General features: G+C 48.7%; 79 protein-coding genes, 1 rRNA gene and 1 pseudogene. 49 read left to right on the top strand and 32 right to left on the bottom strand.

All coding sequences use genetic code 11. The annotated features are described in order from the left end of the window. From SD53_RS05695 to SD53_RS05680, 4 genes are all read right to left on the bottom strand, one after another. The coding region (locus SD53_RS05695; RefSeq protein WP_046519259.1) for a VWA domain-containing protein at positions 1–457 on the bottom strand (457 nt) is incomplete at its 3' end. Beyond that, a complete protein-coding gene (locus SD53_RS05690; RefSeq protein WP_052749270.1) occupies positions 457–915 on the bottom strand; it encodes a DUF4381 domain-containing protein in 459 nt (152 codons plus the stop codon). The genes SD53_RS05695 and SD53_RS05690, both read right to left, overlap by 1 nt. Beyond that, the gene (locus SD53_RS05685; protein ID WP_046519269.1) at positions 902–1843 is read right to left on the bottom strand and encodes a DUF58 domain-containing protein; all 942 of its coding nucleotides are present in this window, start codon (positions 1841–1843) and stop codon (positions 902–904) included. Before SD53_RS05685 ends, SD53_RS05690 begins: the two co-directional genes overlap by 14 nt. 10 nt (positions 1844–1853) lie before the next feature. Continuing rightward, positions 1854–2807: an AAA family ATPase gene (locus tag SD53_RS05680; protein ID WP_046519258.1), complete on the bottom strand. Its 954-nt coding sequence runs from the start codon at positions 2805–2807 to the stop codon at positions 1854–1856. 211 nt (positions 2808–3018) lie between these two features. Between SD53_RS05680 and fadI the strand changes: the two genes are divergently transcribed. The 5 genes from fadI to SD53_RS05655 all read left to right on the top strand — a co-directional run bounded on the left by fadI (position 3019) and on the right by SD53_RS05655 (position 9722). Then, the gene (gene fadI, locus SD53_RS05675; protein ID WP_046519257.1) at positions 3019–4329 is read left to right on the top strand and encodes an acetyl-CoA C-acyltransferase FadI; all 1311 of its coding nucleotides are present in this window, start codon (positions 3019–3021) and stop codon (positions 4327–4329) included. Continuing rightward, positions 4329–6452, top strand: a complete 2124-nt coding sequence (gene fadJ, locus SD53_RS05670) for a fatty acid oxidation complex subunit alpha FadJ (RefSeq protein ID WP_046519256.1) — start codon at positions 4329–4331, stop codon at positions 6450–6452. The genes fadI and fadJ overlap by 1 nt, the downstream gene beginning before the upstream one ends. Positions 6453–6650: 198 nt before the next feature. Next, positions 6651–8783, top strand: a complete 2133-nt coding sequence (locus SD53_RS05665; RefSeq protein ID WP_206539901.1) for a S9 family peptidase — start codon at positions 6651–6653, stop codon at positions 8781–8783. A 162-nt stretch (positions 8784–8945) separates the two neighbouring features. After that, positions 8946–9137, top strand: a complete 192-nt coding sequence (locus SD53_RS05660; RefSeq protein WP_046519254.1) for a hypothetical protein — start codon at positions 8946–8948, stop codon at positions 9135–9137. A gap of 237 nt (positions 9138–9374) precedes the next feature. Then, positions 9375–9722 carry a MaoP family protein gene (locus SD53_RS05655; RefSeq protein WP_046519253.1) on the top strand — a complete coding sequence of 116 codons (348 nt, stop codon included), beginning with the start codon at positions 9375–9377 and terminating at the stop codon, positions 9720–9722. 74 nt (positions 9723–9796) lie between these two features. On the opposite strand, the gene SD53_RS05650 is transcribed toward SD53_RS05655, so the two are convergent. Together SD53_RS05650 and SD53_RS05645 are read right to left on the bottom strand one after the other, a co-directional pair. After that, the gene (locus SD53_RS05650; RefSeq protein WP_082101788.1) at positions 9797–12031 is read right to left on the bottom strand and encodes a putative bifunctional diguanylate cyclase/phosphodiesterase; all 2235 of its coding nucleotides are present in this window, start codon (positions 12029–12031) and stop codon (positions 9797–9799) included. Between the two features lie 54 nt (positions 12032–12085). Continuing rightward, positions 12086–14857, bottom strand: a complete 2772-nt coding sequence (locus tag SD53_RS05645) for an insulinase family protein (protein ID WP_082101787.1) — start codon at positions 14855–14857, stop codon at positions 12086–12088. A gap of 172 nt (positions 14858–15029) precedes the next feature. Between SD53_RS05645 and sixA the strand changes: the two genes are divergently transcribed. After that, the gene (gene sixA, locus SD53_RS05640) at positions 15030–15521 is read left to right on the top strand and encodes a phosphohistidine phosphatase SixA (RefSeq protein WP_046519251.1); all 492 of its coding nucleotides are present in this window, start codon (positions 15030–15032) and stop codon (positions 15519–15521) included. Here sixA and smrB read toward each other — a convergent pair. Continuing rightward, positions 15518–16054 (bottom strand): endonuclease SmrB, encoded by a 537-nt coding sequence (gene smrB, locus SD53_RS05635; protein ID WP_046519250.1) that lies wholly within the window; start codon positions 16052–16054, stop codon positions 15518–15520. The two genes, sixA and smrB, sit on opposite strands and share 4 nt — an antisense overlap. Before the next feature lie 35 nt (positions 16055–16089). Here smrB and prmB point away from each other — a divergent pair, with 35 nt between their 5' ends. The 6 genes from prmB (at position 16090) to bamJ (ending at position 21634) form a co-directional block, all read left to right on the top strand. Continuing rightward, positions 16090–17058, top strand: coding sequence for a 50S ribosomal protein L3 N(5)-glutamine methyltransferase (gene prmB / locus SD53_RS05630; protein ID WP_046519249.1), 969 nt, complete (start codon positions 16090–16092; stop codon positions 17056–17058). A gap of 28 nt (positions 17059–17086) precedes the next feature. Next, positions 17087–18184: a chorismate synthase gene (gene aroC, locus SD53_RS05625; RefSeq protein ID WP_046519248.1), complete on the top strand. Its 1098-nt coding sequence runs from the start codon at positions 17087–17089 to the stop codon at positions 18182–18184. A 93-nt stretch (positions 18185–18277) separates the two neighbouring features. Next, complete coding sequence (locus SD53_RS05620) at positions 18278–19441, top strand: MFS transporter (RefSeq protein WP_046519247.1); 1164 nt, start codon at positions 18278–18280, stop codon at positions 19439–19441. 79 nt (positions 19442–19520) lie between these two features. Next, a complete protein-coding gene (locus SD53_RS05615; protein WP_046519246.1) occupies positions 19521–20645 on the top strand; it encodes an ATP-NAD kinase family protein in 1125 nt (374 codons plus the stop codon). 2 nt (positions 20646–20647) lie between these two features. After that, on the top strand, positions 20648–20926 hold the full coding sequence (locus tag SD53_RS05610; protein WP_046519245.1) for a YfcL family protein: 279 nt from the start codon (positions 20648–20650) through the stop codon (positions 20924–20926). Positions 20927–21013: 87 nt separating this feature from the next. Then, positions 21014–21634 carry a BamJ family beta-barrel-assembly machinery protein gene (bamJ, locus tag SD53_RS05605; protein WP_046519244.1) on the top strand — a complete coding sequence of 207 codons (621 nt, stop codon included), beginning with the start codon at positions 21014–21016 and terminating at the stop codon, positions 21632–21634. Positions 21635–21691: 57 nt separating this feature from the next. On the opposite strand, the gene dsbB is transcribed toward bamJ, so the two are convergent. Then, positions 21692–22225 carry a disulfide bond formation protein DsbB gene (gene dsbB, locus SD53_RS05600; RefSeq protein WP_046519243.1) on the bottom strand — a complete coding sequence of 178 codons (534 nt, stop codon included), beginning with the start codon at positions 22223–22225 and terminating at the stop codon, positions 21692–21694. 182 nt (positions 22226–22407) lie between these two features. On the opposite strand from dsbB, the gene fadR reads away from it, so the two are divergent. Then, complete coding sequence (gene fadR, locus SD53_RS05595) at positions 22408–23127, top strand: fatty acid metabolism transcriptional regulator FadR (protein WP_082101786.1); 720 nt, start codon at positions 22408–22410, stop codon at positions 23125–23127. Positions 23128–23394: 267 nt separating this feature from the next. Further along, positions 23395–25641 (top strand): aminotransferase class V-fold PLP-dependent enzyme, encoded by a 2247-nt coding sequence (locus SD53_RS05590; protein ID WP_046519241.1) that lies wholly within the window; start codon positions 23395–23397, stop codon positions 25639–25641. A gap of 156 nt (positions 25642–25797) precedes the next feature. Here the strand turns inward: SD53_RS05590 and SD53_RS05585 are convergent, their stop codons facing one another. Then, positions 25798–26466, bottom strand: a complete 669-nt coding sequence (locus tag SD53_RS05585; RefSeq protein WP_046519240.1) for a ChrR family anti-sigma-E factor — start codon at positions 26464–26466, stop codon at positions 25798–25800. Beyond that, entirely contained in the window at positions 26450–27031 is a 582-nt protein-coding gene (locus SD53_RS05580; protein ID WP_046519239.1) for a sigma-70 family RNA polymerase sigma factor, read from the bottom strand. The genes SD53_RS05585 and SD53_RS05580 overlap by 17 nt, the downstream gene beginning before the upstream one ends. A 232-nt stretch (positions 27032–27263) precedes the next feature. Here SD53_RS05580 and SD53_RS05575 point away from each other — a divergent pair, with 232 nt between their 5' ends. From SD53_RS05575 to SD53_RS05565, 3 genes are all read left to right on the top strand, one after another. Beyond that, positions 27264–27869 (top strand): FMN-dependent NADH-azoreductase, encoded by a 606-nt coding sequence (locus SD53_RS05575; RefSeq protein ID WP_046519238.1) that lies wholly within the window; start codon positions 27264–27266, stop codon positions 27867–27869. 180 nt (positions 27870–28049) lie between these two features. Beyond that, on the top strand, positions 28050–30203 hold the full coding sequence (locus SD53_RS05570; RefSeq protein WP_241481756.1) for a hypothetical protein: 2154 nt from the start codon (positions 28050–28052) through the stop codon (positions 30201–30203). Positions 30204–30385: 182 nt separating this feature from the next. Beyond that, entirely contained in the window at positions 30386–32839 is a 2454-nt protein-coding gene (locus tag SD53_RS05565; RefSeq protein WP_046519236.1) for a S9 family peptidase, read from the top strand. 45 nt (positions 32840–32884) lie between these two features. Here SD53_RS05565 and SD53_RS05560 read toward each other — a convergent pair whose 3' ends face one another. Then, positions 32885–33544 (bottom strand): RluA family pseudouridine synthase, encoded by a 660-nt coding sequence (locus SD53_RS05560; protein ID WP_046519235.1) that lies wholly within the window; start codon positions 33542–33544, stop codon positions 32885–32887. A gap of 105 nt (positions 33545–33649) precedes the next feature. Here SD53_RS05560 and SD53_RS05555 point away from each other — a divergent pair, with 105 nt between their 5' ends. Then, the gene (locus SD53_RS05555; RefSeq protein WP_046519234.1) at positions 33650–34336 is read left to right on the top strand and encodes an RluA family pseudouridine synthase; all 687 of its coding nucleotides are present in this window, start codon (positions 33650–33652) and stop codon (positions 34334–34336) included. On the opposite strand, the gene rrtA is transcribed toward SD53_RS05555, so the two are convergent. Next, on the bottom strand, positions 34299–34937 hold the full coding sequence (rrtA, locus tag SD53_RS05550; RefSeq protein WP_241481755.1) for a rhombosortase: 639 nt from the start codon (positions 34935–34937) through the stop codon (positions 34299–34301). The two genes, SD53_RS05555 and rrtA, sit on opposite strands and share 38 nt — an antisense overlap. Before the next feature lie 103 nt (positions 34938–35040). Here rrtA and ggt point away from each other — a divergent pair, with 103 nt between their 5' ends. Further along, positions 35041–36777 (top strand): gamma-glutamyltransferase, encoded by a 1737-nt coding sequence (gene ggt, locus SD53_RS05545; RefSeq protein WP_052749269.1) that lies wholly within the window; start codon positions 35041–35043, stop codon positions 36775–36777. 20 nt (positions 36778–36797) lie between these two features. Beyond that, complete coding sequence (locus SD53_RS05540) at positions 36798–37529, top strand: enoyl-CoA hydratase (protein WP_046519233.1); 732 nt, start codon at positions 36798–36800, stop codon at positions 37527–37529. A 72-nt stretch (positions 37530–37601) separates the two neighbouring features. Here SD53_RS05540 and SD53_RS05535 read toward each other — a convergent pair whose 3' ends face one another. Together SD53_RS05535 and cysK are read right to left on the bottom strand one after the other, a co-directional pair. Next, complete coding sequence (locus tag SD53_RS05535) at positions 37602–38045, bottom strand: hypothetical protein (protein ID WP_046519232.1); 444 nt, start codon at positions 38043–38045, stop codon at positions 37602–37604. Between the two features lie 105 nt (positions 38046–38150). Beyond that, positions 38151–39122, bottom strand: a complete 972-nt coding sequence (gene cysK / locus SD53_RS05530) for a cysteine synthase A (RefSeq protein WP_046519231.1) — start codon at positions 39120–39122, stop codon at positions 38151–38153. A gap of 115 nt (positions 39123–39237) precedes the next feature. Between cysK and SD53_RS05525 the strand changes: the two genes are divergently transcribed. The 4 genes from SD53_RS05525 to SD53_RS05510 all read left to right on the top strand — a co-directional run bounded on the left by SD53_RS05525 (position 39238) and on the right by SD53_RS05510 (position 43568). After that, positions 39238–40083 (top strand): AAA family ATPase, encoded by an 846-nt coding sequence (locus tag SD53_RS05525; protein ID WP_046519230.1) that lies wholly within the window; start codon positions 39238–39240, stop codon positions 40081–40083. A 1-nt stretch (position 40084) separates the two neighbouring features. Then, a complete protein-coding gene (locus SD53_RS05520) occupies positions 40085–41263 on the top strand; it encodes a vWA domain-containing protein (protein WP_046519229.1) in 1179 nt (392 codons plus the stop codon). A 59-nt stretch (positions 41264–41322) separates the two neighbouring features. Next, the gene (locus SD53_RS05515; protein WP_046519228.1) at positions 41323–42348 is read left to right on the top strand and encodes an RDD family protein; all 1026 of its coding nucleotides are present in this window, start codon (positions 41323–41325) and stop codon (positions 42346–42348) included. A gap of 101 nt (positions 42349–42449) precedes the next feature. Beyond that, on the top strand, positions 42450–43568 hold the full coding sequence (locus tag SD53_RS05510) for a beta-ketoacyl-ACP synthase III (RefSeq protein WP_046519227.1): 1119 nt from the start codon (positions 42450–42452) through the stop codon (positions 43566–43568). 39 nt (positions 43569–43607) lie between these two features. Here SD53_RS05510 and SD53_RS05505 read toward each other — a convergent pair whose 3' ends face one another. After that, the gene (locus SD53_RS05505; protein ID WP_046519226.1) at positions 43608–43916 is read right to left on the bottom strand and encodes an isoamylase early set domain-containing protein; all 309 of its coding nucleotides are present in this window, start codon (positions 43914–43916) and stop codon (positions 43608–43610) included. 428 nt (positions 43917–44344) lie between these two features. Here SD53_RS05505 and SD53_RS05500 point away from each other — a divergent pair, with 428 nt between their 5' ends. Together SD53_RS05500 and SD53_RS05495 are read left to right on the top strand one after the other, a co-directional pair. Beyond that, on the top strand, positions 44345–45565 hold the full coding sequence (locus SD53_RS05500; protein ID WP_046519225.1) for an efflux RND transporter periplasmic adaptor subunit: 1221 nt from the start codon (positions 44345–44347) through the stop codon (positions 45563–45565). Further along, a complete protein-coding gene (locus SD53_RS05495) occupies positions 45565–48753 on the top strand; it encodes an efflux RND transporter permease subunit (protein WP_046519224.1) in 3189 nt (1062 codons plus the stop codon). The genes SD53_RS05500 and SD53_RS05495 overlap by 1 nt, the downstream gene beginning before the upstream one ends. Before the next feature lie 112 nt (positions 48754–48865). On the opposite strand, the pseudogene SD53_RS05490 reads toward SD53_RS05495, so the two are convergent. The 3 genes and pseudogenes from SD53_RS05490 to pabB all read right to left on the bottom strand — a co-directional run. Next, positions 48866–50179 (bottom strand): annotated as a pseudogene (locus SD53_RS05490) (L-serine ammonia-lyase); the annotation flags it as partial. A 194-nt stretch (positions 50180–50373) separates the two neighbouring features. Beyond that, positions 50374–50958, bottom strand: coding sequence for an NUDIX hydrolase (locus tag SD53_RS05485; RefSeq protein WP_046519223.1), 585 nt, complete (start codon positions 50956–50958; stop codon positions 50374–50376). A 4-nt stretch (positions 50959–50962) separates the two neighbouring features. Then, positions 50963–52354, bottom strand: coding sequence for an aminodeoxychorismate synthase component I (gene pabB, locus SD53_RS05480; protein ID WP_046519222.1), 1392 nt, complete (start codon positions 52352–52354; stop codon positions 50963–50965). Positions 52355–52532: 178 nt separating this feature from the next. Here pabB and SD53_RS05475 point away from each other — a divergent pair, with 178 nt between their 5' ends. The 4 genes from SD53_RS05475 to SD53_RS17950 all read left to right on the top strand — a co-directional run bounded on the left by SD53_RS05475 (position 52533) and on the right by SD53_RS17950 (position 61155). After that, positions 52533–54053, top strand: coding sequence for a fumarate hydratase (locus tag SD53_RS05475; protein WP_046519221.1), 1521 nt, complete (start codon positions 52533–52535; stop codon positions 54051–54053). Positions 54054–54105: 52 nt separating this feature from the next. After that, positions 54106–56127 (top strand): S9 family peptidase, encoded by a 2022-nt coding sequence (locus SD53_RS05470; protein WP_046519220.1) that lies wholly within the window; start codon positions 54106–54108, stop codon positions 56125–56127. Positions 56128–56215: 88 nt separating this feature from the next. Beyond that, positions 56216–56599 carry an MmcQ/YjbR family DNA-binding protein gene (locus tag SD53_RS05465; protein WP_046519219.1) on the top strand — a complete coding sequence of 128 codons (384 nt, stop codon included), beginning with the start codon at positions 56216–56218 and terminating at the stop codon, positions 56597–56599. Between the two features lie 2 nt (positions 56600–56601). Next, positions 56602–61155, top strand: a complete 4554-nt coding sequence (locus tag SD53_RS17950; RefSeq protein WP_052749268.1) for an EAL domain-containing protein — start codon at positions 56602–56604, stop codon at positions 61153–61155. A gap of 10 nt (positions 61156–61165) precedes the next feature. Here SD53_RS17950 and SD53_RS05455 read toward each other — a convergent pair whose 3' ends face one another. Together SD53_RS05455 and SD53_RS05450 are read right to left on the bottom strand one after the other, a co-directional pair. Next, positions 61166–63022 (bottom strand): M48 family metallopeptidase, encoded by a 1857-nt coding sequence (locus tag SD53_RS05455; protein ID WP_046519218.1) that lies wholly within the window; start codon positions 63020–63022, stop codon positions 61166–61168. Positions 63023–63027: 5 nt separating this feature from the next. Further along, positions 63028–63618 (bottom strand): LemA family protein, encoded by a 591-nt coding sequence (locus tag SD53_RS05450; RefSeq protein WP_046519217.1) that lies wholly within the window; start codon positions 63616–63618, stop codon positions 63028–63030. 294 nt (positions 63619–63912) lie between these two features. Here SD53_RS05450 and SD53_RS05445 point away from each other — a divergent pair, with 294 nt between their 5' ends. Then, positions 63913–66939 (top strand): di-heme oxidoredictase family protein, encoded by a 3027-nt coding sequence (locus SD53_RS05445; RefSeq protein WP_046519216.1) that lies wholly within the window; start codon positions 63913–63915, stop codon positions 66937–66939. Positions 66940–67009: 70 nt separating this feature from the next. On the opposite strand, the gene SD53_RS05440 is transcribed toward SD53_RS05445, so the two are convergent. The 3 genes from SD53_RS05440 to asnB form a co-directional block, all read right to left on the bottom strand. Continuing rightward, the gene (locus tag SD53_RS05440; protein WP_046519215.1) at positions 67010–67258 is read right to left on the bottom strand and encodes a VF530 family protein; all 249 of its coding nucleotides are present in this window, start codon (positions 67256–67258) and stop codon (positions 67010–67012) included. Then, on the bottom strand, positions 67221–69239 hold the full coding sequence (locus tag SD53_RS18765; protein ID WP_068226342.1) for a hypothetical protein: 2019 nt from the start codon (positions 69237–69239) through the stop codon (positions 67221–67223). The genes SD53_RS05440 and SD53_RS18765 overlap by 38 nt, the downstream gene beginning before the upstream one ends. 229 nt (positions 69240–69468) lie before the next feature. Beyond that, positions 69469–71133, bottom strand: a complete 1665-nt coding sequence (gene asnB / locus SD53_RS05430; RefSeq protein ID WP_046519214.1) for an asparagine synthase B — start codon at positions 71131–71133, stop codon at positions 69469–69471. A gap of 253 nt (positions 71134–71386) precedes the next feature. Here asnB and SD53_RS05425 point away from each other — a divergent pair, with 253 nt between their 5' ends. From SD53_RS05425 to SD53_RS05410, 4 genes are all read left to right on the top strand, one after another. Next, a complete protein-coding gene (locus SD53_RS05425; RefSeq protein WP_046519213.1) occupies positions 71387–72268 on the top strand; it encodes a DUF3025 domain-containing protein in 882 nt (293 codons plus the stop codon). After that, a complete protein-coding gene (locus tag SD53_RS05420; protein WP_046519212.1) occupies positions 72243–73043 on the top strand; it encodes an ATP-binding cassette domain-containing protein in 801 nt (266 codons plus the stop codon). Before SD53_RS05425 ends, SD53_RS05420 begins: the two co-directional genes overlap by 26 nt. Then, a complete protein-coding gene (locus tag SD53_RS05415) occupies positions 73044–74246 on the top strand; it encodes an ABC transporter permease (RefSeq protein WP_046519211.1) in 1203 nt (400 codons plus the stop codon). Positions 74247–74367: 121 nt separating this feature from the next. Continuing rightward, positions 74368–75132 (top strand): NUDIX domain-containing protein, encoded by a 765-nt coding sequence (locus SD53_RS05410; protein ID WP_046519210.1) that lies wholly within the window; start codon positions 74368–74370, stop codon positions 75130–75132. Positions 75133–75311: 179 nt separating this feature from the next. Here the strand turns inward: SD53_RS05410 and SD53_RS05405 are convergent, their stop codons facing one another. Then, entirely contained in the window at positions 75312–75710 is a 399-nt protein-coding gene (locus tag SD53_RS05405) for a hypothetical protein (RefSeq protein ID WP_046519209.1), read from the bottom strand. Between the two features lie 212 nt (positions 75711–75922). On the opposite strand from SD53_RS05405, the gene SD53_RS17945 reads away from it, so the two are divergent. The 3 genes from SD53_RS17945 (at position 75923) to SD53_RS05390 (ending at position 79612) form a co-directional block, all read left to right on the top strand. Then, the gene (locus SD53_RS17945) at positions 75923–76474 is read left to right on the top strand and encodes an NAD(P)H-dependent oxidoreductase (RefSeq protein WP_082101783.1); all 552 of its coding nucleotides are present in this window, start codon (positions 75923–75925) and stop codon (positions 76472–76474) included. After that, complete coding sequence (locus tag SD53_RS05395) at positions 76464–78281, top strand: monovalent cation:proton antiporter-2 (CPA2) family protein (protein WP_046519208.1); 1818 nt, start codon at positions 76464–76466, stop codon at positions 78279–78281. The genes SD53_RS17945 and SD53_RS05395 overlap by 11 nt, the downstream gene beginning before the upstream one ends. A gap of 209 nt (positions 78282–78490) precedes the next feature. Continuing rightward, positions 78491–79612: a GGDEF domain-containing protein gene (locus SD53_RS05390; protein WP_046519207.1), complete on the top strand. Its 1122-nt coding sequence runs from the start codon at positions 78491–78493 to the stop codon at positions 79610–79612. A 51-nt stretch (positions 79613–79663) separates the two neighbouring features. Here SD53_RS05390 and rimO read toward each other — a convergent pair whose 3' ends face one another. Then, positions 79664–81064, bottom strand: a complete 1401-nt coding sequence (gene rimO / locus SD53_RS05385; protein WP_046519206.1) for a 30S ribosomal protein S12 methylthiotransferase RimO — start codon at positions 81062–81064, stop codon at positions 79664–79666. A gap of 247 nt (positions 81065–81311) precedes the next feature. Between rimO and ahr the strand changes: the two genes are divergently transcribed. The 4 genes from ahr to feoB all read left to right on the top strand — a co-directional run bounded on the left by ahr (position 81312) and on the right by feoB (position 86083). Continuing rightward, positions 81312–82313, top strand: coding sequence for an NADPH-dependent aldehyde reductase Ahr (gene ahr / locus SD53_RS05380; RefSeq protein WP_046519205.1), 1002 nt, complete (start codon positions 81312–81314; stop codon positions 82311–82313). A 136-nt stretch (positions 82314–82449) separates the two neighbouring features. Continuing rightward, positions 82450–83787: a DUF2252 family protein gene (locus tag SD53_RS05375; protein ID WP_046519204.1), complete on the top strand. Its 1338-nt coding sequence runs from the start codon at positions 82450–82452 to the stop codon at positions 83785–83787. Positions 83788–83947: 160 nt separating this feature from the next. Beyond that, positions 83948–84181 carry a FeoA family protein gene (locus SD53_RS05370; RefSeq protein ID WP_206539899.1) on the top strand — a complete coding sequence of 78 codons (234 nt, stop codon included), beginning with the start codon at positions 83948–83950 and terminating at the stop codon, positions 84179–84181. A gap of 69 nt (positions 84182–84250) precedes the next feature. Continuing rightward, complete coding sequence (feoB, locus tag SD53_RS05365) at positions 84251–86083, top strand: ferrous iron transporter B (RefSeq protein WP_046519202.1); 1833 nt, start codon at positions 84251–84253, stop codon at positions 86081–86083. Between the two features lie 57 nt (positions 86084–86140). On the opposite strand, the gene SD53_RS05360 is transcribed toward feoB, so the two are convergent. After that, positions 86141–88735 (bottom strand): TonB-dependent receptor plug domain-containing protein, encoded by a 2595-nt coding sequence (locus tag SD53_RS05360; RefSeq protein WP_052749266.1) that lies wholly within the window; start codon positions 88733–88735, stop codon positions 86141–86143. A 561-nt stretch (positions 88736–89296) separates the two neighbouring features. Between SD53_RS05360 and psrA the strand changes: the two genes are divergently transcribed. After that, positions 89297–89950, top strand: a complete 654-nt coding sequence (gene psrA / locus SD53_RS05355) for a TetR family transcriptional repressor PsrA (RefSeq protein WP_046519201.1) — start codon at positions 89297–89299, stop codon at positions 89948–89950. Positions 89951–89968: 18 nt separating this feature from the next. Further along, a complete protein-coding gene (locus tag SD53_RS05350) occupies positions 89969–92266 on the top strand; it encodes an acyl-CoA dehydrogenase (RefSeq protein WP_046519200.1) in 2298 nt (765 codons plus the stop codon). 74 nt (positions 92267–92340) lie between these two features. Here the strand turns inward: SD53_RS05350 and SD53_RS05345 are convergent, their stop codons facing one another. From SD53_RS05345 to SD53_RS05330, 4 genes are all read right to left on the bottom strand, one after another. Next, complete coding sequence (locus SD53_RS05345) at positions 92341–93000, bottom strand: 3'-5' exonuclease (RefSeq protein WP_046519199.1); 660 nt, start codon at positions 92998–93000, stop codon at positions 92341–92343. Beyond that, entirely contained in the window at positions 93001–94821 is a 1821-nt protein-coding gene (locus SD53_RS05340; RefSeq protein WP_046519198.1) for a putative nucleotidyltransferase substrate binding domain-containing protein, read from the bottom strand. Between the two features lie 72 nt (positions 94822–94893). Then, complete coding sequence (locus SD53_RS05335; RefSeq protein ID WP_046519197.1) at positions 94894–96609, bottom strand: sodium:solute symporter family protein; 1716 nt, start codon at positions 96607–96609, stop codon at positions 94894–94896. A 10-nt stretch (positions 96610–96619) separates the two neighbouring features. Further along, entirely contained in the window at positions 96620–96886 is a 267-nt protein-coding gene (locus SD53_RS05330; RefSeq protein ID WP_046519196.1) for a DUF4212 domain-containing protein, read from the bottom strand. A gap of 316 nt (positions 96887–97202) precedes the next feature. Here SD53_RS05330 and SD53_RS05325 point away from each other — a divergent pair, with 316 nt between their 5' ends. Together SD53_RS05325 and SD53_RS05320 are read left to right on the top strand one after the other, a co-directional pair. Beyond that, the gene (locus SD53_RS05325; protein WP_046519260.1) at positions 97203–100739 is read left to right on the top strand and encodes a PAS domain-containing hybrid sensor histidine kinase/response regulator; all 3537 of its coding nucleotides are present in this window, start codon (positions 97203–97205) and stop codon (positions 100737–100739) included. Between the two features lie 71 nt (positions 100740–100810). After that, entirely contained in the window at positions 100811–101866 is a 1056-nt protein-coding gene (locus tag SD53_RS05320; RefSeq protein ID WP_046519195.1) for an AI-2E family transporter, read from the top strand. An 18-nt stretch (positions 101867–101884) separates the two neighbouring features. On the opposite strand, the gene SD53_RS05315 is transcribed toward SD53_RS05320, so the two are convergent. Together SD53_RS05315 and acs are read right to left on the bottom strand one after the other, a co-directional pair. Continuing rightward, entirely contained in the window at positions 101885–102556 is a 672-nt protein-coding gene (locus tag SD53_RS05315) for a LuxR C-terminal-related transcriptional regulator (protein ID WP_046519194.1), read from the bottom strand. A 97-nt stretch (positions 102557–102653) separates the two neighbouring features. Further along, positions 102654–104603: an acetate--CoA ligase gene (gene acs / locus SD53_RS05310; RefSeq protein ID WP_046519193.1), complete on the bottom strand. Its 1950-nt coding sequence runs from the start codon at positions 104601–104603 to the stop codon at positions 102654–102656. Between the two features lie 262 nt (positions 104604–104865). On the opposite strand from acs, the gene SD53_RS05305 reads away from it, so the two are divergent. The 3 genes from SD53_RS05305 to SD53_RS05295 form a co-directional block, all read left to right on the top strand. Continuing rightward, positions 104866–106026, top strand: coding sequence for a DcaP family trimeric outer membrane transporter (locus tag SD53_RS05305; RefSeq protein ID WP_046519192.1), 1161 nt, complete (start codon positions 104866–104868; stop codon positions 106024–106026). A 118-nt stretch (positions 106027–106144) separates the two neighbouring features. Further along, positions 106145–106429 (top strand): DUF6482 family protein, encoded by a 285-nt coding sequence (locus SD53_RS05300; RefSeq protein ID WP_046519191.1) that lies wholly within the window; start codon positions 106145–106147, stop codon positions 106427–106429. Positions 106430–106970: 541 nt separating this feature from the next. Continuing rightward, positions 106971–107676, top strand: a 16S ribosomal RNA gene (locus SD53_RS05295); the annotation flags it as partial.

The raw sequence follows: 107676 nt of genomic DNA, 5'->3' as shown, positions 1-107676 counted from the left end.
TGGTCAGATCATAAGTGAGCGGCGTTTGCTGATAGGCGGCGTCACCAAATAAGATAAGCCCGATCCGATCGCCTTTGCGTTGCTGAATAAAGTCAGTGACAACCAGTTTTACCGCCTGCAGCCTGTCTATGCTTTGCCCCTGATGTTGCATATCACTGATCGCCATCGAGCCAGACAGATCCAGCGCCAGCATTAAATCACGGCCTTGTTGTGGCAAAGTCACTGTTTCCCCCAGCCATTTAGGTTGAGTGGCTGACAGCACTAAAAAACACCAGCACAACAACGCCAGCAAGGTTTTAGCAGAGCGGGGCGCTTTGCTGACGAAACCTGGACTCTGACCTCCGGCCAGAATTAACGCTTTGTGTTTAAGTGGGCTGCCTTGCTGCTGAGTGTTGCGACGCAGCAGCAAGGGCAGAGGCAGCAAAACAAACAACCAGGGGTAGCTGAATTCAAACATCAGAGCTGCTCCAACTGTTTAACGGAGACTTTGTTCAGCCATGTTGTGACAAACTGCAGATAGAGGCTGAAATCGGCTTCAGCGGGGTCTGGTTTATATAACAGACTTTGTAAGTCGGGTAATGGCTGCTGCGGTAATTGCTGCTGCAAAAAGTCCTGCCATTGTTTGACTGGCGCAGATAACGCCTGATGTCGCGGGCTGTAGCAACGCAGCAGCCGTTTTAGCAGCTCATTCAGTTCAGCGCTTTGCCCTGGCGCTTTGATCAGGCGCAATTCCGCTTTAGCCTGACGTAAAGGCAAAGCTTTTTGCCAGCCTATCCAGAAAAAACGAAAACCATAGGCGAGTACTAAAATCAGCACTACCGTAAGCAACCACCAGCCTGGTGCCGGTGGCCAGAAGGTATTCAAAACCGGCTCTTGAATATCCGCTAAAGCCAGTTGGGGGTCAGTGTTCGCCATCAGGCCAACTCCTGTTTAATTGTTCAATTAAAGGCAAAGCTGCACTGAGTTCTAAATAGCGGCAGTTGAGTTTTTTTAAGTTCTGTTGCAAGGCCTGCTGCCATTGGAGTTGTTGCTTTTGATAACTGTCTTTTAATACGGCAGACCCCAAATCCAGCGTCTTTAACGCCACACCGTCGGTCACCGCAGCCAAACCGGAGGCAGACCGCGGCAAGTGTAAATCCAGCGGGTCTGTGATCTGCACGCAACGTATTTCATTATGCTGGCGCATCGCTTGCAGGTGGCGCAAGCCTTGTGCGTCAAGTGCGCTGAAATCTGAGATCACAAAAATAAGCGCACCAGGGCGGGCTAACCGACGCATTAAACCTAAAGCGTGGTTAATGTTGGACTCTGCCTGCATGCCCTGGTTGTGTTGAATTTTAATCAGCGCATTTAAATAACGTAACACCGCTTGACTGCGGGCTGCGGGTTTAAGCTCCAGCAATTGCTGTTCACTAAAGACCAGCCCACCGAGTTTGTCGCCGGTTTCACGCACATGCCATGCTAACAAGGCTGCTAAATGGGCAGCCTGCACCGATTTCAGCAGTAGTTTTGTGCCAAAACGCATCGATTCCGACAGATCCGTCAGGATAAACACCGGACGTTCTTTTTCTTCACGGAATAGCTTAGTGTGCACTTTGCCAGTGCGGGCTGTCACCCGCCAGTCGATGGTACGTACATCATCACCGCTTTGGTAATGCCGTACTTCATCAAACTCCATACCACGGCCTTTCGTGCGGGCCAGATAGGTGCCCGCAAGTTTGCTCTGAATCGCCATTTTGGGCGCTAAATCCAGCAAAGCATGATGACGCTGATAAGCCAAAAGCTGCGGTAAATCCAAATGGATACCGTCTGTGGCCAATTGTTCAAGCTGAAGTTGGGTATTCATCAACAGCACATCAGGCAACCGGGACCAGTTTTAAAATCTCTCTGAGCACATCATCAGTGCTTAAGCCCTGAGCTTCGGCGTCATACGTTAAGATCAGACGATGACGTAACACATTAAAAAATACCGCCTGAATATCATCCGGTGTAACAAAATCCCGGCCTTCTAACCAGGCCTTGGCGCGGGCGCAGCGCTCTAACGCAATACTGGCGCGTGGACTGGCACCATAAGCTATCCATTTGGCCAGTTGTTCGCTGTAGGCTTTGGCATTACGGGTCGCCATCACCAGCTGCACTATGTAGTTTTCTAGGCTCTCGGCCATATGCAGTTTTAAAATGTCCTGACGGGCAGCAAAAATATCGGCTTGACTGATAGGGTTTAATTTAGCTTTATCATGAGCTAAAGCTTCACCCCGGGTTAAACGCAAAATCGCCAGCTCAGTGGCGGCATCCGGGTAATCCACTTTCAGGTGCAATAAAAAGCGGTCTAATTGAGCTTCAGGTAAAGGGTAAGTACCTTCCTGTTCCAGCGGGTTTTGCGTGGCCATCACTAAAAACAGTTCAGGCAGGGCATAGGTTTTGCGACCCACTGTAATTTGCTTTTCCGCCATCGCCTCTAATAACGCCGATTGCACCTTAGCCGGGGCGCGGTTAATTTCATCAGCCAGGATAATATGATGAAACAACGGACCGGCCTGAAATTCGAACTGGCCTGTTTCAGGACGGTAGATATCTGTGCCTGTTAAATCAGCGGGCAATAAGTCAGGGGTAAACTGAATCCGATGAAAACGACCTTCAACCCCCTGAGCTAACGCATTGACTGCGCGGGTTTTGGCTAAACCTGGTGGGCCCTCGACCAGTAAATGGCCGTTAGCCAGTAAAGCCAATAAGATCCCTTCTGTCAGCCCATGCTGACCTAAGACCTGACTGTCCAGATAGTCTTTTAACGCGGAGAATGCCTTTACCATAATACCCACTACTGTTTTTTAGTTATCGTCATGACTTATTGTTGTTTATTTTCCAAGCAGTTAGCCTGGAAAAAAGCTAGGCTAAGACCACTTGCATTTATATAAGGTTCAGGAGCTTTTAAAACAAGTGTTTTAATTTGCCTGATCTCTGGTTACAATCGAGCTATCCACAGGTCAGACCTGTCACGGTAAACACAGAAAGAGGACTTTTATGGCCGCGCCACTACAACTTACCACTCGCCAGGGAGATCGTATCGCCATAGTGCGTGGTCTGCGTACTCCATTTGCAAAGCAAGCCACTGAATTCCATGGCGTTTCAGCGCTGGAACTGGGCAAACTGGTGGTCAATGAATTACTGATCCGTAGCGAATTGTCGCCCAAGTTAATAGATCAACTGGTTTTTGGTCAAGTTGTACAAATGCCGGAAGCGCCCAATATCGCCCGTGAAATTGTGCTAGGTACAGGCATGAATGTGCATACCGATGCCTTTAGTGTGACCCGCGCCTGCGCGACCAGCTTCCAGTCTGTGGTCAGTGTGGCGGAAAGCATGATGGCGGGCGTGACCGAAATCGCTATCGCCGGCGGTGCAGACTCAAGCTCAGTATTGCCTATTGGTGTCAGCAAAAAATTGGGCCGCGCTTTGGTGGATTTAAACAAAGCCAAAACTTTTGGTCAGAAACTGGCGATCTTCCGCCGCTTGGGTTTAAAAGATTTATTGCCGGTACCACCTGCAGTGGCTGAGTACACCACAGGTTTGTCGATGGGCGACACCGCTGAACAAATGGCCAAAACCCATGGTATTAGCCGTGCTGACCAGGATGCTTTGGCACACCGTTCCCATAGCCTGGCTGCACAAGCCTGGAAAGATGGTTTGCTCAAAGATGAAGTGATGACCGCTCATATTGAGCCGTACAAAACCTTCCTGGAAATCGACAACAATATCCGGATGGATTCGAAGCTGGAATCCTACAGCAAGTTAAAACCTGTTTTTGACCGTCAATTTGGTTCTGTCACCGCTGCCACCAGTACGCCATTAACAGACGGTGCTTCTGCGGTATTGATGATGACCGAAAGCCGCGCTAAGGCGATGGGGTATGAAGTGCTGGGGTATATCCGCAGCTACGCTTTTGCTGCTATCGATGTGTGGGAAGATATGCTGATGGGACCTTCTTATGCAACGCCTATCGCACTGGATCGGGCTGGTCTGAAACTGTCGGATTTAACCCTGATTGAAATGCACGAAGCTTTTGCCGCCCAGGCATTGGCCAATATGAAAATGTTTGGCAGCAAAACTTTTGCTGAACAAAAATTAGGCCGCGCCGAGGCCATAGGTGAGATTGATATGGCGAAATTTAACGTCATCGGCGGCTCTTTAGCTTACGGCCATCCGTTTGCCGCGACTGGTACCCGTTTAATCACCCAGACGCTTAATGAATTAAAACGCCGTGGCGGTGGTATTGGTTTAACCACGGCCTGTGCGGCCGGTGGTTTAGGTGCTGCCATGATTGTGGAGACTGAATAATGACTCAGCCTACTTTTACCTTAACAGTAAGACCTGATCAGGTTGGTGTGATCAGCATGGATGTGGCAGGCGAGAGCATGAATGTGCTCAAAGCTGCGTTTGCTGATGAAATTAAATCGTTACTCAGCGAGATTAAAAATAACAAAGACATCAAAGGTCTGGTGATTATCAGCGGCAAAGCGGATTCTTTTATCGCCGGTGCTGATATTTCAATGCTGGATGGCTGCACTACAGCGCAGCAAGCCGAAGACATAGGCCGTATGGGCCAACTGGTGTTTAACCAGTTAGAGGCTTTGTCTATTCCGTTGGTGGCTGCTATTCATGGCCCCTGTTTAGGCGGTGGTTTAGAGCTGGCTTTAGCCTGTCATGCCCGGGTTGCGACCACAGACAACAAAACGGTATTGGGCTTACCTGAAGTGCAGTTAGGTTTATTGCCTGGCAGCGGTGGTACTCAGCGTTTGCCTCGTCTGGTCGGTATTCAAAAAGCTTTGGATATGATTTTAACCGGCAAGCAGTTGCGTGCGGCCCAGGCGAAAAAAATCGGTTTAGTCGATGCTGTAGTGCCGAAAAGCATTCTGCTGGAGGCGGCTGTGCAATTAGCGCTCAAAGGCAAACCAGCAGCGCGGGATGTGAAACTGAATTTTGTCGGTAAAGTGCTGGAAAAAACACCTTTTGGCCGCGCTATTGTATTTAGCCAGGCTGAAAAACAAACCTTAGCGAAGACGCATGGCAATTACCCGGCCCCGCTGAAAATTATCAAAGCCATTAAAGCGGGGGTCGATGGCGGTTTTAATAAAGGTCTGGATGTGGAAGCCAAAGCTTTTGGTGAGCTGTGCATGACCTCTGAGTCCAAAGCCTTACGTTCGCTATTTTTTGCCACCACTCAGATGAAAAAAGAGACAGGGGCAGGGGATGTGCAGCCGCATAAAGTGCACAAAGCCGCTATTTTAGGTGGTGGTTTGATGGGCGGTGGTATTGCTAATGTCACAGCGACCAAAGCTGGTGTGCCGGTACGAATTAAAGACATCAACCAGCAAGGTATTTCCAATGCGATGAAATACAGCTACAGCCTGCTGGAGAAAAAACTGCGTAAACGTTTTGTCACTAAAACTGAAGTGCAAAAACAGATGTCCTTGCTGACCGGCACCACAGATTACAGCGGTTTCCATGATGTAGATTTAGTGGTTGAAGCGGTATTTGAAGATTTAAACTTAAAACAGCAGATGGTCGCAGATATTGAGGCCAATTGCTCTGAGCAGACCATTTTTGCCAGCAATACCAGTTCATTGCCAATAGGCCAAATTGCCGCCAAAGCAGCGCGCCCGGAAAATGTGATTGGTCTGCATTACTTCTCGCCTGTGGATAAAATGCCGCTGGTGGAAGTCATAGCCCATGAAAAAACTTCGGCTGAAACTATAGCCACTACTGTGGCTTTTGCCCGTAAGCAAGGCAAAACGCCGATCGTCGTCAAAGATGGCGCAGGTTTTTACGTCAACCGTATTCTGGCGCTGTATATGAATGAAGCGGCCAATATACTGCTCGAAGGTGAACCGGTCGAAGCGCTGGATAAAGCTCTGGTGAAGTTTGGTTTCCCTGTCGGTCCTATTACCTTGCTCGATGAAGTGGGCATAGACGTAGGCGCTAAAATATCGCCCATTCTGTTGAATGAACTGGGTGAGCGTTTTGCTGCCCCAGCAGCATTTGACCGCTTACTGGCAGATGGTCGTAAAGGCCGCAAGACAGAAAAAGGGTTTTACCTGTATGGCGCCAAAGCCAAAGGGAAAAAGCAGGTCGATGCCTCAGTCTATAGCGTATTGGGTTTAAACCCAGCAGCTAAGCTCAGTGGCGATCAAATCGCGCTGCGCTGCGTGGTGCAAATGCTAAACGAAGCCGTGCGCTGTTTAGAGGAAGGCATCATCAGCAGCGCCCGTGACGGTGATATAGGCGCTATTTTCGGTATCGGCTTCCCGCCTTTCTTAGGTGGCCCGTTCCGCTATATCGATCAGATGGGGGCCGCAACTTTGGTAGCGCACCTGCGTAGCTTTGAAAGCCGTTTTGGCGCACGTTTTGCGCCAAGCAAACTGCTGCTGGAAAAAGCAGAGCAAAACGCCAGTTTTTATTAAGTCCCCCTCTTAATAGAGAAGGCTCTGTAGTGACAGGAGCCTTTTCTTTTTCTGCTATACGCATTCTGCTTTGACGCCGCATTGTTTTGTTACATCTTATTCGTCGTATCACCCGCTGTTACAGTGGTTGTAGAACTGCTGGTGTGTTAACGTTTTGTTGTTTAAACCATCACCTTCAGAGACAAAAGAGAGAAAAACATGCCTAATCCGCTTCGGATCCTCGGTTATGGAGTTGCTATGCTCAGCAGTGTTCAATTGATGGCTGCTATGCCATCTGCAGCCCCTGTGGCACCAGTCAAACCTTATGTCGTGAAATCAGCACATGGCGACAGACAAGACCCTTATTATTGGCTACGTGACGATAAACGACAGGCTGCTGAAGTGCTGGCTTACCTTCAGGCTGAAAATCAGTATTACCAGCAGTATGCCGACCAGTACAAAAGCCTGAGTAAAACTTTAGCCGATGAAATTATTGGCCGTGTTAAACAAGACGACAGTACAGTGCCTGTGGTGAAGGGAGATTACTCTTATTACACCCGCTATGAGCAAGGCAAAGAGTATCCTATTTATGCCCGTAAGCCCAAAGCAGGTGGTGCGGAGCAGGTGATGCTCAATGTCAACGAACTGGCCAAAGGTAAGGATTTTTATCAGATAGGCAATTATCAGGTCAGCCCTGATCAACAGCTAGTGGCTTATGCAGAGGACAGCACGGGCCGGCGTAACTACAGCATTAAAGTGCGGGACCTGCGTACAGGCAAAGACTTAGCCACAGCTATCCCAGGCGCAGAAGCCTCGATTGCCTGGTCAGCAGATAGCCGTCAACTGTTTTATATTGAAAAAGACCCGCAAACTTTATTGGGCACCAAAGTGCGCCGCCATACGCTGGGACAAGCTGTGGCGAAAGATGAGGTGCTGTACGAAGAAAAAGACAGTAGTTTTTATATGGGGGTGGGCAATACCGCAGATGACAAGTTTGTAGTGATTTGGCTCGGCAGTACCGTATCGAATGAAATGCTCGTGCTCAAATCTGATGACAAACAAGGCCAGTTTCAAGCCATCGCACCCCGCCAACGCGATTTCAAATATGAGGTGGAGCACATAGGTAACCGTTGGGTCATTATGACCGACTGGGATGCACCGAATTATCGTCTGATGACGGTCAATGACGACCAGATTGGCGATCGAAGCCGTTGGCAGCCGCTGCTGCCACATGATCCGGATGTATTTATTGAGTCGTTCCAGCTTTTTACCGACTATCTGGTGATCAACGAGCGCAGCAATGGTTTGGACAGAGTGCGTTTGATGCCCTGGGCTGATTTAACCAAGGTTCAGTATGTCGGATCCGACGAAGCGGCTTATGTCGCCAAAACTGACAACAACCCAGAGCAAAACAGCCAGTGGTTACGTTACAGCTACACCTCCTTGACCACGCCACCTTCCGTCTATGAAATGCATATGAAAACGGGGGAGAAGCGTTTATTAAAGCAGCAGGAAGTCTTAGGTGGTTTTGATAAACATCACTACCAAACGGAGCGGGTCTGGGCCACTGCCAAAGACGGCACAAAAATTCCGGTCAGTTTGTTGTATAAAAAAGGCCTGAAAAAAGACGGTACTGCGCCTTTGTATCAGTATGCTTATGGTTCCTACGGTATTTCCAGCGCACCGTCGTTTCGCAGCACAGTGCTGTCTTTGGTAGACCGTGGTTTTGTTTATGCTATAGCTCATATTCGCGGTGGTCAGGAGATGGGCCGTAGCTGGTATGAAAACGGCAAACTGCTGAAGAAGATCAATACCTTCACTGATTTTATCGATGTGACCGACTATCTGGTGGCTGAAAAATATGCCGCAAAAGATAAAGTGTTTGCGATGGGCGGCAGTGCCGGTGGTTTGCTGATGGGGGCTATTGCTAATATGGCACCGGAAAAATACCGCGGTTTGGTAGCTCATGTGCCTTTTGTCGATGTGGTGACCACTATGCTGGATGAGTCTATTCCGCTGACTACCAATGAGTTTGACGAGTGGGGCAATCCAAAACAAAAAGTCTATTACGACTATATGTTGTCCTATTCGCCTTATGATCAGGTGAAAAAGCAGGCTTATCCGGCCATGTTCGTCACGACGGGTTTGCATGACTCACAAGTCCAGTATTTTGAACCGGCAAAATGGGTGGCAAAGCTGCGTACCGTCAAAACCGATCAGAATCCGTTGTTGTTCCGCACCACGATGGAAGCCGGTCATGGTGGCAAGTCAGGGCGTTTCTCCCGCATGATTGAAATTGCCGATGAATATGCCTTTATATTGTCGTTGTTAGCCGCGCCGCCAGCCTCCTAATCCAGAGAAAAACCAAGGCGCTGCATCTGTTGTCAGCGCCTTGGTTTTTTCAACCCGACTCAGACTTTCGTCGCAGCCGTAGTTTTTTTCCAAGCCAAGCCCTGAGCGGTCTGGTATAGTGCTGCGGTTTTTTTCAGCAGTGCGGATCTGCGGGAGTGTGCTGTGGTTGTTATCCTGAGTATTTTTTGTCTGAGCAGTGTCAGCGTCTATATTGCGGCTTTACGCACGGGTATGGCGGCGAAACGCTGGGCTTTAGCCGCTTTTTGTCTGGGACCGCTGGTGCTGCCGTTATTTCACAGTCATAAAAGACTAACGTTACGTCGTGCCTTTGGCCGCTTTTCAAATTTCTTTTAACGCTGATCCCGGCTTGTGTCCTCTCCGTATCAAAATTGGCAATTTAAAGTGATTAAAAGGGTTATTCGTCAAGCAGTTGCGTTTATTTTCTGAGCAAAATGCGCCTTCTGTGACAGTACAAAATCATTTCTTTTGACAAAGCAAAATTTTTGTTTGACGAGTCTGATTTTGTTTACCATACTGCGCACAGTTTGATTCGGATAGCTGTAGATACAACTAAAGTAGAGGAAAAAAGTGATGCAGCAAAGTTTTGTCGCTAACCGTCGCTTTTTCGATGACCAGAACTTCCCTAAGGGATTCACCAGGTCCGGGCGCTTTACTCTGGCAGAGGGTAATCTGCTGGAAAAACATGGCAACGCCATGCAGGAACTGGAAGCAGGCTCACGCCAGCCAGTCAATGAAGAAGAACAACGTTTTATCGCTGTTTGCAAAGGTGAACAAGAGGCAACCAGCCAGTATGAAAAGGTCTGGTTGAAGTACAAGCAACGTCTGCAGGAAAAACGCAAATTCCATACCGTGTTTGGTAAGAAGCGTATTGCAGATGGTGGTGAAGACTTCTCCTTCGTAGATAACGACGCAGATTAAAGTCATGCACCATAACATGGGGTCAAGGCACAGTGTAAACAGTGAACACTGTGCCTTGACCCAATTTTTTTCCGCTAAGGAACTGCGGTGAGTTTTGGTTTTTGTTGTTTCTGTTGTTTTAAGAACAGACCAAAATCATGAGCCGATAATGGCTTACTGTAGAAATAGCCCTGAATAATCTCACAGCGTAGCTGTTTGAGCTGCTGTAATTGCTCTGCATGCTCCACTCCTTCGGCAACCACAGTCAGGTTCAGGTTGTGCGCTATAGTCACTATAGTGTCCACCATATTGCGACCACGGGCTGTGTTCATATCGTCGATAAAAGCTTTATCTATTTTTAAAGTATTGAGCGGAAATTGTTTTAAATAAGCTAAGGATGAATAGCCTGTGCCAAAGTCATCCATGGCTAAATGAATACCGCGGGCTCGAAGTTTTTTCATGGTATCTATCGCCAGCGTCGGCGATTGCATCACAGTGCCTTCGGTAATTTCCAGCTCCAGATGATAAGAAGGCAGTTCAGAGCGCTGCAGTATGTCGTCTATCTGCTCACACAAAAATGGCAACATAAACTGCTTAGCCGATAAGTTGACCGCCACCCGGCCATGAAACAGGCCCATGTCTATCCAGCGTTTGACATCCTCACAGGTTTTTTGCAAAACCACTTCGCCTATTTCCAGAATTTGACCTGTTTCTTCTGCCACAGGAATAAAAGAGGCTGGACTGATTAAGCCTTTTTTCGGCGTAATAAAGCGTACTAAGGCTTCCATACCCACCAGTTGACCTGTGACTATGTCCATTTTCGGCTGATAAAATACGGTGAAATAGTCCTCTTTTAAGCCATGACGGATCAGGTTTTCTACTTGTAAACGTTTTACCGCCAGCTTATTCATCGAGTCATTAAAAAACAGGTAACGGTTAGCACCTTCGTGTTTGGCGTGGTACATGGCGGTATCGGCGTTACGCAGCAATGCCTGCGGGTCGTTGCCATCTTCCGGATACAGCACTATGCCAATACTGCTGGTGATCGCCAGTTCATGTTGTTCAATGAAAAATGGCAGGTTTATTTGTTTTAACAGGTCTTTGGCCAGACTGGTGATACTGTGAATATCGTTGGTATTTTCCAGCACTACGGCAAATTCGTCGCCGCCCAGGCGATAGAGTTTGGCTTTAAAGCGGGTGAACTGGCTTAAACGTTCAGACAATTTACAAAGCAAGGTATCGCCCAGTTCATGACCGAGTGAATCGTTAATTTTTTTAAAGTTGTCTAAGTCAAACACCAGCAGGGCATGTTCCACCTGTTCGCGTACCAGTTGACTTAAGTGACTGGAAAAACGGGCCCGGTTGGGCAGACCCGTTAAGGTATCTGTATCGGCCAGACGGTTTAATTCGGCTTCGCGTTTTTTCCGCTCGCTGATATCCGAAATCACGCCAACAAACTGCTGTACTTGGCCTTGCTCGTCTTTGATCACGTCAAAACTCAGTTCGGCCTGATACAGCTCACCATTGTGCCTTTTGTCTTCAATTTCGCCCGCCCAGTAGCCTTGCTCCAGCAAGGACTGACGAATTTCATGTAAAAAGCGGGCAGGGTAGAGGCAGAGTTCAAACACAGTATGCAGCACAGACTCACGGTTTTTGCCTGTCATGCTGACAAAAGCCGGATTGACTTCTAGTAAGGCAAAATTGGTATCACAGACCATCACTGCATCTGAAATATTGTCCAGACAGCGGGCAAACAAGCTTAAACGCTCTTCGGTTTCTTTGAGTTGCTGAATATTTTTTAAAGTGCCGGTCATCCGAATAGCCTGACCTTGTTCATTGAGCTGCACCACTTTGCCACGGTCCAGTACCCAAATCCATTGACCGTTAGCGGCTTTTATCCGGTAACTTGCTTCGAATATAGGTGTCATGCCATGCATATGCTGTTGCAGGGCGCTGGTGACTCTGTCCAGATCCTGCGGATGAATTTCAGAGCGATTGGGCGGAAATTGCTGGCTGTCACCGGGTTTCTCTAACGGCTGATGCCAGGAGCTGGAGCGATACAACTGCCCGGCCTGCAGATCCCAATCCCATAATTCATCGCCGCTACCCCATAACGACAAGCGCAAACGCTCTTCGCTTTGCTCAAGTTTGGACTGATAGCGCCGCATCCGCACTATACTCAGATGCGCCAACACCAGAGCAACTATCGAAAGCACCGAAATCAGCGTCAGCATATAAGGTTGTAACTGCTCCCAGCTTGCGGCAATGGCAGGTAAAGGTAGGGCTGATACAACAGCCAAGAGCAGTGATAAAACTGGAGTCAGGCGCACAGTCAGACTTTTTTAATGAATGTCAAATCACGGTAACTAATGTTATCGGACCTGTCAAAGCCATTCCGATAATAAAGGTAATTTCTCTAATAAATTGAACGGGTTTTGTTCAGTCAAATGGCTATGATCCGGTTTTTCTCCTGTCGCAAGGAAAATGGCATCATAGTCCGGTGCCAGCAGTTGATAAAAAAACGCAATAAAATCAGCAAGGCTAAGCTGAGCCAGTGCCGTTTCAATCTGTTCATTTAAATCAAACTGGTGATCACCTTGTCCAATCGCCAGCCATAAGCGTTTTGCCCTGGCTCCCAGACTACTGTCGCGTTCTTTGATTTGGGTGGCCAGACCTTGTTTCATCTGGACAAATTCATCCTCCTCCAGCGCTTCCAACTCGCAGAGAAAGTTTTTATAAAACGCCAGAGTTGCTTGGTATAACTCAGCGCAGGATGCAGTCGGGCTCTGGATATAAAAGGCGATACCAGGCAACAGGTTCATCGGTACATAACCTGTACCAACTAAATAGCCGAGCTGCTGTTCGGTGCGCAGCACATGAAAATACTCAGGAGAGAGCAAATGATTCGCCAGCATAAACAGCGCCATATCCACAGGTTGTTTTTGCCTTGATGGCAAATAAATCACCAGGGCCTGATCGCTATGTTCAACCTGCACCTGAACCCACACCGGGCCTATTCCCTCGGTGTTAAAGCGCTGACGTGGCAAAGCGTTGCCTTGGTGTTGGCTGGATAACCACAATTGCAACGCCTGACTTAGCTCAAATGCATCCGTCTGGCGCCAGTTACCGACCATAAAAGCATCCAGATGAACCTGCTGCAATAATTGCTGATGAAACCGGAGAAAATCGTCGTAATGAAGTTGCTGCAGTGCGCCAGCCAGCCGATCAATATCCGGATTTAATGGCTGTAATAAAGAGGATAACTGACTAAAAAGTTTAGAGACGGGTTTGTTTTTACTATGATTTTGCCAGTGCCTGATCAACTGACGTTTGATTTCATCAAAACGCGGCTGCTCAAACTGACAACTGGCCATCTGAGATAATAAGTCTGTCACCAGTTTGATCTGATTACCCGCCAGACCACTGCTGTGCACGCTGATGCCATTGTGCTGAACATGCAAATGGTAAGTCAAACCTGCGGTAGTGGCGGCATAAAAACTTTCGTTGACCTGATCCTGAAACAACTCCAGCCATAACCGGCTGGAGGCCATATCCGCCACAGACTGAATACAACGGGGTAAATTCAGTTGAACAAAAATATGACCTTTTGGGGTTTTAAAGTCGGTATCGGCTTTAAACCATAACTTAAAGCCTGACTGCTGCGCCACAAGCTGGGGTTTGCTCATATGCTCAGTATCTGACAGTAAATTCAGCTCTGTCACCAGATAGGGGTTCGTGTGTGGCAGATGATTGCCTTCAGGCACCTTGGCCTGCTGGTACTGTTCGAGCTGCCCAGAGGTCAGCGACTGCACCCGATAAGGGGTTTGATACCAGCGTGCTTCCCGGTTCGCCTCTATATCGGGCGCTATATACATCACTCTCATATTGTCGGGGCGAAAATGAGCGAGTAATTCGCGATAAAGCGCCTCCGGTGGCCGATCCATCCGGTAGTCGCCATACACATAATCGTCCACCGGATAATGTTGCATATTGACAGACAAATCACAGGCCCCCTGTAAGGCTGTGCTGGGCTCCTGGTACAGATAACTCCACTGAACTAAACGTTGACGCTCCAGAAATAGTTGCTCTGGAAAGGGCGCCAGATGCAGCAATCGCAACTGACCAAACATAGCTTCGAGGATCTGATCTTTGGCGAGAAGCCCTTGCTCTGTCAGCTCAAACGACAAAGTAAAATCTTTGTAGTTACTGCCGTCTATGCCACCGCCAGCACTGAGCTGATTAACCCAGCCTTGATGTTTTAAAAAAGCCAGCAAAGAGCCCGGACCTTCATCCCCCAGTAAATGCGCCAAAAAGGAAATCAGCTTGTATTTGTACAAGGGTTGGATATCGGGCAAAGCAAAACTGGCGACCAGGCGCTGACTGAATTTGTGTGGGGCTATATCCAGTTGCAACGCCTGATGCTCAGCCAAATACAAAGGTTCAGACAAAGGGGCTTTGGCGCACACATGGTTGGGTAGCGCAGAAAAATACTGATGGACCAGCAGTTCCAGTTGTTGCAGCGGCAGAGGTGAGACCAGACAGAGCGTCATACGGCGGGTACCATAATGGCTGTGAAAAAACTGCTGCACAGCCTGTTGCAGGCTTTGCTCCGGGGTATCGCACAGAGTTGTTAAGTTACCCACCGAAAATTTGGCAAAAGGATGGGCTGGATTCACCGTTTCTTTGTGCACCTGATAAATGCGTCTGCTGTCGTCTTTGAGTTTCAGTGAAAACTCAGCCTCGATCGCCTGGCGCTCTTTTTCAATATAATCGGCACGAAACAAGGGGGCACGAAACATATCGGCGAATCTGTCCAGCGCCTGCTCAAAATAATCGGTGTCGATGTCAAAGAAAAAACTGCTGTGTTCTGTGCCAGTCCAGGCGTTATGACTACCACCGTGATGATTGATAAAATGCTGATAGTCGCCGGCATCCGGATACTTTGCCGTGCCCAAAAAAAGCATATGCTCAAGAAAATGCGCCAAGCCCTGACGCTCAACCGGGTCGTCAAAGTGGCCGACATTGACGGTCAGGGCAGCGGCACTTTTTTCAGCGTCCTGTTGATGTACCAGAAGAACGGGCAGGTCGTTGGCTAAAGTCAGCGCCAGATATTGACGCTTGTCGTTAGGGCTTTGCATTAACTGGCTTTTTTTCAATTTATGCCTCGTGACGGGAACCCTGAAAATACAGAATGCGAGGGTTCATCATAGCGATTAGGAATATAGTAACGCAATTTTATGCTTTATTAGCAGTTACTGTCGGCATTAACTTTCATTATCATAGCGCACTCTTTTCGCGAGTGTCGCGAAGTTGTAACTGGTAGCAACAATGGTTAATTTGGTTATTATGCGGCATGGCGAAGCTGAACCGCAGTACTTGAGCGACAGTGAACGACAGTTAACAGCAGCGGGTCTGGCCGAAGTCAGTGAAATGGCCCAGTGGCTGCATCACCACTATAGTGCATTTGACCAGATTTTCTCCAGCCCTTATCGCAGGACACAGCAAACTGCCGCAGTTTTGCTGCAAAAAGGCTTGTCGACACAGTCTGTCACGGTCAATACCGATCTGGTCCCTGAAGGCAATGCTCAACAAGTGGTTGATTTTCTTGACGTGCTTTACGCTGAAAACCCGCAGGCCAAAATTATACTGGTGTCACATATGCCATTGGTGAGCTTTTTAGTCGAAGCTTTTACCCGCAGCGGCCAGACACCGATTTTTGATACGGCGGGTGTCGCTTGTCTTGATTACCAGCCGCACAAAGGTGTGTTACTCGAATATGTTTGCCCCAGCATGATCCGACTGGTGAAATCGGTGTCCTAGACAGGGGTTTTGAGCAACACCAGCAAAGCACCATCCCGGCCCCATTCGGTGGGGGCCGTATGAAAAGCCCGCACATTCGGGTGTTGTACCAGCCAGTTTGGTACTCGTTTTGCCAAAATACCCAAGCCTTTACCATGCACTACGCAGGCACAGTTGAAATGCTGTTGCTCGCAGTACGCCAGTAAACCAGCCAGTTCAGTTTTGGCCTGTTGTTGGGTTAAACCATGTAAGTCCAACACTACAGCGGGGCGAAATTCACCACGTTTTAATTGCCTGGCTAAGGTTGGATCATCGCCTGTTTGCACAAAAGCCAGAGTTTGACTGTCGCTGAAAAAACCTTCGTATTGGTCTGAAAAGTAAAACAAATGGCTATCTGGACTGCTATTTGTTAAAGTAGCGGCCATTCTGACCTTGCCGGGCTGACGGGCAAAAGGTATCTTGTCCTGCTGCAAGGGGCGTGCGCCTGTTACCGAGTCACGGAACAGCTGTTTTTCTTCATCAGGAAGATCTGAAACTGGTGTTTTTTTTCGCATGCCCGAAGTCTAACCAATCACTAGAGTAAAACACAATGACAGAGCACCCAAGCAGCCATCTGACTGCGGAAATTATCGACGAAGCCATCCGCGAGCTGCATTCTATTCACGACTGGTTACGCTGGTCTGTCAGTCAGTTTAACAAAGCTCATATCTATTTTGGCCACGGTACTGACAATCCATGGGACGAAGCGGCCTTGTTGCTGGCGTACAGCCTGGATATAGCCCGTATCACAGAGAACCTGTTGCCACTGCGAGTCACCAGCACCGAAGCCCGAGTCTTTTGTGATTTGTTGCTGCAACGTATTGAACAACGTATTCCGGCTGCTTATCTGACGCAGCAGGCGTTTTTCTGTGGTTTGAGTTTTTATGTCGATGATCGGGTGTTAGTGCCACGTTCGCCGATAGGCGAGCTGATCAGCCGCAGCTTTGAGCCCTGGTTTAAAGATCATGAACCGGCGCGGATTTTAGATTTATGCACAGGCTGTGGTTGTATTGCAATCGCCTGCGCCAAACAGTTCCCCAATGCCGAAGTAGACGCGCTGGATATCAGCGAGGATGCGCTGGATGTAGCAATTTTTAACATAGAACAGCATGAGCTGGAGCATCAGGTATTCCCTATGTTGTCCGATGGTTATGATGCCATCAAAGGTCAGACCTACGATTTGATTGTGACCAATCCACCTTATGTGGACGCCGAAGATATGGCCGACTTACCGGATGAGTACCATCACGAGCCGGAGCTTGGCTTGGCTTCAGGCCAGGATGGCTTAGAGCTGACCCGCCGCATTCTGGCACAGGCCTCAGAGCATCTAAATGACGGTGGCTGGCTGATTTGTGAAGTGGGCAACAGCATGGTGGCATTGCAAGAGCTTTATCCGGATCTGCCATTGCAATGGCTGGAGTTCGAACGCGGTGGTTTAGGTGTATTTGCCATTAGTAAAGCGGATTTGGTAAAACATCAGCATCGCCTGAACGCACAGATCAAAGGCTTAATTCGTTAGAACAGAGAACAAGATTCAGGAGCAAAAGATGTCGGGGAATTCTATAGGCCAACTGTTTAAAGTGACCACCTTTGGTGAAAGCCATGGTCCGGCCATTGGTGGCATAGTGGATGGTTTGCCGCCCGGCTTAAAGCTCGATCTGGAACAAATTCAGTTTGAGCTGGACAGACGCAAACCTGGTACCTCACGTTACACCACGGCCCGTCGCGAAGATGACATAGTCAAAATTTTATCCGGTGTATTTGAAGGCGTGAGCACTGGTACCTCTATTGGTTTGCTGATTGAAAATACTGATCAGCGCTCACAGGATTACTCGGCTATTAAAGACCTGTTCCGCCCTGGTCATGCCGATTACACCTACTGGCATAAATTTGGCATTCGTGATTATCGGGGCGGTGGTCGCTCATCGGCCCGTGAGACCGCGGTCCGGGTTGCGGCTGGTGCTATCGCCAAGCAGTATTTAAAAGAAAAATTTGGTATTGAAATTCGTGGTTATCTGGCGCAGCTTGGCCCGATCAAAGCACAAAAGCTGGATTGGGATCAGGTCGAAAAAAATGACTTTTTCTGCCCTGATGTCGATGTGCTGGCGCAGTTAGATGAGTATATGCGTCAGTTGAAAAAAGACGGTGACTCAGTCGGGGCCCGTATTAATGTGGTCGCCTCTGGGGTGCCTGTCGGCTGGGGTGAGCCTGTGTTTGATCGTATTGATGCCGATATAGCCCATGCCATGATGAGTATCAATGCGGTGAAGGCTGTTGAAATTGGTGATGGTTTTGCCGTAGTAGAGCAGCGCGGCTCAACCCACAGAGATGAGCTGCGTTTAACTGGCTTTAGTGCGAATCATGCAGGTGGTACTTTAGGTGGTATCACCTCAGGGCAGGATATTAACGTCAGTATTGCACTCAAACCAACCTCTAGTATCAGCATTGCGGGTAAAACTATTACCACCAGCGGTGCAGAAACGGAGATGATCACCAAAGGCCGCCACGACCCTTGTGTAGGCATTCGGGCTGTGCCTATTGCGGAGGCGATGCTGGCGATAGTGCTGATGGATCATTTCCTGCGCCACAGAGCACAAAATGCCGATGTGATGGTGACAACGCCAGATATAGCAAGGCAGTCTTAACACTTTGAGGTAGAATACAAACGTCGCTTTATGCGGCGTTTTTGTTTTTTTAGCGGCGTAAATCCGCCGTAAATTTTTTGTAGTGGAAATCTAATGAAACTTGCCACCACCCCAGCCCTGGGACTTGCGTATTTTGCCTATTTTGCTGTGTTGGGTATTTTTGTGCCTTACCTGCCGATGTTTCTTGATGGCCGTGGTTTTAATTCTCACGACATAGGTTTGTTACTGGCGATAGTCACTACCAGCCGTATTATTGGCCCGAGCTTGTGGGCTATGGTGGTGGAGCGCAAAGGCGACCCCATCAGTGTCATGCGTTTTGGCGCTGTGCTGGCATCCATTGGCTGGTTAAGCAGTTATGTTGATGTTGGTTATTGGCCTCTGGTGCTGGGGTTGGGGTTGTTCAGTTTATTCTGGACTGCCATTTTGCCGCAGTTAGAGGTCAGCGCTTTTCATTATTTAAATAACGACAGTACTGTGTATGGCCGGGTCCGCAGTTTTGGTAGCGTCGGCTATATCCTGGTGGTGATGCTGGGCGGTTTGTTGCTACAACATTTTGGCTCCGAATTTTTACCCTGGGGCGCCACTGTGTTTTTGGCTTTGCTGCTGGGGACTTTGTTTTTATTACCGTCATTTACCCTAAAAAATACCGAAGGGCAGCAATCTATTCGTTTTCGAACCTTGTTTAAGCATCCGGTGTTTTTACGTTTTATGGCCGCGACCTTTTTAATGCAAATCAGTTTTGCGCCTTTTTATGGTTTTTTTATTTTGTATTGCCGCGATTTGGGCTACAGCGGCGTGACGTCGGGCATGATGATAGCGCTGGCTGTGCTGGCTGAAATTATTGCGTTTTTCTACGCAGGTAAGGTACTGCGCCGCTTTAGTTACCGGGTATTGCTGACGCTGTGTTATGGCCTGACGGTAATACGCTGGCTGATGGTGGCTTATCTGGCCCAGCACTGGTACTGGCTGGCATTTAGTATGCTATTCCACGCCGCCAGTTTTGCTTTGGCACATAGCTGCGCCATGCAGTTTATTCAGAACTTTTTCGCACCGGCACAGCGCAGCCGCGGTCAGGCTTTGTATGCTGGGGTTGTTTATGGTGGTGGTGGTGCTATCGGCGCTTATTGTGCCGGCGTATTGTGGGCCGATGGACCAGGCGCTACTTTAACTTTCGTCAGTGCTGCAGTGGCGGCTTTAGCTGCGACTCTGATGGCCTTTTCTCTGCCAAACAACCTTGGACAACAACAAAAGCTCTAGTTCATGCTCCAGTTCGCGCTGGGCATAGCTGTGGTAAAAGGCTACAATACGGCGTTTTTTTTATGCTGTAGAGGGTGTTGTGGCCAGTCTGTTTCGTTTAGGTTTAATTATCAATCCTGTCGCCGGAGTAGGTGGTGCTGTTGCGCTTAAAGGCAGCGATGGCGTGGTGGAACAAGCGCTGGCATTAGGGGCTGTGCCTCAGGCGCACCATAAAACCGCTTTGGCTCTGGAGCAACTGTTACCCCTGAAAGATAAGTTACAGATCCTGACGGTTGCTGGTGCTATGGGCGCTGATTTATTGGCCTCTTTAGGCTTTCAATTTCAGATTTGTTACACACCAAAATCCTGCCAAACCACCGCAGAAGATACAGAACAAGCGGCGATTGCGATAGCAGAGCAGGGCGTAGAATTATTGTTGTTTGCCGGTGGTGATGGCACAGCCCGTAATATCTGTGCTGCGGTTGGCGAACGCGCAACAGTGCTGGGTGTGCCTGCCGGTTGTAAAATTCACTCTGGGGTCTATGCCATCACCCCATCGGCTGCGGGTAAAGTGATTGCTCAGTTGGTCAAAGGTGAGTTAGTGACCTTAACCGAAGCTGCCGTAATGGACATAGACGAAACGGCCTTTCGCCAGGGCATAGTGCGCGCTAAACGTTTTGGCGAAATGCGTATTCCAGCCGAACTTCGGTATATTCAAAGTGTGAAAAACGGCGGTAAAGAATCGGAAGAGCTGGTGCTGGATGATTTAGCGGCTTACATCGCCAGTACCATGGAAGACAATGTACGCTACGTGATGGGCTCAGGCTCCACAGTGGCTGCCGTGATGAAACAACTCGGCCTGCCCAACACCTTATTAGGTGTGGATGTGGTGGAGAATGGTGAGTTGATTGCATCTGATGTCACAGCCACAGAGTTGCTGGAGCTGGTGCAGGATTACCCCAGCAAGCTGGTGATCACTTTGATTGGCGGCCAGGGCCATGTGTTTGGCCGGGGCAATCAGCAGTTAAGCCCGGCGGTGATCCGCGCAGTAGGCCGCAGCAATATTTGTGTAGTGGCCACTAAAACTAAATTACAGCAGCTTGGTGGTCGGCCTTTATTGGCTGATACCGGTGATGCCAGCCTTGATCAGCAATTGCAGGGGCTGTTGCCTGTGCTGGTCGGTTACAACGACTACGTGATGTACAGACTTGGTCTGGAGGAGTAAAAATGCAGGACGTTCAGACCTATATTCAGCAGGTCGCTGGTTTTTTAGATGCGATGGTGCAACATGCCAGCGATGACGAATTATTTGCCGGTGGCTACTTGCGTGGTCATTTTGATTTAGCTGTGGGCCGCTTAGAGCTGACAGAGCAGCCATTTGCGCGTGCTGAGCTGACCGGTTCTGTGCAACTTAGTCTGGAGCAGGCTATTGCTGGTGGTGAACTGACGGAGCAGGATCAGCACTTAGTTCTGAACTTATGGCAGCAACTGCAACAACTTTCGTGATCTGATGATGCATCAGGTTGAAACTGAAGCCGAATTTAATTTGCGCTTCTACCACGCGCTTACAGCGCCAAACTACAAGTGAACTTTATGTCTACTAAATTTACCAGCTTAGAGCAACACGCCAGTTATGGCATAGGTCTGCAAATGGGTCAGCAACTGGCTGACAATCCGTTTGAAGGGTTAGATATTCTGGCAGTTGCTGCAGGTTTAGCTGCAGCCTATCAAGGCGACGAGCCAGAAGTGTCAGATGAGCAAATCGGCGCCGCGTTTCAGGTGATCAGCCAGCGTATGCAGCAACAACAGCAAGAACAAGCCAAAGCCTTAGCAGGCGCTGGTGAAGCCTACCTGGCTGAAAACGCGAAAAAACCAGGCGTCACAGTCACTGCCTCTGGTTTACAGTACGAAGTATTAGTACAAGGTAACGGCGAGAAGCCAACCAAAGCATCCACAGTGCGCACGCATTACCACGGCACTTTGATTGACGGTACAGTGTTTGACAGCTCTTATGAGCGTGGCCAGCCTGCTGAATTCCCTGTCTCTGGTGTGATTGCCGGCTGGACTGAAGCCTTGCAACTGATGCCTGTGGGCACTAAGTTACGTTTAACTATCCCTCACAACCTGGCTTACGGCGAGCGTGGCGCTGGTGGTAAAATTGCGCCATTCAGCACCTTAGTGTTTGACGTAGAGCTGTTAGCTATTGTTGGTTAATTTATTGTTTTTTAAATAAAAAAGGAGCCGAAGGCTCCTTTTCTTTTTCGGTTGGATTTAGTCGTATGGATTATATTTTTGCTTCTTAAACTGACTAAAAATTAACACCAGTGCCAACAGGCTGTAGACCACAAAAATCACGCGGGTCCAGACCGGCATTGAGAATCCCATAAAACGCCAGGCGATATCACCACACATACCGGTTGGATTAAAAATTTCAGGGAACCATTTATCCAGCGGTAGTCCCAATGGAAACTCAGGAAATAAACTGCAGGTATATAAACCACCAGACTGCACTAGCTGTTCGACACCGACGTGCTCGTGTGTGATCATTACCCCCCAGACCGAGCTTGCGGTAAAGGCTAATAACGCTATCCAGCGAAACAACAGGTTGGCAGGAGCTATCAGTGCAATCAGCGCTGCGAAGATCACTCCGGTTAATGCCGCTCTGGCGTACACACATAACATGCAAGGCTGCAAATTCATCTGATATTGAAAGTACAACGCCAGACCTAACAACATTGTGGCTGACAGCGCTAACACAAGCCACGCCGATCGTTGTTTTGACCATTTTGCCAGACTGGATAACATTCGGATCCCTTTGTTTGATAAAACAAAACTATAAGTCGGTCAATCTAAGGCAAAAATAGTGGAAAGACAACCCACAGTACGCTGAACAGCTATTTTTAATCCATAGCTTGTTAACTGCATTGTCTCTGGTACAATCAGTGCCATTTCTCTGACATTATAAGAATGACAACGGGCCCCTCCGCATGACTATGAATTTGATTAAAGCGCAAAGCCCAGCTGGTTTTGCTGAAGAATATATCGTTGAATCCATCTGGAATGGCAAATTTGCCCCAGGGTCCATTCTGCCGGCTGAGCGCGAACTGTCAGAGCTGATAGGCGTTACCCGTACCACCTTACGTGAAGTGTTACAGCGTTTAGCCCGCGATGGCTGGTTGACCATCCAGCATGGCAAACCGACCAAAGTAAATAATTTCTGGGAAACTTCAGGTCTGAATATTCTGGAAACGCTGGCGCGTCTGGATGAAGAGCGTATGCCTGAATTAGTGGACGAGTTGCTGTCTGCCCGTACCAATATCAGCGCTATTTATATTCGTGGCGCCATTAAAACGCATAAAGAGCAGGTGATCGCTTCTTTTGCTGGTGCTGAAGATTTAGCGGATACCGCTGAAGCTTTTGCGGCTTTTGACTACAACCTGAACCATGAGATGGCACTGCATTCATCTAATCGTATTTATGTGCTGATTTTAAACGGCTTCCGCGGTTTGTATAACAAAATTGCCCGTTTCTACTTCTCCTCGCCGCAAGCCCGTGAGCTGGCTCGCCAGTATTATCATCAATTAAAGCAATACGCTGAAGCAGGCAAACATGATGAAGTGGTATTTGCGGTGCGTAAGTATGGGAAAGAGAGTGGTAAAATTTGGGCCGGTTTACGCTCACAAATTCCTAAAGATTTAATTGAATAATCTGAAACCGCCGAAAGGCGGTTTTTTTTGGTCATTAGCGCAGCTCCAATGTTCACAAAACAGCAGGATAGCTGTTTTGCACAGCTTTAGCTGACGGAGGCGAACATCAAGGACGATGTGAGCGTAAATCGCTCCAGGCTATTGTGTTGTTTTAAGTGTGTTGTTTTAAGGCTTAAGATACTTATCCTTTGTAGCCTTGTCACAGCGGGTCGGGCTGGTTATCATAATGCTATATATAATATAACCTTTAGTTATATGGTGTGACTGATGCAAAAGCCAGTGGTGCGACCGCAAGAGATTTATCTGGATAATAATGCTACGACTCCGGTATTGGCCTGTGCAGCAGAGGCTGTGCAACATACCATGCAGCAGTGTTTTGGTAACCCAAGCAGCAGTCACAGTACGGGTATTAAAGCTAAAGTAGAGTTAGAAACGACCCGGCAACTGGCACGTCGGCTGATTGGGGCCGGTTCGGGTGATATCGTCTTTACGTCGGGTGCGACCGAGGGGATCCAAAGTTCTATTTTTTCGGCTTTATTGCATGCCCGGCGGTCCGGTAAAACAGGCCCAGCGTTCACGCTGTTATACGGCGCCACAGAACACAAAGCCGTGCCACAGAGTCTGGAGCATTGGGATCAGGTTTTGCAACTGGGGGCGACAATCAAAGCTATCCCTGTGGATCAACATGGCTTGCTGGATTTTGACTTTATCCGTGCTGAGCTGCCAAATACCTTACTGATCTGTACTATGGCGGCGAATAATGAAACTGGGGTAAAGCAGGATTTAGCGGCGTTACAGCAACTGATCCGGGGTGTTGCTCCTGCGGTGCTGTGGATGGTCGATTGTGTGCAGGCGCTTGGTAAAATGCCGCTGCAACTGGCGCAACTGAGTATCGACTATGCGCCTTTTAGCGGCCACAAGCTGTACGCACCCAAAGGAATTGGTTTTTTATATGTGCGCCAAGGTGCGCCTTATCAGCCACTCCTGGCGGGAGGCGGACAGGAAAGTGGTTTGCGCTCAGGCACGGAGAATTTGCCCGGTATTGCCGCTCTGAAAGCCATTTTTCAGCAACTGGTCATAAAAGAGGGCTCTGTTTTTCAATCTGAGCAGCAACTCTGGGTCTACCGTGAGCGTCTGTTGTCTGCATTACGCAGCGTCTTTCCTGAGTTAGTGCTCAACAGCGATAGTCCTTATATAGTGCCGACCACTATTAATTTTTCTGTGCCGGGTTTTGCCAGCAAAGATATTATGGATCTATTTGATGCCGCTGGTATTCGTGTCAGTTCAGGTTCGGCTTGCAGCTCTAAAGTTCCGACCAGCTTTGTACTCAACGCCATGGGATTACCGCTTTGGCGTAGTCAGGGCGCAATCCGCTTGTCCTTTGGTCCGGCGATGACAGAGCACGACTGTCAGCAGGCTTGTCAGGCTATTCTGGCTCTTAAAACTGTCGTGAATTCTTGTTGTCTGGTGTTAAGTGATGCCAGTAGTACAGAGCTGCAGCCTGTGACAGGTTTAGTGCAGTTAAAACACGAAGATTTATGCAGTTATTTGCTGGTGTCTGCGGATACCTCTGAAGTGATCATTGTGGATGCCGTGTTGCCTTTGGCAAGCCGTATTGCACACCTGATACAGGGGCACAGCTTTAAAGTCCGCGCCATTTTAGATACGCATTTGCATAAAGACCATCCCTCAGCCCGGCCCGAGCTGCTGACTATATTGGCTGATTTAGTAGAGCCTGCACAGACAGACGTCTTGGGTTGGCCAGCGTCAGTTCTGTCGTTGCATATGGGCGCTTATCAGTTAGAAAGAGTCGCCACACCCGGTCATAGTCCCGAAGCTATAAGTATTTTAGTCAGAGAGCATGAGCAGCAAAAATTCGCTTTTGTCGGTGACTTCATTTTACCCGGCGGTACAGGCCGGCTTGATCTGCAAGGCGGTGATATCCTGGCATTTCAGCACAGTTTAAGATGGTTAAATCAGCAGTTAGAACCACAGACTTTATTACTCTCCAGTCATGATTATGCGCAACGTTTTTTCACCCGCTGGGATTTGATGATGCAGGAACAACCTGTATTGCTGCAGGTGTTAAATACTGAAGCAACGCCACACCACTGGCTCAGTGAATTACAGCGTCAGACTCAGTGGTTGCAACAGCAGGCAGGACATTTTTGTGGGGTGGTGGAGGTCTGCGATTCCGATGCGACCGCTGTGATTGATAAAGAGCAGATCCGTGCTTTGATCCAACAATATCCCCAGTTAGAGATTTGGGATGTCCGTGAACCGCATGAACAGGCTGCAGGTGCTTTGTCTGTGTATTTGCCTGACGTGGTGTGTAAAGAGGTACCGTTGTCTGTATTGGTGCAACAGGTGGCTGCTGAACAGCAGCACAAAGCTCAGGCCCTGTTGTTGGTGTGCCGTTCAGGCAACCGTAGTTTGTTAGCCGCCAAGGTATTAAACAGAGCAGGCTTTGAACTGGTATTTAACTTAAAAGGTGGAGTGGCGCTTTTAGCCTGATCGTCTTCGGATTTCAAGTGGTAGCTTGATGGACTTGGTGCGTTTACCCCCGTCACATCAGTACAGTATGCTGTCGGGGCCTCACTCGATTGTTGCATCGCTGCAACTCCAACTAGGTGAGGGAAGCCCCTTTGTCGTTGATGCTGGCCTGTTTCGTTAGTAAAACAGATGCTGCAACGGATTTAATAACCGGGTTAAACCTTTTTTAAACTTCAGCGGTGCAGTCAACACCGACAAACATAAGCAATCTTCGCTCATGGTGCGAGGTGTGTGGGTATGATCCGGTGTATTGATCAACAAGTCTCCTTCGCCGTAACAACCCGCCTCGTCGTAAATTTTCCCCTTCAGCACTAAGGTTATTTCCAAACCCAGGTGGGTGTGCTGTGGTACTTCACTGTCTTTACGAATATAGAGTAAAGAGACATTATGCTGGTCTTCGCCAGCCAGCTTCGCTGTGCTGATCCCACCTAAATTCAACCACTTCAGCTTGTTTTGCAACAGCGGCTTCAGCGACGCAGGTAGCAAAATTTCACTGTTTTGAATTTGCAATGCAAAGGGTTGGCGCTTTTCCATACTAACCGCTAATTCTGGCTGAGCCGTAATGAAATCCAGCATTTGTTGCCACTCAGTTGCGGTTGCAGGCTCTTCGGCCAAATTGACCAGTGCGGCGCCAGCTTCGGCTTCCAGATCCATTTTTACGCGCTGGCAGTGTGGGCACAGATCCAAATGCGCAGCTATCGCCAGACTCAACTCGGGAGCCAGACTGGCTTCAATATATTGCTCCAGCAGCTCCTGTGCCGGATGGTGTTTAACTGCGTGGATCATCAATAGCCTCTCTTAATCTGTCTAGCGCAAGGCGAATACGTGACTTGACTGTGCCCAAAGGTATAGCAAGTTCTTCCGATACTTCCTGATGCGATTTTTCTTCTAAATACACTTTTTCCATAACGTCACGTTGTGCCGGAGGCAACTTGGCAAAATGGGGCGCTACTTTTTCAGCCAGCAGCCACAAATCCCATTCGTTACTGTCTACACCTTCCTGCTCGGGGTAATCGCCGTCGAAAAATAGGTCGTCAGCGCTCAATTCGTCTTTACGGCTTTGTTTTTTGCGCAACATGTCAAAGCGCACGTTACGCGCTATGGTAAAAATCCAGGTCGACGCACAGCCACGGCTGGCATCGAATAGTCTGGCTTTTTGCCATACATTGAGCATGGTATCCTGCACCATCTCCATGGCCTGCTGCTCGTTACCAAACATTTTTAGACCAAAGGCTTTGAGCCGTGGTGCGAAATAACTAAATAACTGTGAATAGGCTCGTTTATCGCGATCTACTGCAATAAAAGTAAGAGCTTGTTCCCACTGCGCATTGTCTTGTGGTTGAACTGACATAGATCCTTGAATACCGGGCCTTTGATAAGTGCTACCATCATGCCTTTGAACTGATGTTGAATCCAACATTATTCCAATCCTGTCTGTATCATTTATGAGATACAAACAATTACGCTGTGGTTTAGTTTTTAGATTGGTGCAAAAAATAGAATGTTTTGTCTGATTTATTCTGATTTTTTATCTAAAAAATTAAAGTTATTCTGTCCTCATTCACTCGACAGGAGACATTATCATGGCACACGTATTAGTTATTAACAGTTCCATCAGCGGCGATAAAGGTCAATCAACCCAATTAAGCCAGCAGTTTTTAGCCTCATTACCGGCGGGTTTCAGCACTGAAACACTGGATCTGGTACAAGACAGTTATCCGCACCTGACGATGTCTGAGATTGGCGCCTGGATGACCCCGGAGTCTGATCGCAACGAGGAGCAAAAAGCACTAGCCGCATTATCAGACAGTGCCATTGCTCAAGTTCAGCGAGCTGATGCCATAGTGATCGGCGTGCCTATGTACAACTTTGGTGTTCCAAGCCAATTAAAGGCCTATTTTGATCGCCTGGCCCGTGCTGGCATCACCTTTAAATATACTGAAACAGGCCCGGTCGGTTTGTTACAGGACAAACCTGTGTTTATCTTCGCCACCCGTGGTGGATTGTATCAGGGAACGCCAATGGATTCACAAACGCCATTTGTCAGTGCTTTCCTGAATTTCATTGGTTTAAAAGATTTAAACTTCATTTATGCCGAAGGTCTGAATATGGGACCTGAAAGTGCGGAAAAAGCTTTAACTGCAGCAAAAGCCCGTATTGCTGAGCTGGCACCTGCTGTAGCGGCCTAAGCGCAGACTGTTTCTCCAACAGGGGGCTCCTTCCCGCAAGCTTTGGCCACCATCAATTCGGTGGCCTTTTTTATATTCACTGTTCTGTTGTTATTTAAAGACTTTATCTGCATAGAGTTTGGTATCTGCGTCGTCTTTGAATTATGCTAGGTGAAACTTATGCCTCAGGGAGAGCAAGCTTTGGCAACTATTCAATCTCAACACAAATGGCGTTTTTTTCGTTCCGGCGGTTTTGACCAGGTGGCTTTGGATTGTGCAGCAGACTTACAGCACCTGCATGAGCTGGATCCAAAACTCTGGACTGTACTAAATTGCCCCACCACTGGTCTTGAATTTGATCATCGAACCGCAGCCTTGTTAGATAGTGACGGTGATGGACAAATCAGGGTGCCGGAAATTTTGGCTGCAGTGCGCTGGTGTTGTGAGCGCCTGCAGGATGCCGAGCTGTTGTTCCAGGCGCCGGGCCTGCCACTTGCTGCCATCGCGGAACAGGATGCGGAAGGACTCAATCTCAAAGCTGCAGCGCGCAAAGTACTGGACATTGCCGGAAAAACACCGGCTGATCCGCTGCAGGTTGAAGATTTCGCTGACATGACGCTGTTGTTTTCGCCGCATCACTTTAATGGTGATGGTGTTGTGGTCTCCGAGTTGACGACGGATCCTGAGTTGATACAACTTATTGCTGAAATTAAACAGACTCAGGGTGGGGTGCTCGATCGCAGTGGTGCCGAAGGTATCAACAGTGAGAGCCTGGAGGCCTTTTATCAGCAGGCGACAGCCGTTGTCGACTGGCATGCGGCAGGTGGCTCTGCCGACCCACTTTTTTGTCCTTTGGGTGAAAAAACTGCAGAAGCTGTGGTTGCTTTTGAGGCCGTCAAGGCGAAAGTCGATGACTTTTTTGTTCGCTGCCAATTGGCTGCTTTTGATCACAGAGCCTCAGATGCGTTAAATCCTGCTGTGACTCTGTATGAGGTTCTGGCAAACAAAGCGATCAGCAGCACAGATCCCGAGGTTGCCGCTTTGCCACTGGCGGCTGTTGCTGCAGGTGCACCTTTACCTCTCGAGGGGGGCATGAATCCGGCCTGGACCAGTGCCATGACAGACTTTAAACAAAAGGTTGTTGAGCCTTTACTGGGTGCAGACGGCAAACAAAACATCAGCCATTTAACGTTGCAACAGTGGCAACACATTTGTCAGCAACTGGAGTCGTGGCGTCTGTGGCAACTGGCTAAACCAGACTGCAGCGTGCATCAACTGGACGCTGAGCGATTAAAAGCTATTGTCTCCGGGGACGGTAAAGCAGGCCTGGAGGCGCTGATTACTCAGGATCTTGCGGCTTCTGTGTTTGCTGATAACCTCGATGCTGTAGAAAAATTGGTTCGTTACCAGCGTGATTTAGTAACGTTACTGCGTAACTTTGTGTCATTAAGCGATTTTTATCAAAGCAAACACAAAGCCATTTTTCAGGCTGGTACCTTGTTTTTAGATCAACGCAGTTGCGAGCTGGTACTCAAAGTCTCTGATATGGCTCGTCATGCCACTATGGCACCTTTTAGTGGCTGTTATCTGGTGTATTGCACCTGTGAGCGTCAAGGTGAAGCGCCGTTACAGATTGTGGCCGCTTTAACAGGTGGCGATGTCGATGAGCTGATGGTACCTGGCCGCAATGGTGTGTTTTACGACAGAGAAGGCCGGGATTGGCGGGCTATGGTGACTAAAGTGGTGGTGCAGCCGGTCAGTATTGGTCAGGCGTTTTGGTCGCCGTACAAAAGAGTGGCGGCTTTTATTGAAGCTCAGCTACAAAAATTTGCCGCCTCACGCGATAAAGATATAGAAGCTAAAACGACCAGCGGAGTGACCAGCGCCGCAGCCGCTCCGGCGGCACCAGCCTCGGCTCCAACGGTAGTGGCGGGTTTTGATATTGCCAAATTTGCCGGTATTTTTGCCGCTATGGGCTTAGCAGTGGGGGCTATTGGTACGGCACTCGCTGCCGTAGTGTCCGGATTATTCTCGTTGCTCTGGTGGCAAATTCCTCTGGTGATCCTCGGACTATTACTGCTGATCTCTGGTCCTTCGATGTTGATGGCCTTCTTGACCTTACGTCGGCGTAATCTGGGCCCTTTGCTGGATGCCAATGGCTGGGCTGTAAATACCAGAGCTAAAATTAATGTACCTTTTGGCGCTGCTTTAACAGGTCTAGCCCGTTTACCAGCCGGAGCCAAACGCAGCTTAGCAGACCCTTTTGCTGAGAAAAAACGTCCCTGGGGCAGTCTGGTCGTTCTGCTGTTGGTACTGATTGCGGCCGGAGTATTCTGGTGGTTCAGACTAAACTAAGCGGAGTACTTGACTGAAGTGCTGTACTGGCCTGCGTAATTTTTTCGCAGGCCTTTTGTTACCCCCTGATACCGCTTGTCGCCTGTCAGCCACCATTAAACCTAAGCCGTATTGGCCGCTCTTGGTCTTTTGCTGATTTCTTTGTATAAAGAGCCGACAACCACCATTAAAAAAGCATCGCAATGAAAACAAAACCATGGTTAATCGCGGCTTTTGTCGCAGCAAGTTTTATCGGTTCCGCCGCTGCGGCAGAACCCCAAACCTATCAACTCAGTCCTGTCAGTGTCAAAGCGCCGGAAAACCCGGCCCATGCGCCTTTGACGCTGGAGCAGATCATGGCCGATCCGGATTGGTTAGGCCGGCCGGCTGAGGGCGCGTATTGGGCTGATGACAACAGTCAGTTGTATTTCCAGCAAAAGCGCCAGGGGTCAGAGATCCGCGACTGGTACAGTGTAAAAGCAGAGCAGGGCGCTGTGGCAACGGCTGTGCCTATGGCCGACTGGCATTTAATGGGCTCAGCGCACAGGGTTTATAGTCAGGATGGTAAGTCGTTGGCTTATCTGTTTGAAGGCCAGGTTTTTGTCAAGCATCAGGGCAAGCTGACACAAGTTACCCGCAGCTCGAGCCGTTACGATCAGGTACAGTTTTTAGCTGATGGTCGATTGGTATTTCGCTCTGGCTGGACTTATCAGGTGTTGGATTTAACCACCGGTGCACTGACTGAACTGGTGACCCTTAAAAATGCAGATAAGCCTGTGGCACCCAAAGTCGCCGACTCTTATCTGGCACAGGAGCAACACAAGCTGATTGAGTTTGTCGCCCTGACACATAAAAATAATACAGAACGATTTGAACAGCAGCAGTTGCTGGCGGCCCAAAGTCCTGCCGTGGCTCAGCCTGCGGTGTATCTGGATAAAACTAAACGTATAGCGGCAGCCAGTTTGTCTCCTAAAGGCGATAAAATGCTGGTTGCTCTGGCAGATAAAAGCGAATGGCGGGATAAAACCGACATTATGCCAAACTATATCACTGCCTCAGGCCAGATAGCCGCAGAAGAAGTGCGTCGTCGTGTTGCCGATCAAAAACCTCAATCCCATCAGCTTTTTTTGGTGGATGTCAACACTCAACACGTCACAGAGCTGAAGTTTGATACCTTGCCAGGCTTTGATGAAGATGTATTAGCTGCGGTAAAAGCTGAAAATGCCAAAGCGCAGGGCAAAACCTATCAGTCGAAAAAAGCGCCACGCGCCATTGAACTGATTAACGACTGGAGTTGGGACCAGTCGGCTATCCAGTGGCACAATTCGGGGTCACAGGTTGCGGTTATGCTCAAAGCCTGGGACAACAAAGACCGTTGGCTGGCAACTGTCGATTTTGCCAAGAAGCGTCTGGTCAGTCAGCACCGTTTGCATGATGATGCCTGGATCAACTACAGCTTCAACGACTTTGGCTGGTTAAGTCAAAAAGAGAGTTTGTATTATCTGTCAGAAGAGTCAGGCTATGCCCATTTATACGTTAAAGCTTTGAACGGTGAGGCGAAAAAGCTGACGGCCGGTACTTTTGAAGTCAGTAATCCACGGCTATCGAACAATGATCAGTATCTGTATTTTAAAGGCAACGTCAGCCATCCTGGTATCTATGAAATTTATCGTGTGGCATTAAGCAACGGTCAGCTCGAGCAGATGACCGCTTTGAAAGGCTCAGCCGATTATCAGTTATCGCCAGATGAAAACAAGTTGCTGCTGACCTGGTCTAACTCTGTGACTCCACCAGAGTTGTACTTGATGGACAACAAACCCAAAGCAAAAGTGACCCGCTTAACCTATACCGTTTCTAAAGAGTTGTCCGCATTAAATCTGGCGGCTCCACAAGTGGTTGCGGTGCCGTCCAGTCATGGCAAACAGCCTGTGTTTGCTAAACTTTATTTGCCGGAAAATTATCAGCAAGGCGAAAAACGCCGTGCTGTGATTTTTAATCACGGTGCAGGTTATTTACAAAACAGTGATTTAGGCTGGTCGGGTTATTTCCGTGAGTATCTGTTCCATAATCTGTTGATCCAAAAAGGTTATGTGGTACTGGATATGGACTATCGCGCCTCAAAAGGCTACGGTCGTGACTGGCGCACCGCCATTTACCGACAAATGGGCACGCCAGAGACTCAGGATTTAGTAGACGGAGTGAAGTATCTGGTTGCTAATGCCCATGTCGATGAAAAACGTATCGGTACCTATGGCGGCTCTTATGGTGGTTTTATGACCTTTATGGCGCTGTTTACCCAACCGGATTTGTTTAAAGCGGGCGCTGCGCTTCGTCCTGTCAGTGACTGGGCTTATTACAATCATGGTTACACTTCAAACATTCTGAACACGCCAGATGTTGATCCTATCGCTTATCGTCGCAGCTCGCCGATTTACTTCACTGAAGGTTTGAAAGGCAAATTGTTGATTAACGCGCCTATGGTGGACGACAACGTATTCTTTCAGGACGTTGTGCGTCTGGTTCAGCGTTTAATTGAGCATGAGAATGCCAATTTCGAGACGGCTATTTATCCGGTAGAACCTCATGGTTTCCGTCAGCCAAGTAGCTGGTTGGATGAATACAAACGTATCCTCAGACTATTCGAACAAGAGCTGTAACAGAGCAATACCTATAAAGATGGGGTCAGTTGACCCCATTTTTACTTAATCAAAATCCGGTTCGAGTTCAAATCGCAATAGTTGCGATGAATAAGGCTGATACACTTCTAAACACAGCGCCTGTAATAATAAACGCGGCGCAGCGGCATAGGCGTCGTCATGCGCATAAAACGCATCACCCAATATAGGATGTCCCAGGCTTTGCATATGCACCCGCAATTGATGCGAACGACCTGTTACAGGTCTGAGCTCCACCAAACTGCTTTGACCGTCAAAACTTAAGCGCTGAAAATAAGTTAACGCTGCTTTACCTGTTTTCTGACAAATTTTTTGCAGCGGCGGCTGGGTTGGATCGGCAATCAGGGCGGCATTGACCATGCCTTGCTCCGCAATTTCTCCCCAGACTCTGGCACGGTAGATTTTTTTTACCGAACGTGAGGCGAATTGTTGTTTCAGCGCCGCTTCCGCTTTACGACGCAGAGCGAAGACCACTAAACCTGAGGTACTCAGATCCAGCCGATGCACCAACTGAGCCAGCGGAAACTGCTGTTGAACACGGCTTAACAGGCTGTCCTGCATGTGCTCAGTGCGCCCGGGATTGGTTAATAATCCACTGGGTTTATTGACCACCAGAATGTCTTTATCCAGATATAAAACGTCCAGCCACGGCTCGGCTGGTGGGTTATACACAAAAGGTCTTTGCATCCACTTACTCTTCGTTATAGCCGGAGTTAGCACTGATTTAGCTACTGCAGTTCTGTTGCTAATTCTGGCATACTAGCGATTACTTTGTATCTAGTTATTTGGTCGATGAATACTGCTATTGATGATTTGGCGATTTTACCCGCCACAACAGAGGCCTGGACTGTCGTCCATCAGGACGAATTTCTGCTGGTGGTGAATAAACCCGCACATTTACTCACTGTACCTGGGCGTCACCCACAAAATCAGGATTGTCTGATAAGCCGTGTCCAGCAGCAGTTCCCGAGCGCTGCTGTTGTGCATCGGCTGGATTATGATACCTCAGGGCTACTGGTGTTGCCTTTAACCAAACAGGCCTTGTCGACCCTCAGCAAAGAGTTTCAAAGCCGGGGGACAAAAAAACTGTATCAGGCTGTGGTCTCCGGTGTGCCAAAGCCCAGTTCTGGCACAGTGGACAAAGCGATAGCGGCCGATAGGGACAACAGGCCTCTGTATAAAATATGCCAGGACGGTAAGGCGTCCGTCACTCACTATACTGTGCTTGAGGTGTTGCCCGACTATCAGGCATCTTTAGTGCAATTGGAGCCAGTGACAGGACGCTCGCACCAATTGCGCCTGCACATGCAAAGCATAGGGCATGCGATTCTGGGCGACCCGTTTTACGCAAACCCGGCGCAGCAACAGCAAAGTCAGCGTTTAATGTTGCATGCGGCTCAACTGCAGTTTACTCATCCACAGAGCGGGGATTGGATGAGCTTTACTGCTGCGGCTGATTTTTGGCAGGCATTGCGCTAATCAAACAGCCAAATCCAAGCACCAGACCACAGATCACGCCATACAAATGAGCGTCTATCGCCACATGAGCCTCTATCAGCGCGGCCAGTTCTGTATCTGGCCCTTGCCACTGCTCGTAGGCGACTTTGGCCACTACCCCCAGCAAAATCAGCCAGCCGGAGTGCATCTTGTGTTTGATATCCAGCAAAGCACCCACTGTGATAAAACAATGCAACCAGCCTGATAACCCGACATAAATCTGGATATCCGGGCTGTACAGGTATAACAGCAGACTGATGCCGACGCAGCCTGAAACAAAGACTAAGGCAAAAGATCTCAGGCTGTAGTAGTGCTGGTGCAGCACCAGCATGAGCAGTAAAGCCACCAGATTCATCAGTAAATGCCAGTGGTTGCTGTGCAATAGATGTCCGGTCAAGGCACGCCAGAGCTGTGCAGGTTCAGCTCTGTGAAACTCCAGTAGCGAACGCAAGCTCTCTGGCAAAAGCTGCAACAGGATCAGGACGATCAAAAAAATCAGCATCCCCCACTGCAGGGTAGAAAAAGTACGAATAATCATCACGGACAGCATCCACTGAGTCAAAGTGCTGCTATGCAAAAGCATTCGTCGCTTCAGGTCAAGGCTTTTAACGTGAAATACCGAATCGAGCATTGATCCAATTGGCCCGACTAGGTAAGGTAAGAGGCTGTCGTAGATAGGAACAACAATGAGAATAACCAAACCGCAATTTTGGGCTCTGGCAGCAGGCTTGCTGCTGAGCAGTTCTGCTTTATTTGCCGCCATTACCGATCCCGAAGCCACCACGGCTATAGAGCAAAAACAACTGGTAACAGCCAAACATTATATGGTGTCTGGCGCAAACCCGCTGGCCGCCAAAGCCGGTGAACAGATCCTTGCTAAAGGTGGCAGTGCAGTCGATGCTGCTATTGCCATGCAATTGGTGTTGGGGCTGGTGGAGCCGCAAAGTTCAGGCATAGGGGGCGGGTTATTTTTGTTGCATTGGGATAAACAAAAAGCCCGCCTGACGTCCTTGGATGGTCGCGAAACGGCGCCTGCCGCTGCCAGTCCGGATTTATTTGTGGAGCATGGCAAGCTGATGAGCTGGCGTGAGGCTTTTGTCGGTGGCAAATCTGTTGGTGTACCCGGCGTGATCAAAGCTCTGGAGCTGGCGCATCAGCAGCACGGCGTACTGCCATGGGCCGAACTTTTTGCTCCTGCTATCCGGCTCGCAGAGCAGGGCTTTGTGGTGTCGCCTCGTTTAGCGGGTCTGCTTAAAGCCAACTGGAATCCGGGACTGGATAAATTTTCGTCAAGCGCGGCGTATTTCAAAACGGAAGGTCAGTGGTTGCCTGCAGGTTTTATTCGTAAAAATCCTGACTATGCGGCCTTACTGAAGAATATTGCCAAACAGGGCAGTCAGGCTTTTTATCAGGGCGATAATGCCAAAGCCCTGGTTAGCGCAGTGCGGCAGGCCGCGCTGAATGCGGGTCAACTTAGCCTTGACGATCTATCCTCGTATCAACCGAAACAGAGAGACCCTGTTTGTATTCCATACCGCGAATTTAAAATCTGTAGTATGGCTCCGCCAAGTTCAGGCGGCCTGGCGGTACTGCAAATGATGGGAATGCTCTCCCATCAGCCCCTGTCGAAACTCAAGGCTAATTCAGTCGAAGCCGTTCATTTGATCAGTCAGGCAGCTAAACTGGCTTTTGCCGATCGGGAACGTTTTGCTGCTGATCCGGACTTTGTTAAGGTACCGGTTGAAGGCTTGCTGGCGGCGGATTATCTGAAACAACGGGCTGCGTTGTTGACGGCAGCCGAAGGCCCGGCGGCTGAACCCGGTGAGCCACAAGGTGCTGAACCACTCTCCTCTGGTAGCGCGATAGAATTCGCCAATACCAGTCATTTATCTGTGGTCGATAGTAAAGGTAATGCCGTTAGTATGACCACCAGTATCGAAAACGCTTTTGGCTCAGGCATCCTGGTCAATGGGTATTTGCTGAATAACCAACTGACCGACTTTTCGTTGCAGGCGAAAGTGGATGGCTATTGGGTTGCTAACAGAGTCGAGGCCGGAAAAAGACCACGCTCTTCGATGGCGCCAATTATGGTGTTTGATCAGAGCGGTAGCCTGATCTACCTGACAGGCTCTCCCGGAGGCAGTCGCATCATTAACTATGTCGCGCAAAATCTGGTGGCTGTTCTCGATTGGCAGATGGATGTGCAACAAGCCGCCAATTTGCCGCGTTTTAGCCATAGAAATGACGGACTGGTGCTGGAGCAGAATACCAATCTGAGTAAGTTGGTACCGGCATTGCTAGAGCTTGGCTACCAGCCAAAGTTAGCCGACTTAAACAGTGGTATTCATGCGATTAAAATTCACAAAGACCGTTTGGAAGGTGCAGCCGATCCGCGACGTGAAGGCATAGCGGCGGGTCACTAAGGTAAAAATCAGGACAACAGATGAGTATTGACGTAACAATAGAGCAGGGCGTGTTAACCCTGACGCTGAACAGACCAGATAAAAAAAATGCGTTGAACAAGCTGATGTACCAACAACTGGTGCTGCAGTTGCAACGGGCGGCGCAGGATGATGCGGTCAAGGTAGCCCTGCTGCAAGGCTCTGCAGAGTGTTTCTCCTCGGGCAATGATTTAGCGGATTTCTTACAAAGTGGTGAGCTGAACCATACTCACCCTACAGTACAGTTTTTGTATGAGATCGCCCAATTTCCCAAACCTGTAGTGGCTGCGGTTGCTGGTCTGGCGATTGGCATTGGCACCACAGTGCTGCTGCATTGTGATTTAGTCTACAGCACAGCGGATTGCCGCTTTCAGTTGCCTTTCACTCAGTTGGGGTTATGCCCTGAAGCGGGCTCGAGCTTGTTGTTGCCTCTGTTCATAGGGCATCAGCGTGCCAGTAGTCTGTTGTTGTTGTCAGAAGCGATAGACGGTAACGAAGCCTGGCGTCTGGGCTTGGTGAATCAAGTGGTAGCAAAAGATCAACTGCTGGACTTTGCCTTGCAGAAAGCGAAAAAGCTGGCTGCTTTACCTGCAGAGGCAGTACAGAGCAGTAAAAAACTGATGAAAGCGGGCTCTGCTGTACCGCAGAGGATAAGTTTGGAGCTAGCCGATTTTAGCCGTTTATTGCAAGGACCTGATTGTCAAAACCTGATCCGGCAATTTTTTAAAGCTTAACTCGCACCCAGAACACATGGCAGCGACTTTCAGTGTCGCTTGTCTGTGCTCAGGTTTCAGATCGAAGGGCTATCAGACATCCGTTCGTGAATAAGGATTAGGTTTGACCCCTTCGACCAGCCAGCGGCCATCTTCTTTTACCATTTTGACAATACGCAGCTCTATTTTTTTATTGCCGTTGCTTTTACCTTCAAACAGCATGGTAATCTCTGCATGGTTGCCATATTGCTCGCGCAGATTTTTGCCTGTGCGATCAATACTGATGGCGACTTCATCAAAACTCATATTGTACAAGGTGCGCACCACTCCTCTGGTATTGCCGTAGGCATCCAAAATACGCGCATAAGACTCTGTACTCAGCTCCTTGGCTCGCTCTAAATCCTTGGTGGTGTACAGCGAATGAAAAAACTCACCGGCAGCAAACTCGGGAGAGCCTAGATCGGCATTCACTTTGGGTGCATCTTCAGAGCAGGCGAACAGCAGCAATGAGAAAAGTAGCACTAAAATTTTTTGCATTCGTTTTACCCAACTGAAATAAACAAGCTACAGTCTGGGGAAATCTCTGGCAAAAGTAAAGAAAAAGGCCACAAAAGTGGCCTTGGTATATTTCTAAGTACCTGATTAAGCTTGTAATTCGCTTTCGGTAAAGAAGTCGGCAAACAAAGCGCTGGACAAGTAACGTTCTGTAGAGCTTGGAATAATCACTACAATGTTTTTCCCGGCGTTTTCTGGTTTTTCGGCCAGACGTTTAGCGGCCACTACGGCAGCACCGGAAGAAATACCCGCCAGAATACCTTCTTCTTTCATCAGACGGTGTGCCATTGCAATGGCGTCGTCATTGCTAACTGTTTCTACTGCATCGATGACGGATAAATCCAGGTTACCCGGAATAAAACCAGCGCCTATACCCTGAATTTTATGTGGGCCAGGTTTAATTTCCTGACCAGCACGAGCCTGAGTGATCACAGGAGAGTCTGCAGGTTCTACCGCTACACTGATCAGTGGGTGTTTTTTCTCTTGTTTAATATAACGACTAACACCAGTAATAGTGCCACCTGTGCCTACCCCAGCGACGAAGATGTCAATCTTGCCATCTGTATCATTCCAAATTTCAGGACCAGTGGTGTCAAAGTGAATTTGTGGGTTCGCCGGGTTTTCAAACTGCTGTAATAACACGTACTTGTCTGGCTCTGAGGCCAAAATTTCTTTGGCTTTTTCAATTGCACCTTTCATACCCTTAGCGCCTTCAGTCAGCACCAAGTTAGCACCCAAAGCTTTCAGCAGCTTACGGCGTTCTAAACTCATAGTGGCCGGCATGGTCAAAGTTAAGGCGTAACCACGGCTAGCGGCGACAAAAGCCAGGGCGATACCTGTGTTACCCGAAGTGGGTTCAATAATTTCTTTACCGGGACCTAACAAACCTTTTTTCTCGGCATCCCAAATTAACGCCGCACCTAAACGGCATTTTACTGAAAAACTAGGGTTACGGGATTCAATTTTGGCAAATACATTGGCACCGGATGTGACACGCTTTAAGCGGACCAGCGGCGTGTTCCCAATCGAGAGTGAGTTGTCTTCGTAGATCTTTGACATAATAAAAAACCTTCAGGGTCTGATGACTGGTGATAAGAATACTAGCGCCTTGTTAAAACGAAAGAAAAGATTTGATATATGATATTCCCAACTTAAAACGACAAAGCCCTACAGCATGATATTCCAAAGCACAGAACACTATATTGCATCACCAGAGTTGGCCCTGGCCGTAAACGCCGCTGTCACTTTAGAAAAACCTTTATTGATCAAAGGGGAACCCGGCACAGGTAAAACCCGTTTAGCGGAAGAGCTGGCTGCCAGCTTAGGTACTGAACTCATTAACTGGCAAATTAAATCCACCAGTAAAGCTCAGCAGGGCCTGTATGAATACGATGCAGTCTCACGCTTGCGTGATGGGCAGCTTGGCAGCGAGCGGGTTGGTGACATCAATAACTACATCAAACCAGGCAAACTCTGGACTGCTTTTACCGCAGCAAAACGTCCGGTGTTGCTGATTGATGAAATTGACAAAGCCGATATCGAGTTTCCCAATGACTTATTGCACGAACTGGATCGGATGTCTTTCGATGTCTATGAAACAGGTCAGCGTATCACTGCCATACAACGGCCTATTGTCGTCATTACCTCCAATAACGAGAGGGAATTGCCGGATGCCTTTTTGCGCCGCTGTTTTTTCCATTACATCCGTTTTCCGGACAAAGACACCTTAACTCAGATAGTGTTAGCGCATTATCCTACTCTGCAGGCCGATTTACTGACCGCTGCACTGGAGCTGTTTTTTGATTTAAGGGCAGTGGATGCGCTGAAGAAAAAACCATCCACCTCAGAGCTGTTGGACTGGTTAAAGCTGTTAGTGGCAGAGCAAATCTCACCCGCAGTTTTGCGGGATAAACAGCATCAGGGGGGCTTAATGCCGTTGTATGGCGCCTTACTGAAAAACGAGCAGGATCTGGCCTTGCTGGAAAAACTGGCCTTTATGGCCCGCCGCGCTGGCCGCTGATATGTTGGTTTCGTTCTTTTTAACCCTGCGTAAATACGGACTGAAATCCAGTATTACGGAGCTGCTGGATTTACTGAAGGCGCTGCAACATCAACTGATTTTCGCAAGTCTGGATGACTTTTATCTGCTCTCCCGTTTATGTCTGGTCAAAGATGAAAGCCAGTACGATAAATTTGACCGGGCTTTTGCAGACTATTTTGACGGTATAGAGAGTCTGGATCTGGCGGCACTTATACCGGATCACTGGTTGCTGCCAGGCTTGATCCGTCAGCTAAGTGACGAAGATAAAGCCAAATTGGCCTCTTTAGGTGGGCTGGAACAGTTGCTGGAGCAATTTAAACAACGTTTGAAAGAACAGCAGGAAAAACATGCAGGCGGCAATAAATGGATAGGCACTGGCGGCTCTTCGCCTTTTGGCGCTTATGGTTATCATCCCGAAGGCATCAGAGTAGGGCAGCAGGGCAGCGGCCAGCGCCGTGCGGTAAAAGTTTGGGATAAACGCGATTTTAAAGATTTTGATCAAAACGCTGAACTGAATCACAGAGCGATGCAACTGGCGCTGCGGCAACTGCGTCGGTTTGCCCGCACCGGGCAAGCCACAGAGCTGGATTTAACCGGCACTATCAAAGCCACGGCTCAACAAGCGGGCTGGTTGGATTTAAAGTTTCAAAGCGAGCGCCACAATGCAGTCAAGGTGCTGATGTTTTTTGATATAGGGGGTTCGATGGATGATTATATTCATGAATGTGAGCAACTGTTTGCCGCCGCCCGCACTGAATTTAAGCATCTGGAATTTTTCTACTTCCATAACTGCCCTTATGAGCAGGTATGGCGGACTCATCAAAGACGTGCCGCCGATGCCGTCCCTGTCACTCAACTGTTGCAAACCTATCACAGTGATTACAAAGTGATCTTCGTAGGAGACGCCACCATGGGGCCTTATGAGATTACTTATCCCGGGGGCAGTGTCGAGCATTTTAATCCCGAATCCGGTGAAGTCTGGCTGAAACGTTTACTGGCGCATTTTCCTCAGGCTGTCTGGCTGAATCCTCAGCCCCAAGCCTGGTGGGGCCATTATCATTCGATTGCCATACTGCAGAAATTGATGCACAACCAGATGTATGGCATGACGTTGGAAGGCTTAAGCAGCGCGATACGGCACTTGTCAAAGCGGCATTGAAAAGCCAGAGTGATCCAATTAAAGTGGTTTATTCATCAGGTATTTAGCAAGGAATTTTGATGTCGCACCCTCAGCCGGGCCCCCAGGAGATCAGAGAAGTCGCGCCCGACACTTTTGTCGATGAAACCGGGCATCAACTGACAAGCAAAGAAGTTCGGCAAATAGTGACGCCTCATGCTTTTGCGGTCGCTGATGAATTGATAGGTCAGCCATTAGCCAGACCTGTCAGACGTGGCCTAGCAATGGGGATAGATGGTGTGATTATCAGTGGGCTTGCCTCAGCCAGTCTGATTTTTGTGCTACCTATTATGTTGTATTTATGCTGGAACAGATACAAAGCCCAAAAGAAAAATCATTTGTTGCTGATGGTACTGGCCACTCTGGCCATGCTTGGGACCTTAAGCTGGGCACCTGAACTGGTGCAGGAGCAGGAAAAAGCCGCAGTCTCTGATATCCGTTTAACCCCGCATGCGGGTGCTGAGCTGGCGAAAGTATCTCTGGAGTTATCGAGCCAAGACTGTGACTATGCATGTATTGAAGACAAAATAAAACAACTGGCGCTTGAATTGCAGGAGTCCGGAGTGACGGCAGAGCAGCAGCGCGATTTGCTGGATGAGGTGCTGGATATCACTTCACTGCACGGCACTGAAAAACGCGCTTTGCTGGATAAGTATGTCGCACAACCGCAAGTGGTTGCACCGCCCGTAACAGAATCCGTCACAGAGCCAGCCAAAGAAGCATCCTATTCCCTGCTGGATAAACTGAAAAATTCAGATTACAGCCTGATTAAATGGGTCAAAGGTATACTGGCTGATTTTGGTTTAGGCTACGGCTGGGCTATGTTCTATTTTACGTTTTACATCAGTTGGAACAACGGCCAGACCCTTGGCAAGCTGCTGACCCGGATCCGGGTGGTGCAACTGGATAATAAACCCCTGAGCTTATGGGCCTCCTTTAGCAGGCAAGGAGGTTATGGTGCCGGTTTTGCCACCGGGTTGATTGGTTTTGCCCAAATTTTGTGGGACCCAAACCGGCAGGCTATTCAGGACAAGGTCGCCAGTACTGTGGTGATCTATCAGCCCTGAGCTGGCAAAAAGATCGGCAAGGGATGGGACTATTAGGCTAGAATAGCCTGAAATTTAGCAACTCAATAAAAGAAGTTGCATTGATGACAAGGGTATTCTGAATGAAAAATGTGCTGATCAGTGGCTCAGGCCTGTTTACTCCCACCGACACTGTGACAAACGAAGAGCTGGTTGCCAGTTTTAATCAGTATGTTGATTTGTTTAACCAGCAGTATGCGGCTGAAATCGAGGCAGGTGAGATGACTGCGCTGGAGTATTCCAGCTGTGAGTTTATAGAAAAAGCCTCAGGCATTAAATCCCGCCATGTGTTACACAAAGAAGGTATTTTAGACCCGGCTGTGATGATGCCGGTTTTTCCAAAACGGGGTGAAGACGAACATCCTGAAATGGTTGAGATGGCGATAGTAGCAGCAAAGGAAGCTATGGCCCAGGCGGGAAAAACCGCAGCAGATATCGATCTGATCATTTGTGCCGCCTCCAATATGCAGCGGCCTTATCCGGCTTTGTCTATTGAACTGCAACAGGCATTAGGCGCCAAAGGCTATGCTTTTGATATGAACGTGGCTTGTTCCTCTGCCACTTTTGCCATTAGCAATGCGGTAAATGCCATTCGTGGTGGTATGGCCAAAGTGGTACTGGTGGTTAACCCTGAGTTTGCTTCGCCGCAAGTGAATTACACCAGTCGTGACAGTCACTTTATTTTTGGTGACGTTTGCACTGCCACCATCATTGAAGCCGAAGACACGGTCACAGCCGACAATGCCTATCGTATCTTGGGCATGAGCTTAAAAACGGAATTTTCTAACAATATTCGTTGCGATATTGGTTATACCGAACATTGTCACCCGCAAACGGATCCGGAAGCACCGTTTTTTAAGCAGCAAGGTCGTAAGGTGTTTAAAGAATTACTGCCGATAGTGGCAGAGGTGATTTTGGACGAGATGCAGCGTTTAGCCGTGGCGCCCGATGATGTAAAACGCTTGTGGCTGCACCAGGCCAATATCAATATGAACCTGTTTGCGGCAAAAAAAATCTTGGGCCGCGATCCTCTGCCAGAAGAAGCGCCGCTGGTATTAGATACTTACGCTAATACGGCCTCTGCGGGCTCAATTATTGCCTTTCACAAAAATAAAGAAGGCATTCAATCCGGCGAAAAAGCGATTTTATGCTCGTTCGGGGCAGGCTATTCAGTGGGTTGTTTGGTGCTGGAAAAACGCTGACAGTAAGGGGCAGCGCTTCAAATCCTGCCCCTTATCGTTTTACAACTGAACAACAGAGTTTTGCTCATAGCTGACCTGAGTCGGTACATAAGCATCGGCTTCTTCATCATTTAGCCAGGTTTGACCGTCTACTACATATCTGAACTGATACTGCTTTGCTTTGTCTAGATTTAAGCTGGCGGTAAAGTCCCCCGTTTTGGTCTTTTTCATCAAAACGGCCTGCGGATCCCAGTTATTAAAGTCGCCCGCCACAGCCACAGTTTCCGCCTGTGGATACTGATGACCTGCAAATGTAAAAGTCACTTTGCAGACTGGTTTAGTTTTTAAATACTGTTTACTGATACTCATAGCCGCTTCCTTCCTGAATTACTGTGGGTAGAAAACCATACTGTATTGCCTGGTCATGACAATACGATGTATGAAAAACAACCAGACTTCGGTCAGATCCACCATAACCAAGCGAACAGAGTCCCCAAAAGAACTTTCTGGAATGGCTATAGATTAATTAGCTATTTACCTGTAACAGCCCGACTGAAGTTGTAACCAAATATGTCGGAACTTCACACTGTATGGTCGGCGAAAATTTGCTCACAAAGGCCCGGTCCCTCTGCAAGGCTTGTGGATTAAGGCATGACCTTAGATAGACCTAAAGGAAACACCTGGTAGGTCCGACGCCGGTCGTGACGTCGAATAAAAACCTTAACATCTGTACCTGCAGTTCCGGCGTACAGGAAGGTAAAATATCGGCAACATCTAGTGTGACGAAAGGACTAAAAATGGCAGGCAAGTGGGTAAAAGCTGGGGTTCCCGTAATAATTGTGCTGGGTGCTGTAGCTATAGCGGCAGCACTGGTGGCAGGAAAAAAACCACCAGAGCAAAAAAAAGAAACACGTAAAGATTTATTTGTTGAAGTTAAACCTGTCAGCCGACAAAACCTGACCTATCAGGTCTGGTCGCAGGGGTCGGTACAACCTAAGGTCATCACCAGCCTGACCTCTGAAGTCAACGGTGTGATTGTTAAAGTGGCCGACAATTTTATTGAAGGTGGTTTTTTTCGGGCTGGAGACTTATTGATCCAGGTGGAGCAATACGACTATCAAACGGCAGTCAAATTGGCAGAAGCCAATCTGGCAAGGGCTCAGGCGTTGTTAGAAGAGGAAAAAGCCCGGGGCAAAGTAGCCGCTAAAGAGTGGAGTGAGTTCAGCGCAGGTAAGGCGCCGGAATTAGGTTTGCGTCGTCCGCAGTTGGCGCAGGAGCTGGCCAATGTCCGCTCCGCTGAAGCTGAGCTTGAGAATGCCCGCCGTAATTTGATCCGTACTGAAATACGAGCTCCCTACGATGGCATCGTCAAGCTGAAAAACGCCAATATTGGTCAGTTCATCAGTCGTGGTTTTAATCTGGGCACCATCTATGGCACTGATGTAGCGGAAGTGCGTCTGCCATTGTCAGATAACGATGTGGGTTATTTAAATATGCCCGGTTTTACAGCCTCAGAACAGCAACAGCCAGAAGTATTGTTGTCGGCCGAGGTGGCCGGACAGCAACTGAACTGGCAGGCCAGACTGGTGCGCACTGAGGGCATGCTGGATGATGAAAACCGGGTTATTTATGCCGTAGCGGAAGTGAAAGATCCCTATCGATTAAAGTCAGATGGTCAGGCGCCGCTACGTTTTGGTCGTTTTGTCAAAGCCCGTATTGATGGCAAGACAGCGGACAATCTGGTGTTGGTGGAACGGCATTTATTAAAGCCTGACCACAAAGTCCTCACCATGAGTAAAGACAACAAGCTACATATCCGCTCAGTCACAGTGCAGCGTATGGATGAAGAATACGCGTATATCAGCTCGGGTTTAGACACAGGGGAGCATTTGGTTTTAACAGCCATTGCAAATCCTTTGGAAGGTATGGCGCTGCGCACTTCGGTTGATCCTGTTTTGGATGATGTCGAACAGGAAAAAACCGCCATAGCGGCGACTGAAAATGGAGAAAAACGCTGATGCAGCCGCTGGATCAAACGCACAAAGGCTGGTTAGCCTGGTTTGCCCGCAACAGCGTGGCATCAAACCTGTTAATGGTTATTTTATTACTGGCAGGTATGGTCAGTGTATTCACTATTAAAAAACAGACCTTTCCTGAAATTCAGTTAGAGCAGGTGACTATTCGGGTGCCTTATTTAGGCGCAGCCCCCCAGGAGGTGGAAGAGGGCATAGTCGATAAAATTGAGGAATCATTACGAAGTCTTAATGGCATTAAAAAAATCCGCTCTAACGCAGTCGAAGGCTTAGCCACAGTCAATGTGGAAATTAAATCTGGTTACGATATTCAGGAAGTGATGAACGAAATTAAGATGCAGGTGGACTCCATCTCGTCTTTTCCGGAGCAAACCGAACGTCCGGTGATTTATCACACCAAGTTTCAAAGCAATGTGTTGTGGTTGTCCGTCTATGGCGATACGGACCAACGTGGCTTAAAAGAGTTTGCCAAAGATGTTCGTGACGAGCTGAAGAAGCTACCAGGTGTCAGCAAAGTTGAAGTAGTGGGCGCTTTGGATTACGAAGTCTCTATTGAAGTATCCGAGCACAAGTTGCGTGAATACGGTCTTACCTTTAACCAGATTGTCAGTGCAGTGCGAGGCAGCTCAGTCGATTTACCGGGTGGGTCCATTAAAGCCGATAACGGTAACATTTTACTGCGAGCTAAAGGTCAGGCTTATCGTCAGCAGGACTTTGCCGACATAGTGCTGATCAATAGAGCGGACGGTACCCGACTGCTGTTAGGGGATATCGCCAGAGTTAATGATGGCTTTGTCGAAATGGAGTCTTTTTCCACGTTCAACGGTAAGCCGTCGGTCTCTATCAAAGTAGATGCGGTGGGCGAAGACAATACCCTGAAAATTGCGGCTGCAGTGAAAGACTACGTCCAGAAGAAAAAAGCTGATTTACCCGACAGTATGAACATTGATTACTGGGGCGATTCGAGTTATTACCTGCAAGGTCGGCTGGATCTGATGACGGACAATATGCTGATGGGGGCGTTACTGGTCCTAATCAGTCTGACCTTGTTTTTAGAATTCCGTGTCGCTTTTTGGGTGATGGTGGGAATTCCGGTGTGTTTTCTTGGTACCATAGCGCTGATGCCGTTGTCGATGTTTGATGTGTCGATCAATATGATCAGCCTGTTTGGTTTTATTCTGGTGCTGGGGATACTGGTGGACGACGCCATCATCATAGGAGAGAGCGCCTACACCGAAATTGAGAAGTACGGCAAGTCGGCTGAAACCGTGATCCGGGGCGCGCAGCGCGTCGCTATGCCTGCTACCTTTGGCGTGCTGACCACCATAGCGGCTTTTATTCCTATGCTGATGGTGGGGGGCCCCCAGGGGCCTATCTGGGAGTCTATTGCCTGGGTGGTAATTTTATGTTTGATGTTCTCCATGGTTGAATCCAAGTTTATTTTGCCTGCGCACTTAATTGCGATGGACAGTAAACCCTGGGATCCAGAGCGCAATGGCTTGTTTTATAGCGCAGGCCGCTCTTGCAGCAATGGCTTGAAATGGGTGCGGACAAAAGTATCAGGTGCGACGGACCGTTTTGTTTATGGTCGTTACCAAAGAGCGATTGCCTGGTGCATCGAGTATCGCTACATCACAGCAACCAGCTTTTTTGCCATGATGGTGCTGATGATAGGGTTAATGGCCGGCGGTCATGTGCGCTGGGTGTTTTTCCCTAATATTCCGAGTGACTTTATTAACGCCAATTTAACTATGATGGAGGGATCCTCTGGTCAGGCGACAGTGCAGGCTATGCGGCAGTTGGAAGCCGCTTTGGTGAAAACCAATGAGCAGATTATCGCCAAAGGCGAAGAGGGCCTGGTAAAACATCGGTTAACTTTTACCGAATCTGACACTCGCGGTGAACTTGTGATTGAGCTGGAGAAAAGTGAGGGACGTGACATCGATGCCAATGAGTTTGTCCGATTATGGCGCGAACAAATTCCGGAAATCGCAGGGGTAAAAACACTGCAGATTTTCTCCTCTACCAGCGGCGGTGGCGGCGGCGATATTTCATTTCAGTTAAAAAGCAAAGAGCTGGAGCAGTTAAGGTTAGCCACCGAAGAGCTGAAAACTGCGATGAGCGCTTATCAGGGCGTTTATGACATCGAAGACAGTATCAGTGGGGGTAATGATGAAATAGTGCTGAAAATCAAACCTCAGGCCGAAGCTTTGGGGATCAGCTTGTCGGATTTAGCCACACAAGTACGACAAGGTTTTTATGGCGCCGAAGCACAACGTATCCAGCGCGATGGCGAGGAAGTCAAAGTGATGGTGCGTTATCCAAAAGAAGAGCGTCGTTCTGTCGGCAATCTGGAGAATATGAAAATTCGTACTGCCTCTGGTGCTGAAGTGCCATTTTCCCAGGTGGCTGAGTACACAGCGCAACCGAGTTATTCAGCCATCAACAGGGTAGACGGCGAACGTTCTGTCACTATCAGCGCTTCAGTGGATAAAGCTTTGGCTGAGCCGATGAAGATCACCAAAGAGTTGCAGGAAAAAGTACTGCCGCAGCTTGCGCAAAAATACGGTATTGAAACAGCGCTGGAAGGGGCCAGTCTGGAAGAAGCAGATGCGATGACCGACTTAGCTTTGGGATTCCTGTTGGCTCTGTTTGTGATTTATGCGCTCTTGGCGATACCACTGAAATCCTATACGCAGCCACTGATTATTATGTCCGTGATCCCTTTTGGTTTAATCGGCGCCATTTTAGGCCATATGATGCTGGGTTTGAGTGTCAGCATTATGTCCTTATTTGGTTTGATTGCATTGGCTGGCGTTGTGGTGAATGATTCATTGGTGATGGTGGATTTTGTCAATGAGTCGCGCCGCAGTGGCATGCCATTAAAAGACGCTGTGATAGGTGCCGGTACCCGCCGCTTCCGGCCTATTATGCTGACCTCCCTGACCACTTTCTTAGGTTTGGCGCCTATAGTGCTGGAAAAAAGCTTACAAGCGCAAATTGTAGTGCCAATGGCGGTGTCACTGGCCTACGGTATTTTATTTGCCACGGTGATCACTTTGCTGTTGATCCCCGCTTTGTATGTGATTCTGGATGACTTTTTGGGTATGTTTAAAAGCAAAAAAGTAGAAGAAACAACCTATCCGGTAGATGAGTTGCCGCTGCAGAAATAATAGAACGCAGCATAAAAAAACCGCCGGAAGGCGGTTTTTTTATGGACATTGATGTTGCAACGGGGCGAGGGCACGTAGCCAACGAAGCTGCAGCGTCAAGGACGCAGGGGATTTAGCATTCGATGATGTTAACGGCTAACCCACCACGCGACGTTTCTTTGTATTTGCTCTGCATATCGCGGCCTGTGTCCCACATGGTTTTAATCACTTTATCCAAAGTCACCTTGTGTTCGCCGGTGCCACGCAAAGCTAAACGTGAAGCGTTGATGGCTTTAATCGCACCCATGGCGTTACGTTCAATACAAGGCACCTGGACTAAACCGCCAACAGGATCGCAGGTTAAACCTAAGTTATGCTCCATACCGATTTCAGCGGCGTTTTCGACATGATCAACAGAACCGCCCAGAATTTCAGTTAGAGCACCTGCTGCCATAGAGCAGGCGACACCCACTTCGCCCTGACAACCTACCTCAGCACCAGAGATAGAAGCATTCTTCTTATACAAAATACCAATAGCGGCCGCTGTGAGCAGGTAACGGCAATAGATATCCGCGGTGACAGGTTGAATGTATTTGTCGTAATACATCAGCACGGCCGGAATAATACCGGCTGCCCCATTGGTTGGAGCTGTGACGACACGGCCACCAGCGGCGTTTTCTTCATTGACTGCCAGGGCAAATAAGTTGACCCAATCCATCACCTGCAGAGGATCTGCGCTTTTTTCTGCCATTAAACGTTTATGCAGGGCAGGGGCGCGGCGTTTTACTTTTAAACCACCAGGTAAAATGCCCTCAGTACGAATACCCCGTTGTACGCAGTCGTACATGGTTTGCCAGATTTTACCCAGCTCGTCCTGAATTTGTTGTTCACTGCGCAGCACTTTCTCGTTTTCCATCATCAAACCTGCGATGGATAAACCGTTTTCTTTACAGAGTTTCATCAGCTCGGCGCCGCTTTCAAACGGGAAAGGTGGTGGATTATTGGCGGCAAACTGACTGGCGGCTTCTTTTTCTTTGGCAAAATCTTCAGCTTTGACAATAAAACCACCACCAATAGAGAAATAAATTTCGCTGAATATCACCTCATGACCGGCATACGCAATTAGTTCCATGCCGTTGGAATGCTCTTTTAAGGTTTTACGACGGTGAAAGACGATGGCGCCTTCGCGTGGGAACGAGACGTAATGTTTTTGATCCAGCAGAATTTGTTGGCTTTCATCCACTGTTTTTAACAGTGCAGGTATGGCATCAGGGTTAATATCTTCCGGTAAAAAACCTGATAAACCTAAAATCACTGCTTTGCCCGTACCATGACCAATACCGGTTTGACCTAAGGAACCAAACAGCTCAGCTTTCACGCTGGTCACTTGCTCGAATAAACCCGCAGCTTGCAGATTTTCACAGAATTTTTTCGCAGCACGCATTGGGCCTACGGTATGAGAACTGGATGGGCCAATACCAATGCTGAACATATCAAAAGCACTAATAATCATTCGGATCCTACTTTTCGTTATAAGAATTGGGCGCCATTCTAACGGAAGCCGATTGATTTCGTAACTCACCTGGTAACTGGTCGGTGCTTATTACAGCAGAAACTCTGTACGGTGCTGTGCTGATTTAGTTACAGCGACTGGGGGGACTGGTGAAAAACCAGTTGTTGCTTTAAAGAATAAAGGATGGCTGCCGTTGCCCCCCAGATCAGATGAGGGCCATAGGGGATAAAGTGAACCAAGTGCGACTGGCCATGCATGGCAAAATGTTCACTGTGGGTATTTTGTGGATCTATTACAAAAGACAAAGGAAGCCAAAAGGCAGATTCTACTTCAGAGGATTGCAGCTTCAGTTCAACGTCACAGGTCAAAAGAGCAATCCAGGGCTGAATGAAAAAGCCTGTGCCTGTGGCATAGCCTGGCAATTGTCCAATCAGGTCCAGTTGCTCTGGTGCAATACCGGTTTCTTCAAAGGTTTCCCGCAGTGCGGCCTGATGGCTTTGCTCATGCGCTTCAATTTTGCCACCGGGAAAACTGATCTGGCCAGGGTGATGGCGCAACTCAGAACTACGTTTGGTTAGCAGTAGCTGCAGCTCTCCCTGATAGTCCCGCAGCACAATCAGAACAGCGGCAGCTTTACTTTGTTTTATTTGCAATAACGCAGCCGGTCTGGCGGGTTGAAGTATAAAACTCTGCAGAAACTGCTGCCGGTTCATTTGATTAATCCGCTGAATGAACAACTGTCGCCTGAGTCAATAAAGGCAAGATTTTATTCACTTTGTGGAAGGTTTCCTGGTACTCGGCATCGACCATGGAGTCTGCCACTATGCCACCACCAGCCCAGCAATACACTTTACCTTGTGTCATCACTAAAGTTCGGATAGCGATGTTGGTATCCATATCGCCCTGACTGTTGATATAGCCGATCGCACCACAGTACACAGAACGGCAGTTGGGTTCTAGCTCAGCGATAATTTGCATGGCCCGCACTTTGGGCGCGCCAGTGATGGACCCCCCCGGAAAAGCGCCGCGTAACAAGTCACTGGCATCGGCATTGGGGCTTAAGGTTCCCGTGACGGTGCTGACCAGATGATGCACAGCAGGAAAAGATTCAATAGCAAACAGAGCCGGAACTTTTACCGTACCTGGCACACAATGTTTACCTAAATCGTTGCGCAACAAATCGACAATCATCACGTTTTCGGCCCTGTCTTTGGGGGCGGCCTGCAGCTCTTCGGCGCTTTGTTTATCAAGCTGCGCATCGGCAAAACGCGGTCTGGTGCCTTTTATCGGTTTAGTTTCAACCTGTCCGGCTTTGAGCTGTAAAAAGCGCTCCGGCGATACACTGAGCACTGCGCCTTGGGGCAAGCGTAAAAAGGCAGAAAATGGTGCAGCATTTTTACTGCGTAAAGTTAAGTAGGCCTGCCATTCGTCGCCGTGGTAACTGGCTTCAAAGCGCTGGGCTAAATTAATCTGATAACAGTCGCCGCTTTTCAGGTAGTTTTGGATCTGCTCAAACTTTTGGCAATAGCTGGCCTTGTCCATATTAGCTTGCCATGCTGAGTTCAGCGCAAAGGAGGTATGGCGGGCAGTTTTGTGAAAAAACTGCGATGTCTCTGCCCAGTGCTCTGCGGCATTCCCCCGGTAATCCACATACCATAATTGCTTGTGTTGTTTATCTAAAATCAGTGCCCAGAGGTAAATGCCAATGGCCATATCGGGCAATAAAGCGCCCGCATCTGCGGCTTGCGGCACAGGTTCGATCACAGAACCTAAGTCATAGCCAAAATAACCCAACGCGCCACCGACAAAAGGTAAGTCTGGGGCCTCTGAGCGTATGGGTTTATGCGGAAAATAGCGGCCGATCAGTTGCTGCAAGGCAGCAAAAGGGTCCATCTGCAGGCACTGGTGTTGGCCATTTTCAGTTTGAGTTAACTGGGCATGCTGATACACCAGAGTGGCAACAGGCCGGGCCACCAGAATATCAAAACGACTATTGATATGATGGTTTGCCGCTGAGTCAAGCAACATTGCCCAGGGTTCTGCGGCGACGGCAGCAAAATACTGCAGCAGATCGGCTGCCTGAACATCTAATTTAAAAAACTGTGACATACATCGTCTCATAAAACAGGCTAATTCCGGCAAAAATACGCCTGCTGACTAGCCGCTGGATCTGTTGCGCTGTATGATATCAGCCCAACCTACATTATGAATACAACAAAAGCCGTCGGTCTGGGTGCAGAGCAGACTGAGGGCCGATTAATCATTACTTTGGAAGGGTACAGATCACATGACCGTCATTCGTCAACAAGACTTTATCGACAGCATCGAAGATGCACTGCAGTACATCTCTTTTTATCACCCGTTGGATTTCGTCCAGGCGCTGGAAAAGGCCTATCACAAAGAACAAAATCAAGCCGCCAAAGACGCTATAGCTCAAATTCTGATCAACTCCCGTATGTCGGCAGAAGGCAACAGACCTATTTGTCAGGACACCGGCATTGTGACCTGTTTTGTGAAAATAGGTATGGATGTCAAATGGGATAAAACCGATATGACTGTGCAGCAAATGGTGGATGAAGGCACACGCCGTGCGTACCTGAACCCACACAATCCGCTGCGCGCTTCTATAGTAGCCGACCCTGCTGGGATGCGTAAAAACACCCAGGACAATACCCCTGCTGTGGTGCATATCGATATGATCCCAGGGCACCATGTCGAAGTGGCGATTGCAGCCAAAGGCGGCGGTAGCGAAAACAAAACCAAAATGGTGATGCTCAACCCATCGGATTCAGTGGTGGAATGGGTGCTGGAAACCTTACCAAAAATGGGCGCTGGCTGGTGTCCGCCCGGCATGTTAGGCATAGGCATTGGTGGTACAGCAGAAAAAGCCGCAGTGCTGGCTAAAGAAGCGCTAATGGAGCCTGTCGATATTCAGGACCTGCTGGAAAAAGGTGCAGAAACTGCTGATGAAAAACTACGCCTGGAGCTGTACGACAAAGTCAACAAACTGGGTATTGGTGCTCAGGGTTTAGGTGGCTTAACCACAGTGGTGGACGTGAAAATCAAGTCTGTTGCCACTCATGCGGCGTCAAAACCTGTGGTGATGATCCCCAACTGTGCGGCAACCCGTCATGTGCATTTCCATTTAGACGGTTCAGGCCCTGCGGTGCTAACACCGCCTAAGCTGGAAGACTGGCCGGAAGTGACCTGGGAGCTGGGTACCAATGTGCGCCGCGTCAATTTAGATACTGTGACTCCTGCTGATGTACTGGAATGGAAAGCGGGTGAAACTGTGTTGCTGTCAGGCAAAATGCTGACAGGCCGTGACGCAGCGCATAAACGTATTGCTGATATGTTAGCCAAAGGCGAAGCGCTGCCAGAGGGCGTCGACTTTAAAAACCGTTTTATCTACTACGTTGGCCCTGTCGATGCGGTAGGTTCAGAAGTGGTAGGTCCTGCAGGCCCAACCACAGCCACCCGGATGGATAAATTCACCGACATGATGTTAGGCCAGTGCGGCTTACTAGGCATGATTGGGAAGTCTGAACGTGGTGATAAAACCGTTGATAGTATTAAACAGCACAAAGCGGTGTACTTAATGGCGGTCGGTGGTGCTGCCTATTTAGTTTCTAAAGCTATTAAAAAATCCCGTGTGGTCGCTTTCGCCGATTTAGGGATGGAAGCGATTTATGAGTTTGAGGTGCAAGACATGCCGGTGACTGTGGCGGTTGACAGTCAGGGAAATAACGTGCATAAACAAGGACCTGCTATTTGGAAAGTGAAGATAGCTGAACTTGCCAATACCTAAAATTAATAAACAACGCCCTGACTCTCAGGGCGTTTTTCTACTGGGAGAATCTATGAAAGCCTGGATCTTTCTCACCGCAGCCTTACTAAGCGGTGCCGCTGTTGCCAAAACGCCACTGACCATTGAATACTTAAATAAACTGAACAAAGTGTATGATGTGGTGGTATCCCCTGATGGCCGTTATCTGGTGTACGGCCAGAAAAATGGGGGACTGGCTCCGGCTGATACCAGCGCCGATCTGTATTTAATTGATTTGCAGCAAAATAATAAAGTCAGTCGTTTAACCTTTAACGACGACAGAGAGCACAGTGTGGCCTGGAGCAAGGACAGCAGTGCTTTGTATTTTATCGCAGGCCGCTCTGGCAGCTCACAGGTTTGGCGTTTGCCTGTCGCTGGCGGTGAAGCTCAGCAGATCACTGACTTACCTTTAGATGTAGATGGTTTTTTAGTGTCAGACGACAACACTCGCATTGTGTTGCAAATGGCCGCTAAGCCAGGTTGTGAAACCTTGTCCTGCACAGTCGAAGCCAAACAAGTCAAAGCGGGACAACAAGACAGCGCCATGGTGTATGACCAACTGATGGTGCGGCATTGGGATAGCTGGGCGGACGAATTCAGAAGTCATTTGTACATAGCGGATTACACAGGCAAAAAAGTCACGGACGCTAAAGATTTGTTGCCGGAATGGAATACCGACATTGCTGGCATCAAGGAAGTGTCATTTACACCAGATGGTAAAAATCTGGTATTCAGCGCCAAAATTCCTGGCGTGGATCAGGCCTGGCATACCAACTTTGATATTTTTCAGGTCTCGGTCAAAGGTGGCGAAAAAATTAACTTAACCCGCGACAACGCCGCCTGGGATGCCAAACCATCTTTCTCCAGCGATGGGCGTTTTATGGCCTATTTAGCCATGAAAAAACCAGTGTATGAAGCCGATCGTTTTGGTTTGATTTTACTGGATATGGTGACAGGTCAGCGTAAAGAACTGGCACCAGAATGGGACAGATCCATCAGTGACTATAAATTCGGGGCTGACAACCGAACCATTTATGTCACAGCGCAGGATACAGGCCAGCATGGTATTTTCTCTATCAATACCAGTTTTGGTGACATCAGCAAAGTTTACGCCGATGGCACAGCAGGTGACTTGAATGTGGCTGGCAATAAACTGTTTTTCACCAATCACAGCCTCGATAAGCCGAGCGATATCTACCAAATTACCGCCGAAACCGGTGCACCAACCGCCTTAACCCAGATCAACAAAGAGGCGTTGGCTGATATTCAGTTTGCTGAATTTGCTCAGTTTAATTTCCCTGGCGCCAATGACGAAACCGTACATGGCTACTGGATGAAACCGGTCAATTTCAAAGAGGGCCAGAAATATCCTATCGCTTTTATTGTGCATGGTGGTCCACAAAGCAGCTTTGGTAATATGTTTAATTACCGCTGGAATGCGCAGTTATGGGCGGCTCAGGGCTATGGTGTGGTGATGATCGACTTCCATGGCTCAACAGGTTATGGTCAGGCGTTCACCGACTCTATCGCTCGTGACTGGGGCGGTAAGCCATTGGTGGATTTGCAAAAAGGTCTAGCTTTTATCACCGAAAAAGAAAAATGGCTCGATAGCAAAAACGCCTGTGCTTTAGGGGCATCTTATGGCGGTTACATGATGAACTGGATAGCGGGTAACTGGCCTGAGGGCTTTAAATGTTTAGTCAACCACGCCGGTTTATTTGATATGCCCAGTTTCTATGGCAGCACTGAAGAGTTGTGGTTCCCTGAGCATGATATGGGCGGGCCGGTCTGGGCTAAAGAAAGTGACTATCAGAAGTTTAATCCGTCTGCTTTGGTGGATAACTGGAAAACGCCCATGCTGGTGATCCACGGCTTAAAAGATTACCGTGTGCCTTATGCGCAGGGTTTAGCGGCTTTTACCACGCTGCAGCGTAAAGGTATTGAATCCAGATTGGTGATTTTTCCTGATGAAAACCATTGGATCTTAAAACCACGCAATGCCGAGCGTTGGTACAACGAAGTATTCGACTGGATGAAATTGCATACCCGTAACTAAGTTGGCGCAGAAGGCTGCATAGGCAGCCTTCTTTGCTTTGAGGACAGATATTGACAGCCAGACTGCTGCACTTTGCCGGATGACCACGATGTATCATAGCGATGTGCGTGATTACTGCCTCGAACTGCCCGGTACCGAAGAGGATTTTCCTTTTGGTGTAGATATCTATGTCTATAAAGTAAAAGGTAAAATCTTTGCTATTCTGTTCACAGGACAGGGTGAAGCGCGGTTGAATTTAAAATGTGATCCGGATGAAGCCCTGGCGCTGCGGGATATTTTCCCTGCGATAAGCCCGGGCTACCATATGAATAAAAAACACTGGAATACGCTGCGTTTAAATCAGACTGTGCCAGAGCGGGAAATCAAACGACAAATCGATCAGTCCAGACTTTTGGTGCTGCAATCCTTCACCAAAGTCCAACGACAGACAGTGCTGAACGAAACCGAACAGAACAAGAAAAAACGCGGATAGACATGGCCAAACCTGCTTACCCTTTAACTGCTATTCGAATTGTCATGCTGTACTGCGGCTTTGCATTGCTGTGGATTTTCGGCTCTGATCATTTATTGCATCTGACCATCAGTGATCCAGAGGTCAACTCCCTGCTGGGGACAGCCAAGGGGGTGGCTTTTGTCTGTATCAGTGGTTGCATCATTTATCTGCTGTTGGCCACCTGGCGGAAACAGCAGTTTTTCGACACAGTGGTGTCAGTACGATACAAACAATTGCGGGTGATAGCCCTTATTCTGGTATTTTTGCTGGCGGTACCTGCTATCGCTTTTGTCACCAAATGGGTCCATGGCAACCAACTGAAAGCCGAAGCCATGGCTGATTTACGCACTGTCACCGAGATTAAGAAGCAACAGCTTGAGCTTTGGCTGGCGGAGCGACAATACGATATCAATGGTTTATCCCGCGACAGTTCCTTTCGTCAGAAGCTGGAGCGTTATCTTAAGCTGGGGGGGGAGGCGGACAGTGCTGATGTCAAAAACCGATTAGCCTCTATGATCGCCGAGCATTCCTTTCATTCTTTAGTGTTAGTCGATCCACAGGGCCACCACCGATTCGCTTTGGGACGACCACTAAAATTTGATCTGTTCTCTGGCGGAAAAGATCTGCCTCAGCCTGCAACCCAATGTGACCACGACAGACAGGACAGCTATTGCCAGTTAAGCTGGGTGTTACCACTGGCCATAGGCCAGCAGATTTATCAATTGGTCTTTGTGGTCGATACCAGCCTGTATTTATTTCCGTCTGTGCAAAACTGGCCTATGTCCAGTCCTACGGCTGAAGTTCTGCTGGTGCAGCAACAAGGCCGCTCTGTGGTGTTTTTAAATCCATTACGTCATCCACAGCAGGCTGTGGTGAAAAATACCGATATTGATGGACCTTTGCTTGCAGCCAAAGCCTTGAGGCAGCGACAATTTCATACCGCAGAGGAGCTGGATTACCGCAATCAGTCTGTGCTGGGGGCTTATACACCTATACGACAAACCAACTGGATGCTGGTCAGCAAAATAGATATTGCTGAAGTTCTGCAACCGCTGGATACGTTATTGCTCTGGTTGTCGATGATGTCGGGCACCTTGCTGATGTTACTGGTGCTCGGGGCGTTATTGTACTGGCGCGAGTTAATGCAATCCCATCAATTGGCTTTAGCGGCAAAACAAACAGAACAGGATAAAACGGTACAAGCTTTTTTTGATATGCCTTTTTCCGGCATGGCTATATTATCCCGCACTCATCAGCCTTTTATCCGGGTCAATAAAAAACTGCAGTCTTTACTGGGGTATTCAGAGAGCGAGTTACTCAGCTTGTCGTTACGCGATCTGGCGCAAGATCCAGAGCAATTTATGGCGACCAGTTTTACCTCTAAACTGCAACAGTTTGCCGAGTCTGACATTCAGTTACGGCATCAAACCGGCCGTATTCTGACGATAAAACTGATGATGCAGCGCTTGAGTCAGGAAGGGCAGGCCGATCAACTGCTGGCGACCTTTGATGATGTCACCGAAAAACGTCAGCTCTATGCCGATTTAAGCCGCAGTCATCAGCAACAACTGCAAAATTCGCAGCAACTGGATGCTATCTTGGCTGCCAGCTCAACGGTATTGCATCGGATTGAGCTGGATGGTCGTCAATGCAAAACCACCTGGGTCAGCAGTAACATCGAACGCTTGTTGGGGTACAGTGTTGAACAGTCCTTAATGGACAACTGGTGGGAAAACGGTGTCCATCCGGATGATAAACCGCTCGCCAGCCTTGCTGTGGAGCAAACTCTGCTGCATGGCCACTATCGGCATGAATATCGTTTTTTTGATGCCGCAGGACAGTTACGTTTTATCCGGGATGATCTGCGTTTGCTGCCAGAACTTAAGCAAGGCCAGCAGCATATCATTGGCGCCATGGTTGATATTACTGAACTCAGGCAAGCCAGGCTGGAACAGGAAGCCAGCAGTGACAAGTTAAAAGCCTTGTTCAATACCATGTCTGAGGGCTTGGTGTTGCATGATAAAACCGGTGCCATTGTCGATGCCAATCCTTCAGCCGAGCGGATGCTCAACTGCAGTCTGGCAGAAATGCAGGGCCAGATCCCCCGAGCCGAAGAGTGGCACACTATCTACGAAGACGGCTCCCAATTCCCCGCCGAACTCTATCCAAGCAACGAGGTCCTGCGCACTGCAGCACCAGTGCGTGATGTGGTGATGGGCATAGAACGTGGTCATACCCAACGTTGGCTGAAGGTCAATGCCGAGCCGCTGTTTGAGCAAGAACAATTATCCGGCGTGCTGGTCACTGTGGATGATATCAGTGCTGAGGTGGATTTTCGCAGAGAGCTGAAGCAACGGGCTCTGGTGATGTCTAATCTTGCCGACATGGCGGCCCGTTTTTTACAACACAGTGACTGGTTACAGTTACTGCGCAGTATGTTGCCATCCATCAGCCGGGCTTTAGACGTGGACGCGATTTATCTGTATCAGAACACCACAGCGCATGAGCGGGTCAGTGGTACTTTGTTAACACAATGGCGGCGGGATCAAAAGGAGCATATCCGGACCTTTAAGCAGTTGAATAACAAGCTATCGCGCTGGTACGCTGCCATTACGCAACTGACCAAAGGCACTATAGTGGCTGGGCAGGCTGCAGACATGGACAAGATGCTGCAGCCGCTATTGAAACGTTTCCGTATTCAGGCCATAGCCTTGATGCCGGTGATGGTGGATGGCCTCTGGTGGGGCCTGCTTGGTGTTGAGCTGCATCACAGAGGCCGCGAATGGAATCAGGTGGAATTGGATGCGCTAAAAATGCTGGCAACCGCCTTAGGCAATGCCGTGAAACGGCAACAGTTTGAATCCTCGTTGCAACAGGCTGCTGCAGTGTTCGAAAGTACCCGTGAAGGTATTATGGTCACCGATGCATCCAACCGCATTATTCAGGTGAATCAATCCTTGTTGCAGATGTTGGGTTATGAAGAGTCTGAAGTCATTGGCAATACACCCGCGATGTTTTCCTCTGGACGGCATGACCAGGCGTTTTACAGACAGATGTGGCAGGAACTGTCTGAGCACGGCCATTGGCAAGGGGAAGTCTGGAACAGACGCAAGAATGGTGAAATTTATCCTGAGTTGCTCAGTATCAATACGATTCTTGATGCCTCCCGCCAGGTCAGTCACTATGTGGCTGTATTTGCAGATATCACCCAATTAAAAGCCTCAGAGCAGGAGCTGGCTTATCTGGCGCATCATGATGTGCTGACCGACTTGCCCAACCGTTTGTTGATGAGTTCACGCCTGCAAAATGCGGTGGACTTGGCAAAACGGGATCAGCATCAGTTTGCGGTACTGATGATGGATTTGGATCGCTTTAAGTACATCAACGACAGCTTCGGTCATCCGGCCGGAGATGAGCTGTTAAAACTGGTGGCGGCTTCGCTAAAACGCAGGTTGCGTGAGATTGACACTGTGGCCCGCTTTGGTGGGGATGAATTTATTATTCTGCTGGAGCAATTGCATCAAAGTGAGGATGCAGCCCGTTTTGCCACTCAACTGATCAACGACATGAGTCAGCCCTGGCTTTTGAGCAATAATGCAGAAGTGCGTATAGGCGCCAGCATTGGTATTTCAGTCTATCCGGATCATGGCACTGAAGGGGAGATTTTACTCAGTAATGCCGATGCTGCGTTGTACCGCGCCAAAGAGCAGGGCCGCGGTCGTTTTGCTTATTATTCGGATGATTTAACCCTCTACGCCCGCCAGCGCATCGATTTAGAGGCGCGCTTACGGGGGGCGTTAGCGCAGAACCAGTTTTTAGTCTATTACCAGCCACAAACCGATATCAAAACAGGTCGTATCGTCGGCGCTGAAGCCCTGGTGCGCTGGAATGATCCGGTAGAAGGATTAATAGCTCCGGCACGTTTTATCCCGATAGCGGAAGATACCGGGCTTATTGGCGCTATCGGCGATTGGGTGCTGGCAGAAACCTGTCGTCAGGGCGCGTTATGGCGTAAGGCAGGCTTACCTGATCTGAAACTGGCGGTGAATTTGTCGTCCCATCAGTTTAGTCATGGCGATATTGGCGCTCAGACCGCACAAATATTACGCGATACCGCTTTCCCGGCCGAACTGCTGGAGCTGGAGTTAACTGAAAGTGCCATTATGTCGCGTGAGCAACAGGCCGAGCGGGTGTTGTCTGACTTACACACTATGGGAGTCAATCTGGCGATTGATGACTTTGGCACAGGTTATTCGTCTTTTGCCTATTTACAGCGTTACCAATTGGATGTGTTGAAAATAGACAAGAGTTTTGTCGATGAAGTGGCAGAGAACAGCGAAAGCCAGGCCATAGTCACAGCTATTATTTCGATGGCGCATATTCTTGGCTTAAAAGCCCTGGCTGAAGGGGTGGAACATCAGGCGCAACTGGATTATCTGTCTTTGCAGGGCTGTGATTATTATCAGGGCTATTTGTGCAGTAAACCTTTACCTGCGGCAGATTTTGAACAATTGATCCGCAGTCAGTTGAGCTGACTGCGGCCTGTTAAGTCGAAAGTGGGTCCAAGCCTACAGGAATTTCCAGCAACAACGCCAGCGCCTGTACCAACATGGCTTCTTGATCATTGACCCGCTGATCGGCCTGTATTGCCGTTTTCAGCATCAGCCAGAGCTGTTGTTTCAGGCGCGGTGTGCTGTGGATCAGGGCTGGCAATTGTGCAGTCAACTGCGAAAAGCTGATCGCAGGACGTTCTGTGTCGACAGCTAAACCAAGCACCTGCAAACCGTTGCTCCAGGCTTGCTGCTGTAATTGCTCTGCGTTGGCCTGTTGGGCGCACAAAGACAATAACGCCAGAGCAGGCTGTTGGATCTGTTCCAGACGGCTGCTTTGGTCCCGGCGATGCAGCAATGACTTGTCAAACTGACTACCGACACAGTGTTGTAACCAACTCAGCAGAGTCCATTCCAGTAAATCTTCTTTGCCGTCACACTGGCTGAGGTTTTGACAAAGTTGTTGAAACTCAACGAATTGAGCCTCTGATAGTTGCTTTACAGCTGGTACGGCAAGTTGCAACAACTGCAGTTTTTGTCTGCCGGATAAAGGACGGACTTCGTCATAGAGTTTATCGACCTGTTGCAGCAGTTGATGATCGCCAAGCGCTTTGACTATAGCCCATTGTCTGGCCTGATGCTCTGTCTGAATAAGACAAGCGCAGCACAAAGCCGGAGCAGAGGCGGCATGACGGCCGCTGTGCAGCAACAAAGCAGGTAACGTAGCGAGCAGGGCTGCGGCTTTTTGCGGTTTGCTCTGAGGCGCGACAACGGTCTGGTCGCTGCTTTGCTGTGTTAGCTGGGCTTGGGTTGGAAAGACACCATTCCAGCTTGGATCTAATCGTTTGATGCGTTGCTGCAAAGGTGGGTGAGTGGCAAAGATGCTACTCCAGCGACTGAGGGCTTCTCCAAAAAATAAGTGGCTCATTTCATCTGCATTGGGGTGCTTTACTTTACTGCCGTAGGCCGCACCACCTATGGCTTTCAGAGCGCCCGCTATGCCTGAGGGGTTACGGGTAAATTGTACTGCACTGGCGTCGGCTAAAAACTCACGCTGACGACTGACAGCGGCTTTGATCAGACGGCCAAAAAAGGTACCCAAATAGCCCAGCACCATCAGACCCAGGGCTAAACCTAAAATACCACCCCCATTGTCTTTTGATTTTGAACTCCCCAGCGCCACTGTAGTGCGTCGCCCCATACTGCGAAGCAGGAAATAGCCGGAATGACCGATAAATTCAATGCCATGCAGCAAGGCGATCAGGCGGATATTCAGTCGCATATCCCCATTGAGGATATGACTGAATTCGTGGGCTATCACCCCCTGCAATTGATCGCGGTCTAACAGCTCCAGACATCCCTGCGTGACGCCTATCACCGCATCGGCGGGCGAGTAACCGGCCGCAAAAGCATTGATCGACGATTCTGGCAGCAGGTAGACAGGCGGCACCGGAACCCCGGCGGCTATGGCCATTTCTTCGACACAATTCAGCAGCCGTTGTTGTTTGCTGTCAGAGTACTGATGGTCCACCAGACGACCGCCCAGCGCTTTGGCGACCACCTGACCGCCCTGGCTCAGTTCGGCCTGCTTGATACTGACCACTGCAGCTATTATTGCAAATACCAACAGACTGACCCCGCCGATCATTTGCCATGGCAGTTGCTTCAGCCAGTCCGGATCTTGAGGCTTTAACAGTAGCTGATATTGCTCTGGCTGCATCAGCCCTAAGGTGATGATCAGCAGCACATTGGTCAGGATTAAAAGCGTGATCACCGCCAGCGCAAACAGCAACACCAGGAGTGTGGTATTGCTGCGCGCTTGATCCTGAGCGGCAAAAAAATCGCTGGCCATAGCGTTTAGAAACTGACTTTAGGTGCAGCCTGAATAGCGGCGCTATCAGCAAACTCCAGCAATTTGGCATCCTGTTGATGACCAAACAGGCCGGCAAAAATCACGGGCGGGAAACTTTGTTTATAGCTGTTGTATGCGGTGACCGCATCATTAAAGGCCTGACGGGCAAAGGCCACTTTATTTTCAGTGCTGGTCAGCTCTTCGGTCAGTTGCATCATATTTTGATTGGCTTTTAAATCCGGGTAGGCCTCCATCACCATGCTGAATTTGGTCATCGCACCTTGCAGCGCAGCTTCAGCTCCAGCCAACTGACTGATAGCAGCCGCATTGCCCGGTTGAGCCGCTGCGGCAGTTAATTGGCTGCTGGCACTGTTACGGGCGGCAATGACAGCCTCCAGGGTTTCTCGTTCATGCGACATATAAGCTTTGGCGGTTTCGACCAGATTAGGTATTAAGTCATAACGACGTTTTAACTGGACTTCAATTTGAGCAAAGGCATTTTGGAAACGATTTTTCAGTTTGACCAGTTGGTTGTAGATACTGACGATAAAAAACAACATAACGACTGCAATCACTAAGCTAATAATGGTGGTCATGGGGGTTCCTTTTACCGATGAATAAATGTGATGGACACCACTGTAGCACTGTAAAAATTTGTTGAATAGCGTCAACACACTGCAGTGTCAGGTGGTCATTCTCCTCTTGCCGCGTTGCTGCTGTTCACAAGCCTGAAGCAGCGGGTATTTAGTGATGCACAATTAATTACACAATAAGCTCCGCTGTTCCCTCATGATTTAGTCACTTGTAGTCGCTTTGGTTAAAAGCCTGTTCACTCTGTTTTCACATTCAGTGGGTGAATATCTGTCATTAGTCATTTTGGAGTTATTGCGATGAGTTGTGATTCAGTTGAACAAGCAGAGGTATGCAGGTTGAGGTACGGCAGTTGGCTGATTGCATCTGTACTGGCGTTGTCGCTGTCAGCCTGTGGCGGGGGAGGCGACAGCAGCGCTGTGCCTGATGGCTCAGGTACGGTTCCGGTGACCAATCCACCTATCAGTCCACCTGTGACTCCGCCTGTGACACCACCGGCAGACACGCCTCCGGCAGAGGATATTCCTCCGGTGGCCGATTTACCCGAACCTGAACTGGAGGCTGCGCCTGCAGCCCGGACTAGTGCCTTACCCAAAGCCGATGCTCCCTCTTTGCCCCCGCCGCCAGCCGGGTTGCGTATTGATGCTAATTTCGATAAAACGGCCGTCAGTCAGCCTGTTTTTGCTGTTGCAGTGCGATCTTCAGGTGATGAAAATGACAACAACACCGCTGGAAAAGCCATAGATGGTGATCTGAGTAGTCGCTGGGAAAGTGCCTGGGGAGAGGAGGTGCCCAATGCTGACAACGCCTGGCTGGAGTTTGACTTTGGCGCCAAAACTGCGCTGGGGGCGATGAAACTTTATTGGGAAAACGCCCATGCCAAAGAGTACGCGCTTTATGTTTCAGACGATGCACAACACTGGTATCAGCTCCGTTACATCTTGGGATCAGAGGGAAAAACCGAACAGTTCCTTAATCTGGATACCTATGCACGTTATCTGCGCTTTCAGGGCATTACGCGCAGCACTGCGTATGGCTATTCCTTGTTTGAAGTTGAATTCAGAACGCCGGGCAGCGACAGCTCGTTGCCAGTGCTTGAGACGTCCGCTTTGTCTTATCCGCTCAGTGGTGCAGGTCGCGTGCCATTACCCGCGCCGGTTCAACCCATAGAGAGCATCAGCTTTACTCTGGCCGATGGCACCCTGGTCACCCGTTTTGGTATGGTTGGACGCTCACGCCATGCCCGTGAGCGTGGCGAAGAATGGAATGAGATGGGTTTTGGCCTGAATGACACTGTTGATGCTGCAGGTCAGGCTGTGGATAAAGGACCTGGCGCACATTTGAATTTTGTCGCTAATTACTTTAAAAACCGGACCTGGGGGGTAGAGTTTATTGATAACAGCAACGTCCCAGGCGTTACTGAACCGCACATTGTGGTGAATCAGTACTTTCAACAGGCGCAAAAAGGCGGTGGCCATGCTTTTGTCCGTCGTTTTGATGAGCCCGCCGTCACAGGCTTTGGTTGGATGAGTCCGGGAGATTTACTGGATGACTCGACTTATCAGGACCCGGGAGCCGCTTGTCCTGTGATCGCTAAACCTGCCAATGGTGTGTTGTTGCGTCCTGATACAGGCTACAACGGCGTGATTGGCGCAAATGACGGCTGCAGTGTGGTGTTTGACCGTTATCCGGGCCACAGAGCTCTGTCTGCCAATGCCGATGGCGTGTTAGTGCCCAATGGTCAATCGGTCGATTCCAGAGCGCTGAGAAAAGGCGATGTTATTGAGTTCACCAGCTCGTTTTTTTCGACCCGCGAAGCCATGGATGCGATAGGAGACAGCGGCGCTTTTCGCTATTACACCAATGAGCTGACCTATGTGATGGGCAAAGGCCTGCGGCCCTGGTACGGTGTGCAGCCGCGTCTGATGAATGAACCTTTGCCTGACAGTACTTTGCAAGGCGGCTTAGGTTCAGTGTCTTATGATTATGCCGACAATCCAACCTTTATGTTTCAGCAGCCGCATAACACCATAGGGATGCACAATATCCAACGCTTTATGGAGGGACGACGCTGGCTGCACACCCACTTATGGACAGGTGAGCATAACGAGGATGGCAATGACCGTAACGACGCAGGCATCAAGCTGCAAGGCCCGCGTTTTAATCAATCATCTTGTTTTAACTGTCATGTCAATAACGGCCGAAGCGTGGCGCCTGTGGTGCGCAATCAACGGCTGGATACTATGGCGGTAAGAGTTGGTGCAACCGGGACAGATACTAATGGTCAGTACTTACCGCACCCTATCTACGGCCAGGCCTTACAAATGAATGGCCGCTCTGTCACTACAGGGGCGATGCAACACTGGGGTAACGGTGCCTGGGTTGCTGATTTTGTCTCCCGTAACGTCAGTCTTGCTGACGGTAGCCAGGTCGAATTACGTAAAGCCACAGTGGCCTTTGAGGGGCCAGAGCCTGCTGTGTATTCTGTGCGTCAGGCCCAGCCACTGATCGGTATGGGCTTATTGGAAGCTATTTCGGACGAAACTATTTTATCCAGAGTTCGAACCACACCAGACGCTGATGGAGTATTGGGCACGGCCAACTATGCCTACGATCCTGAAACCGGCCAAGTTCGCTTAGGCCGCTATGGCTGGAAAGCGGGCAAAGTGAGTTTACGCCATCAGGTAACCAATGCGGCTTTGCTGGATATGGCGGTGACTTCTTCTGTTTATCCTAAACTGGATTGTCTGGCTGGCCCACAAGGCTGCGATCCGGCCACCGCCGAAGCAGGTTTACCGGAGGAGGCCGTAACAGCGATGACGCAGTATCTGCAGTTATTGGCGGTACCGGCACAGCGTAGTGTTCCAAGTGGTTTTCCAAAAGGCGTTGCAGCCTTGGCTTATCTGGATGTCGACTCTGCCAAAATTGCGGCAGGCGAAAAAGTCTTTAAAGAGATCCGCTGTGTCGCCTGTCACGTCAGTGAAATCAAAACCAGCGACCGCTCTGAATTCGACGAAGTACGTAATCAGACCATCAAACCTTACACTGATCTGCTATTGCACGATATGGGGCCAGAGCTTGCCGATAATTTCAGTGAAGGTCTGGCCAGCGGTAGCATGTGGCGAACCCCTGCGCTTTGGGGCATAGGCTATACCCAGTTCGTCGCTGGTGGTACTCCGGTTGGTTATTTACATGATGGCCGCGCCCGTACCCTCACTGAAGCTATTTTATGGCACGGTGGCGAGGCGGAAGTGATTAAAAACCGTTTTGTTCAGCTACCAACAGCGCAGCGTGAGGCTTTACTGGCGTTCCTAAACTCGTTATAGCCGCAACAAAAAGCCCGCTGCAGACAGACCAGCGGGCTTTTATTGAGCAGCTTTTGCTGACTCAGACAGTTTACCTTGTTTGATACAACTTCAGTTTGATAAACAACTCTTCAACCTGAGTTCTGGCCCAGGGCGTTTTACGTAAAAAGGTCAGGCTGGATTTAATGCTGGGGTTGTTGCTGAAGCATTTCAACGGTATTTGCTTAGCCAATGCCTCAAAGCCACCGTAGTACTGAACTAGCAGTTCCAGAATTTGCTGCAAAGTAAAGCCATGCAGCGGGTTATTTTGTTGTGGGTTGGGCTGGTGTTGGATTGCCATAAGGACTTTGCTCTGTAGTCGCTAAAGGCCGGAACTGGCCATGGTAGTTTTCATCGTCTGTGCCTATCATCAGGGCAACGCCGGGAAGCAGCGGGCTTGGACTGGCCAGGGCTTCTACTTTAAAGCCGTCAATTTGCCACAGCACAGGGCGTTCCGCCATTAAGCTCAGCGGTTGTTTGGCGGTAGCTTTTACCAAAGCCAGCGGATAGACAGCACTGGCGAAAGGGCCATTGTCAGAGCTATCCTGCACAGCGCTGGCCCACAGCACATCAGCTTCCAGATGTAAATCGGCGATCACTCTGTTGTAGCTGCGGTTTGTCCTATTGGTGGGGCCTGTTACCTGAATTTTCTGACTATTCCACTGAATACTGGCCGCGGCTATATCCAGTTCGCCCCACTGTAAAAATCCGGCTTGGGTGGCAGAGCCTCGCTCGCCTAAAATCACCAGATAACGGTTCACATCTTTTTTCGCACAGGCCAGTCCTTCGAAGTTGTCGCCATCCTGCTGTGGGCTGCTGTCGCGCTCGACCGGTAATTCGAAGGTATTGAGTACCTGCGCATAGGTCGGGAATACTTTGATATGAAATAAGCGACCAAAAGCGCCTTGCCATGTACCGCTTTCTGCCATTAAAAACTCGCCGTTTTGCTCCGGCAAAGCACAGACAGCCTCTAAATCGTTTGACGCCTGACCGGCAGGCCAGTTAGTCACAAACAAGCTCTGAGCGGTCAGTTGTTGACCCTGATTCAACTGAATTAAAGTCAGTCTGTCGCCCTGACGCTGAATTTTTTTATCCTGCACCGCCAGATAGTGGCTCTGATCCAAAGCCGCTAAGCCGCTGATGGCAGGTAAGGCGGTTTGGGTTTTTGGCCGGTACGGCGTGTACCAACGGGGATCAACTGGCATGTTAAACAGCAGCGGTGACATACGTTTAAATTTGTCGGTATGAGTACCACACTGAATATTATCAGTGTAATGCTGTTTCCACGGATCGTTGATTAAATACACAGTGCCGTTATGAATAGTCACAGCTTCCAATGCAGTTTGCACTAATTTGTCATAGGCAGGGCAGAGACCACTGTCGTCTGTGCTGACATAAAAACTCAGCTTTTGCACAAAAGGCGGAATACGATTGGTTAAATCAAACACCCATAATTCATCGTCGTTACGCGCCACTGCCACTAAATAACCAGGGTGACCTAAAATCGGGCTGGGTAAAAACTCAATGCCATTAATAGGATGATCGTTGTCATCCAGCATTGGCAAAGTCAGGTTGGCGTCAATCACTTTGACAAAGTTGTCGCGCAACCAAAAGTCCTGGGTCAGGCGGGTTTTAAATAATCTGGGTTTGTTGGCAATATCCTGCTCCAGTGCCAGATATAAATTCTGGTGATCATCCACAGCCAAACCTTCGACGCCGTCATTCGGGAAATTACCTACTTTAGCTTCCAGCGGAAACTGCACAGGCCGTACCGCTACAATTTCGGCGCGGGTGAGGGCGCTGTCGACCTGAATTTTTAGCAGCAGAGTCGGGTAGGTTGTTGAATTTGATTGACTAAACTTCTTTGCACAGTCTTGACTGAGCTGATAGCTCGATGCATCTTCAGTGACCGTAATTAAGGTGGTGTCGTCCAGCCTGTCCCAGGTTAAGGCTTCTAAATCTGGCTTATCGGCCAAATAGGCATAAAAACAGCTATTTTTTAAGCTGTCCGCTACTGTAATTTGGATCGGCTGAGTAATAGCCGAGGCCGTATTGGGGTCGATACGGAACAGCTTCATCCTGGTGCTGTCATCAGCGCTTTGATCGCCAACAACTACCAGTTCACCTTTACGGTAAGTGACGCCAGAGGTTTGTGGGTCCAGTAAGGTTTGTTTTTCTAAGTCGGTCAGCCATTGACCTGTCAGAGCCGTTTCTGCATTCAGATCCCCACTGATGCTTGCCAGCAGCACTACAGTGAACAGGGATGTGGATAAATTGATCACAGTCTTCGATCCATTATTCAGGGCATATTCAGATGGCGCCTAACATACGATCTACCGGGCTATTTCGCCAGCGAAACCCGATAAAAACACATTATTCGCTGAAAAAAAATACAATCCATTGAGGAATAGCAGAGGATGAAAATAAAAGCCACAGAAGGGAATTACCAATCTGTGACTATTCTCTGTATCAAGTCCTCACCTGACTGACTGCATCAGATGAGAGCTCCTATTAATAGGCTTGTTCGTGAACATCCCGCACAGCCCGCCCAGACGGATCTGTCATTTGTGCCATTTTCGCATCCCAGGCCAAAGCTTCAGGCGTAGAGCAAGCCACTGACTTACCGCCCGGTACACAGGAAATTGCGCCTGGGTGTGGGAAGTGCTCTTCAAAAATAACACGGTAGAAGTAGGCTTCTTTGCTGTCCGGTGTATTGACCGGGAAGCGGAAAGCCGCTGTGGCCATTTGCTGATCCGTCACTTCTTTTTCGGCATGCGCTTTTAAGCTGTCAATCCAGCTATAGCCTACGCCGTCTGAGAATTGCTCTTTTTGACGCCATAAAATTTCGTGCGGTAACACCCCATCAAAGGCCTGACGCAAAATGTGTTTTTCCATTTTGCCTTTACCACACATTTTGGCTTCAGGATTTAACCGCATCGCCACATCCATAAACTGCTTGTCGAGGAACGGTACACGGGCTTCAATACCCCAGGCCGACATAGCTTTGTTGGCGCGGTTGCAGTCGAACATATGCAAGCGGTCCAGCTTACGTAAGGTCTCTTCGTGGAATTCTTTGGCGTTTGGCGCTTTGTGGAAATACAAATAACCACCAAAAATTTCATCTGAGCCCTCGCCCGACAACACCATTTTAATACCCATGGCTTTGATTTTACGCGCCATTAAGTACATAGGGGTGGAGGCACGAATCGTGGTCACGTCGTAAGTTTCAAGGAAATAAATCACATCACGCAGCGAATCTAAACCCTCCTGCACGGTGAACAGTACTTCGTGGTGCACTGTGCCTATGCTGTCTGCTACTTTACGGGCCGCCGCTAAGTCAGGTGAACCTTTTAAACCCACAGCAAAAGAGTGCAGGCGAGGCCACCAGGCCTCGGACTGGCCATCATCTTCGACACGATTGCGGGCAAACTGCTGGGTAATAGCAGAAATCAGTGAGGAGTCCAGACCGCCGGATAACAACACACCATAAGGCACGTCGGACATTAAATGGCTTTTTACACTGTTCTCAAGCGCAGTGCGCAATTCACCTAATTCAGCCGGGTTGTCTTTGACGGCATCAAAACTTTGCCAGTCGCGCTGATAATACTTCACCAGTTTGCCTACTTTGCTGTCAAAATAATGGCCTGGCGGGAATTCCTGCATTTGTTTACAGACAGGCACCAGAGCCTTTAATTCTGAAGCCACATAGAGCTGACCATGTTCGTCGTAACCGTAATACAGCGGAATAATACCGATATGGTCACGGGCTATCAGGTAACGGTTTTGTTCTGCGTCATACAAAATAAAAGCAAACATGCCCTGTAGCTGGTCAACAAAATCAGCACCGTGCTGTAAATACAAAGGCAAGATCACTTCACAGTCCGACTTGGTCTGGAAGCTGTAGTCGACTGTTAAATTTTTCTCTAAATTTTTGTGATTATAAATCTCACCATTCACTGCCAGAATGTGATTTCGATTTGGATTAATCAGGGGCTGGGCGCCATTTTCAGTATCTACGATAGCCAGACGTTCATGCACTAAAATGGCATGGTCGTTGTTCCATACGCCTGACCAGTCTGGTCCACGGTGGCGTAATAATTTAGATAACTGTAGCGCCTGCTGGCGCAAGGCTTTAACATCAGTCTTGATGTCAAGCACCCCAAATATCGAACACATGATGAGTAACCTCTAAAATTAATGAATCCAGATCATTGCCCTAAGTAGTTGGCGTTGCAGCGCGGTGACAAGCGAACGCAGGCAACAAAGCTGCGGCGTCAAATACCAAGGGCAAAACATTTTGGCAGTATGTACGTCTAAACGTACCCCTTGAATTTGCCAGCTTGCAGGAAAATTGCAAGAGGTTTTTCGCGCTTTTCACAGGTAATTGACAAAGTATGGTTTCAGTACAACACACGGTTTTTTCTTATCCATGCAACAAAACAGCATAAATTCCAGATTCATAGCGCCGACTGAATGGCAACCCGGTTTGTTCGCAGAGCCCGGATTCTTTAGCGCTTTAGCCGCTATATTCCCTTTAGCCCAGCAAGCAGATTTTCCGTCTCCTCAGCTTTTAACTGAATGGTTACATCAACATACTGCACTACAAGACTGGAGCTTTGTCGATAGCACAAAGCTTGACCAGGATGGCCGTTATTACGAAGACTTTATTTATCAAAGCCAGCAAATTCCGCTGCGTTTGAATAGCTGGCATGACTTATTTGGCGCGTTGATCTGGTGTTTGTTTCCCAACAGTAAGCAGTTAATGAACCAGTTGCATGTGGCGCAGATTCAGCAATTTGGCAGTAAGGAACGCACTAAGCTACGACATAAACTGACCTTGCTCGATGAGTGTGGGGTGATTCTTTGCATCAGGCCTTCGCAAGGTTTTTTGCTGGATTTATTGCGTGGCCACCAATGGCTTGATGCTTTTTATCAGCACAAAGAATGGTGGGCCGGATTAAACCCGATGATCTTTGGTCATGCGAACTATGAAATGGCCACCCGGCCTTTTATTGGTTTAACCGGCAAGCTCTGGTGCATTGAAGTGCCGGAACAGACAGAGTTGCCACAGGGGGTAAAAGGTTACAATTTTGTTGATGAATTATTGGTGAAACAGCTTGTGCAGCCGGAACTGCTGCTTGATACTCAACAGCTTAGTCCGTTACCTTTGTTAGGAGTTCCGGGCTGGTACAAAGGGCAGGAACAGGCGTTTTACGCCGATACCAGCTATTTCAGACCCAAACGACAAAAAGCTGAATCATCAGAGCAACAGCAGGGAATAAAGCATGATAAAAATACAAGCTCTGGCTAAATCTTTTGCCATCAGTCGTGGCCAAAAGTTGTCAGACAGTGAAAAACAAGATGTGCGCTACAGCAAAGAAGCTTTTCATTCGGTCCGCAATGTCAGTTTTGATTGTGGTTCTGGCGAAGTATTAGGTTTGTTGGGGCCTAACGGCGCTGGTAAAACCACTACTTTGCGTATTTTGTCCACGGCATTACAACCGGATTCAGGTTCAGTGCTGATTGAAGGTGTGGACGTATTAACTCAGCCTGTGCTGGCACGGAAAAAAATCGGTTTTTTATCCAGCAGCACTGGTTTATATGGCCGTTTAACTGCTTATGAAAACGTCGCGTATTTTGCCCGTTTGCATGGGATGAGCGAAACTGCCCTCAAACAGCGTATCGATGAGCTCTTTACTCTGCTGAATATGCATGACTTTGCCAACCGCAAAGCCGACGCTATGTCCAGCGGTATGAAACAAAAAACCGCGATAGCCCGCGCCGTAGTGCATTCGCCTAAAGTGGTGATCCTGGATGAACCCACTACAGGGCTGGATATTATGACCACCCAGACAGTGCTGGACTTTATCCGCTCGTTAAAACAGCAGGGTACCCCTGTGATTTTTTCTACCCACCATTTAGATGAAGTCGCGTCATTATGTGATCGTGTGGTGGTGATTGATAAAGGCATCAGCGCATTTTCTGACAGCTTTGATGTGTTTAAATCCTTAAGTGCAGACGGTGATTTACGCCAGGCATTTATGAACGTGATTAACCCGGCTGGACAGAACAAGGAGTACAACTAAATGTGGCAAGTCTATCTGAAGGAACTGACGGAACTTCTGCGCGATAAAAAAACCATGTTTTTTGTTATTTTACTGCCGATCCTGGTGTTCCCTGTGCTCTTTGGCATTATGGGGCTGGTGGTTGCGAATGTGGCAAAAAATGCGGAGGCAGAAGAGCATCGTTATGTGATTATCAACGCCGATAAAGCGCCAGAGCTGGCAGAGGCGTTGTTTTATCACAAAAACTTTAAAAAGGTGGAGTCTGATCTGACCGAACCCGAAGCACTGAAACAGGCTATCCGCGAAGATAAGTTTGATCTGGCTATTATTATTGCCGAAGATTTTAGCGCAGAAGTGACAAATCTTACGCAAAGCCAATGGACAGTGATTTACAACATGTCATCGCAGCTTGATATGATTGATAAATATTTCAATGAGTTGCTACGGGATTACAGCAAAAAATTGCAACTGGCCAAACTCGACAGCTTAGGTGTCAGCTCGGATAAAGTGGATGCTTTGTTGCAACCTGTGAAGCTGGAAAAAGTGAACACTGCCGAAAGCCGCGAAAATTTGGGTGAAAAAATCGGTGGTTTTGTCGCTTATATCCTGATCCCCTTGTGTTTAATCGGTTGTTCTTACCCTGCAGTGGACATAGGCGCAGGCGAAAAAGAGCGGGGTACTTTAGAAACCTTATTAATATGCCCGATCAGCAGAACTGCTATTGTGTTAGGTAAGTTTCTGACCGTATTGACCACAGGTTTGGCCTCGGCTCTGATTACCGTCACCAGTTTTGGTGGCTGGGGATATGTGATCGGTTCTTTGATGGGAGTGGATATTGTTGCTAAAACCATGTCAACTTTAGGGGTGGCCGATCTGTTACTGATCCTGATGATGCTGTTGCCCTTGTCCGCCATCTTTGCCGCTTTATTACTGTCCTTGTCTATTTATGCCCGCAGCTTTAAAGAAGCGCAAAACTATATAGGCCCTTTGAGTATGGTGGTGTTTATGCCGCTTATTGTGGCTTTAATGCCGGGCGTAGAACTGACCTGGGCTATGGCCATGTTGCCTATTGCCAATGTTGCCTTGGCGATTAAAGAGCTGATTAAAGGCACTATGGATATCGGCATGTTGCTGGTGATTTTTGGTTCAACAGTGGTGATAGCAGGCGCTATGCTGGCCTTTTGTGTCAGCTGGTTCCAGAAAGAAAAAGTATTGTTCAGATAACGGAATTTCGTCTGGGGCAGGCGGCAGGTGGTGCACCCGCCTTCAGTCTGTCTGATTAAATGTGGGGCGTCCTTTATCGGCGCCCATGTTGTTTCTAAACCTATGCAGAGTGTTTTTTCAAATGAAGTTATTTGATGCACTGGTCAATCCCTACAACGGCTGTTACATAGGGCCACAGCAATTACCTGATACTGTCGCTGAATTTGCCGGCCGATTAGCGGCCTCTGTCGAGGCCTGGCAGCAGCATTATGCTTTAGTCTGGCTGGAGTTACCCTCATCCCGGGCTGAGCTGATTGCAGTGGCTGTAGAGCTGGGTTTTGCTTTTCATCATTGTTTCCCGGACAAATTAATGCTCTGTAAAAAACTGCAGGCTGACAGCTATTTACCTTCAGCCGCCACTCATAGTATTGGCGTAGGCTCAGTAGTGCTTAGCGCTTCAGGTAAGGTGCTGTTAGTGCAGGAAAAACCTTTGGCAGGTCGAAGCCCGGGGTATTTTAAATTACCAGGGGGTATGGTCGATGCCAAAGAGCATCTGGCCGATGCCGCCATTCGTGAAGTGTTGGAAGAAACAGGGGTAACAACCCGTTTTGACAGCTTTTTAGGTTTACGCCATCACCACCAGGGCCAGTTCGGTGCATCGAATTTGTATATGGTGTGCCGCTTAACAGCAGAAGAAACAGAACCAAAGCCAGATCCACGCGAAATTCTGCAGGCCCGCTGGTTTGACTGTGCTGATTATCTGGCCGACCCCAACGCCAGCCCTTACAACAAGTTACTGGTACAAACGGCATTAACAGGGGCGCGGCTTTCCAGCCAGAAAGTGGCTGGCTATATGGCAAATCCGGATCAGTATGAGATTTTTCTGGGAACCACTTCGTTTACATAAATGCCGCATTGCAGCTCAACCTGTGGAAAGCTTTGGCCAACTAAAGTGGGGTAGTGGTGTTTCACGCCCAGCTGGGGAGCAACGCCCGGATTTGTCGCTGCCTGAGGATGTTTGGCGGCTTCTGCAACATATCCCCCCGCTGCAATGAAACATGGCAGGGGGATAAGGTGATCAACCCTCTACATGACCGCCTGGCCATAAAAGGTGCCGGTAGCGCAGAGGCTGACATTTTCCCAGGTGTTGTCTGAGTAGAGAATTCGCGTGACGCAGGCTGTTGCCTGAGAAAAGCCAAAGTACTCAGGGCCAGAAGAATAGCTGACACTGCACTGATTGTTGGTGCCGCAATTCCAATGGCCTTGTGGCTCTGCACTGTAACTCCACTGCACTTCAGCTACTGGTTTATCAGCCACCAAACGGAAAAATACGCCTGGTGGGGAATTGATCTGGCTGTTGCAAAAGCCTTCTGTATAGCTTTGCTGGGTTGGTGTACCACTGATCACACATTCAACATGAGCAGCATAAAGGTTATTGCTGATACTTAATGCCAGCAACGCGAGCAATACGAAGATAGATTTCATCTTGATTTTCCTTATTATGAACTAGTTCTGTTTGGACCTTAATAAGGTAAATTGATGTTCATTTTTTGTAAGCAGTATTTGTTGTGGGAACGGCGCTGCCGGCTGAGCAGAGATTTGAATAAAAAACATGCTGTAGATCAAGATTCACCTTGCTACATCAGCGGCGGTCATAAACACTGTAGTCACTGTTTTGAAAGGACTATCAACCCCTTATGATTAGCTTGTTATATGCCCATCCTTATGCTCACCATGCCAGGCTCGAGCGCATGATGCTTGATGCGGTACAACATTGGCCCGGACTTGAGCTGCGGGAGTTGTATCAGTTGTACCCGGATTTTTACATCGATGTGGCGCTGGAGCAAAAAATGTTGGTGCACAGCAACGCTATTGTTTTGCATTACCCTATGCAGTGCGGCCTGCCGCCCGCTTTGTTAGTGCAGTATCTGCATAAAGTGTTTCAGTATGGCTGGGCTTATGGCAACGATGCTGCAGAAGTTGCTGGCCGCTCACTTCAGGGCAAAAAGTTTTGGGTGGTGACTCAGGCGGTAGCACCGCATCAAGAACTGGATCCCTGCTATCAGCAAAGCATGTTTGCACCTTTGCATCAGTTGGCACTGTCCTGTGGTATGCAGTGGCAGCAGCCTTTGATGTTACCGCAACTCACAGATAGTGTGGTGGCGACTCAGGCCGTCGAATTATTCCGGCAAGGACTGGACCTGTTGTCTGCTGCGTCTGAGCAGGATCGGAGCCGTTATGCATCTTAATGTACTGACATATCTGATGATTTATCTAGCCGCTATGGTATTGGTGGTGCCTTTAGCCAAACGTTTTGGTTTAGGAGTAGTGCTGGGCTATTTATTAGCTGGTGTTGCGCTTGGGCCTGCCGGTTTTGCTGTGGCCAGCAATACAGACGACATTAAGCTGCTGGCCGAGCTGGGTGTGGTGCTGATGTTATTTACTATAGGGCTGGAGCTGGATGCCAAAAAGCTCTGGGCTATGCGCCACAGGGTATTTTTATTTGGCACTCTGCAGGTGCTGGTTTGTGCCTTAGGTATTGCTGCTGCCACATATCTGCTTGGGCTGTCTTATGCCCTGGTAGTATTTATTGGTCTGGCGCTGGCTTTATCTTCTACCGCAGTGGCTGTGCAGTTGATGAAAGATCGCAATTTAATGGGCACTCATACTGGCCAGTCAGTATTTGGTGCTTTGTTGTTGCAGGATATGGTGGCCATTCCGCTGCTGATTGGGGTCAGCTTAATTGCGCCTTCGGCCGATACCGCTGAGTTTAAAGCCTTGCCTGCTTTGGCCGCTGTAGTGGCAGTTATTTTAACCGGCCGTTATCTGATTGGTTATTTGCTGCACTGGGTGGCTCACTATGGTTCGCGTGAGTTGTTTGTAGGTTTGGCTTTATTGCTGGTGATTGGGGTGATGGAGCTGATGACTCTGGTTGGCGTCTCTGCAGGTTTAGGCGCTTTTATTGCCGGGGTGTTATTAGCCAGCTCTGAGTTTCGTCATCAATTAGAGGCCGACCTGGAGCCTTTTAAAGGCCTGTTTTTAGGGCTGTTTTTTATCACTATTGGTGCTGGCATCAATATCCAACTGCTCAGCGCTGAATGGCCATTACTGGGTATGTTGTTGCTGCTGTTTGTCGGTTTAAAACTGCTGCTGTTGTATGGTGTTGCCCGTCTGATCAAGGTTGCGCCGCCTGAGCGGCTCAGCTATGCCGTGTTACTGGGGCAAGGCAGCGAGTTTGCTTTTGTTCTGGCTGCTTTAGCTACAGCCGGAGCGCTGCTCAGTGCAACCGAAGGCGCCATGCTGAATTTATTAATTGCGTTGTCTATCGCTCTGTCCCCCTTGTTGATGAAGGTTCTGGATACCTGGTCGGCCCGTCAGCAGCATAAACCGCAGCACGATACCGATGTTGAAGCCTCTGAAAGTCCGGTAATTATTGCCGGTTTTGGCCGTTATGGCCAGATTTTGGGCCGTTTACTGTTAGCCAATGGCATAGTACCTACGGTGCTGGATCACGACTCTGACACTATTCAAACCATGACAAAATTTGGGTTTAAGGTGTATTACGGTGACGCCAGCCGGATGGACGTACTGGAGGCGGCTGGTGCTGCTCAGGCTAAAGTCCTGGTGGTTGCAGTGGATGATGTGCAGGCTATTAATGCCATAGTCAGTAATGCAAAGCAGCATTTTCCTCATCTGACGCTGATGGCCAGAGCCAAAGATGTGGCCCATATGTACCAGTTAAGGCAGTTAGGGGTCAGCCATATTGAACGTGAGTTGTTTGAAGCCTCGTTACGTCAGGGCCGGGACGTTCTCACTCAACTAGGTATGGGACACTACGAAGCCAAAGAGCTGGCCGACCGCTTCAGAGCCGCCAACTATCAACTGATTGATAAAATGCAACTGGTGCGTGAACAACAGGACGAAAAAAACTATATTCAACTACTCAGACAAAGCAGAGAAGAGCTACAACGTCAGTTGGAGCGGGAGAGCCGGGATGCACCAAAACGCTTTCAGGGCGTGTTTTTGCCTCCTGACGAGCCGCAAGACAAAAGCTAATGCGTTGATTTAGGCAACGGCATAATCTGAGGTAGGGGCTGAGGTAGGGGCCAGACCTGAAGCCTGGTCAGAGCATGTTGTTTGTACGAATGAAACACAAAGAGCTATACTGCCGATGAAATCTGAGAACGGAGTAATTAGTCATTAATTTTCATGGATTTGAACTACATTTACCGACACTGCTGCTGTTAACACTGCTGGTCAATCTGATGATCGGTTGCTATCTGGCGATGGTGTACATGTTACGTCGTCACGATCAATGTTTTTTGCTGTGGTCTGTTGCCTGTTTTGTATTTGTCGCTGGTGGATGCGCGGCTGGGATTAGAACCTATGTCGACATGCCTCTGCTCACCTATCTGCTAGCTGATGTTTTATTGCTGCTCTCTCCGGCTTTGGTCGTGGCTGGTCTGGTGTTGTTTTTACGGGGGCAGTTGAGTGCCAGAGCCAAACAGCAGGCTGCTTTATTACTGACTTTGTTCCTGCTGCCGCTGGCTATGTTGTATCAGGTCAGTAATGCGTCAACGGCGTTAACGTCTTTTAGTATTGCGGTACTGTTTATCTATGCCATAGTGCTGCTGAAAAATGCCAGGCTAACGCCGGTTTTTCCGGTTTACATACTGCAGTTATTTTTTGCAGTGCATGCATCTTTAATGGTGCTTCAGGTGATTCTCGTCTTGCCATTGATAGGAGAAGAGCACCGTACTTTTAGTTTGCCTAGTCTGCAATGGGTGTTGTTGGGGCACGTTTTGCTTACAACCAGTACAGGACTGATGTTGCCGTTACTGTCATTTTCTCTGACGGAAAATCAATTATTGCGTCTGACAGAGCTGGATGATTTGACTCAACTGCTCAACCGCCGTGAGTTTTTTAAACGCGCTAATCTTGCCTTATTACACAGCAGACGTCAGCAGCACAGTGTTGTGGTTCTGATGATTGACCTGGATCACTTCAAACAAATTAACGATCAATGGGGTCATGCGATAGGGGATCTGGCGCTGAAAAAAGTCGCTGATTTACTCAAAGTGGGCTTACGAACTTCGGATCTGATTGGGCGCTTAGGCGGGGAAGAATTTGCCGTTTTGATGCCTAACACCAGTGCCGAGCAAGCTGCGTTAATCGGTCAGCGCTTGTGTGAGCGCATTGCCCATCACGCCTGGGAAATCGAAGCCAGACCGGTCAAGCTCACTGTTAGTGTCGGCGGCGCCAGTTGTGTCGCGGCTTTACAGGATTTAAAACAACTACTGGCCGATGCCGATAACGCTTTGTATCAGGCCAAAGCACAAGGACGCAACCGTATTGTTTTTGATTCAGAGTTCGAAAAACAGACATAAAAAAACGACCATTTGGTCGTTTTTTATCTATCGAACACGCATAGAGCCTGTTTATTCAGCCAGGCTGCCCCACAAGTCATATTCGTCGGCTTCTTCGACCACTACATCCACCAGATCGCCTGGCTTTAACGAGGTTTCACCATTTAAGTACACAGCACCGTCAATTTCAGGCGCATCTGCGAAGCTGCGGCCAATTGCGCCTTCGTCGTCCACTTCATCAATTAACACTTTAATAGTACGGCCAATTTTGCTTTGTAAACGAGCGGCGCTGATACGCTGCTGAGTTTCCATAAAGCGGTGATAACGCTCTTCTTTGACTTCTTCGGCAATTTGATCCGGCAAGTCGTTGGCTTTAGCACCTTCGACCGGGCTGTATTTAAAGCAGCCAACGCGGTCAAGCTGTGCTTCTTCTAACCAGTTGAGTAATTCCTGAAACTCTTCTTCCGTCTCACCAGGGAAACCTACGATAAAGGTCGAACGAATCGTCAGTTCAGGGCAGATTTCACGCCATTTTTTGATGCGCTCCAATACACGGTCAGACTGACCAGGGCGTTTCATCAGTTTTAAAATACGTGGGCTGGCATGCTGGAATGGAATATCCAGATAAGGCAATAATTTCCCTTGCGCCATCAGTGGAATGACATCATCCACATGCGGGTATGGATAGACATAATGTAAACGCACCCAAATACCTAAATCAGACAAGGCTTCACACAACGACTGCATTGAAGTTTTGACCGGCTGGCCATTCCAGAAACCAGTGCGGTGTTTTACATCCACGCCATAAGCACTGGTGTCCTGAGAGATAATCAGCAGCTCTTTGACACCGGCTTTTTGCAAACGGGCTGCTTCGTCCAGCACTTCGCCAATAGGGCGGCTGACTAAGTCACCCCGCATAGACGGAATAATGCAGAAGGTACAACGGTGGTTGCAGCCTTCAGAAATTTTTAAGTAGGCGTAATGCTTTGGTGTTAACTTAATGCCGTGGTCCGGCACCAGTTGAATAAATGGATCGTATTTTGGCTTAGGCACAAAATCATGCACCTGCTTTAATACGTTTTCATACGCATGTGGGCCAGTGATCCCCAATACATTTGGATGTACTTCACGGATTTCATCTTCACGCGCACCTAAACAGCCGGTCACTATCACTTTGCCGTTTTCTGCCAAAGCTTCGCCTATGGTGTCTAAAGATTCCTGCACTGCGCTGTCGATAAAACCACAAGTGTTAACTATCACCAGCTCCGCATCATCATAGCTTGGAACTATTTGATAACCTTCAGTTTTTAACTGAGTCAGAATGCGCTCTGAGTCCACCAGGTTTTTTGGGCAACCTAAGCTTACAAACCCGATTTTTGCGCCTGTGCCATTGGCTTGTGCCTGTGCGGTCAGACTTTTCACTGGGGTTTCCAGTGTGGTGGTTTGTGATGGGTCAAAGGTTTCGACTGTCATGTAAATCCTGCAAAGTAAGAGGGCCGGAAAAAAAGTGCGCGGATTATACCTGAATCGATAGGAAGATACAGTCCTTGCTGTATAAAAAACGATCAATAAAGGGGCTTATCTTATTCTGTCAGCGAATACCCGCTGAAAACGGGCGAAACAGCCAGACTCATGCGGTAAACAGCACTGTAACTTTGTTGATCCTGGCTAATACTGTTGGCGTACCAGATTGCGTAAATTTCTACAGGAGAATGTTTTTATGATCAAAGCCTATGCAGCGTTAAAACCTAAGTCAGCTCTGACTGTGATTGAGTATGATCCGGGCCCGTTAGGCCGCCAGGACGTGGAAATTGATGTTGATTACTGTGGTATTTGTCACTCTGATTTATCCATGATCAACAACGAGTGGGGCATGTCAGCCTATCCGCTGGTGGCGGGGCATGAAGTTGTCGGGCGCATTGCTGCGGTAGGGGCTGACGTCAGTCATTTGCATCCAGGACAGGTGGTCGGGCTGGGCTGGCATTCGGATTATTGTCATCACTGCAGCAGTTGCGGGAGTGGCGATCATAATTTATGTGCCACAGCTCAAGGCACCATAGTGGGTCGCCACGGTGGTTTTGCTGAGAAAGTGCGGGCCAATGCGGCCAGCGTGGTGGCTCTGCCTGAAGGGATGGATGCGAAAACTGCCGGACCTTTGTTTTGTGGTGGTATTACCGTATTTAACCCGCTGGTGCAATTTGATATTAAACCCACAGATAAAGTCGCAGTGGTAGGTATAGGCGGGCTGGGCCATATAGCACTGCAGTTTTTACGGGCTTTTGGCTGTGAAGTCACGGCCTTTACGTCCAGCGACAGCAAAACGGCTGAAGCGAAGGAGTTAGGTGCCCATCATTGTATTAACTCCAGAAATGCAGACGAAATAGCCGCAGCAGCAGGACGTTTTGATTTTATTTTAACCACGGTCAACGTGAAATTAGACTGGAATCTCTACTTATCGACCCTTAAACCCAAAGGCCGGTTGCATTTCGTGGGGGCTACCCTGGAGCCGTTGGATTTGAATGTGTTTAGCCTGATCATGGCGCAGCGCTCCGTCTCCGGTTCACCTGTTGGCAGCCCGGCCACTATCAAAAAGATGCTGGAGTTTGCTGTGCAACACGACATTAAGCCTGTGGTAGAGACCTTTAAATTTGATCAAGTCAATGAAGCCATAGCGCATCTGGAAAGCGGCAAAGCACGTTATCGCATTGTGTTGGAAAGATAAAAGATTCTGAGTTGGCGAACACAAGCACAATAACAGCGTCTGTGGCTGTTGTTGTGCTTTGTTACAAAACTTCTGCCTGTTTTAAACTGTAGTGGCGTAGTATCAATCCATAACATCAGCATTTATAGAGGATTTTATGCAGAACAAGGTACGAGTCCAGCAATTACAACAGGAGTTTAAACGCACAGATGGGACAGCGCCCGGCATAGATCCTGTCCTGACCAAACATCAGAAAATGGCGCTGAACCCATTTCGGTTTTTACGCGGCAGTTCAGGGTTGTTTTACGCCGACATTAAACATTCTGTACTGAAATTGCCTGAGTCTTTAACCACACAAATCCCGCTAACAACTGTAATAGGGGATTGTCATTTATCCAATTTTGGTTTTTTTACCGAAGAAGGTTCGTCCGGTGACAGGGTGATTTTTGCTCCCAATGATTTTGACGACGCTTGTATGGGTCATGCGGTCTGGGATTGGAGCCGCTTTGCTGTGAGTATTTTATTGGCAGCCGAGTACTGTCAGGGCATGCAACAGCAGCGTTATGCCAATGACAATAAGCTGGCGCTGGATGCACTGCAGGTGGTGTCTGCCAAAGATGCTGCGCAGGCCGTACATGCTTTTCTACTGGCTTATGTTGCTCAATGTCAGGCTATTCTGGATGAACCTGAATTACGCTATTCAGTACTGGATGATTTTCCGAAAAACCATGTGCTCAAACCTGTATTGAAAAAAGCCATCAAACGCTCGGCCAAAGGTGAGGACTTTTTACGTAAAAGTACTTTAGCTAAAAGTGCTGACCTATCAGCTCGGCCGCTGCGCTTTAAGCAAGATAGTGCCAAATTCTGCCGTTTATCGCCCGAGTTGTATCAAGAGGTTGAGCTGAGTTTCCGGCCTTATGTCAGTGACGATATTTTGGATATTGTCAGCCGCCAGGGCGCTGGTACAGGTTCGCTGAATATGCAGCGTTATTATTTATTGGTGGGGCCAAAGGACATGCATGCAGAGGAAGATTTGGCTTTGTGTCATGTGGTGGAAGCTAAACAACAACGCGAGGCGGCACCTTTGTATTTTTTCCCGGATTTAAGTCCGGTTAACCGTTTAAACGCTGCCCATTTAACTGTGGATTGCCAAAGGCTAATGCAACGCCGCCCGGATTTGGTATTGGACGAACATTACTGGAATGGAGCCCATTATCTGCTGCGTTCACTGCACCACGCCAATGTGGATGTGGATCCGGAAGATGTCTGTTTTGCTGAAAAAGCGCCGGGCGACGAACTGGCCGAATATGCCGAGGCCTGTGGCCGGACTCTGGCGTTATCTCACAGCAGGGGCGACAGACGTTCGTACCGTTTTGAACAGGCTGTGGTGAGGCATTTACCCGCAGCTATCGATGAACTAGTGCAGTCTTGTATCCAGTATGCAGAGCAACAACAACGAGATTGTCAATTGTTGGCAGAGCTGCTCAGCCCCTGATAGCTGCTACGGCGGCCAGGAGGTCGCCGTCAGAACGCAAGTCATAACACCTTGCTTTGTCTCTTGTGACAACTCATCCATCTTGTCTGTCGTTGTAAACTGCGCTGACTTAAGTCACAATGCGAATACTTTGCATTAAGCTATCTTTTGGGAGCTGGAGATGATGACTTTATGGGATGTCCCAGGTGGCCAGAGTGTGATAGTGACTGCCTTAGATGCGGCACTTGATCCGTCTGTTCATAGCAGATTACGTGAGATGGGGCTGGAGCATGATCATGCTGTTCATTGTTTAAGACGTGGTCCTTTCCAGGGCACTTTGGTAGTGGCTATTGCCGATTGTGTGTATTCACTGGAACAGCAAATTGCCAAAAAAATTCAGGTGAAACCCCTGTAACTGCAGTCATTAACTGATAAGCCGCTGGTTTGCCTCGTCTTATTGCTCCTTTTATTCACAGGTTTTGTTATGAAACGTATTATTTTGGTCGGTAAACCGAACTCCGGCAAAAGTTTGTTATTTAATCAGTTAACTGGCTTACGGCAAAAAGTGGCCAATTTTCCGGGTGTGACTGTAGAGCTGAAATCCGGTAAGTTTGAGCAGTACCAACTGATTGATTTTCCAGGTGCCTATTCGATGAGTTCGCTGACCCGCGACGAAGAGATAGCGGTGGAGAAGATTAATCAGGCTTTGCTGGATCAGGACACTGCGCTGATCATCTGTAATCTGGATGCCACGCGACTGCAAAGCAGTCTGGTATTTGGTATGCAAATGCAGGTAATGGCACAGCGTTATGGCAAACAGCTAGTGTTTGCGCTGAATATGATTGATGAAGTGGCACGTTTTGGCCATCAGATTGATGTGGACGCACTGGGCAAGGAGCTTGGCGCTCCGGTTTTGGCTATTTCCGCTAAAACTTTGCAGGGCATCGCGGAGTTTAAAACCTCAGTGTTGCAACTGGCAGAACAGGGTTCAGGTGATGTAAATACCTTGGCGCCTGCGGTGTTACCGCCTCCTGATTTCAGTGAACAGGTGACACAAAGCCGAGTGCTGGCCGCCAAATACGGCGTTCAGTCGACTGTGGTATTAAAAAATCAAAACGCCATCGATTCGTTTATGCTCAGCAACTTCAGCGGTGGTATCGCTTTTTTGCTGGTGATGTTTTTGTTATTTCAAAGTATTTTTACTTTCGCCACGCCTTTGATGGATGGTGTGGAGAGTCTGATTGGCCTGACCGCAACCTTTGTCACAGATTTAACCGGGCCTGGCATGCTGGCTGATTTTCTCAATGACGCCATTTTTGGCGGTCTGGGTTCGTTTTTAGTCTTTGTGCCACAAATTATGGTGCTGACACTGATCATCGGTATGCTGGAAGACAGTGGATATCTGGCCCGTGCCGCACTGATCTGCCATAAGCCGTTGAGTTATTTTGGTTTGTCAGGCCGCAGTTTTATCCCGTTTTTATCGGCGCATGCCTGCGCTATTCCGGCCATTATGGCGGCTCGTACCATTGAATCGCCGCGTAAACGGCTGATCACCATGCTGACGGTGCCGCTGATGTCTTGTTCCGCGCGTCTGCCTGTGTATGCGTTGTTGGTTGCAGTGCTTATTCCTGACACTAAATACATTGGAGGGCTGGTGAACTTGCAGGGCGTTGCCTTCTTCTGTTTGTATTTCTTTGGCATGGTGACCGCTTTGTTGGTCAGTCTGGTGTTGTCGCGTTCGAAACTGAGTGATGATGAAAAATCCGACATGCCTTTTATTCTGGAGTTACCAACCTACCGTTTACCGCATTGGAAACCTTTGATCCACCGTATTTTCAATAGCGCAAAACAGTTTGTGTACCGGGCTGGTCCTGTTATTTTTACTGTGTCTGTGGTTATTTGGGTCCTGGGGTATTTCCCAACCGGCGCAGGGGGATTGCAGGAGTCTTATCTTGGCATCATAGGGCATTGGATTGAACCCCTCTTTACTCCGCTTGGCCTGGATTGGCGTTATGGCGTGGCCATTCTGATGTCATTTCTGGCTCGTGAGGTTTTTGTTGGCGCTTTGGGAACTTTGTTTGGTATAGAGGGTGCTGATGAGAACATCGCAGGATTAGCCGCCAATATTCAGGCCGATGGTTTAACCTTCGGTGCTGGTATGGGCATCCTGTTGTTCTATGTGGTCGCACTGCAATGTGTGGCGACTGTGGCCACACTCAAAGCTGAAACCGGCAGCACTAAACTGGTGACGGGTTTGGTGATTGGTTATGGCGCTCTGGCTTATCTGCTGGCCATGTTGTGTGCCCAACTGTTGTAATGAAAAAAGGGGCTCTGAGAATGCTCAGGCCCCAACTTCATCCAGGTAGAAGAAAACTTAGAATTTTACTGAGTAACGTAAGGTCCAGTTGCGGCCTAACCAGTCATGCACTGAGCTGGCATAGCCGTTGGTGGGTGACGAGGCATAAGGCGGCTCTTTGTCTGTCAGGTTACGGACACTGAGCAATACTGCCTGATTTGCCGTAATGTCATAACCCAGACTGGCGTTGTACGTCAGCCATGAATCGACAGTTTCGTTGTCAAACCTAAAGTCGCCATCACCTAGCGAGCTGATGTAATGCGCACCCAGGCTGGCATTCCAGTTCTCTAAACGCCATTCAGTACCGGCATCGGCAACGAATTCAGGACGGGCAATTTCTGCAGCTCCGCTCAATTTCCCTAACAGATCTTCAGCCGGGCTGTCCTGTGTCACCTGACGCTCGTAGGACAAAGTACGGGTACCGGCCAGATTGAACTTGAATTCACCAGCACTGCTGGTGGTCAGTTTATAGTTCAGTTTGAAGTCAACACCATCCGTTTCCTGGCTACCCACGTTAAAGAAGCCCGTGCGCAGGAAGACTAAATCATTGCCGGCATCAACGACACAACCGAACTCACCATTTAAATCCGCTTCATCACTAACGACCGGCGCCGTGCCTGCGACACAAGCACGCAAGGTGGTATTGGCATCAACATCCACTATATCTTCGTGCGTGTACTTCCAGTAGTCGATAGTAAACTGCAACTCTTCTGTTAAATTCCATGACGCGCCAATATTGATCGCCTCTGAACTCTCGGCATCCAGATTTTTATTACCCAGAGTTTCCTGATCAAACTCCAGTTCACCTGAAGTTGCACCAAAGTCACCACAAAGCGCATCAAAAGGTTGGTCAGCGCCACAGTCGATGTAGTTGGCGGTCAATGAAGTACCAGCCCCTAACTGTGACAGTGAAGGAGCACGGAAACCCGTACTCCAGGAGCTACGTAAAATCAGGTCGTCAGTCAGGCGGTAACGTAAAGACAATTTGGGGTTGATGTCGCCGCCAAAATCACTGTAGTGGTCATAACGCAGAGCGGCAATGGCATCCAGTTTTTCGGTCAGCGGGATATTAAACTCATTATAAAACGCATATTGAGTCCGATCTGCTGCAGCGTCACTGGCTCCCAGCGCAAAAATACCGCCGCTTTGTGCGACTTCAGCAGGGTTATCCGAGATTTCTTCACCACGGAATTCGCCACCAAATACGGCACTGATATCTTCGAATAAAGTACCTGAGAAGTTAAAGTCTACAGAGTAGACGTCAGACTCACCGATACGAGGCGCGATTTCACGTAAACCTGCAATCACTGACTCTGAGTTATCACGGCCTAAGTTAAATGGATTAAAGCTGCCATCCGCCAGCGCATCAGCCACTTTGTCTATGCCCATATAACCTGAGACATGGGTAATTTCGTTGTCAGTTTTGCCATAAGTGGCTGCAGTTTCCCACGACCAATCGCCTAACTCGCCGCGTAACCCAGCTAACAACCGGTAGCTTTGGCTGTCATAGTCCTGGATACGGCGTTCAGGAAAACGTGAACGGATTCGGATTTGATCCACTTCGCCATCTTCAGCGTCAATATCACGGGCCCATTGCGGTACGAATGCAGCGTTACCCGGCACCCGCACGTCGAAAGCTGCGGCTGAATCGTAGGCTGAACCGGTGTTTTGTTGCAGCATCGCTTCTGCAAAAAACTCACGATCATCGCCTAAACGGTAGGTGTGGTTTAGCGTTGCACCAACAGCTTTGCTGTCTGGCTGAATAGCACGTTCGCTGACATAGTCATAACGACAGCGGGTTCCGCCATTGCTGGTGGCTGTGCCACACCAGGGCTCTGCATAATCGCTGCCGTCTATGGTGACCCGGGTGGAGGAGGTAAAGGTAACATCGATAGGCCGGTCAGTGTTAAATAGAGCGTTTTTGTCAAAGTAATCCACGACCAGGGTGGTATTACTATTGTCTGTGCTAAAACCACCTGTGTAGGTCAGATTGTATTTGCTGAAGTCGCTGCTTGCGGTGTCATCACCATAGGAGGCGCTAAGTTCATGACCTTCGTAGTCTTTGCGCATAATAAAGTTAATGACACCGGCGATAGCGTCTGAACCATAGACAGAGGATGCGCCGTCCGTCAGAATTTCAACCCGCTCCAATGCAGACATCGGAATGGCATTGACGTTGACAAAAGAGTCGAAACCATTGGTGAAGGAGTCCACGGCAACCCGGCGGCCGTTAACCAGCACCAGTGTAGAACTTGAACCTAAACCACGTAAGCTGACGCCCGCTGCACCTGCTGGCGTGCCATCATTACCAGCCACACCGCCATTTTCGGTGAATGTACCGGCGCTGGAGGCTTGCGGCAGATCTCTTAAAAAAGCACTGACACTGTCATAGCCTTTTTTCGTCAGGTCGTCGCGGCTGAAAATTTGTAGCGGGTTTGCACCCTCCATATCCACGCCTTTGAGACGTGAGCCTGTAACTTCAATTTTTTCTATTGTTGCTTCGTCTTGCTCTGTTGCTTCAGCCTGTTGCGCATAAACCTGTTGTGTACCAAATAAGGCAAACAGTGTGGCCATACCTACTTTACTGAGCTTCATTTTTTTGTGCTGTGACATGATGTTTCCTCTGGTGTCGGTGTTGCCTGATGGCAATCTGTTTTTTTCGAACTAAAAAAGACGAGCCAGAGCAAGAAGCGCTGCAACTGATGCGGCGGCAACCATCAGACGGATCAACGCCTGAATCATGCTATCAACAAGCATATGGTAGGGTGTCGGTTGAGTGTTCTACAACACAAACAAACAGAACATGCTTCTGGCTAAGGCAGAAGTTGTTCTAATTATTGAACCACTCGGACAGGTAATAGGTAGAGCAGTAGTAGCTGTTTGGGTTTGCAGCACAACGTTGCATTTTGCTCTCCTATTCAGTGAGTGGAATTGGTATAGCTCAAAATTGTCTGATCCTGTCAGTGATGTCAAGTGCTTTTTTTAAGCAATCTTCAATCCGTAAATTTTGCACCTTTACAGGGCAGAATTTGTGCTTTTTTTGCTTGGTTGTTGTAAATGCTTTGTAATTTATGGCGCTCATCAGACCAGATTGATGTTTTTATTCTTTGCTCGCTTGACAGTATTTTTTTTCAAACGTACATTTCAAACAGATGTTTTAATTTAGTCAGGGCTATGGTGAATAAAACGACAACTCAGGACAAAATTCTGGATGCAGCAGAGCAGCTTTTTGCGTCCAGCGGTTTTGCTGATACCTCATTGCGGCAAATCACCAGTATGGCGCAGGTGAATCTGGCGGCGGTGAACTATCATTTTGGTTCAAAAAAAGAGCTGATTCAGTCGGTACTGCAGCGCTATTTATCCGTGCTGATGCCGCGCCTGGATCAGGAGTTCAGTCATTTATTGGCCAGTCAGAAACAAAATGACTTAACGGCAGTGTTGTCGGTGTTTATTAAACCTTTGCTGGAACTGAACAAAGTACAGCATCACGGCACTCGGATGTTTTTGCAGTTGCTTGGCCGCGGTTATACCGATGTGCAAGGGCATTTGCGCTGGTTTTTTAACCATCACTACGGCCGTACTCTGGACAAGTTTGTGTTGCTGGTGCAGCAGGCTTGCCCTGATTTACCAGCCAGTGAAATCTTCTGGCGCCTGCATTTTTCCCTCGGCACTGTGGTATTCACCATGGCGTCGAATCAGGCGCTACAAGAAATCGCAGCGGCAGATTTTAACGAAAACGTAGAAATAGAAGGCGTGATCCACAGGCTTATTCCGTATTTGGCTGCAGGTATCGCGTCTCCTTTTACTTTATCAAGTCAAGCTCACTAATCTCGCAAGGACTTTTATATGTCAATTTTAATCCTGTTGTTGGTTGTGCTGATTGTTGTGCTCGGTGTAGCAGACATTCGGCGTAACCTGATCACCAAACCTGTGTTTGGCCTTTTTAAGAAAATTTTACCTCCGCTGTCGGATACCGAACGTGAAGCGATGGAAGCAGGGGATGTCTGGTGGGATGGTGACTTGTTTCAGGGCAAACCGGACTGGAAAAAGCTGCATGCTATTCCAAAAGCTGAATTATCGGCCGAAGAACAGGCGTTCATGGACAATGAAGTAGAGACCCTGCTGAAGATGCTGGATGACTACAAAATTGTGCAAGAACAGCGTGATTTACCACCTGAAGTCTGGCAATACATCAAGGACAACGGCTTTTTTGCGATGATTATTCCAAAAAGTTACGGTGGCCGTGAGTTTTCTGCTATTGCCAACTCAACTATTGTCTCGCGGATTGCCACACGTAGCTTAACTGCTGCTGTAACTGTGATGGTACCGAACTCCTTAGGCCCGGGTGAGCTTTTGATGCACTACGGTACACAAGAGCAAAAAGACCGGTGGTTGCCGGGTTTAGCCGCTGGTAAAGAAGTACCTTGTTTTGCCTTAACCGGGCCAGAAGCGGGTTCTGATGCCGGTGGTATTCCGGACACTGGGGTCGTGTGCAAAGGCCAGTTTGAAGGCAAAGAAGTGCTGGGGATCCGCCTGAATTGGGACAAGCGTTATATCACGCTGGCGCCGGTAGCGACAGTACTGGGTCTGGCCTTTAAGTTGTATGACCCGGAAAAGCTGTTAGGCGAAAAAACAGAGCTGGGTATTACCTGTGCGCTGATCCCTACCAGTCATGAAGGGGTTCAGATTGGTGATCGTCATTTTCCAATGAATATGGCCTTTATGAACGGTACCACCTACGGCAAAGATGTGTTTATTCCGCTGGAGTGGATTATCGGTGGGCCAGATTATGCTGGCCGCGGCTGGCGTATGCTGGTGGAGTGTTTATCCGCAGGTCGTGGTATTTCTTTACCTGCACTGGCCACAGCCACAGGCCATTTAGCCACCCGTATGACAGGCGCATACTCTTATGTCCGTCAGCAGTTTGGTATGGCGATAGGCAAATTTGAAGGGGTGCAGGAAAGTTTAGGCCGTATTGGTGCTTATACCTACAGCTTGGAAGCGATGCGGGTGATGACGGCGGGCGCCATTGATTTGAAGTTGAGCCCATCTGTAGTGACCGCTATTGCCAAGTACCACATGACGGAGATGTCCCGTACTTTGTTAAACGACGCTTTTGATATTCATTCAGGCCGCGCTATTCAGGTGGGTCCGAAGAACTATCTGGCGCACGGTTACATGGGCATGCCAATTTCTATTACGGTAGAAGGTGCCAATATCTTGACCCGTAACCTGATGATTTTTGGTCAGGGCGCCACTCGTTGCCACCCCTATGTATTACAAGAATTAGAGGCAGCAGCCAATCCAAATGCAGAAGAGGGCTTACAGCAATTTGACAGCCTGCTGATGAGACATATTGGTTTTGCATTAGGTAATACGTTTGGCGCGTTGTGGCAGGGTTTAACTTTAGGGCGTTTTAACTCCAGCCCTGTGTCCGGTGAGACGGCAAACTATTACAAGCAGTTAAGCCGTATGAGCCGTGCTTTGGCGTTAAGCGCAGATTTTTCTATGCTGATGTTAGGTGGTGATTTAAAACGTAAAGAAATGCTGTCTGCCCGTTTGGGTGACGTGTTGAGTCACTTGTATATGGCTTCTGCCGTGTTGAAGTTTTATGAAGACAACGGCCGTCAGGTCGCAGATTTACCTTTCGTGCGTTACTCCATTGAGCGTAACCTGTTTGAAATTGGTAAAGCGCTGGATGGTTTCTTCCAGAACTTCCCAAGCCGTGTTGTGGCGCGTTTGCTGAAAACTCTGGTGTTCCCATTTGGTATCGGCTACAAAATGCCTGCCGATGCGATCACTCAGGAAATTTCTGACGTGCTGTTAAAGCCAGGGGTGATCCGTGACCGTTTAACTCACTTGTGCTTTATTGGCGAAGGCGATGAAGATCCAACGGGCTTAATGGAATCTGCCTTTATCGCAGTGCATCAGGCTCAGCCTGTGATGAAGAAAATTTACGCTGCGCAAAAACAAAGCACCTTGCCGCGTAAAATCCCTATGGATCAGTTAATTACCAAAGCGGTGGAGATTGACGTTATTACTGAGGATGAAGCGAAACAACTGGTACGGATGAACGAGTTACGATTCAGCTCTATCAGTGTTGACAGCTTTAAGCCGGGTGTGTTGTCAGGCAACGCATTGTAAGTTGTTGTAGTCATTAACAGCCAGGCAAATTGCCTGGCTTTTTGTTAGCTGTCATTGCCTGGCTTTGATCTGACTTAGCGGCTTTGCTGGAACAGGTCCGCTAAAGTACAGGAGGCTCCTCTGCTTTTTAACTGCGCCAATAGTAGTTGCGCACAGCCAAACGCGTCTGATAGGGCATGATGCTCCGTCACTTCAGGTAATTGGTAGCGCTGCAGGCAAGCCGATAAACTCAGGGCGGTTTGGGCGACGGGCCCACCTTTCAGCCGCATTTTATACAGCTCCAGTTTTAGGGTATCGACGGCTTTAAAAGCAGGCGAGCGGCCAAAACAGTTTTGGCAGCTTTGTTTTAAAAAACTGAGCTCAAGTGCGCTGTGATGTGATACCAACACAGTTCCTTTTAATTCCTGTAGCAGAAGGCGAAGTAAGTCTTCCAGCTCTATACCTTGCCGTACTTCGTGATTATGCAGACCGTGGATCACTGCACTTTGGCCGACTGAAGCCGGGCTTCGAACCACTTGGTATTGTGCTGAGTTTAAATGGATCTTACCGCCGCTAATTTTTACCCAGCCTGCACTGACGATATGATGCTTTTTTGCATCCAATCCTGTGGTTTCAAAATCCAACACCAGGTAACTTGCCTTAGCAGCCAGACTCTGTTTGTCCAGACTGTATGCTTGTTCAAAATCCAGGACCAGTTGATGCACGGCTAGCGGTTTTTTCAGCCAGTTCCACATTTAGACTTCCCGGCAGAAACGTTGTCTGAGTAGTTGTTGTTCATCACTGAGTACCGCAAAAGCGTCTTTGAGTTGATGCCGTTGCAATAAACTCAATTGGCTTGGGTCCAGCAGATTCGATAAATGCCTGCCCCGTTTCATATCCTGTGCCTGTAATTGCCAGCGTAAATTAGCCAGCACGTCAAAAGCGCCTTGCAGGTTCTGCTGCTGGCGCTGCGTCAATACCGCCTGTTGTTGCAACAGATCCAGACGCTCTCTGGTATTGACAGCCTGGATGCCAGCCGAGAGGGCATAAACCCGCACTAAATCAGTGACGAGGCTAATACCACGTTTTTTCAGATCCAAGCCCTTGCGCTGCCTGCCATCCTGCTCCAGTAAGAAGTGTTTAAAAAAGCCCAGTGGCGGTTGTCGCTCTGTGGCATTTTTAGCCAGATGGTATAAAAACAGTTCATTATTTTTGCAACGAGCCAATACGTCTTCATGCAATACATTAAATAAGCCTTTACTGCCATGAACCAAGCGCATATCGAAAAAGATGCTGCTGTTAAGTAGGGCTTGCGGATCGGGAGTATTGAGCCACTTAGCAAAACGATGTGACCAGCCTTTCAGGCTTAACCTCAGCTCTGGGTTAGACGCCATGATTTGGCCCTCACAAAGCGCCTGACCTGAAGATGCCAGCCCTTGACAGACAATATCGGCCAATGCTGAAAAGTAATCGGCAATAGCTCCAACCGGTTCTTTTTCCAGCAGCAAAGCATTGTCTTGATCTGCGCTGGGTAACATATCCCGTCGGGCCTGTGAGCCAAACACCAGCCAGCTATATACACAAGGGGCCGGGCCCAGTTGTTGCTCCGCAATATTTAACCAGCTTTGCACTAAGGCATCCATAATGCTGGTCAGTACGCCACTGACTTCATAACAGGGCAGATGCTGCTCCGCCAATTGCAGTGCCAGTTGCTGAATCTGGGGGGTGATTGCCTGTAAACCTGCCGCCTGATGCTGACGGTGAATATGGCTGATCAGAAAAACAGGATGCTCTTGCTGGCTACGGATCAAATCTGTGGTGGTGAGTACACCTATGGCTTTGCCATGTTCTTCCACAGGTAAATGATGAATATTGTATTGACTCATTTTCTGAATAGCTTCAAAAGCAAAGCTATGAATATCAATACGTTGTGGCGATTTTGTCATGACGTCAGAGACGCTGACTGCAGCGGATAAATTTTTGGCGACGACACGGCTACGCAAGTCCCGATCCGTCAATATCCCCACCAGTTTCTCGCCCTGTTCAATCAGAAGGCAAGAGACTCGTTGCTCTGTCATCAGTTGGGCGGCTTGCTGCACAGTGTCCGCAGCGCCGATCGATACTTTACGCCGGGTGACTAAGTCGGCAACTTTTAAGGTTGAGGTCGTTGGGTGCTGACTGCTCTGATACAGATGCAGACGGCGACTAAATAAACGCTGGAAAAATAAATCAAAGTTTTTGTACTGATGCCGTAATTTATCAAAACTGTCTGCAGGTAAAAAATACACCAGCCCATCTTCTTCACAGCGAATGGTGTCAGGATCGGCAAGTCCTGTCAGGAGGAGCTGATAGCCATAAAAATCGCCGGTTTGCAGATGAGTCAAGCCTTGCGGTTCAGTATGCAGTGCGAATAAACCGGAACGTACCAGCATCAGTTGTGGTTCGGGTTTCAGCTCTTCGCCAGTGCTCAGGTAAAGCACAGTCAAATCCCTGCTCAGCGTTTCCAGTACATGAAGTGCCAAGTCATCAAAAGGGGGCGTCCGTTGTAAAAAAGAGACAACTTCCTGAACCTGCATACAACCTTCCTGCTTTGTCAAAAAACAAGGCGTGTTGCCACGCCTTGTCCGCTTGGTTTTTTCTAGGCTGACTTAGTGAACCTGAGCTTCACCGGCTCCTTTTGGATAACGGATTTGCTCTACTATTTCCTGTACGTTCTCTGGCACTTCTTTGGTCACTTTGCTCACCGCAAACGCGACAACAAAATTGACCAGCATACCGACTGTACCAATGCCCTCAGGAGAGATACCAAACAACCAGTTCTCTGGTTTGTTTTCGGCCAGTGGGGTGATGAAAATACCCTTGAAGTACAGGATATAACCCACAGTGAAAATGATACCTGCCAACATACCAGCGATAGCACCTTCCTTATTCATTTTCTTGTAGAAAATACCAAGAATAATAGCCGGGAAGAAACTCGCTGCTGCCAAGCCGAAGGCAAAGGCCACCACCTCCGCAACAAAGCCAGGTGGGTTAATACCTAAGTAGCCAGCCACTATGATAGCCACAGCCGCAGCAAGCCGGGCCGCCAGTAGTTCCTGTTTATCGGTAATTCTGGGCATCAGATTTCGTTTGAGTAAATCGTGCGAAATAGACGTGGAGATCACCAGTAGTAAACCTGCGGCAGTGGATAACGCAGCGGCGATGCCACCTGCGGCCACCAGCGCGATGACCCAATCCGGTAACTGAGCGATTTCCGGGTTCGCCAACACCATGATGTCACGGTCTATGGTCATCTCGTTGCGCTCATCACCTGAGTAGAACATACGACCATCGCCATTTTTATCTTCGTGTTTGATCAGACCGGTTTTTTCCCAGTTTTTAATCCAGGTTGGAGCTTCTGCCACTAAGGTACCCTGAGCATCAGGACCATTGATGGTATCAATCATGTTGTAGCGGGCAAAAGCGCCGATAGCCGGAGCTGTTGTGTACAAAATCATGATAAAAATCAAAGCCCAACCTGCAGAGATACGGGCATCTTTCACCCGTGGCACAGTGAAGAAACGTACAATCACGTGAGGTAAACCCGCAGTTCCCACCATCAGAGCGGCCGTAATAGCAAAGATATCGGCGGTGGATTTGGTTCCCTCTGTATAGGCGGCGAAACCAAGCTCTGCAGAGAGTCCGTCCAGTTTATCCAGCAAATGCATGCCGGAGCCATCCGCCAGAGTCGCACCTAAACCTGTTTGTGGTAACACATGGCCTGTGATCATGATGGAGATAAAAACAGCAGGCACCATGTAGGCAAATATCAATACACAGTACTGCGCCACTTGGGTGTAGGTAATACCTTTCATACCGCCTAATACAGCGTAGAAAAATACCACAGCCATCCCGATGATCACGCCTGTGGTGATATCGACCTCCAGGAAACGCGAGAACACCACACCCACACCACGCATCTGACCCGCTACGTATGTGAAGGAAATTAATATTGCACAAATCACAGCTACAGTCCGGGCAGTTTGGGAGTAGTACCGATCGCCGATAAAATCCGGCACAGTAAACTTACCAAATTTACGCAGGTAGGGTGCTAAACACAAAGCCAGCAAGACATAACCGCCGGTCCATCCCATCAGGTAGACGGAGCCGTCGTAGCCCATAAAAGAAATTAAACCCGCCATTGAAATAAAGGACGCGGCAGACATCCAGTCTGCTGCAGTGGCCATACCATTCGCCAAAGGTGATACACCGCCACCCGCTACGTAGAACTCTTGTGTCGAACCAGCGCGGGCCCAAATGGCGATGCCGATATAGAGTGCGAAGGTGGCGCCGACAATAATGTAGGTTAACGTCTGTAAATCCATCATCTACCCCTTAATCTTCGTGGACGTCGTATTTACGATCAAGGGCATTCATCTTGATAACGTAAATAAAGATCAGTAAAACGAAGGTGTAGATTGAGCCTTGTTGCGCGAACCAGAATCCGAGCTTAAAGCCAAAAAACTGCACCATATTCAATTGTTCGACAAATAGGATCCCAGCGGCAAAGGATACTGCGAACCAAACCGCCAGCAGTTTAACCATCAGCGAGATATTCTCCCGCCAATAGGCTTTGGCTAATTCATTTGTTTGAAATGCCATCGTTGTCTTCCTCTTGTTGTTTACCCTTTATCGCTGAAGCTGTAGCTTGGTTGACTCTGTGCTCTCGGCCCGGTTGCATAGCACGCCTATGCTGCTGGGGCCTCGGTCAGTTGTCGTCGTGCTGCAACTGCAATGACTTTGGGTACATATCGTTTGTTATTGTGGTTAGTACATAAATTCAGTTGACTTGCCTGCTTAATCTAGCAGCAGGTACAGGAAGCGATAGCCCGACTTTAGTCGAAGCCCAAATGACAGATCATTGACTTTCTGACGCTTTCTGCCAAAAGTAAGGTCAGAAATGAAAGGGGAGTGTGCTTTGTCAGCCTGGATTGTTGCCTTATTGGCCCTGTTGTATGTGGGTTTCTTATTTTTTATTGCCAACTGGGGCGAACGCCATGCCGGTGATCAATTACTACGAAAGTATGGGGGCTTGTTGTATAGCCTGGCTTTGGCTGTGTATTGCACGTCCTGGACTTACTACGGCGCAGTAGGTACGGCGGTGACTCAGGGCTGGGATTATATTCCGATTTATCTTGGGCCTATTCTGGTATTTCTGTTTGCGCAGCCCTTTTTGTTTAAGCTGCTGTATGTGGCCAAAAAGCAGAACGTTGCTTCGATCACCGACTTTATCAGCGCCCGTTACGGCAAACGTAAAAACATTGCCTTAGTTACGGCGTTATTGTGTGTTGTGGTCGTCATCCCCTACATTGCTTTGCAATTAAAGGCAGTTGCCAGCTCCTATCAGGTGCTACTGGGCCATGATTTATCGGATCAGTCGCTCCCCTGGTGGCAGGACACTGCCTGGTTCAGCGCTATGGCGATGACGGTGTTTGCTATTTTATTCGGTACCCGCAAAGTTCAACTGACCGAGCAAAACCGCGGTGTGATGGTGGCGATAGCCTTTGAGTCTGTGGTGAAGCTGTTTGCCTTACTCTGTCTGGCGTTAATGGCGTACTGGTTGTTGTTGCCAGAAACAATAGGCGTGAGTCAATTTGTTGAGCATGCCAGTCATTTGCAGTACAGCACTGAGCACAATAGCTGGTTGTCTTTTGCGATAAAAACCTTGCTGGCGATGAGCGCCATTTTTTTATTGCCGCGGCAGTTTCATGTGGCCTTTGTTGAAAATGTCGATCACCGCCATCTGCGCCATGCCAAACGCTGGTATAGCAGTTATTTGTTTTTAGTGACCTTAGTCGTCATTCCTATCGCTTTGGTTGGCATGCATTTATTTCCCGGCCAGCAGCATCTGGCTGATAGTTTTGTATTGCTGATCCCAGAGAAATCAGGCTGGCACATGATGAGTGTGCTGGTCTTTATTGGCGGTTTTTCAGCAGCAACGTCGATGATTATTATCTCCACTCTGGCGCTCAGTACCATGATCAGTAACGACGTGGTGATGCCAACTATTTTACGTCGCCCCAGTCATGGTCAGCGTATCAAAGACTACAGCGGACTGATTTTGCTGGTGCGCCGTACCATGATCATTACCGTCATGTTGCTGTCTTATGGCTACTACGCCTTGTTCGCCCGCAATTACGAACTGGCAGAAACGGGTCTGTTGGCTTTTGCCCTGGCTATTCAACTGGCTCCTGCTGTGGTGGGCGGCTTGTACTGGCGTCATGGCAATGCGTTTGGGGTATACGCTGGTATAGCCGTCGGTTTTGCCTTGTGGTTTTTCTGTTTGATGGTACCGCAGCTCGCCGCTGTAGGGGTGTTGGATCAGACGTTACTGCAACAAGGTTTATTTGGCATTGAGGCACTGAAACCGACCTCTTTATTTGGCGTGCAACTGGATACCTTAAGTCACGGTGTGATCTGGTCTTTAGGCTTGAATCTGAGTTGTTATCTGCTGTTCTCCCTTGTCGTCAAGGTGAATTTAAAAGATCGCCTGCAAGCGGCTGCCTTTGTCAAACCGACCTTGCCGCTGGAGCACAAAGAGGTTCAGGTGCGGCGGGTACGGGTTCGTCGCACCGACATCACTATGCTGCTCGAGCGTTTTATCGGTGCACAGCGTTGTAACGAGGCCATGGCGGAGTTTCAGCGTCGTTTTCCGGATCTGGATCTGCAGGACAGTATCGCCGGGCCTGAGCTGATTGCCTTTGTTGAGCGGGAACTGGCAGGGGTGATAGGTGCTGCATCTGCCCTGGCTGTGGTAAGTGCTGCAACAGAGGGCCGGCAACTGGAACTGGAAGATGTGGTGACTTTATTTGATGACACCACGCAGGCCATTCAGTTTTCCCGAAAAATTTTATTTTCGACACTGGAGCACTTAAGCCAGGGGGTCAGCGTCGTCGATCGGGATTTAAAACTGGTAGCCTGGAATAAGGCCTATCTGCAAATGTTTGATTACCCGGATGGCATGATCCGTATCGGTCGGCCGGTCGCTGATATTGTGCGCTTTAACGCCGAACGTGGACTTTTCGGCGAGGGCTCGCCCGAAGAGCATGTCGCCAAACGAATTGCCCATATGCAAAACGGCACCTCTCATGTGTTTCAGCGAGTCAGGCCGGATGGCAAAGTGATTGAGATGCGTGGTAATCCTATTCCGGGCGGTGGCTTTGTGACCAGCTTTACCGATATCACTGAGCATGTGCGCGCTGTGCAGCAACTGGCAGAAGCCAAACAACATCTGGAACAGCGGGTGCAGGAACGCACGCACAGGATCAGTGAAATGAATCAGGAATTGGTGGAAGAGGTCGCAAGACGCAGTGCCACAGAATTACAACTGCTGCAGGCTAAAGCAGAAGCAGAAGCGGCTAATGTCTCCAAAACCCGCTTTTTGGCCTTGGCCAGTCACGATATTTTACAACCACTTAATGCGGCCCGGCTTTTTACCGCCGCATTACAGAGCCAGAGTACAGACACTGGTCAGCAAAAAATTATCCAGCAATTGGATAACTCTCTTAAAGCGACGGAAGAGCTGATCGCCACTTTGCTTGATATTGCCCGATTGGACGATGGCCGTTTACAACCTAAAACTCAGGCCGTGTCGCTGCTGGATATTTTGCAGCCATTAGCCGATGAGTTCAGATGGCTGGCAGAACAAAAACAGCTAAAGTTACGTACTCGTTTTAGTGAGTGGCAAGTCCAAACGGATGGCACTTATCTGCGGCGTATTTTGCAAAACATATTAAGTAATGCGATTAAATACACAACGTCTGGTGAGGTCCTGCTGTCCTGTCGCAAAAGAGGCCAGCAGTTGCTACTACAGGTATGGGATACAGGTCCAGGTGTAGCTGAACATGAACTGGCGCGAATCTTTGATGATTTTTATCGGGTCGACAGTACAGCCAGAGGACAGCAGGGGGTGGGGCTGGGATTGGCCGTAGTTCAGCGAATGACACGCTTGTTAGGGCATAAGTTGGACGTTCGTTCAGTCGTGGGTAAGGGAACAGTGTTTAGCTTGTATGTCCCTTTAGCAACAGAGCAGGACAAGGTGGAAGAACACAGCATAAAAGAGCACCAGAGTTCAGTCTTGCCGCAGTGGCAGGTGTTGTGTGTCGATGATGACAGCTCTAACCTTGCCGCTTTGCGTTTGCTGTTGGAACAATGGCAATTGGGGGCAGTGAAAAGTTATGTGCATGCCGAGCACGTGCTGCAGGATGCTCCGTTACTGCAAAAACCTGATCTGTTGATTGTCGATTATCAATTAGGACAAGGACTCAACGGGCTGGAGTTATATCAGGAGTTACAGCAGTATTGGGGCAAAGTTGCCGGCATTCTGGTTTCTGCTGCTCCTGAGCCAGATCTGGCTCAACGTGCAAAAGCGGCTGGACTGTTGTTTTTAGCAAAACCTATCAAACCAGCCGCATTACGTGCAGGAATTAATCATCTGAAAAATCAGCGGCCGTAAAGCGCTATCTGGCTGCTTTCGCTCTGCTGTGGTTAAATGCGTGAAAGATCAAAAAGTGCCGGGAGGGCTCAATGCTGGCGAAGTTGGAAGAACGATTTTTTTTAATGATGCTGGTGGTGGTGTCCCTGGCTTTCGGTTTGGTGTTGGAACCGTTTTGGGGCTGTATTTTCTGGGCCTGTGCCATCACCGTAATTTTTTATCCGGTGCAACAGCGAGTTTTGCGCCTGATTGGCGATAAACCAAACCGTGCTGCGCTGATCACTTTAATGCTCTGCGTGCTGATAGTCATTTTACCTGTGCTGGCGATAGGCGCTGCTTTTATTCAGGAAGGGATCAGCTTTTATGACAAAATTGAGAAAGGAGAAATCAATCCAGCGGGATTTATTGACTCCATTCGCCAGGCTTTTCCGGTTGTGACTGAGTTTTTAAGCCGCTTTGGTATCCAAACCGATGGCTTGCGTGAGAAGTTATCCTCTGGTGCTGTTGAAGCCAGTCGTTTATTGGCGAAAGAGGCGTTGTCTATTGGTCAGAACACCTTCGGCTTTATCCTGAGTTTATGTCTGATGTTATACCTGACATTTTTCCTGTTACGCGAAGGCCATCATTTAGTTGAGCTGATGGTGAAAGCTTTGCCTTTGGGAGATCAGCGGGAACGTCTACTGTTTTCCAAATTTGCCGAGGTGACCCGGGCGACCGTCAAAGGCAATCTGGTGGTGGCAGTAGTGCAGGGCGCTTTAGGTGGGATTATTTTCTGGTTGTTAGGTTTACCTGCCCCTATTTTATGGGGCGTGGTGATGGCGTTTTTGTCCTTGTTGCCCGCAGTGGGCGCGGCTCTGGTCTGGTTGCCTGTCTCCTTATACTGGTACGCCACAGGAGATTGGGTGATCGCAACCATTCTGGTAGCTTACGGCGCTCTGGTTATTGGTTTGGCCGATAATATACTACGGCCGCTGCTGGTGGGGCGGGATACCAAGTTGCCGGATTATCTGGTGCTGTTTTCCACCTTAGGTGGTATTACTCTGATGGGCGTCAATGGTTTTGTCTTAGGTCCTATGGTCGCTGCGTTGTTTCTCGTATTCTGGCAAATTTTTATCGACGAGTTTCAACGTCCTCACAAGCCTGAGTGATCAGGCTTCTCGAGTCGCCTAGTGTGCAACCAGCGTTTTGTCAGCAGGAGGCTCCAGTTGTAAACGCTGGGCCTGGATCACTACCTGAGTTCTGTTGGTGACGCCAAGCTTCCTGAAAATAGCGGTAATATGAGCTTTGACTGTGGCTTCGGAAATATGCAAATCGTAAGCAATTTGTTTATTCAGCCAACCCTCGGTCAGATAAAACAACACTTTGTACTGTTGTGGCGTCAATTCTGCCACTTTGCCTGCCAGGTCTAAATCAGGCTGATGTTGCTGCTGATGAAGCACCTGATTGCGTAGCGTTGGTGGCACCCAGAGTTCACCGTCAATGACCGCACTCAATGCTTTGCCGATTTCCGCCGGATGCGCTGATTTTGGAATAAAAGCCGAAGCACCAAATGCCATCACACGTTTGATTACATCCAGATCCTCACTGGCTGAAATGACAACAATAGGTAAAGTCGGGTATTGCTTTCGTAATTGAATGAGCCCCAAAAAGCCGCAATTCCCCGGCATATGCAAATCCAGCAATAATAAGTCGGTATCCGGGTGTTGTAATAAGGCTTCACAGGTCGCTTCAAAACTATCCGTCTCAATGGTGGCTTTGGTAACAAAAGTAGTGCTGATCGCGTGGATCAGTGCGTTGCGAAACAATGGATGGTCATCTGCGACAATTAACTTTGCCATATAAACTCCTAACCCAGCCTTTGCAGCAAAACAAAGACTGGGTTCAGCTAAAGTGTTGTTGCTATTAATTAAACATTAGCAACTTATTGTCAACAGATTAGCGGTTTAATCTGTTTTGGATCAAGTGTTCCACCACGGAAGGATCCGCCAGGGTAGAAATATCTCCCAATTGCTCGTATTCGTTGGCCGCAATTTTGCGCAGGATCCGGCGCATAATTTTACCTGAACGGGTTTTTGGTAAACTTGGTGTCCATTGAATAATATCAGGGGCAGCGATAGGAGAAATTTCACGGCGCACCCAATCACGCACGGCTTTAGTCAGATCATCACTGGGCTCTACACCCACACGTGGTGCGACAAACACATAAATGCCCTGGCCTTTAATGTCATGCGGATAACCCACTACGGCAGCTTCAGCAATCGCATCATGCGCCACCAGACAACTTTCAATCTCTGCGGTGCCTAAACGGTGGCCTGAAATATTTAATACATCATCGACCCGGCCTGTCAGCCAGTAGTAGCCATCTTCATCACGTTTGGCACCGTCACCGGTAAAATACATCCCTTTGTAAGTGCTGAAGTAGGTTTGCTCGAAACGCTCATGATCACCAAATACAGTGCGCATTTGACCAGGCCAGCTATCAAGGATAACTAAGTTACCCTCAGCCACCCCCTCAATAAGCTCACCTTCATTGGTCACAATAGCAGGTTTGACACCAAAAAATGGCCGGGTAGCAGATCCTGGTTTTAATGCAGTTGCGCCTGGTAAAGGGGTAATTAAAATGCCGCCTGTCTCTGTTTGCCACCAGGTGTCGACGATAGGGCATTGACCTTTACCGTAGGACGCGTGATACCAGCTCCAGGCCTCCGGATTAATCGGCTCGCCCACGCTACCTAACAGGGTGAGTGAAGATAAATCAGCGCCATCAACAGCCACTGTGCCATGTGCCATCAAAGCGCGGATCGCGGTAGGTGCTGTATACAGGATATTGACTTTGTACTTGTCGACCACCTGCGCAATACGTTTAACGCTCGGATAAGTCGGGACACCTTCAAATAAAATGCTGGTGGCGCCATTGGCCAAAGGTCCATAAACAATGTAGGTATGGCCTGTGACCCAGCCGATATCGGCAGCACACCAGTAAATATCACCTTGTTTATAATCAAATACATACTGATGTGTCATCGACGCCCACACCATATATCCGCCTGTGGTATGCAACACACCTTTAGGTTTGCCGGTTGAGCCTGAGGTATAAAGGATAAACAGCGGGTCTTCTGCGTTCATCACTTCTGGTTCACAATGTTTTGGCTCTTTCGCCAAAATTTCGTGGTACCACAAATCGCGGCCCTGATGGAAATCAATGTTTTCACCCACATGCTTAACCACTATAACATGCTTGGCTGGGTTGGCCTCGCCCAAATGAGCTAGCGCCTGATCGGTGTTGTCTTTAAGATAAGTGAGACGACTGCCACGGGCGGCTTGATCAGACGTGATCACCAACTTGGAATCACAATCCTGAATGCGACTACCCAACGCATCAGGTGAAAATCCGGCAAAAACGACAGAATGAATGGCACCAATACGGGCGCAGGCCAGCAGTGATACCACTGCTGCCGGGATCATAGGCAGGTAAATAGTGACACGATCGCCTTTGCCTACGCCTAACCTGCGCATCGCATTGGCCAACTGACATACTTCGTCGTACAACTCCTGATAAGTCACAGCCTTTTGTACACCAGGCTCGTCACCTTCCCAATAATAAGCTACCTGATTAGCTTTAGCGGGTAAGTGACGGTCCAGACAGTTGTAGCTGGCATTTAAGCTGCCGTCGCTAAACCAGTTCACATGCACAGTACCCAACTCAAAACTGCTGTCTTTGACTTGAGTAAAAGGAGTAAACCAGCTAATCCGCTGGCCATGTTTTGCCCAAAATTGTTCAGGGTGTTGAACTGACTCTTCATACATTGCCAGATACTGTTCATTAGTGACTAAAGTGTTTGCTTTAGTGTGCTCTGGTACCGGATAAAGCTGAGCGTGACTCATTATTACTATTCCCCTGTCGTGTAGGCTCGATGGTTTAGTCTGTTAGCGACAACCATCTGTTATGACTGCATTCGTTCTACCTTTTTTAAGGTGTCAGCAACATTAGACCTTAGTCTAGCTAATCCTGTCGCCAGCGTCTGTGTCCTCACTGAATAAAAAACAATCTGCGACTAAAGGCTAATTGTCGCTTCGCTAAAAGCGAACCAAAGTTGAGCCGTGGTACAGACAATAACAACATTTTAACGTGGACCAGGAGAAAACAATGCTGACGAAAAAACCTCTTGCCAGCTTAGTGGCATTATCTTTCGGCGCACTGAGCAGCCAGGCGTTTGCCGCGGTAACCTTTGGCGATACCGAACTGACCTACGGCGGCTACATAAAATTAGATACAATGTGGACAGACACATCCGATGGACAAATGGCAACAGGAGTGGGACGTGATTTTTACGTACCTGGTGTCATTCCTGTGGGTGGAGAAGGTGAGTCCGCAACTTTTGACGCACATGCCCGTCAATCGCGGTTTTTCTTAAAAACAGCGACGTCCCTTGATAATGGCAAAAAAATCAACGGTACCCTTGAATTCGATATGATGTCCACTTATCCGATAGGGGATGAACGCATTAGTAATGGTTATACGCCAGAACTACGTCATGCATTTTTAACTTATGACAATTGGCTGATGGGGCAAACCTGGTCGACTTTTATGGACCTGGCATCATTACCTGATAGTCTGGATTTTATCGGTAATACAGATGGCGCTATCTTCAACCGACAGGCCCAGGTGCGTTACACCAGTGGCGGCTGGCAGATGGCTTTGGAAAACCCGGAAACGACCGTGACTCCCAACACTGGTGGTGCCCGTATCGTGACAGATGACAACTCTGTGCCTGATGTCATCGTTAAATACCATCATGCTGATAGTTGGGGGTCTGTAGCTGTTGCCGTGATGGCACGTCAGCTCGCTATCGAGTCTGCTGGTATAGATGACACCACCAATGGTTATGCGGTATCAGTGTCAGGTAAATACAACCTGTCAGCAACTGATGATATTCGTTTCACCATTAATAGTGGCGAGGGACTTGGCCGTTATATTGGGTTGAATACCAGCAATGACGCCGTGCTTGATGCTGCAGGTAAGCTGGACGCGATAAAAGTAACAGGCTATGCGCTTGCCTACAAACATGCCTGGGCTGATAAATGGCGTTCAAGTTTGATTTATTCAGCCCAGCACATAGACAACGATGCTCAGCTTACCGGATTAGCTGTGACCGATAACACCAGTAGTTATGCGGTGAACCTGATTTATCAGGCGGCCAGTAAACTGATGTTTGGTGTTGAACTTCGTCATGCCACCCGTGAAATCTTATCGGGTGATGAAGGTGATTTGAACCGCCTACAGTTCAGTGCTAAGTACGACTTCTGATCCGCCGTCTCCTGATACGACTGGCGACCTTTGTTGGCCAGTCGTATTTTCAGTCGAACACATCCAAAACTACAGATGCTTCGTAGAGTATTGAGATTACTCTAGGGAGCAATATCCTATGCACAGACTTGAACATTTAAACAGACAAGACGTCGTCATCGAGGAACTGGTGATCCATTCTATTGAAATGGGGATTTATCTTGCTCAGGTAAATTACGATGACAAAGTTGCATTTCTGGTGGATGCCGACAATAGACCTCAGCGTTTTTTAAGTGTGGAACAAATCAAACAATCCTTATCAGAAGCAACGGTAAAAGCGGCCTGGTTACAACATCAGTCTGCATATGACGAAATGATTGGTGGACCTGATAAGGTGGATAACAGCTTACGTATCCCTGTTTAAGTAAACAAAAGTCTCTTTTTTGCCCGTTTTGTTTTATTTCTGAGCGAACGAACAGGAATATCATCAAATTGTCATGTTAGGGGTTGTGCAGGATGAAAAACTCCCTATAATGCGCGCCATGCCAACGGGGTGGTGCGAAAGCAGCTCTGGGGTGGTTTTGAAATGAAGTGAAAAATGATGAAAAACATCGCTTGACACGAGATTGAAAATCACTAAAATGGCCGCCTCGCAACGCGGTGGAGTCGAAAGGCTCAAAAGTGAAGCGAAGCACGTTAAGTAGAAGGTTTGATAAATAAATTAAACACTCTGGCTTGACACAAATTCTGGGAAGTGTAAGATACGCCTCCCGCTGAACACGGTTCAGCACGCTCTTTAACAATAAGCAATCAATCATCTGTGTGGGCACTCACGGTTTAGATTCTGCAGCGAGCAATCGCAAAAGAATATATATCAGTGAAGTGACTTACATAGTTATCTGTTCGAAAGAGCGGATGTTTTAAGTCAGTGATACTGAGCAGCTACTTGTGTAGCAATTAAACTTTAATTGAAGAGTTTGATCATGGCTCAGATTGAACGCTGGCGGCAGGCCTAACACATGCAAGTCGAGCGGGGTTTTCGGACCTAGCGGCGGACGGGTGAGTAATGCGTAGGAAGCTGCCCGATAGAGGGGGATACCAGTTGGAAACGACTGTTAATACCGCATAATGTCTACGGACCAAAGTGTGGGACCTTCGGGCCACATGCTATCGGATGCGCCTACGTGGGATTAGCTAGTTGGTGAGGTAATGGCTCACCAAGGCGACGATCTCTAGCTGGTTTGAGAGGATGATCAGCCACACTGGAACTGAGACACGGTCCAGACTCCTACGGGAGGCAGCAGTGGGGAATATTGGACAATGGGCGCAAGCCTGATCCAGCCATGCCGCGTGTGTGAAGAAGGCCTTCGGGTTGTAAAGCACTTTCAGCGAGGAGGAAGGGTGGTGTGTTAATAGCACATCATTTTGACGTTACTCGCAGAAGAAGCACCGGCTAACTCTGTGCCAGCAGCCGCGGTAATACAGAGGGTGCAAGCGTTAATCGGAATTACTGGGCGTAAAGCGCACGTAGGCGGTTTTTTAAGTCAGATGTGAAAGCCCCGGGCTCAACCTGGGAATTGCATTTGAAACTGGGAAACTAGAGTGTGTGAGAGGGGGGTAGAATTCCAAGTGTAGCGGTGAAATGCGTAGAGATTTGGAGGAATACCAGTG

Source organism: Rheinheimera mesophila, assembly GCF_000986865.1.
Taxonomy (GTDB): domain Bacteria; phylum Pseudomonadota; class Gammaproteobacteria; order Enterobacterales; family Alteromonadaceae; genus Pararheinheimera; species Pararheinheimera mesophila.
Note: the sequence above shows the minus strand (reverse complement) of the source record. Positions and strands in the feature narration are given on the sequence as shown.

Coding starts and splice junctions, on each gene's coding strand:
- SD53_RS05690 (WP_052749270.1), bottom strand. CDS start 915: ATGGCGAACACTGACCCCCAACTGGCTTTAGCGGATATTCAAGAGCCG.
- SD53_RS05685 (WP_046519269.1), bottom strand. CDS start 1,843: ATGAATACCCAACTTCAGCTTGAACAATTGGCCACAGACGGTATCCAT.
- SD53_RS05680 (WP_046519258.1), bottom strand. CDS start 2,807: ATGGTAAAGGCATTCTCCGCGTTAAAAGACTATCTGGACAGTCAGGTC.
- fadI (WP_046519257.1), top strand. CDS start 3,019: ATGGCCGCGCCACTACAACTTACCACTCGCCAGGGAGATCGTATCGCC.
- fadJ (WP_046519256.1), top strand. CDS start 4,329: ATGACTCAGCCTACTTTTACCTTAACAGTAAGACCTGATCAGGTTGGT.
- SD53_RS05665 (WP_206539901.1), top strand. CDS start 6,651: ATGCCTAATCCGCTTCGGATCCTCGGTTATGGAGTTGCTATGCTCAGC.
- SD53_RS05655 (WP_046519253.1), top strand. CDS start 9,375: ATGCAGCAAAGTTTTGTCGCTAACCGTCGCTTTTTCGATGACCAGAAC.
- sixA (WP_046519251.1), top strand. CDS start 15,030: ATGGTTAATTTGGTTATTATGCGGCATGGCGAAGCTGAACCGCAGTAC.
- smrB (WP_046519250.1), bottom strand. CDS start 16,054: ATGCGAAAAAAAACACCAGTTTCAGATCTTCCTGATGAAGAAAAACAG.
- prmB (WP_046519249.1), top strand. CDS start 16,090: ATGACAGAGCACCCAAGCAGCCATCTGACTGCGGAAATTATCGACGAA.
- aroC (WP_046519248.1), top strand. CDS start 17,087: ATGTCGGGGAATTCTATAGGCCAACTGTTTAAAGTGACCACCTTTGGT.
- SD53_RS05620 (WP_046519247.1), top strand. CDS start 18,278: ATGAAACTTGCCACCACCCCAGCCCTGGGACTTGCGTATTTTGCCTAT.
- SD53_RS05610 (WP_046519245.1), top strand. CDS start 20,648: ATGCAGGACGTTCAGACCTATATTCAGCAGGTCGCTGGTTTTTTAGAT.
- bamJ (WP_046519244.1), top strand. CDS start 21,014: ATGTCTACTAAATTTACCAGCTTAGAGCAACACGCCAGTTATGGCATA.
- dsbB (WP_046519243.1), bottom strand. CDS start 22,225: ATGTTATCCAGTCTGGCAAAATGGTCAAAACAACGATCGGCGTGGCTT.
- fadR (WP_082101786.1), top strand. CDS start 22,408: ATGACTATGAATTTGATTAAAGCGCAAAGCCCAGCTGGTTTTGCTGAA.
- SD53_RS05590 (WP_046519241.1), top strand. CDS start 23,395: ATGCAAAAGCCAGTGGTGCGACCGCAAGAGATTTATCTGGATAATAAT.
- SD53_RS05585 (WP_046519240.1), bottom strand. CDS start 26,466: ATGATCCACGCAGTTAAACACCATCCGGCACAGGAGCTGCTGGAGCAA.
- SD53_RS05580 (WP_046519239.1), bottom strand. CDS start 27,031: ATGTCAGTTCAACCACAAGACAATGCGCAGTGGGAACAAGCTCTTACT.
- SD53_RS05575 (WP_046519238.1), top strand. CDS start 27,264: ATGGCACACGTATTAGTTATTAACAGTTCCATCAGCGGCGATAAAGGT.
- SD53_RS05565 (WP_046519236.1), top strand. CDS start 30,386: ATGAAAACAAAACCATGGTTAATCGCGGCTTTTGTCGCAGCAAGTTTT.
- SD53_RS05560 (WP_046519235.1), bottom strand. CDS start 33,544: ATGCAAAGACCTTTTGTGTATAACCCACCAGCCGAGCCGTGGCTGGAC.
- SD53_RS05555 (WP_046519234.1), top strand. CDS start 33,650: ATGAATACTGCTATTGATGATTTGGCGATTTTACCCGCCACAACAGAG.
- rrtA (WP_241481755.1), bottom strand. CDS start 34,937: ATGCTTTTGCATAGCAGCACTTTGACTCAGTGGATGCTGTCCGTGATG.
- ggt (WP_052749269.1), top strand. CDS start 35,041: ATGAGAATAACCAAACCGCAATTTTGGGCTCTGGCAGCAGGCTTGCTG.
- SD53_RS05540 (WP_046519233.1), top strand. CDS start 36,798: ATGAGTATTGACGTAACAATAGAGCAGGGCGTGTTAACCCTGACGCTG.
- SD53_RS05535 (WP_046519232.1), bottom strand. CDS start 38,045: ATGCAAAAAATTTTAGTGCTACTTTTCTCATTGCTGCTGTTCGCCTGC.
- cysK (WP_046519231.1), bottom strand. CDS start 39,122: ATGTCAAAGATCTACGAAGACAACTCACTCTCGATTGGGAACACGCCG.
- SD53_RS05525 (WP_046519230.1), top strand. CDS start 39,238: ATGATATTCCAAAGCACAGAACACTATATTGCATCACCAGAGTTGGCC.
- SD53_RS05520 (WP_046519229.1), top strand. CDS start 40,085: ATGTTGGTTTCGTTCTTTTTAACCCTGCGTAAATACGGACTGAAATCC.
- SD53_RS05515 (WP_046519228.1), top strand. CDS start 41,323: ATGTCGCACCCTCAGCCGGGCCCCCAGGAGATCAGAGAAGTCGCGCCC.
- SD53_RS05510 (WP_046519227.1), top strand. CDS start 42,450: ATGAAAAATGTGCTGATCAGTGGCTCAGGCCTGTTTACTCCCACCGAC.
- SD53_RS05505 (WP_046519226.1), bottom strand. CDS start 43,916: ATGAGTATCAGTAAACAGTATTTAAAAACTAAACCAGTCTGCAAAGTG.
- SD53_RS05500 (WP_046519225.1), top strand. CDS start 44,345: ATGGCAGGCAAGTGGGTAAAAGCTGGGGTTCCCGTAATAATTGTGCTG.
- SD53_RS05495 (WP_046519224.1), top strand. CDS start 45,565: ATGCAGCCGCTGGATCAAACGCACAAAGGCTGGTTAGCCTGGTTTGCC.
- SD53_RS05485 (WP_046519223.1), bottom strand. CDS start 50,958: ATGAACCGGCAGCAGTTTCTGCAGAGTTTTATACTTCAACCCGCCAGA.
- pabB (WP_046519222.1), bottom strand. CDS start 52,354: ATGTCACAGTTTTTTAAATTAGATGTTCAGGCAGCCGATCTGCTGCAG.
- SD53_RS05475 (WP_046519221.1), top strand. CDS start 52,533: ATGACCGTCATTCGTCAACAAGACTTTATCGACAGCATCGAAGATGCA.
- SD53_RS05470 (WP_046519220.1), top strand. CDS start 54,106: ATGAAAGCCTGGATCTTTCTCACCGCAGCCTTACTAAGCGGTGCCGCT.
- SD53_RS05465 (WP_046519219.1), top strand. CDS start 56,216: ATGTATCATAGCGATGTGCGTGATTACTGCCTCGAACTGCCCGGTACC.
- SD53_RS17950 (WP_052749268.1), top strand. CDS start 56,602: ATGGCCAAACCTGCTTACCCTTTAACTGCTATTCGAATTGTCATGCTG.
- SD53_RS05455 (WP_046519218.1), bottom strand. CDS start 63,022: ATGGCCAGCGATTTTTTTGCCGCTCAGGATCAAGCGCGCAGCAATACC.
- SD53_RS05450 (WP_046519217.1), bottom strand. CDS start 63,618: ATGACCACCATTATTAGCTTAGTGATTGCAGTCGTTATGTTGTTTTTT.
- SD53_RS05445 (WP_046519216.1), top strand. CDS start 63,913: ATGAGTTGTGATTCAGTTGAACAAGCAGAGGTATGCAGGTTGAGGTAC.
- SD53_RS05440 (WP_046519215.1), bottom strand. CDS start 67,258: ATGGCAATCCAACACCAGCCCAACCCACAACAAAATAACCCGCTGCAT.
- asnB (WP_046519214.1), bottom strand. CDS start 71,133: ATGTGTTCGATATTTGGGGTGCTTGACATCAAGACTGATGTTAAAGCC.
- SD53_RS05425 (WP_046519213.1), top strand. CDS start 71,387: ATGCAACAAAACAGCATAAATTCCAGATTCATAGCGCCGACTGAATGG.
- SD53_RS05420 (WP_046519212.1), top strand. CDS start 72,243: ATGATAAAAATACAAGCTCTGGCTAAATCTTTTGCCATCAGTCGTGGC.
- SD53_RS05415 (WP_046519211.1), top strand. CDS start 73,044: ATGTGGCAAGTCTATCTGAAGGAACTGACGGAACTTCTGCGCGATAAA.
- SD53_RS05410 (WP_046519210.1), top strand. CDS start 74,368: ATGAAGTTATTTGATGCACTGGTCAATCCCTACAACGGCTGTTACATA.
- SD53_RS05405 (WP_046519209.1), bottom strand. CDS start 75,710: ATGAAATCTATCTTCGTATTGCTCGCGTTGCTGGCATTAAGTATCAGC.
- SD53_RS17945 (WP_082101783.1), top strand. CDS start 75,923: ATGATTAGCTTGTTATATGCCCATCCTTATGCTCACCATGCCAGGCTC.
- SD53_RS05395 (WP_046519208.1), top strand. CDS start 76,464: ATGCATCTTAATGTACTGACATATCTGATGATTTATCTAGCCGCTATG.
- SD53_RS05390 (WP_046519207.1), top strand. CDS start 78,491: ATGATCGGTTGCTATCTGGCGATGGTGTACATGTTACGTCGTCACGAT.
- rimO (WP_046519206.1), bottom strand. CDS start 81,064: ATGACAGTCGAAACCTTTGACCCATCACAAACCACCACACTGGAAACC.
- ahr (WP_046519205.1), top strand. CDS start 81,312: ATGATCAAAGCCTATGCAGCGTTAAAACCTAAGTCAGCTCTGACTGTG.
- SD53_RS05375 (WP_046519204.1), top strand. CDS start 82,450: ATGCAGAACAAGGTACGAGTCCAGCAATTACAACAGGAGTTTAAACGC.
- SD53_RS05370 (WP_206539899.1), top strand. CDS start 83,948: ATGATGACTTTATGGGATGTCCCAGGTGGCCAGAGTGTGATAGTGACT.
- feoB (WP_046519202.1), top strand. CDS start 84,251: ATGAAACGTATTATTTTGGTCGGTAAACCGAACTCCGGCAAAAGTTTG.
- SD53_RS05360 (WP_052749266.1), bottom strand. CDS start 88,735: ATGTCACAGCACAAAAAAATGAAGCTCAGTAAAGTAGGTATGGCCACA.
- psrA (WP_046519201.1), top strand. CDS start 89,297: ATGGTGAATAAAACGACAACTCAGGACAAAATTCTGGATGCAGCAGAG.
- SD53_RS05350 (WP_046519200.1), top strand. CDS start 89,969: ATGTCAATTTTAATCCTGTTGTTGGTTGTGCTGATTGTTGTGCTCGGT.
- SD53_RS05345 (WP_046519199.1), bottom strand. CDS start 93,000: ATGTGGAACTGGCTGAAAAAACCGCTAGCCGTGCATCAACTGGTCCTG.
- SD53_RS05340 (WP_046519198.1), bottom strand. CDS start 94,821: ATGCAGGTTCAGGAAGTTGTCTCTTTTTTACAACGGACGCCCCCTTTT.
- SD53_RS05335 (WP_046519197.1), bottom strand. CDS start 96,609: ATGGATTTACAGACGTTAACCTACATTATTGTCGGCGCCACCTTCGCA.
- SD53_RS05330 (WP_046519196.1), bottom strand. CDS start 96,886: ATGGCATTTCAAACAAATGAATTAGCCAAAGCCTATTGGCGGGAGAAT.
- SD53_RS05320 (WP_046519195.1), top strand. CDS start 100,811: ATGCTGGCGAAGTTGGAAGAACGATTTTTTTTAATGATGCTGGTGGTG.
- SD53_RS05315 (WP_046519194.1), bottom strand. CDS start 102,556: ATGGCAAAGTTAATTGTCGCAGATGACCATCCATTGTTTCGCAACGCA.
- acs (WP_046519193.1), bottom strand. CDS start 104,603: ATGAGTCACGCTCAGCTTTATCCGGTACCAGAGCACACTAAAGCAAAC.
- SD53_RS05305 (WP_046519192.1), top strand. CDS start 104,866: ATGCTGACGAAAAAACCTCTTGCCAGCTTAGTGGCATTATCTTTCGGC.
- SD53_RS05300 (WP_046519191.1), top strand. CDS start 106,145: ATGCACAGACTTGAACATTTAAACAGACAAGACGTCGTCATCGAGGAA.